Origin of the sequence: Roseococcus suduntuyensis, from assembly GCF_014196305.1 — a bacterium.
GTDB lineage: Bacteria > Pseudomonadota > Alphaproteobacteria > Acetobacterales > Acetobacteraceae > Roseococcus > Roseococcus suduntuyensis.
In genome coordinates this window covers 55,715-164,634 of record NZ_JACIDJ010000007.1, presented here as the reverse complement: position 1 = coordinate 164,634, position 108,920 = coordinate 55,715, and the positions used below count along the sequence as shown (strand labels likewise).

The 108,920-nt window shown below is 70.5% G+C and carries 113 protein-coding genes and 2 tRNA genes (2 of these 115 running past the window's edge); 52 read left to right on the top strand and 63 right to left on the bottom strand.

The window, feature by feature from the left end:
- Together GGQ83_RS17485 and GGQ83_RS17480 are read right to left on the bottom strand one after the other, a co-directional pair.
- A protein-coding gene (locus GGQ83_RS17485) for an efflux RND transporter permease subunit (RefSeq protein WP_184386263.1) crosses the window boundary here: on the bottom strand, window positions 1-1,190 show its beginning. 1,954 nt of this gene lie to the left of the window's left edge; only the first 1,190 of its 3,144 coding nucleotides appear in the window; the start codon lies at window positions 1,188-1,190; the stop codon falls past the left edge of the window.
- Between the two features lie 4 nt (window positions 1,191-1,194).
- Window positions 1,195-2,340 (bottom strand): efflux RND transporter periplasmic adaptor subunit, encoded by a 1,146-nt coding sequence (locus GGQ83_RS17480; RefSeq protein ID WP_311728586.1) that lies wholly within the window; start codon window positions 2,338-2,340, stop codon window positions 1,195-1,197.
- A gap of 230 nt (window positions 2,341-2,570) precedes the next feature.
- On the opposite strand from GGQ83_RS17480, the gene GGQ83_RS17475 reads away from it, so the two are divergent.
- Both GGQ83_RS17475 and GGQ83_RS17470 read left to right on the top strand, forming a co-directional pair.
- Complete coding sequence (locus tag GGQ83_RS17475; protein ID WP_184386261.1) at window positions 2,571-3,611, top strand: phosphotriesterase family protein; 1,041 nt, start codon at window positions 2,571-2,573, stop codon at window positions 3,609-3,611.
- Window positions 3,612-3,689: 78 nt separating this feature from the next.
- Window positions 3,690-4,682, top strand: coding sequence for a Bug family tripartite tricarboxylate transporter substrate binding protein (locus GGQ83_RS17470; RefSeq protein ID WP_242535193.1), 993 nt, complete (start codon window positions 3,690-3,692; stop codon window positions 4,680-4,682).
- 145 nt (window positions 4,683-4,827) lie between these two features.
- On the opposite strand, the gene GGQ83_RS17465 is transcribed toward GGQ83_RS17470, so the two are convergent.
- From GGQ83_RS17465 to GGQ83_RS17430, 8 genes are all read right to left on the bottom strand, one after another.
- Window positions 4,828-5,868: an ABC transporter ATP-binding protein gene (locus tag GGQ83_RS17465; protein ID WP_184386259.1), complete on the bottom strand. Its 1,041-nt coding sequence runs from the start codon at window positions 5,866-5,868 to the stop codon at window positions 4,828-4,830.
- Window positions 5,865-7,529 carry an ABC transporter permease gene (locus GGQ83_RS17460; RefSeq protein WP_311728582.1) on the bottom strand — a complete coding sequence of 555 codons (1,665 nt, stop codon included), beginning with the start codon at window positions 7,527-7,529 and terminating at the stop codon, window positions 5,865-5,867. Before GGQ83_RS17460 ends, GGQ83_RS17465 begins: the two co-directional genes overlap by 4 nt.
- A gap of 77 nt (window positions 7,530-7,606) precedes the next feature.
- The gene (locus tag GGQ83_RS17455; protein WP_184386258.1) at window positions 7,607-8,953 is read right to left on the bottom strand and encodes an ABC transporter substrate-binding protein; all 1,347 of its coding nucleotides are present in this window, start codon (window positions 8,951-8,953) and stop codon (window positions 7,607-7,609) included.
- A gap of 85 nt (window positions 8,954-9,038) precedes the next feature.
- Complete coding sequence (gene phnE, locus GGQ83_RS17450; RefSeq protein ID WP_184386257.1) at window positions 9,039-9,839, bottom strand: phosphonate ABC transporter, permease protein PhnE; 801 nt, start codon at window positions 9,837-9,839, stop codon at window positions 9,039-9,041.
- Window positions 9,836-10,609, bottom strand: coding sequence for a phosphonate ABC transporter, permease protein PhnE (gene phnE / locus GGQ83_RS17445; RefSeq protein ID WP_311728579.1), 774 nt, complete (start codon window positions 10,607-10,609; stop codon window positions 9,836-9,838). The genes phnE (GGQ83_RS17450) and phnE (GGQ83_RS17445) overlap by 4 nt, the downstream gene beginning before the upstream one ends.
- On the bottom strand, window positions 10,606-11,361 hold the full coding sequence (gene phnC / locus GGQ83_RS17440) for a phosphonate ABC transporter ATP-binding protein (RefSeq protein ID WP_184386256.1): 756 nt from the start codon (window positions 11,359-11,361) through the stop codon (window positions 10,606-10,608). Before phnC ends, phnE (GGQ83_RS17445) begins: the two co-directional genes overlap by 4 nt.
- Entirely contained in the window at window positions 11,358-12,428 is a 1,071-nt protein-coding gene (gene phnD / locus GGQ83_RS17435) for a phosphate/phosphite/phosphonate ABC transporter substrate-binding protein (RefSeq protein ID WP_184386255.1), read from the bottom strand. Before phnD ends, phnC begins: the two co-directional genes overlap by 4 nt.
- 400 nt (window positions 12,429-12,828) lie before the next feature.
- Window positions 12,829-12,918: transfer RNA gene (locus tag GGQ83_RS17430), tRNA-Ser, on the bottom strand.
- Window positions 12,919-13,126: 208 nt separating this feature from the next.
- Between GGQ83_RS17430 and rplU the strand changes: the two genes are divergently transcribed.
- The 10 genes from rplU to GGQ83_RS17380 all read left to right on the top strand — a co-directional run bounded on the left by rplU (window position 13,127) and on the right by GGQ83_RS17380 (window position 22,136).
- On the top strand, window positions 13,127-13,447 hold the full coding sequence (gene rplU / locus GGQ83_RS17425) for a 50S ribosomal protein L21 (protein ID WP_184386254.1): 321 nt from the start codon (window positions 13,127-13,129) through the stop codon (window positions 13,445-13,447).
- A gap of 16 nt (window positions 13,448-13,463) precedes the next feature.
- Entirely contained in the window at window positions 13,464-13,733 is a 270-nt protein-coding gene (rpmA, locus tag GGQ83_RS17420) for a 50S ribosomal protein L27 (protein ID WP_184386253.1), read from the top strand.
- Window positions 13,734-13,904: 171 nt separating this feature from the next.
- Window positions 13,905-14,900 (top strand): GTPase ObgE, encoded by a 996-nt coding sequence (gene obgE, locus GGQ83_RS17415; RefSeq protein ID WP_184386252.1) that lies wholly within the window; start codon window positions 13,905-13,907, stop codon window positions 14,898-14,900.
- Window positions 14,901-15,005: 105 nt separating this feature from the next.
- Complete coding sequence (gene atpH / locus GGQ83_RS17410; RefSeq protein WP_184386251.1) at window positions 15,006-15,596, top strand: ATP synthase F1 subunit delta; 591 nt, start codon at window positions 15,006-15,008, stop codon at window positions 15,594-15,596.
- A gap of 1 nt (window position 15,597) precedes the next feature.
- Window positions 15,598-17,130, top strand: a complete 1,533-nt coding sequence (gene atpA, locus GGQ83_RS17405) for a F0F1 ATP synthase subunit alpha (RefSeq protein ID WP_184386250.1) — start codon at window positions 15,598-15,600, stop codon at window positions 17,128-17,130.
- A 20-nt stretch (window positions 17,131-17,150) separates the two neighbouring features.
- Window positions 17,151-18,029, top strand: coding sequence for a F0F1 ATP synthase subunit gamma (locus tag GGQ83_RS17400; RefSeq protein WP_184386249.1), 879 nt, complete (start codon window positions 17,151-17,153; stop codon window positions 18,027-18,029).
- Window positions 18,030-18,039: 10 nt separating this feature from the next.
- Window positions 18,040-19,479: a F0F1 ATP synthase subunit beta gene (atpD, locus tag GGQ83_RS17395; protein WP_184386248.1), complete on the top strand. Its 1,440-nt coding sequence runs from the start codon at window positions 18,040-18,042 to the stop codon at window positions 19,477-19,479.
- Between the two features lie 172 nt (window positions 19,480-19,651).
- Entirely contained in the window at window positions 19,652-20,065 is a 414-nt protein-coding gene (locus tag GGQ83_RS17390; protein ID WP_184386247.1) for a F0F1 ATP synthase subunit epsilon, read from the top strand.
- A gap of 104 nt (window positions 20,066-20,169) precedes the next feature.
- Window positions 20,170-21,036 carry a ferritin-like domain-containing protein gene (locus tag GGQ83_RS17385; protein ID WP_184386246.1) on the top strand — a complete coding sequence of 289 codons (867 nt, stop codon included), beginning with the start codon at window positions 20,170-20,172 and terminating at the stop codon, window positions 21,034-21,036.
- Window positions 21,037-21,038: 2 nt separating this feature from the next.
- Entirely contained in the window at window positions 21,039-22,136 is a 1,098-nt protein-coding gene (locus GGQ83_RS17380; RefSeq protein WP_311728573.1) for an endo-1,4-beta-xylanase, read from the top strand.
- 18 nt (window positions 22,137-22,154) lie between these two features.
- On the opposite strand, the gene GGQ83_RS17375 is transcribed toward GGQ83_RS17380, so the two are convergent.
- Together GGQ83_RS17375 and GGQ83_RS17370 are read right to left on the bottom strand one after the other, a co-directional pair.
- The gene (locus tag GGQ83_RS17375; RefSeq protein ID WP_311728571.1) at window positions 22,155-23,831 is read right to left on the bottom strand and encodes a cation:proton antiporter; all 1,677 of its coding nucleotides are present in this window, start codon (window positions 23,829-23,831) and stop codon (window positions 22,155-22,157) included.
- Window positions 23,832-23,884: 53 nt separating this feature from the next.
- Window positions 23,885-24,481, bottom strand: coding sequence for a tetratricopeptide repeat protein (locus GGQ83_RS17370; protein WP_184386245.1), 597 nt, complete (start codon window positions 24,479-24,481; stop codon window positions 23,885-23,887).
- A 48-nt stretch (window positions 24,482-24,529) separates the two neighbouring features.
- Here GGQ83_RS17370 and GGQ83_RS17365 point away from each other — a divergent pair, with 48 nt between their 5' ends.
- Window positions 24,530-25,318 carry an EcsC family protein gene (locus GGQ83_RS17365; RefSeq protein WP_184386244.1) on the top strand — a complete coding sequence of 263 codons (789 nt, stop codon included), beginning with the start codon at window positions 24,530-24,532 and terminating at the stop codon, window positions 25,316-25,318.
- A gap of 117 nt (window positions 25,319-25,435) precedes the next feature.
- Here the strand turns inward: GGQ83_RS17365 and GGQ83_RS17360 are convergent, their stop codons facing one another.
- From GGQ83_RS17360 to GGQ83_RS17340, 5 genes are all read right to left on the bottom strand, one after another.
- Complete coding sequence (locus GGQ83_RS17360) at window positions 25,436-25,759, bottom strand: hypothetical protein (protein WP_184386243.1); 324 nt, start codon at window positions 25,757-25,759, stop codon at window positions 25,436-25,438.
- 283 nt (window positions 25,760-26,042) lie between these two features.
- Entirely contained in the window at window positions 26,043-27,158 is a 1,116-nt protein-coding gene (locus GGQ83_RS17355) for a GGDEF domain-containing protein (protein ID WP_184386242.1), read from the bottom strand.
- Window positions 27,159-27,238: 80 nt separating this feature from the next.
- A complete protein-coding gene (locus GGQ83_RS17350; RefSeq protein ID WP_242535192.1) occupies window positions 27,239-28,168 on the bottom strand; it encodes an AEC family transporter in 930 nt (309 codons plus the stop codon).
- 1 nt (window position 28,169) lies between these two features.
- Window positions 28,170-28,562, bottom strand: coding sequence for a hypothetical protein (locus GGQ83_RS17345; protein WP_184386241.1), 393 nt, complete (start codon window positions 28,560-28,562; stop codon window positions 28,170-28,172).
- A gap of 68 nt (window positions 28,563-28,630) precedes the next feature.
- Window positions 28,631-29,188, bottom strand: a complete 558-nt coding sequence (locus GGQ83_RS17340; protein ID WP_242535191.1) for a bactofilin family protein — start codon at window positions 29,186-29,188, stop codon at window positions 28,631-28,633.
- A gap of 158 nt (window positions 29,189-29,346) precedes the next feature.
- Here GGQ83_RS17340 and GGQ83_RS17335 point away from each other — a divergent pair, with 158 nt between their 5' ends.
- The 3 genes from GGQ83_RS17335 to GGQ83_RS17325 are packed head-to-tail and all read left to right on the top strand — an operon-like array spanning window position 29,347 to window position 31,204.
- A complete protein-coding gene (locus tag GGQ83_RS17335; protein ID WP_184386240.1) occupies window positions 29,347-30,324 on the top strand; it encodes an adenosine kinase in 978 nt (325 codons plus the stop codon).
- Window positions 30,321-30,719, top strand: coding sequence for a hypothetical protein (locus tag GGQ83_RS17330; RefSeq protein WP_184386239.1), 399 nt, complete (start codon window positions 30,321-30,323; stop codon window positions 30,717-30,719). The genes GGQ83_RS17335 and GGQ83_RS17330 overlap by 4 nt, the downstream gene beginning before the upstream one ends.
- Window positions 30,719-31,204, top strand: a complete 486-nt coding sequence (locus tag GGQ83_RS17325; RefSeq protein ID WP_184386238.1) for a YybH family protein — start codon at window positions 30,719-30,721, stop codon at window positions 31,202-31,204. Before GGQ83_RS17330 ends, GGQ83_RS17325 begins: the two co-directional genes overlap by 1 nt.
- A 3-nt stretch (window positions 31,205-31,207) precedes the next feature.
- Here the strand turns inward: GGQ83_RS17325 and GGQ83_RS17320 are convergent, their stop codons facing one another.
- On the bottom strand, window positions 31,208-31,615 hold the full coding sequence (locus GGQ83_RS17320) for a hypothetical protein (protein WP_184386237.1): 408 nt from the start codon (window positions 31,613-31,615) through the stop codon (window positions 31,208-31,210).
- Window positions 31,616-31,726: 111 nt separating this feature from the next.
- On the opposite strand from GGQ83_RS17320, the gene GGQ83_RS17315 reads away from it, so the two are divergent.
- Both GGQ83_RS17315 and GGQ83_RS17310 read left to right on the top strand, forming a co-directional pair.
- A complete protein-coding gene (locus GGQ83_RS17315) occupies window positions 31,727-32,509 on the top strand; it encodes a helix-turn-helix domain-containing protein (RefSeq protein WP_184386236.1) in 783 nt (260 codons plus the stop codon).
- Window positions 32,510-32,595: 86 nt separating this feature from the next.
- Window positions 32,596-33,564: a tripartite tricarboxylate transporter substrate binding protein gene (locus GGQ83_RS17310; RefSeq protein WP_184386235.1), complete on the top strand. Its 969-nt coding sequence runs from the start codon at window positions 32,596-32,598 to the stop codon at window positions 33,562-33,564.
- A gap of 181 nt (window positions 33,565-33,745) precedes the next feature.
- Here the strand turns inward: GGQ83_RS17310 and GGQ83_RS17305 are convergent, their stop codons facing one another.
- The 9 genes from GGQ83_RS17305 to GGQ83_RS17265 all read right to left on the bottom strand — a co-directional run bounded on the left by GGQ83_RS17305 (window position 33,746) and on the right by GGQ83_RS17265 (window position 46,509).
- On the bottom strand, window positions 33,746-35,428 hold the full coding sequence (locus GGQ83_RS17305) for an AMP-binding protein (protein WP_184386234.1): 1,683 nt from the start codon (window positions 35,426-35,428) through the stop codon (window positions 33,746-33,748).
- A gap of 82 nt (window positions 35,429-35,510) precedes the next feature.
- On the bottom strand, window positions 35,511-38,636 hold the full coding sequence (locus tag GGQ83_RS17300; protein WP_184386233.1) for a CheR family methyltransferase: 3,126 nt from the start codon (window positions 38,634-38,636) through the stop codon (window positions 35,511-35,513).
- 198 nt (window positions 38,637-38,834) lie between these two features.
- Window positions 38,835-39,734: an NAD(P)-dependent oxidoreductase gene (locus tag GGQ83_RS17295; protein WP_184386232.1), complete on the bottom strand. Its 900-nt coding sequence runs from the start codon at window positions 39,732-39,734 to the stop codon at window positions 38,835-38,837.
- A 56-nt stretch (window positions 39,735-39,790) separates the two neighbouring features.
- Window positions 39,791-41,386 (bottom strand): zinc-binding metallopeptidase family protein, encoded by a 1,596-nt coding sequence (locus GGQ83_RS17290; protein ID WP_184386231.1) that lies wholly within the window; start codon window positions 41,384-41,386, stop codon window positions 39,791-39,793.
- Window positions 41,383-42,972: an ABC transporter substrate-binding protein gene (locus GGQ83_RS17285; RefSeq protein WP_184386230.1), complete on the bottom strand. Its 1,590-nt coding sequence runs from the start codon at window positions 42,970-42,972 to the stop codon at window positions 41,383-41,385. The genes GGQ83_RS17290 and GGQ83_RS17285 overlap by 4 nt, the downstream gene beginning before the upstream one ends.
- Window positions 42,973-43,106: 134 nt before the next feature.
- Complete coding sequence (locus GGQ83_RS17280; protein WP_184386229.1) at window positions 43,107-43,445, bottom strand: NIPSNAP family protein; 339 nt, start codon at window positions 43,443-43,445, stop codon at window positions 43,107-43,109.
- A gap of 62 nt (window positions 43,446-43,507) precedes the next feature.
- Window positions 43,508-44,119, bottom strand: coding sequence for a hypothetical protein (locus GGQ83_RS17275; protein WP_184386228.1), 612 nt, complete (start codon window positions 44,117-44,119; stop codon window positions 43,508-43,510).
- Window positions 44,116-45,744, bottom strand: coding sequence for a long-chain-fatty-acid--CoA ligase (locus tag GGQ83_RS17270; protein WP_184386227.1), 1,629 nt, complete (start codon window positions 45,742-45,744; stop codon window positions 44,116-44,118). Before GGQ83_RS17270 ends, GGQ83_RS17275 begins: the two co-directional genes overlap by 4 nt.
- Window positions 45,745-45,801: 57 nt before the next feature.
- Window positions 45,802-46,509, bottom strand: a complete 708-nt coding sequence (locus GGQ83_RS17265) for a superoxide dismutase (RefSeq protein WP_184386226.1) — start codon at window positions 46,507-46,509, stop codon at window positions 45,802-45,804.
- Window positions 46,510-46,625: 116 nt separating this feature from the next.
- Between GGQ83_RS17265 and GGQ83_RS17260 the strand changes: the two genes are divergently transcribed.
- Window positions 46,626-47,636 (top strand): enoyl-CoA hydratase/isomerase family protein, encoded by a 1,011-nt coding sequence (locus tag GGQ83_RS17260; protein ID WP_184386225.1) that lies wholly within the window; start codon window positions 46,626-46,628, stop codon window positions 47,634-47,636.
- A gap of 72 nt (window positions 47,637-47,708) precedes the next feature.
- Here the strand turns inward: GGQ83_RS17260 and GGQ83_RS17255 are convergent, their stop codons facing one another.
- Window positions 47,709-48,800 carry a TRAP transporter substrate-binding protein gene (locus GGQ83_RS17255; protein ID WP_184386224.1) on the bottom strand — a complete coding sequence of 364 codons (1,092 nt, stop codon included), beginning with the start codon at window positions 48,798-48,800 and terminating at the stop codon, window positions 47,709-47,711.
- Window positions 48,801-48,942: 142 nt separating this feature from the next.
- On the opposite strand from GGQ83_RS17255, the gene GGQ83_RS17250 reads away from it, so the two are divergent.
- The 3 genes from GGQ83_RS17250 to GGQ83_RS17240 all read left to right on the top strand — a co-directional run bounded on the left by GGQ83_RS17250 (window position 48,943) and on the right by GGQ83_RS17240 (window position 51,770).
- Window positions 48,943-49,728, top strand: coding sequence for a DUF4189 domain-containing protein (locus GGQ83_RS17250; protein WP_184386223.1), 786 nt, complete (start codon window positions 48,943-48,945; stop codon window positions 49,726-49,728).
- A gap of 87 nt (window positions 49,729-49,815) precedes the next feature.
- Window positions 49,816-50,709, top strand: coding sequence for a hypothetical protein (locus tag GGQ83_RS17245; protein ID WP_184386222.1), 894 nt, complete (start codon window positions 49,816-49,818; stop codon window positions 50,707-50,709).
- A 38-nt stretch (window positions 50,710-50,747) separates the two neighbouring features.
- Window positions 50,748-51,770, top strand: coding sequence for a transporter substrate-binding domain-containing protein (locus tag GGQ83_RS17240; protein ID WP_184386221.1), 1,023 nt, complete (start codon window positions 50,748-50,750; stop codon window positions 51,768-51,770).
- Window positions 51,771-51,883: 113 nt separating this feature from the next.
- Here the strand turns inward: GGQ83_RS17240 and ccmI are convergent, their stop codons facing one another.
- The 7 genes from ccmI to GGQ83_RS17205 are packed head-to-tail and all read right to left on the bottom strand — an operon-like array spanning window position 51,884 to window position 57,211.
- Complete coding sequence (ccmI, locus tag GGQ83_RS17235; RefSeq protein ID WP_184386220.1) at window positions 51,884-52,678, bottom strand: c-type cytochrome biogenesis protein CcmI; 795 nt, start codon at window positions 52,676-52,678, stop codon at window positions 51,884-51,886.
- Window positions 52,675-53,163 (bottom strand): cytochrome c-type biogenesis protein, encoded by a 489-nt coding sequence (locus tag GGQ83_RS17230; RefSeq protein WP_184386219.1) that lies wholly within the window; start codon window positions 53,161-53,163, stop codon window positions 52,675-52,677. Before GGQ83_RS17230 ends, ccmI begins: the two co-directional genes overlap by 4 nt.
- Window positions 53,160-53,732 carry a DsbE family thiol:disulfide interchange protein gene (locus GGQ83_RS17225; protein ID WP_184386218.1) on the bottom strand — a complete coding sequence of 191 codons (573 nt, stop codon included), beginning with the start codon at window positions 53,730-53,732 and terminating at the stop codon, window positions 53,160-53,162. Before GGQ83_RS17225 ends, GGQ83_RS17230 begins: the two co-directional genes overlap by 4 nt.
- Window positions 53,729-55,729, bottom strand: coding sequence for a heme lyase CcmF/NrfE family subunit (locus GGQ83_RS17220; protein ID WP_184386217.1), 2,001 nt, complete (start codon window positions 55,727-55,729; stop codon window positions 53,729-53,731). Before GGQ83_RS17220 ends, GGQ83_RS17225 begins: the two co-directional genes overlap by 4 nt.
- The gene (gene ccmE, locus GGQ83_RS17215) at window positions 55,726-56,256 is read right to left on the bottom strand and encodes a cytochrome c maturation protein CcmE (protein ID WP_184386216.1); all 531 of its coding nucleotides are present in this window, start codon (window positions 56,254-56,256) and stop codon (window positions 55,726-55,728) included. The genes GGQ83_RS17220 and ccmE overlap by 4 nt, the downstream gene beginning before the upstream one ends.
- Window positions 56,253-56,402 carry a heme exporter protein CcmD gene (gene ccmD, locus GGQ83_RS17210; protein ID WP_184386215.1) on the bottom strand — a complete coding sequence of 50 codons (150 nt, stop codon included), beginning with the start codon at window positions 56,400-56,402 and terminating at the stop codon, window positions 56,253-56,255. Before ccmD ends, ccmE begins: the two co-directional genes overlap by 4 nt.
- A complete protein-coding gene (locus GGQ83_RS17205) occupies window positions 56,399-57,211 on the bottom strand; it encodes a heme ABC transporter permease (RefSeq protein WP_184386283.1) in 813 nt (270 codons plus the stop codon). Before GGQ83_RS17205 ends, ccmD begins: the two co-directional genes overlap by 4 nt.
- 268 nt (window positions 57,212-57,479) lie before the next feature.
- Between GGQ83_RS17205 and GGQ83_RS17200 the strand changes: the two genes are divergently transcribed.
- From GGQ83_RS17200 to GGQ83_RS17185, 4 genes are all read left to right on the top strand, one after another.
- The gene (locus GGQ83_RS17200; RefSeq protein ID WP_184386214.1) at window positions 57,480-57,890 is read left to right on the top strand and encodes an EVE domain-containing protein; all 411 of its coding nucleotides are present in this window, start codon (window positions 57,480-57,482) and stop codon (window positions 57,888-57,890) included.
- Window positions 57,887-58,237 carry a Rieske (2Fe-2S) protein gene (locus tag GGQ83_RS17195; protein ID WP_184386213.1) on the top strand — a complete coding sequence of 117 codons (351 nt, stop codon included), beginning with the start codon at window positions 57,887-57,889 and terminating at the stop codon, window positions 58,235-58,237. The genes GGQ83_RS17200 and GGQ83_RS17195 overlap by 4 nt, the downstream gene beginning before the upstream one ends.
- 72 nt (window positions 58,238-58,309) lie before the next feature.
- On the top strand, window positions 58,310-59,293 hold the full coding sequence (locus tag GGQ83_RS17190; RefSeq protein WP_184386212.1) for a Bug family tripartite tricarboxylate transporter substrate binding protein: 984 nt from the start codon (window positions 58,310-58,312) through the stop codon (window positions 59,291-59,293).
- Between the two features lie 29 nt (window positions 59,294-59,322).
- Window positions 59,323-59,949 (top strand): glutathione S-transferase N-terminal domain-containing protein, encoded by a 627-nt coding sequence (locus GGQ83_RS17185; RefSeq protein WP_184386211.1) that lies wholly within the window; start codon window positions 59,323-59,325, stop codon window positions 59,947-59,949.
- A 210-nt stretch (window positions 59,950-60,159) separates the two neighbouring features.
- On the opposite strand, the gene apaG is transcribed toward GGQ83_RS17185, so the two are convergent.
- From apaG to metZ, 3 genes are all read right to left on the bottom strand, one after another.
- Window positions 60,160-60,561, bottom strand: coding sequence for a Co2+/Mg2+ efflux protein ApaG (gene apaG, locus GGQ83_RS17180; RefSeq protein ID WP_184386210.1), 402 nt, complete (start codon window positions 60,559-60,561; stop codon window positions 60,160-60,162).
- Window positions 60,558-61,169, bottom strand: coding sequence for a LysE family translocator (locus tag GGQ83_RS17175; RefSeq protein ID WP_184386209.1), 612 nt, complete (start codon window positions 61,167-61,169; stop codon window positions 60,558-60,560). Before GGQ83_RS17175 ends, apaG begins: the two co-directional genes overlap by 4 nt.
- A 95-nt stretch (window positions 61,170-61,264) precedes the next feature.
- Entirely contained in the window at window positions 61,265-62,476 is a 1,212-nt protein-coding gene (gene metZ / locus GGQ83_RS17170) for an O-succinylhomoserine sulfhydrylase (protein ID WP_184386208.1), read from the bottom strand.
- Window positions 62,477-62,758: 282 nt separating this feature from the next.
- On the opposite strand from metZ, the gene GGQ83_RS17165 reads away from it, so the two are divergent.
- The 3 genes from GGQ83_RS17165 to ahcY all read left to right on the top strand — a co-directional run bounded on the left by GGQ83_RS17165 (window position 62,759) and on the right by ahcY (window position 65,963).
- Complete coding sequence (locus GGQ83_RS17165) at window positions 62,759-63,088, top strand: Hpt domain-containing protein (protein ID WP_184386207.1); 330 nt, start codon at window positions 62,759-62,761, stop codon at window positions 63,086-63,088.
- On the top strand, window positions 63,088-64,458 hold the full coding sequence (locus GGQ83_RS17160; protein WP_184386206.1) for a sigma-54-dependent transcriptional regulator: 1,371 nt from the start codon (window positions 63,088-63,090) through the stop codon (window positions 64,456-64,458). Before GGQ83_RS17165 ends, GGQ83_RS17160 begins: the two co-directional genes overlap by 1 nt.
- Before the next feature lie 101 nt (window positions 64,459-64,559).
- The gene (gene ahcY, locus GGQ83_RS17155; protein ID WP_184386205.1) at window positions 64,560-65,963 is read left to right on the top strand and encodes an adenosylhomocysteinase; all 1,404 of its coding nucleotides are present in this window, start codon (window positions 64,560-64,562) and stop codon (window positions 65,961-65,963) included.
- A gap of 212 nt (window positions 65,964-66,175) precedes the next feature.
- Here the strand turns inward: ahcY and GGQ83_RS17150 are convergent, their stop codons facing one another.
- Genes GGQ83_RS17150 through GGQ83_RS17130 form a run of 5 tightly spaced genes read right to left on the bottom strand, consistent with a single transcriptional unit; the run spans window position 66,176 to window position 68,747 of the window.
- Complete coding sequence (locus GGQ83_RS17150) at window positions 66,176-67,045, bottom strand: DMT family transporter (RefSeq protein WP_184386204.1); 870 nt, start codon at window positions 67,043-67,045, stop codon at window positions 66,176-66,178.
- Window positions 67,042-67,299 (bottom strand): hypothetical protein, encoded by a 258-nt coding sequence (locus GGQ83_RS17145; protein ID WP_184386203.1) that lies wholly within the window; start codon window positions 67,297-67,299, stop codon window positions 67,042-67,044. Before GGQ83_RS17145 ends, GGQ83_RS17150 begins: the two co-directional genes overlap by 4 nt.
- Complete coding sequence (folD, locus tag GGQ83_RS17140) at window positions 67,296-68,141, bottom strand: bifunctional methylenetetrahydrofolate dehydrogenase/methenyltetrahydrofolate cyclohydrolase FolD (RefSeq protein ID WP_184386202.1); 846 nt, start codon at window positions 68,139-68,141, stop codon at window positions 67,296-67,298. Before folD ends, GGQ83_RS17145 begins: the two co-directional genes overlap by 4 nt.
- A complete protein-coding gene (locus GGQ83_RS17135; protein ID WP_311728548.1) occupies window positions 68,138-68,410 on the bottom strand; it encodes a DUF167 domain-containing protein in 273 nt (90 codons plus the stop codon). Before GGQ83_RS17135 ends, folD begins: the two co-directional genes overlap by 4 nt.
- A gap of 25 nt (window positions 68,411-68,435) precedes the next feature.
- Window positions 68,436-68,747, bottom strand: a complete 312-nt coding sequence (locus GGQ83_RS17130; protein WP_184386201.1) for a YggT family protein — start codon at window positions 68,745-68,747, stop codon at window positions 68,436-68,438.
- Window positions 68,748-68,882: 135 nt separating this feature from the next.
- Between GGQ83_RS17130 and GGQ83_RS17125 the strand changes: the two genes are divergently transcribed.
- Window positions 68,883-68,958, top strand: a tRNA-Ala gene (locus GGQ83_RS17125).
- An 88-nt stretch (window positions 68,959-69,046) separates the two neighbouring features.
- Here GGQ83_RS17125 and GGQ83_RS17120 read toward each other — a convergent pair.
- From GGQ83_RS17120 to GGQ83_RS20200, 11 genes are all read right to left on the bottom strand, one after another.
- Entirely contained in the window at window positions 69,047-70,075 is a 1,029-nt protein-coding gene (locus GGQ83_RS17120) for a tyrosine-type recombinase/integrase (protein WP_184386200.1), read from the bottom strand.
- A 5-nt stretch (window positions 70,076-70,080) separates the two neighbouring features.
- Window positions 70,081-70,314: a helix-turn-helix transcriptional regulator gene (locus GGQ83_RS17115; RefSeq protein WP_207018297.1), complete on the bottom strand. Its 234-nt coding sequence runs from the start codon at window positions 70,312-70,314 to the stop codon at window positions 70,081-70,083.
- 182 nt (window positions 70,315-70,496) lie between these two features.
- On the bottom strand, window positions 70,497-72,356 hold the full coding sequence (locus GGQ83_RS17110; RefSeq protein WP_184386199.1) for a phage major capsid protein: 1,860 nt from the start codon (window positions 72,354-72,356) through the stop codon (window positions 70,497-70,499).
- Window positions 72,353-73,882, bottom strand: a complete 1,530-nt coding sequence (locus tag GGQ83_RS17105) for a phage tail tape measure protein (RefSeq protein ID WP_184386198.1) — start codon at window positions 73,880-73,882, stop codon at window positions 72,353-72,355. The genes GGQ83_RS17110 and GGQ83_RS17105 overlap by 4 nt, the downstream gene beginning before the upstream one ends.
- A gap of 12 nt (window positions 73,883-73,894) precedes the next feature.
- Window positions 73,895-74,116, bottom strand: a complete 222-nt coding sequence (locus GGQ83_RS17100; RefSeq protein ID WP_184386197.1) for a hypothetical protein — start codon at window positions 74,114-74,116, stop codon at window positions 73,895-73,897.
- Window positions 74,109-74,417 carry a hypothetical protein gene (locus GGQ83_RS17095; RefSeq protein WP_184386196.1) on the bottom strand — a complete coding sequence of 103 codons (309 nt, stop codon included), beginning with the start codon at window positions 74,415-74,417 and terminating at the stop codon, window positions 74,109-74,111. The genes GGQ83_RS17100 and GGQ83_RS17095 overlap by 8 nt, the downstream gene beginning before the upstream one ends.
- A complete protein-coding gene (locus GGQ83_RS17090; protein ID WP_184386195.1) occupies window positions 74,414-74,917 on the bottom strand; it encodes a hypothetical protein in 504 nt (167 codons plus the stop codon). Before GGQ83_RS17090 ends, GGQ83_RS17095 begins: the two co-directional genes overlap by 4 nt.
- A 156-nt stretch (window positions 74,918-75,073) precedes the next feature.
- A complete protein-coding gene (locus tag GGQ83_RS17085; protein WP_184386194.1) occupies window positions 75,074-75,334 on the bottom strand; it encodes a hypothetical protein in 261 nt (86 codons plus the stop codon).
- A complete protein-coding gene (locus tag GGQ83_RS17080) occupies window positions 75,331-75,693 on the bottom strand; it encodes a hypothetical protein (RefSeq protein WP_184386193.1) in 363 nt (120 codons plus the stop codon). Before GGQ83_RS17080 ends, GGQ83_RS17085 begins: the two co-directional genes overlap by 4 nt.
- A 283-nt stretch (window positions 75,694-75,976) precedes the next feature.
- Window positions 75,977-76,399, bottom strand: a complete 423-nt coding sequence (locus GGQ83_RS17075) for a hypothetical protein (protein ID WP_184386192.1) — start codon at window positions 76,397-76,399, stop codon at window positions 75,977-75,979.
- Between the two features lie 275 nt (window positions 76,400-76,674).
- Window positions 76,675-78,900, bottom strand: coding sequence for a phage/plasmid primase, P4 family (locus GGQ83_RS20200; RefSeq protein WP_242535190.1), 2,226 nt, complete (start codon window positions 78,898-78,900; stop codon window positions 76,675-76,677).
- Window positions 78,901-79,332: 432 nt separating this feature from the next.
- On the opposite strand from GGQ83_RS20200, the gene GGQ83_RS17065 reads away from it, so the two are divergent.
- Window positions 79,333-80,970, top strand: a complete 1,638-nt coding sequence (locus tag GGQ83_RS17065; protein WP_184386191.1) for a phosphoenolpyruvate hydrolase family protein — start codon at window positions 79,333-79,335, stop codon at window positions 80,968-80,970.
- Window positions 80,971-81,059: 89 nt separating this feature from the next.
- Here the strand turns inward: GGQ83_RS17065 and GGQ83_RS17060 are convergent, their stop codons facing one another.
- Entirely contained in the window at window positions 81,060-81,629 is a 570-nt protein-coding gene (locus tag GGQ83_RS17060) for a phosphoenolpyruvate hydrolase family protein (RefSeq protein ID WP_184386190.1), read from the bottom strand.
- Window positions 81,630-81,720: 91 nt separating this feature from the next.
- On the opposite strand from GGQ83_RS17060, the gene GGQ83_RS17055 reads away from it, so the two are divergent.
- The 12 genes from GGQ83_RS17055 (at window position 81,721) to xylA (ending at window position 94,387) form a co-directional block, all read left to right on the top strand.
- Window positions 81,721-82,614: a branched-chain amino acid ABC transporter permease gene (locus tag GGQ83_RS17055; RefSeq protein ID WP_242535189.1), complete on the top strand. Its 894-nt coding sequence runs from the start codon at window positions 81,721-81,723 to the stop codon at window positions 82,612-82,614.
- Window positions 82,607-83,599, top strand: coding sequence for a branched-chain amino acid ABC transporter permease (locus GGQ83_RS17050; RefSeq protein WP_184386189.1), 993 nt, complete (start codon window positions 82,607-82,609; stop codon window positions 83,597-83,599). The genes GGQ83_RS17055 and GGQ83_RS17050 overlap by 8 nt, the downstream gene beginning before the upstream one ends.
- Before the next feature lie 38 nt (window positions 83,600-83,637).
- On the top strand, window positions 83,638-84,915 hold the full coding sequence (locus tag GGQ83_RS17045) for an ABC transporter substrate-binding protein (RefSeq protein ID WP_184386188.1): 1,278 nt from the start codon (window positions 83,638-83,640) through the stop codon (window positions 84,913-84,915).
- Between the two features lie 181 nt (window positions 84,916-85,096).
- Window positions 85,097-85,822, top strand: coding sequence for an ABC transporter ATP-binding protein (locus GGQ83_RS17040; RefSeq protein ID WP_242535188.1), 726 nt, complete (start codon window positions 85,097-85,099; stop codon window positions 85,820-85,822).
- Window positions 85,822-86,526 carry an ABC transporter ATP-binding protein gene (locus tag GGQ83_RS17035; RefSeq protein WP_184386186.1) on the top strand — a complete coding sequence of 235 codons (705 nt, stop codon included), beginning with the start codon at window positions 85,822-85,824 and terminating at the stop codon, window positions 86,524-86,526. Before GGQ83_RS17040 ends, GGQ83_RS17035 begins: the two co-directional genes overlap by 1 nt.
- A gap of 10 nt (window positions 86,527-86,536) precedes the next feature.
- Window positions 86,537-87,736 carry a Tm-1-like ATP-binding domain-containing protein gene (locus GGQ83_RS17030; protein WP_311728538.1) on the top strand — a complete coding sequence of 400 codons (1,200 nt, stop codon included), beginning with the start codon at window positions 86,537-86,539 and terminating at the stop codon, window positions 87,734-87,736.
- The gene (locus tag GGQ83_RS17025; protein WP_184386185.1) at window positions 87,736-88,566 is read left to right on the top strand and encodes a phosphoenolpyruvate hydrolase family protein; all 831 of its coding nucleotides are present in this window, start codon (window positions 87,736-87,738) and stop codon (window positions 88,564-88,566) included. Before GGQ83_RS17030 ends, GGQ83_RS17025 begins: the two co-directional genes overlap by 1 nt.
- A gap of 11 nt (window positions 88,567-88,577) precedes the next feature.
- A complete protein-coding gene (locus tag GGQ83_RS17020) occupies window positions 88,578-89,492 on the top strand; it encodes an SRPBCC family protein (protein ID WP_184386184.1) in 915 nt (304 codons plus the stop codon).
- The gene (locus tag GGQ83_RS17015; RefSeq protein ID WP_184386183.1) at window positions 89,492-90,550 is read left to right on the top strand and encodes a sugar phosphate isomerase/epimerase family protein; all 1,059 of its coding nucleotides are present in this window, start codon (window positions 89,492-89,494) and stop codon (window positions 90,548-90,550) included. Before GGQ83_RS17020 ends, GGQ83_RS17015 begins: the two co-directional genes overlap by 1 nt.
- Window positions 90,547-91,683, top strand: coding sequence for a Gfo/Idh/MocA family protein (locus GGQ83_RS17010; RefSeq protein WP_207018293.1), 1,137 nt, complete (start codon window positions 90,547-90,549; stop codon window positions 91,681-91,683). The genes GGQ83_RS17015 and GGQ83_RS17010 overlap by 4 nt, the downstream gene beginning before the upstream one ends.
- Window positions 91,680-93,104 carry a xylulokinase gene (gene xylB, locus GGQ83_RS17005; RefSeq protein ID WP_184386182.1) on the top strand — a complete coding sequence of 475 codons (1,425 nt, stop codon included), beginning with the start codon at window positions 91,680-91,682 and terminating at the stop codon, window positions 93,102-93,104. The genes GGQ83_RS17010 and xylB overlap by 4 nt, the downstream gene beginning before the upstream one ends.
- The gene (xylA, locus tag GGQ83_RS17000; protein WP_184386181.1) at window positions 93,101-94,387 is read left to right on the top strand and encodes a xylose isomerase; all 1,287 of its coding nucleotides are present in this window, start codon (window positions 93,101-93,103) and stop codon (window positions 94,385-94,387) included. The genes xylB and xylA overlap by 4 nt, the downstream gene beginning before the upstream one ends.
- Before the next feature lie 162 nt (window positions 94,388-94,549).
- Here the strand turns inward: xylA and GGQ83_RS16995 are convergent, their stop codons facing one another.
- The 3 genes from GGQ83_RS16995 to GGQ83_RS16985 form a co-directional block, all read right to left on the bottom strand.
- Complete coding sequence (locus GGQ83_RS16995) at window positions 94,550-95,644, bottom strand: BLUF domain-containing protein (protein WP_184386180.1); 1,095 nt, start codon at window positions 95,642-95,644, stop codon at window positions 94,550-94,552.
- 260 nt (window positions 95,645-95,904) lie between these two features.
- Window positions 95,905-98,241: a YbcC family protein gene (locus tag GGQ83_RS16990; RefSeq protein WP_184386179.1), complete on the bottom strand. Its 2,337-nt coding sequence runs from the start codon at window positions 98,239-98,241 to the stop codon at window positions 95,905-95,907.
- A 10-nt stretch (window positions 98,242-98,251) separates the two neighbouring features.
- Entirely contained in the window at window positions 98,252-99,790 is a 1,539-nt protein-coding gene (locus GGQ83_RS16985; RefSeq protein ID WP_184386178.1) for a proton-conducting transporter transmembrane domain-containing protein, read from the bottom strand.
- 76 nt (window positions 99,791-99,866) lie between these two features.
- Here GGQ83_RS16985 and GGQ83_RS16980 point away from each other — a divergent pair, with 76 nt between their 5' ends.
- Both GGQ83_RS16980 and GGQ83_RS16975 read left to right on the top strand, forming a co-directional pair.
- On the top strand, window positions 99,867-100,730 hold the full coding sequence (locus tag GGQ83_RS16980) for a LysR family transcriptional regulator (RefSeq protein ID WP_184386177.1): 864 nt from the start codon (window positions 99,867-99,869) through the stop codon (window positions 100,728-100,730).
- A gap of 113 nt (window positions 100,731-100,843) precedes the next feature.
- Window positions 100,844-101,536 carry a cyclase family protein gene (locus tag GGQ83_RS16975; protein ID WP_184386176.1) on the top strand — a complete coding sequence of 231 codons (693 nt, stop codon included), beginning with the start codon at window positions 100,844-100,846 and terminating at the stop codon, window positions 101,534-101,536.
- 53 nt (window positions 101,537-101,589) lie between these two features.
- Here GGQ83_RS16975 and GGQ83_RS16970 read toward each other — a convergent pair whose 3' ends face one another.
- Window positions 101,590-102,597, bottom strand: a complete 1,008-nt coding sequence (locus tag GGQ83_RS16970; RefSeq protein WP_184386175.1) for an alpha/beta fold hydrolase — start codon at window positions 102,595-102,597, stop codon at window positions 101,590-101,592.
- The gene (locus tag GGQ83_RS16965; protein ID WP_184386174.1) at window positions 102,594-103,502 is read right to left on the bottom strand and encodes a fatty acid desaturase; all 909 of its coding nucleotides are present in this window, start codon (window positions 103,500-103,502) and stop codon (window positions 102,594-102,596) included. The genes GGQ83_RS16970 and GGQ83_RS16965 overlap by 4 nt, the downstream gene beginning before the upstream one ends.
- A gap of 163 nt (window positions 103,503-103,665) precedes the next feature.
- Here GGQ83_RS16965 and panB point away from each other — a divergent pair, with 163 nt between their 5' ends.
- Window positions 103,666-104,475 (top strand): 3-methyl-2-oxobutanoate hydroxymethyltransferase, encoded by an 810-nt coding sequence (panB, locus tag GGQ83_RS16960; protein ID WP_184386173.1) that lies wholly within the window; start codon window positions 103,666-103,668, stop codon window positions 104,473-104,475.
- An 8-nt stretch (window positions 104,476-104,483) separates the two neighbouring features.
- Here the strand turns inward: panB and GGQ83_RS16955 are convergent, their stop codons facing one another.
- On the bottom strand, window positions 104,484-105,503 hold the full coding sequence (locus tag GGQ83_RS16955; RefSeq protein WP_184386172.1) for a hypothetical protein: 1,020 nt from the start codon (window positions 105,501-105,503) through the stop codon (window positions 104,484-104,486).
- 161 nt (window positions 105,504-105,664) lie between these two features.
- On the opposite strand from GGQ83_RS16955, the gene rpmE reads away from it, so the two are divergent.
- Window positions 105,665-105,898: a 50S ribosomal protein L31 gene (gene rpmE, locus GGQ83_RS16950; protein WP_184386276.1), complete on the top strand. Its 234-nt coding sequence runs from the start codon at window positions 105,665-105,667 to the stop codon at window positions 105,896-105,898.
- A gap of 159 nt (window positions 105,899-106,057) precedes the next feature.
- Window positions 106,058-106,519, top strand: coding sequence for an Hsp20 family protein (locus GGQ83_RS16945; protein ID WP_184386171.1), 462 nt, complete (start codon window positions 106,058-106,060; stop codon window positions 106,517-106,519).
- A gap of 56 nt (window positions 106,520-106,575) precedes the next feature.
- Here the strand turns inward: GGQ83_RS16945 and GGQ83_RS16940 are convergent, their stop codons facing one another.
- The gene (locus GGQ83_RS16940) at window positions 106,576-106,767 is read right to left on the bottom strand and encodes a DUF1192 domain-containing protein (protein WP_184386170.1); all 192 of its coding nucleotides are present in this window, start codon (window positions 106,765-106,767) and stop codon (window positions 106,576-106,578) included.
- A 168-nt stretch (window positions 106,768-106,935) separates the two neighbouring features.
- Here GGQ83_RS16940 and GGQ83_RS16935 point away from each other — a divergent pair, with 168 nt between their 5' ends.
- Window positions 106,936-107,514: a DUF1013 domain-containing protein gene (locus GGQ83_RS16935; protein ID WP_184386169.1), complete on the top strand. Its 579-nt coding sequence runs from the start codon at window positions 106,936-106,938 to the stop codon at window positions 107,512-107,514.
- Between the two features lie 54 nt (window positions 107,515-107,568).
- Here GGQ83_RS16935 and GGQ83_RS16930 read toward each other — a convergent pair whose 3' ends face one another.
- Window positions 107,569-107,739 carry a YdcH family protein gene (locus tag GGQ83_RS16930; protein WP_184386168.1) on the bottom strand — a complete coding sequence of 57 codons (171 nt, stop codon included), beginning with the start codon at window positions 107,737-107,739 and terminating at the stop codon, window positions 107,569-107,571.
- A 218-nt stretch (window positions 107,740-107,957) separates the two neighbouring features.
- Between GGQ83_RS16930 and GGQ83_RS16925 the strand changes: the two genes are divergently transcribed.
- The 3 genes in view from GGQ83_RS16925 to GGQ83_RS16915 are tightly spaced (at most 32 nt apart) and all read left to right on the top strand, a layout consistent with a single transcriptional unit that may run on beyond the window.
- Window positions 107,958-108,158: a YdcH family protein gene (locus GGQ83_RS16925; protein WP_184386167.1), complete on the top strand. Its 201-nt coding sequence runs from the start codon at window positions 107,958-107,960 to the stop codon at window positions 108,156-108,158.
- Window positions 108,159-108,190: 32 nt separating this feature from the next.
- Window positions 108,191-108,646, top strand: coding sequence for a 5-(carboxyamino)imidazole ribonucleotide mutase (gene purE / locus GGQ83_RS16920; RefSeq protein WP_184386275.1), 456 nt, complete (start codon window positions 108,191-108,193; stop codon window positions 108,644-108,646).
- Window positions 108,633-108,920 carry the 5' portion of a 5-(carboxyamino)imidazole ribonucleotide synthase gene (locus GGQ83_RS16915; protein WP_184386166.1) on the top strand. Its footprint extends 840 nt past the window's final position, so the window shows 288 of its 1,128 coding nt (coding positions 1-288); the start codon lies at window positions 108,633-108,635; the stop codon falls past the right edge of the window. The genes purE and GGQ83_RS16915 overlap by 14 nt, the downstream gene beginning before the upstream one ends.

Below are 108,920 nucleotides of genomic sequence, written 5' to 3'. Positions count from 1 at the left end.
CCGAACATGGTGAGCGTGTTGATGCTGAAGCCCAGCACGTCCAGCACCGCGAAGGTCCCCAGCAGCACCACCGGGATGGCCATGGTGGGGATGATGGTGGCGCGGAAATTCTGCAGGAACAGGTACATCACCAGGAAGACCAGCACCACGGCCTCGATCAGCGTCATGACCACGCTGGTGATGGAGCGCTGGACGAAGGGCGTCGTGTCCTGGAGGTAGACCACCTCCAGCCCCTGCGGGATGCTGGGGCGCAGGCGGTCCACGGTGGCGCGCACGGCCGCCGCGGCATCGAGGGCATTGGCGCCGGTGGCCAGCCGAATGCCGATGCCGCTGGCCGGCCGCCCGTCCAGCAGGGTGCTGAAATTGTAGTTCTCGCTGCCGATCTCGACCCGCGCCACATCGCGCAGCCGCACCTGCGCGCCATCGGGGCGCACGCGCAGCAGGATGGCGCCGAACTCCTCCACGGTCTGCAGGTAGGAGGGGCCGATGACGGTGGCATTCAGCTGCTGGCCGGGCACGGCGGGCAGGGCGCCCATCTCGCCGCCCGAGACCTGCACGTTCTGCGCGCGCACCGCAGCCGCCACATCGGCCGGCGTCATGCCGTAGTTCACGAGCCGCGCGGGGTCGAGCCAGATCCGCATGGCGAATTGCGCGCCAAACACCTGGTAGTCGCCCACGCCCGGCGTGCGGCTGATGGCGTCCTGCACATTGGCCACCAGGAAGTCCGAGATGTCGGTGCGCTGCATGCGCCCGTCGGTCGAGACGAAGCCCACGATCAGGAGGAAGTTCCCCGAGGACTTCACGACGCGGATGCCCTGCTGCTGCACCGTCAGCGGCAGGCGCGGCGAGGCGAGCTGGACGCGGTTCTGCACCTGCACCTGCGCCGTGTCCGCATTGGTGCCTGGCGCGAAGGTCAGCTGGATCTGCGCCGAACCGTCCTTGCTGGCCTGGGAGGCGAAGTAGAGCAGGTTGTCGATGCCGCTGAGCTGCTGCTCGATCACCTGGACCACGGTGGTCTGCACCGTCTCGGCGGAGGCACCGGGATAGCTCACATTGATGGTGATGGCCGGCGGCGCGATGGCCGGATACTGCGCCACCGCCATGTTCCTGAGCGCGAGCAGCCCCGCGAGCATGATGCCGATGGCGATGACCCAGGCGAACACGGGCCGGTCTATGAAGAAGCGCGCCACCCCCTCAGCCCCCGACCGCCGCGAGGGGGCCTTCGGTGGGCTGCACGCGCGCGCCGGCGCGGATGCGTTGCAGCCCCTCCAGCACCACGCGGTCGCCGGGGTTGAGCCCGCTGGTCACCAGCCAGTCATTGCCCACCGCGCGGCTGGCGCGCAGCACGCGCTGTTCCACCACACCCTCGCCATTCACCACGAAGGCCATGGGCTCGCCGCGCGGCGTGCGCAGCACCGCGCGCTGCGGCACCAGCAGGGCCTGGTCGGTGATGCCCTCCTCGACGCGGGCGCGCACGAACATGCCGGGCAGCAGCATCTGGTCCGGGTTGGGGAAGATGGCGCGCAGCGTGACCGAGCCGGTGCCCTGGTCCACGATGACCTCGGAGAACTGCACCTCGCCCGCATGCGGGTATTCGGAGCCATCCTCCAGCAGCAGCCGCACCACCGCGCGGTCGGCGGAGTCGCGGCGCAGCGCCCCGCTCTCCACGTCGCGGCGCTGTTGCAGCAGCCGCGCACTGGGCTGGGTCAGGTCCACATAGATGGGGTCGAACTGCGCCACGGTGACCAGCGGCGCGGCCTGGCTGCCCGTCACCAGGGCGCCCACGGTCACGTTGGCGCGGCCCGTGCGCCCGGCGATGGGCGACTTCACCTCGGTATAGCCGAGGTCGATCCGCGCCGTTTCCAGGGCGGCGCGGGCGGAGGCCACATCGGCGCGGGTCTGGCGCAGCGTGGCCTCGGCATTCTCCAGGTTCTGCTCGCTCACCGCCTGGGCGCGGGCCAGGGTGCGGTAGCGGTTGGCGGTGCCGGTGGCCGCGCGCTCCGCCGCCTCGGCGCGGGCCAGCGCGGCCTCGGCGCGCTGCACCGCGGCCTCGAAGGGGGCGGCGGCGATCTGAAACAGGGGCTGGCCCGCCGCCACCTGCTCGCCCTCGGTGAACAGGCGCTGTTGCAGCAGCCCGCCCACCTGGGGCCGCACCTCCGCGACCCGCAGCGGTGCCGTCCGGCCGGGCAGCAGCGTGGTGACAGGCACTTCCGCGCGCCGCAGCGTCATCACCGTGACGGCGACGGGCGGCGGCGTGGCGGGTTGCGCGGCGGTGGCCCGCGAGGGCGCCTCGTTGCAGCCCGCCGCCAGCATTGCCAGCGCGAACGCCAGCAGGGGCACCGCCTGCCGCCGGAGGGCTCCGGGCAGGCGTGGCTGGGGCGGAAGGCCGGCTTGGGACATGGAACCTCGTTGGTGGGGCGGAGCTTCCTGTATATTGGGATACTGGAAGGTTTCCAGTTACTTTTTGTGGCAGCCGGCGGCACGCTCCGCCGCGCAAGCGCCTGGGTTGACCGCATTCCCCGAGAGGGCCTCAGCTGTCACCGGCCGTCTTTCAGGGAGAACGGAACGCCATGCGCTTGACACGCGACGCGATGCGAGGAAAGGCCCAGACCGTGCTGGGCCTGCTGGACCCGGCCGAGCTGGGCCCGACCCTGATGCACGAGCACCTGATCTGGAACATCACCCACCCTGCCCAGCGCGACCCCGCCATCACGGGCGGGCCGGAACCGGGGCGCTACTGGGACCTCCTGAACGGCCAGGAGCCGGACATCCGCAACACCACCCAGAAGGATCGCGCCGTAGCGGCCCGCGCGACGGCCGAGATGATGGCGGCCGGCGGGAAGACGGTGGTGGAGCTGACCATCGGCGGGCTGGAGCCGGACCCCGAGGGCCTCGTCCAGGTGGCGCGGGAGACAGGCGCGCATATCGTCATGGGCTGCGGCCACTACGTCCATGACTACCAGGACCCCGCGAACCACGACCGCAGCGTGGACAGCTTCGCGCGGGAAATGATCGACCAGGTGCAGCAGGGCGCCTGGGGCACCGATGTGCGCGCGGGCATCGTGGGTGAGATCGGCTGCCAATGGCCCTGGACCGACCTGGAGAAGCGCGTGCTGGCCGGCGCCGTCATCGCGCAGCAGGAGACGGGCGCCGCGCTCACCATCCACCCCGCGCGGCACGAGGACCATCCCTGGATGCTGGTGGAGTTCCTGCGCGCCCATGGCGCCGACCTGTCGCGCACCATCATCGACCACATCGACCGCACCATCTTCGACGATGACCGGCTGTTCCGCCTGGCCGATGCGGGCGTGATCCTGGAATGGGACCTGTTCGGGCAGGAAAACACCTACTACGCGCATGCGGACATCGACATGCCCAATGACGGCATGCGCCTGCGCGCCATCCGCCGCGTGATCGACCGCGGGCACCTGGCGCAGGTCGTGATCAGCCACGACATCTGCCACACCATCCAGTTCAGCGAATGGGGCGGGCATGGCTATGCCCATATCCAGAAGACGGTGCTGCCGCACATGCGCAAGCGCGGCTGGAGCGAGGCGGAGATCGAGGCCATCATGGTCGGCAATCCGCGCCGGCTGCTGACCTTCATCTGAGGCCGCGCCGTGTTGACTCCCGGGGCGCCATCGCGTGCCATGGCCGCGCGAACAAGAACAGCATCCCCGGGGGAAACAATGATCGAACGACGCAGCCTTGGTCTTGGGGCGTTTGGCGCGGCCGCCACGCTCGCCATCGGCGCGGGGCCCGCCCACGCCTCATTCCCGGACAGGGTGATCAGCATCATCGTCCCCTTCGCGGCCGGGGGTGCCACCGACATGGCCGGCCGACTGCTGGCCGACAAGCTCGGCCCGTTCCTCTCCGAGAGCGGCCGCGCCGTGGTGGACAACCGCCCCGGGGCGGGCAGCGCGCTGGGCGCCAATGTGGTGCGGCGGGCCAGGCCCGACGGCTACACCCTGCTGGTGGGTTCGGCCTCGACCTTCGCGGTGGCGCCTGCCTCCGGGGCCGCGGCCGCCCGCTACCACCCGACCGAGGATTTCACGCCGCTCGCCCTGTTCGGCCTCAGCACCATGGGCCTTCTGGTGTCGCGCGACAGCGGCATCACCACGATGCGCGAACTGCTGGACCGCATGCGCGCCAATCCCGGCCGGTATTCCTATGCCAGTTCGGGCGTGGGCGGCATCGCGCACCTGGCCTCGGAGTATTTCTGCAAGTCGGCCGGCGTCGAGGCGGTGCACGTCCCCTATCGCGGCGGCTCGCAGACGGCCGAGGCGATCATGAAGGGCGAGACGCTCTTCGCCATTGACACCGTCGGCTCCAACATCGGGCAGATCCGCGCCGGTTCGCTCCGGCTGCTGGCCGTGACCACCGCCAGGCGCGACCCGAACTTCACGGATGTGCCCACCATCGCGGAGGCGGGCGTGCCGGGCTATGAACTGGCCAGCTGGACCGTGCTCGCCGGTCCCGCCGGGATGCCGCCCGAAATCGTGGAGGCCATCGGCCGCGCCGCCGCCCGGGCCATCGCGGACCCGACCGTGCGGGAGCGCCTGGAGACGACCGGCACCGTGCCGGAGCTGAACAGCACGCCGGCCATGACGCGGGAATTCCTGGACCGCCAGTTCGCGATCTACCGCGAGGTGGTGGCGCGTATCGGCCTGCGCCTGGAATAAGGGCGCTTCGCCGTTTCCCCACCCCGCCCCGGCGCAAGGGGCGGGAGGCGGTTGGGCGCGGTGGCGAAGAGTTCGCCCTGTTCCGTTGCGAACAGGTATTCGCCATGCGCGACCAGACAGGCGGCGCGTGCCGTCGTGGCGTTCCTTACTGGCGAAGGAGCGTGGCCTGGGCGGGGTCGAGCGCCATGCCGATGGCGGAGCCGGCCGCGAGCGGAGCCAGGCCGCGCAGATGCGGTTCCTCCGCCACAAGGCGTAAGCCTTCGCCCGCTTCGAGCGTGTAGCGGACATGGCCGCCCAGGAATTCCGCCCGAAGCACGCGCGCCTGGAGGGCGCCGCCCTCGCGCAGCAGGGTGATGGCCTGGGGGCGGAGTGCCAGGGTGGCGCGGCCGGGCGGGGCCGGCTCGGCCACGGGCAGCACCAGGCCGCCCGCATGGAAGCCATCTGCCGCCAGTTCGCCTTCCAGCATGTTGGCGGTGCCGAGGAAGCCCGCCACGAAGCGGTTCGCCGGGTGGTCATAGAGTTCCGTGGGCGCGCCCACCTGCAGCACCCGGCCCTCGTTCAGCACCGCCATACGGTCGGCGGCGGCGTTGGCTTCCTCCTGGTCATGCGTGACCAGGATGGTGGTGAGGCCGAGGCGGTGTTGCAGCTCCACCAGCTCCGCCCGCACGCCGGCGCGCAGCCCGGCATCGAGGTTGGACAGCGGTTCGTCCAGCAGCAGCACCTCGGGCTCGATGGCCAGCGTGCGGGCGATGGCGACGCGCTGCTGCTGCCCGCCGGAGAGTTGCGCGGGGCGGCGGTCTATCAGGTGCGCGAGGCCCACGAGGTCCAGCGCGGCACGCACGCGGCGGTCGCGCTCGGCGCGGCCCACGCGGCGCTGTTCCAGGCCGAAGGCCACGTTCTCGCCCACCGTCATGTGCGGCCAAAGCGCGTAGCTCTGGAACACCAGCCCCACATTGCGGTCCCAGGGGGCCAGGCGCGTGGCGTCGCGCCCGCCGATCATGATGCGGCCGCGCTCGGGCTGGCCGAAGCCCGCGATCAGGCGCAACAGGGTGGTTTTGCCGCTGCCTGAGGGGCCGAGGAAGGCGAAGAACTCGCCCTTGCGCACGGTGAGGGAGACATCCTCCAGCACGCGGGTTGCGCCGTAGCCGAAGCTGACGGACTGGACATCGACACCGGCTTCGCTCATTCGGCCCTCGGATCACTGCTGCGGGTGCGGCGGCTGCGTTCGCGCTCGGCGAAGCGGTGGGCGGCGAAGGTGCAGATGGCCACCACCAGCACCGCGATGACGCCGAGCGCCGCCCCGGGGCCGCGGCCCGCGGCACTCTGCATGTAGATGTAGATGCCGTAGGAGAGCGGTGCGTCCACGTCGCGCGTGGCCAGCACCAGCGTGGCGGACAATTCCACCGCGGCGGTGGCGAAGCTGGTGACGAAGGCGGCGGCCAGCCCGCCCGCCATCAGCGGCACCACGATGCGACGCAACGTCGTCACCTTGCCCGCGCCCATGTTCTCGGCCGCTTCCTCCAGGCTGCGGTGCACCTGTTGCAGCGCGGCGGTGGAGGCGCGCAGCGCATAGGGCAGCCGCCGAACCGCCAGCACGATGGTCAGCATGATCCAGGAGGTGGCAAGCGACGCCCCATCCCACAGCTTCACGTCGAAATAGGTGCGCAAGATGCCGATGCCCAGCACGAGGCCGGGCACCGCCAGTGCCGACATTGCTGCCATGTCCAGCAGCTTGCGCCCGGGCAATTTCGTCCGCAGCACCAGCCAGGCGATGGTGACGCCGATGACGACGTCGATCAGCCCCGCCAGCCCGCAATAGAGCAGGGTGTTGGTGATGAATTGCGGCGTCTCCTGCAGCACCGTGCCGTAGTGCTGCAGCGTGAAGGCATCGGGCAGCGGGCTGAAGGACCAGATGGTGGCGAGGCTGAGCAGCAGGATGCCGAAATGCGGCGCCAGCACCAGGAACAGCACCGGCACCACGAAGCACCAGCACAGGATCAGGCCCCGCCGCGTCAGTTCCCGCCGGCCCAGCCCGCCGCCGCCGCGCTGCTGCGTGGCATAGTCGCGCCCGCGCAGCAGGAGCGCGGCGAGGCCCATGGCGGCGACGGAGACCACCACCAGGATCACGCTGATCACATAGCCCATGGGGTCGCCCAGGCCGACCGAGGTCACGCGCAGATAGGCCTGCGGCGCCAGCATGTTCGTCACGTTCAGCAGCAGCGGCGTGGCCAGGTCGTCGAAGACCTTCACGAAGACGAGGCTGGCGCCCGCGAGATAGCCCGGCAGCGCCAGCGGCAGCACGATGCGCCGCAGCAGGGTGAAGTTCTTCGCGCCCAGGTTCTGCCCTGCCTCCTCCATCGAGATGTCCACATTGGACAGCGAGGCGGTGAGGTTCATCAGGATGAAGGGGAAGTAGTGCAGCGACTGCACGAAGATGACGCCGTTCAGCCCCTCCATCAGCTCCAGGCGGAAGCCGAACCAGTCCATCAGCAGCAGGTTCACCGTGCCGTTGCGGCCGAAGACCAGCTGCATGGCGACCGCGCCCACGAAGGGCGGCATCACCAGCGGCAGCACGCCCAGCGTCGTGATCAGCGCCGTGCCCGGGAAGCGGTAGCGCGCCAGGATCACCGCCAGCGGCACGGCGATGAGCGAGGCGAAGACCACGCTCATGGATGCGACATACAGGCTGTTCCAGAAGCTCTCGATGAACAGGCTGGTGCGGAAGAAATCCGCGAAGTGGACCAGGGTGAAGCCACCATCCCCGGCCTGGAAGGCCACCACGAAGACGCGCCCGACCGGTACGATCAGGAAGGCCAGCAGGAAAGCCGCGACCAAGAGCGCGGCCACGACCTGAATGGGCGAGGCCTCCGTGCGCATGCGGGCGAAGAGGGGACGCGCGGGCTGGACGGTGGCCGACACCTGCGTCAGCGGGCGCGCTGGGCGCGTTCGGCGAGCTGCCGCGCCTCGCCGAAGGTGGCGACGGCGTAGCGGTCCCACTGCTCCTCATACTCGGCCTGGCGGCCGGCGGCGGGGCGGTCGGGGCGCGTGGCCCGGAAGGCGCCGGCGATGGCAGGGTCGGAGGCCTGTTGCTCCGTCACCGGCACCGCGGTCAGCTTGGCGCGGGCCTCGGCCACCAGGCGGCGACCCTCGGCATTGTCGCGCCGGGCGAGTGCCGCTTCGGCCGCGTGCACGGCCTTCCAGGCATCGGTCAGCTCGCGCAGGCGGAAGGTGATGAGGCGGTCGAAGAGGCTGTTCAGCAGTTCGTACCGGGACTCCGACACGGCGCTGTCGAAGCGCACCCGCGCGCCCAGGTTCGGGTTGGTGAAAGGGTTGGGGAAGTCCGCCGGCGCGTTTGCGTAGGTTTCCGGCCGCACGGGCAGGCGCATCACGCGCGGGTTCAACAGCACCGCCTGCCCTTCGGGCGAGAGCAGGAACTGCACGAAGGCACGCGCCGCGTTGGGGTTCGACGCGCCCTCGATGACGCCGATATTGGCCGGCACCAGCGTGGTGACGGTGGGATAGACGAACTCCACCGGGAAGCCCGAAGCCTTGGCCGAGAGCCCGAAGAAGTCGATCACGATGCCGATGCCATACTGCCCGCTGTTGACGGCATCGGGCACGCCGAAGGAGCGGTCCGAGACCTGGGCGTAGTTCCCCGCGATCTCGAGCAGCAGCGCCCAGCCAGGCGCCCAGCCCTCGCCCTGGAGGATGGTCTCGATGGTGAGGTGCGTGGTGCCCGAACGGCTCGGCGCCGAGATGCCGATGTGGTTCTGGTAGACGGGGTTCTTCAAATCCGCCCATTCGCGCGGGGCGGGCAGGCGGTTCGCGCGGATGTAGCGCGTGTTGTACATGATGCCGTAGCCAGAGACGGCGAAGCCGAAATACCGCCCATCCGCGTCATGGGTGGGCTGGCCGCCGATGCGTTCCGGAATGCCGCTGGTATCGATCTGCGGGCGGGCCAGCAAATTGCCCGCCTTCAGCACCTCGAAGGCATCGGGCGCACTGGCCCACATGAGATCGGGCGGGGCGGAGCGCGTCTCGCGGATGAAGGCGACGGCGGCGGTGGTGTTCCGGTTCTGCACCTCGACGCGCGTGCCGGGATGGGCGCGTTCGAAGGCCTGCACGAAGGGGGTGGTCACGTCGCGCGAGAAGCTGGTGACGATGACGACGCGTGGCTCCAGCGCGGCCTGTGCGCGCACCGATTGGGGCGCAAGGCCAAGGGCCGCGCCCCCGGCCAGGAGGCCACGGCGGGATGTGGCGGCGATGTGCATGGTGGCGTCTCCCCTGGGGTTGGGTACGATGCCCAACCTCCCCGTTGCTGTCATCAAACTGTCATACGAAAAGTTGCGATGCAAGTCAGATGAGGCGTTTTCGCAGCCTGGTCACGACCACCTCCGCCACCAGCACCACGACCAGGATGGCCAGCAGGATCGTCGCCACACGATCCCAGTGGAAGAAGTTGATGGCGTCATCCAGCGCGACGCCGATGCCCCCCGCGCCCACCAGGCCCAGCACCGCGGATTCGCGCACGTTGATGTCCCAGCGGAACAGCGCGACCCCCCAGAAGGCCGGCTGCACCTGGGGCCAGAGCCCCTTCAGCATCCGGTGACCCCAGGGCGCGCCGACGGCGTCCATGGCTTCCATGGGCCCGCGCGGCGTTTCCTCGATCGCTTCCGCAAGGAGCTTGCCCACAAAGCCGACCGAGCGGAAGGCGATGGCCAATACCCCCGCCAGCGCGCCAGGTCCGAACACGGCCACGAACAGCAGCGCCCAGACCAGCGAGTTCACGCTGCGCGAGGCGACCAGCAACAGGTTCGCCAGCGCGTTCAGCGGTGGCGCCCGGCAGACATTGCGCGCGGCGAGCAGCGCGAGCGGCACGGCCATGGTGAAGCTCAGCACCGTGCCGAGGGTCGCGATGTGCAGCGTCTCGATCAGCGCGTCATGCACGCCGCCGCGGTAGTGGCCGAGGTCCGGCGGCCACATCCGCACCAGCAGGTCGGCCATCTGTTCCGGCGCATCGGCCAGGAATTCGGGAATGATCTCGATGCTGCGCACAGCCCAGACACAGGCCGCGACAAGCCCGAGCCACAGGAACCAGCGCCCGATGCGCTGGCGGGGTGTGAAGCGCGACCATTCGCGCTCGAGGGCGGCGCTCATTGCAGGGCCTTGCGGATGCGGGCGGATATCACTTCCGCCAGGAAGATCATCGCGATGATGGAGAGCAGGATGGCCGCCACGAAGTCATAGTCGAAGCGCTTGAAGGCGGCGAACAGCGTGCCGCCTATGCCACCCGCCCCCACGATGCCCACCAGGGTCGAGTTCCGCAGGTTGGAATCAAGCTGGTAGATGCAGAAGCCCACGAAGCGCGAAGCCACCTGCGGCAGCACGCCATAGAGCAGCACCGCGAGGCGCCCCGCGCCCGTCGCGCGCACCGCCTCCACCTGCTTCATGCTGATCTCCTCGATGGCCTCCGCGAAGAGCTTCGCGATGAAGCCCATGGAGGCGACCGTGAGCGCCGCCACCCCCGCCAGCGCGCCGAAGCCCACCGCCTTCACAAAGAGGATCGCCACGATGACGTAGTGCAGCGACCGGCACAGCGCGATGAAGGCGCGCGCCGGGCCGCTGATCCACCAGGGCGAGAGGTTGCGCGCCGCGAGCAGCGACAGCGGCAGCGAGATGACGATGCCGAGTGCCGAGGCCAGCACCGCGATCTGCAGGCTTTCCACCAGCCCCTCTACCAGCGTGTCCCAGCGCTCGAAATTGGGGGGCCACATGCGGCCCAGGAAGCGCGCACCCTCGCCCAGCCCGACCGCGATGCGCGCCCAGGAGATGTCGAGCTGCATGGCCGCATAGACGCAGTAGATCGCCAGCGCGATGAGTGCGGTGCGCCCCTGCCAGTTGGACGCGAAGGCCTGGCGCCGGGTCACATCCAGTCCTCGCCGCCATAGATCAGCGTCAGGTGCTCGGGCATCAGCTTTTCCGGCGGGCCGTCGAAGACGATGCTGCCCTGGTGCATGCCGATGATGCGGCCGCAATAGCGCTTCGCCAGCTCCACATTGTGGATGTTCACGATGACGGGCACGTCCTGCTCGCCGGCCAGGCGCGTCAGCAACTCCATCACCTCGACCGCGGTGCGCGGATCGAGCGAGGAGGTGGGCTCATCGGCCAGCAGCAAGGCGGGGCGCTGCATCAGTGCGCGCGCGATGCCCACGCGCTGCCGCTGCCCGCCCGAGAGTGCGTCGGCCCGGCGCGTCGCGTGCTCGGGCAGGCCCACCGCGTCCAGCAGGGCGAAGGCGCGGTCGATGTCCTCCTGCGGGTAGCGCCGCAGCCAGGCGCGCCAGAGCGGCACATAGCCGAGGCGGCCCGAGAGAAGGTTCTCCATCACCGCCAGGCGTTCCACGAGGTTGTACTCCTGGAACACCATGCCGATCCGCCGCCGCGCGAGGCGCAGCGCGCGCCCGCGCAGCGGCACCAGGTCCTGCCCATCCAGCAGGACCTTGCCGCTCGTCGGCTCCACCAGGCGGTTGATGCAGCGGATGAGCGTGGACTTGCCCGTGCCCGAGGGCCCGATGATGGCCGTCACCCCCTGGCCGTCGAAGTCCAGGTTGATGTCGCGCAGCACCGGCTTGCCCGGGACATAGGCCTTGCTCAGGCCCCGGATGGAGAGGCCGCCGCTCATTGGGTGCGGGGCGGCGTCGCGGCCGGGGCCTGCTGTTGCTGCTGTTCGCGGGCGGCGCGGCGGCGGGCCTCGGCCTCCAGTTCGCGGCGGCTTTCGGCGTCGAAGGCGCTGCGGGTGTAGGGGGCGTTCACCGCATCGGCCACCGCGCGCACGGGCGCCCAGTGCTCCAGGTAGGTGGCGGGCCAGAAGCGGTCATTGCCGCCCAGGTCGCGCACCAGCGCCGGCGGGAAGCGATAGTCCAGGAAGCATTGCCGGATGCGCTGGGCCAGTTCGGGCTGCAGGTCGTGCGCGAGCGCGAAGCTGCTGGTCGGGAAGGGGTCCGACTGCCAGATGGTGCGAAAATTCTCCGCCCGCACCTGGCCGCGCGCGACCATGCGGTTGAACACGTCCGACGCCACCGGCGCGGCGTCGAAATCGCCCGAGTTCACGCCCATCACGCTGCGGTCATGCCCACCCGAATAGACCACGCGGTAGTCGGTGTCCGGCGTCACGCCCAGGCCGGGGAAGAAGGCGCGGGGGGCGAGGTTGCCCGAATTGGATGTGGCCGAGGTGTGCGCCACCCGCCTCCCGCGCAGATCGGCCATGGTGCGGATGTTGGAATCCGCCCGCGTCAGCACCACCACGCGATACGCCTCGAAACCCTCCGCATTGCCCTTGAGCGCGAAGGGCACGGCACCGGCCAGGTTCACCGCGAAGGCGGTGGGGCCGGTAGAGAAGCCCGCGATGTGCAGACGGCCCGAGCGCATGGCCTCCACCTGCGCGGCGTTCGACGTCACCTGGAAATAGACCGTGCGGCGGCCGGTGCATTGCGTCAGGTGTTCCAGCAACGGGCGGAACTGGCTGGCATAGAGCGCGGGGTCCTCCACCGGGGTATAGGCGAAGACGAGGGTGGAGGGATTGCGCAACCGCGCGGGGTCGGTCGGGGCGTCGGCGACCATGTCGCGGTTCGCGTCACAATAGCCGTCGTCCAGCGCCCCGCGGTGCTCACAGGCCGGCTGGGCAGCGCCGGGGTATGGCAGCAGCGCACCCCCAGCCAGCAATGCCGCACCGAAGAGGATGATTTTCATGGCGTTCTCCCAACTGAAACATTTATGTCACAAATCTAAGCATGATTCTTGGGGACAGATAGAGCCCAGGCAACGGGGGCGTCGGCGTTGCACTGGACAATGCGTGGTCCTGCCTTGGCGGCTTGGTCGGGGCTTCACTTCTCGGAGGTTGGCTGGGTGGGCGTCTGCCTGAAGCGGTGGCCGCGCCTTCCACCGCCAAGGCATTGCGGCGCTGGTCCTGATCCTGCCCCGCAGGCAGGGAAGCCTTTTGGCGGAAGGGCGCTATTATGAGGACGCGCGCGAGAGCCATGGACAGGCATGCATGGCAAGATGAAATCCCAGACAGGAACGGGAGGTGTGGCGCTTGTTCCTGCCTCTGAGCGTCAGTCGGGTAGGGATTGGCGGGAACTGATAAGGGGCCTGGCGGACAGGGTGGGATTCGAACCCACGGTAGGCTTGCACCTACTTCGGTTTTCGAGACCGACGCGATCGACCACTCCGCCACCTGTCCGAACGGGCGCGTTCATAGTCGGCCCCGCGGCCCAGCGCAACCGCCCCACCGCTTGACTCCCCATCGCCCGGACCCTAAACGCTCCCACTCCCGGGCGGCGCTGGCGTGTCGCCCGTGGTGGTTCATGGGGTTCGCCCATGAGCTGCCGACCCATTTTCAAGTGATGCGGGCCCGTTTACGCCACGCGGCGGCCCGAGAGGCGCGTGTGATGACCTTTGCAGTGATCCGCACCGGCGGAAAGCAATACCGGGTGACACCCAATGCGGTGCTCACCGTCGAAAAGCTGGAGGCCGAGCCCGGCGCCACCATCACCTTCCATGAGGTGCTGGCCATGGGCGGCGAGGGCGGGCTGCAGATCGGCGCGCCCACCGTTCCCGGTGCGGCCGTGACGGCCACCGTGCTCGAGCAGACCCGCGGCGACAAGGTGCTGATCCTCAAGAAGCGCCGCCGCAAGAACAGCCGCCGCAAGCGCGGCCACCGCCAGCACATGACCGTGCTGCGCGTGGCCAGCATCGGCGCGGCCGCCTGAACAGGAGACACCACAGATGGCACATAAAAAGGCAGGCGGCTCCTCGCGCAACGGCCGCGACTCTCCCGGGCAGCGGCTTGGCGTGAAGAAGTTCGGTGGCGAGCATGTGCTGGCCGGCAACATCCTGGTGAAGCAGCGCGGCACCAAGATGAAGGCGGGTCGCAATGTCGGCGTCGGCCGTGACCACACGCTCTTTGCCCTGATCGAGGGCCATGTGAAGTTCGAGCGCAAGGCCGAAGGCCGCGTGCATGTTTCGATCGAGGCGCCCAAGCTCGCCGCGGAGTGACCGCGCCGAACTTGGCATCTATTCAGGCGGGGGCCCTTCGCGGCCCCCGTTTTCGTTTCCGGCCCCGCCAGCCCGCGCCCCAATTCCGGGGGGGTGTAGGGGGGGCCTGCCCCCCCTTGCCGCCGCGCGGGTAGGGTTGGCGTGGCGGCTACCCGCGCGGCGGCACAGACAATGAAATTCCTCGACGAAGCCAAGGTCTATCTGAAGTCGGGCGATGGCGGTGACGGCGTCATCGCGTTCCGACGCGAGAAATACATCGAATTCGGTGGACCCGATGGCGGCAATGGCGGCCGCGGCGGCAGCGTCTATGCCGAGGCGGTGGAGGGGCTGAACACCCTCATCGACTACCGCTACGCCCAGCACTTCAAGGCCCGCAAGGGCGGCAACGGCGCGGGCAGCGACCGCACCGGGGCGGCGTCCGATGACGTGGTCCTGAAGGTCCCCGTCGGCACCCAGATCCTGGACGAGGACCGCGAGACGCTGATCGCGGACCTGGATGAGGCCGGAAAGCGCGTCCTGCTCTGCCAGGGCGGTGATGGCGGCCGCGGCAACGCGCATTACAAGACCAGCACCAACCGAGCCCCCCGCCGCGCCGACAAGGGCTGGCCGGGCGAGGAACGCTGGGTCTGGCTGCGCCTGAAGCTGATTGCGGATGCCGGCCTGGTGGGGCTGCCCAATGCCGGGAAATCCACCTTCCTGGCGGCGGTGACGGCGGCCAAGCCCAAGATCGCGGACTACCCCTTCACCACGCTGCACCCGCAGCTGGGCGTGGTGCGCCTCAACGCCACCGAGGAATTCGTCCTGGCCGATATTCCGGGGCTGATCGAGGGCGCCTCGGAGGGGGCCGGCCTCGGCACCCGTTTCCTGGGCCATGTCGAGCGCTGCAAGGTGCTGCTGCACCTGATTGACGGCAGCCAGGCCGACCCCGCCGGCGCCTACCGCCTCATTCGCCACGAATTGACCGAATATGGCGCAGGGCTGGAGGACCGGCCCGAGATCGTGGTGCTGAACAAGCTGGATGCCATGACGCCCCAGGCCCGCACCTCACGGATGAAGGCGCTGGAGCGCGCGGTGGGCGCGCCGGTGATGCTCGCCTCGGGCGCGACGGGGGAGGGCGTGCCCGAAATCCTGCGCCGTCTGATGGACATGATCCGCGCGAAGGGGTGAAGAGGCAGCCTCGCTTGGTTGCCGTGCAGCAATCCCTATGTTAAGGCCCGCCCGCCGACGGGGGATGGCCCCTCCGGCTTTCAGGAACAGGACCGGGACCGCACAGTGGGCGCCGAGACCATTTCCACCGACGCGCCAGCCAATGGCGGCGTTGCCGCGCGTTACGCGCTGGCCCTCCTGGGCCTCGCGGATGATGCGCGCCAGGCCGATGCCGGCGCGCTGGACCGTATCGCCAATGACCTTGAGGGGCTGTTCAAGCTCTACCGCGAGGACCAGGCCTTCCGGGCCTTCGTGCAGGACCCCCGGCTTTCCGCCGCGGACCAGCAGCGCGCGATCTTCGCCCTGCTGGCCAAGGCCGGGGCTGGCAAGGAAATCATCAACTTCGTGGGCGTGCTGATCGCGAATCGCCGCCTGTCGCATCTGCCCGAGATCGCGGCCGCCTTCGGCGCCAAGCTCGCGGAGCGGCGCGGCCAGCAGGTCGCGCATGTCACCACCGCCTTCCCGCTGACCGACACGCAGCGCGCCGCCGTGACGGCCCGTCTGACCGAGGCCGGCTTCTCCGGCGTGAAGCTGGCGGAAAAGGTGGATTCCTCGGTTCTCGGCGGGCTGATCATCCGGATTGGCTCGCGTCTCTACGACAATTCGCTCAAGTCCAAGCTGCAGCGCCTGCAGTTCGCCATGAAGGGGGCCGCCTGAGATGGAAATCCGTCCGGCTGAGATTTCGGAGATCCTGAAGCAGCAGATCGCGAGCTTCGACGCCGAGGCCAATGTGGCCGAGGTGGGCACGGTGCTGACGGTGGGCGACGGCATCGCCCGCGTCTATGGCCTGCAGAACGTGATGGCCGGTGAGCTGGTGGACTTCCCCTCCGCCGGCATCAAGGGCATGGCGCTGAACCTCGAGACCGACAATGTCGGCGTCGTGCTGTTCGGCGACGACAAGGGCGTGAAGGAAGGCGACACGGTCAGCCGCACCGGCGCCATCGTGGACGTGCCCGTGGGCAAGGGCCTGCTGGGCCGCGTCGTGGACGGCCTGGGCAACCCGATCGACGGCAAGGGCCCGCTGACGGATGTGGTCCGCCGCCGCGCCGAGCTGAAGGCGCCCGGCATCATGCCGCGCAAGTCGGTGCATGAGCCCATGCAGACCGGCATCAAGGCCATTGACGCCCTGATCCCCATCGGCCGTGGCCAGCGCGAGCTGATCATCGGTGACCGCCAGACCGGCAAGACGGCCGTGATCGTGGACACGATCATCAACCAGAAGACGATCAACGCCTCGGGCGAGGAGAAGCAGAAGCTCTACTGCATCTATGTCGCCATCGGCCAGAAGCGTTCGACGGTGGCCCAGCTGGTGAAGCAGCTGGAGGAGAGCGGCGCGCTCGAATACTCCATCATCGTGGCCGCCACGGCGTCGGACCCGGCGCCGATGCAGTTCCTCGCGCCCTACACGGGCTGCGCGATGGGCGAGTTCTTCCGTGACAATGCCATGCACGCGGTCATTTTCTATGACGATCTGTCCAAGCAGGCCGTCGCCTACCGCCAGATGTCGCTGCTGCTGCGCCGTCCGCCGGGCCGCGAGGCCTATCCGGGCGACGTGTTCTATCTGCACAGCCGCCTGCTGGAGCGCGCGGCCAAGATGAACGACGAGTTCGGCGCGGGTTCGCTGACGGCCCTGCCGGTCATCGAGACGCAGGCTGGTGACGTGGGTGCCTACATCCCCACCAACGTGATCTCGATCACGGACGGCCAGATCTTCCTGGAGACCGAGCTGTTCTACAAGGGCATCCGCCCCGCGGTGAACGTCGGCATCTCGGTCAGCCGCGTCGGTTCCGCCGCGCAGATCAAGGCGATGAAGCAGGTGGCCGGCAAGATCAAGCTGGAGCTGGCCCAGTATCGTGAGATGGCGGCCTTCGCGCAGTTCGCCTCCGACCTGGACGCCACCACCCAGTCGCTGCTGGCCCGTGGCTCGCGCCTGACGGAGCTGCTGAAGCAGCCCCAGTTCAAGCCCGTCCCGGTCGAGGAGCAGGTGGTCGCGATCTTCGCCGGCACGCGCGGCTATCTCGACAAGCTGCCTATCTCCAAGGTGGGTGAGTTCGAGGCGCGGCTGCTCTCCGGGCTGAAGTCCAGCGCGCCGGACATCCTGGCCTCGATCCGCACGGATCGTGAGATCAAGAAGGATGTCGAGGCCAAGCTGGTCGCCTTCCTGGACGACTTCGCCAAGTCCTTCACCTGATCAGGCTGGAATAGACGCCCATGGCCAGCCTGAAGGCACTGCGTACGCGGATCAACAGCGTGAAATCCACGCGGAAGATCACGCAGGCGATGAAGATGGTGGCTGCCGCCAAGCTGCGCCGCGCGCAGGCCCAGGCGGAGGCCGCCCGTCCCTATGCCGAGCGAATGCAGCGCATGCTGGCCTCGCTCGGCGCCTCCGTGACCGGCAACCCGGACGCGCCGCGCCTGCTGGTGGGCACCGGGGCCGACAAGGTCCATCTGCTGGTGGTGGTCACGGCCGATCGCGGCCTGGCCGGCCCCTTCAATACCAATGTGGGCCGCTTCGCGCGCGCCCGCATCCGGGCGCTGGAGGCCGAGGGCAAGACGGTCAAGATTCTGTCGGTGGGCCGCAAGGGCGCGGCCTATCTGAAGCGTGAGTTCGCCAGCCGCTTCGTGGGCGAGATCACCTTCGCCGGCAAGAAGCGCGTCGGCTTCGAGGAGGCGCAGGACATCACCGCGCGCGTCTCCGCCATGTTCGAGGCGGGCGAGTTCGACGTTTGCGCGCTGGTCTACAACCGTTTCCGCAACGTGATCAGCCAGACGCCGGTCGAGCAGCGCCTGATCCCCGCGCCGCTGCCCGAGGTGGCGCCGGCCGAGGGCCCCGCGCCGATCTACGAATATGAGCCGTCCGAGGAGGAAATCCTCGCGCAGATCCTGCCGCAGAACCTGGCCATCCAGGTCTATCGCGCGTTGCTGGACAGCGCCGCGGGCGAGCAGGGCAGCCGCATGACGGCCATGGACAACGCCACGCGCAACGCGGGCGACATGATCAACAAGCTCACTCTCAACTACAACCGCACACGCCAGGCGAACATCACCCGCGAGCTGATCGAGATCATCTCCGGCGCTGAGGCGCTCTGACCCGAGGGATATGCAGGCCATGAAGAACAATGTCGGTCAGGTGACCCAGGTGCTCGGCGCCGTGGTGGACGTGCAGTTCCCCTCCGAGCTGCCCAACATCATGAACGCGCTGAAGGTGCAGATCGGCGAGGTCACGCTGGTCCTCGAAGTCGCGCAGCACCTGGGCGAGCGCACGGTGCGCTGCATCGCCATGGACACCACGGACGGCCTCGTCCGCGGCTCCGAGGTCACGGACACGGGCGCGGGCATCTCCGTGCCGGTCGGCAACGCCACGCTGGGCCGCATCCTGAACGTGATCGGCGAGCCGATTGACGAGCGCGGGCCGGTGAAGGCCGAGAAGACCTACACCATCCACCGCGAGGCCCCCTCCTTCGAGGACCAGGCGACCAGCGCCGAGATCCTCGTCACCGGCATCAAGGTGATCGACCTGCTGGCCCCCTACCTGAAGGGCGGCAAGATCGGCCTGTTCGGCGGCGCCGGCGTGGGCAAGACGGTCACCATCCAGGAGCTCATCAACAACATCGCGAAGGCGCATGGCGGCGTGTCCGTCTTCGCCGGCGTGGGTGAGCGCACGCGCGAGGGCAATGACCTCTACCACGAGATGGTGGATGCCGGCGTCATCAAGCTCCAGGATGATGGCGGCACCGAGGGCTCCAAGGTGGCGCTGGTCTATGGCCAGATGAACGAGCCGCCGGGTGCGCGCGCCCGCGTGGCGCTGTCGGGCCTGTCCATCGCGGAATACTTCCGCGACGAGCAGGGCCAGGACGTGCTGTTCTTCGTGGACAACATCTTCCGCTTCACCCAGGCGGGCGCCGAGGTTTCAGCGCTTCTCGGGCGCATCCCCTCGGCGGTGGGCTACCAGCCGACGCTGGCCACCGACATGGGTGCCCTGCAGGAGCGCATCACCTCCACCAAGAAGGGTTCGATCACCTCAGTGCAGGCCATCTATGTGCCCGCCGACGACTTGACCGACCCCGCGCCTGCGACCTCCTTCGCGCACCTCGACGCGACGACGGTGCTGAACCGCTCCATCGCGGAGCTGGGCATCTTCCCGGCCGTGGACCCGCTGGACAGCACCAGCCGCGCCATGGACCCCCGCGTGGTGGGTACCGAGCATTACGAGACGGCGCGTGAAGTGCAGAAGATCCTGCAGACCTACAAGTCGCTGCAGGACATCATCGCCATTCTCGGCATGGACGAGCTGTCGGAAGAGGACAAGCTGATCGTGGCGCGCGCGCGCAAGATCCAGCGCTTCCTGTCCCAGCCCTTCCACGTGGCCGAGGTCTTCACCGGTTCGCCCGGCGTCTTCGTGAAGCTGGAGGACACGATCCGCAGCTTCGCCGCCATCTGCAAGGGCGAGTACGACCACCTGCCGGAAGCCGCCTTCTACATGGTGGGCACGGTGGAAGAGGCCGTGGCGAAGGCCGAGAAGCTGAAGCAGGCGGCTTGACTTAAGCCCTCAGGCGCCGGGCGGCGGCATGCGCCGCCTTGGCTACGCCGCGCCACTGGCGCGCCTGAAGGGCAGGTCGGTTGGGCGGCGCCGGCCGCGTTGCGGCCGGATACTCTGAGGTTGGCGCGCCGTCTCTTTGGGCGCGCCGGTTGTTGGGAAGTTGGGGGCGCGGATGGCCACGTTCGAACTGGAACTCGTCTCGCCGGAGAAGCTGCTGCTCTCCCGGCCCGTCGAGATGGTGATCATTCCCGCCGCCGAAGGCGACATGGGCGTGCTGCCCGGGCACGTTCCCATGATCGTGACCCTGCGCGGCGGCGTGATCTCCGTGCGCGAGAACGGCCAGGAGACGGAGCGCATGTTCGTGCGCGGCGGGTTCGCCGAGGTGGGCCCCACCCGCGTCACCGTCCTGGCCGACACGGCCGTGCCGGTGGCCAACCTCTCCCGCGCCGAGGCCGAGCGCCTGATCGAGACCGCCGAGCGCGACTATCAGGCCGCCGCCGCCAATGACACGCCCGAGAAGCGCGAGGCCGCGATGAACCACCTCCTGGCCATGCGCGCCATGAAGGACGCCGCGCAAGCGGCTTGAAAAGGCGCGGTTCCCGGCGCATCTCCTAAGGGCTAGGCGGGGCAGGTTCGCCCCGTCGTCATGGGAAACGCAGGCCGGGACGCCGGCGCAGGGGTCGCGCAGGCATGAAGCACTGGACACTGGATCAGGTTGCCTGGGACCGCTTCGACCCGTCGAAGGTGGACCCGGAGGTGGTTCCCCTCGTCAAGGCCGCCGCGATGGTCGAGCGCAATGGCGATGACTACGCCCTGTACCTGAAGAGCGTGTTCCGCGACGACCCGGACTTCCAATACGCCGCCGATAATTGGGCCGTGGAAGAGGTGCAGCATGGCGATGCGCTGGGCCGCTGGGCCAGCCTGGCCGACCCTTCCTTCGACTACCCGGCCGCCTTTGCGCGCTACCGCGCCGGCTACACGATCGACATCAAGGCCGATGCCTCCATCCGCGGCTCCCGCACGGGCGAGCTCATCGCGCGCTGCATGGTCGAGACGGGCACCAGCAGCTACTACACCGCGCTGGGCGAGGCCTCGGATGAGCCGGTGCTGAAGGAGATCTGCCGCCTCATCGCCGCCGATGAATACCGCCATTTCAAGCTCTTCTATGATCACATGAAGCGCTACCTGGCGCGCGAGAACCTCTCCTTCCCGCGCCGGCTGCGCGTGGCGCTGGGCCGCGTGGGCGAGACGGAGGATGACGAGCTCGCCTTCGCCTTCCACTGCAGCAATGACGCGCCGGGCGTGGCCTATGAGCACAACCGCTGCATCACCGGCTACATGGGCCGAGCCATGGGGTTCTATCGCTTTCGCCATATCGAGCGCGGCATGGGCATGATCTTCAAGTCCGTCGGACTGGAGCCGCGCGGCCGCGTCTCGGGCCTCGCCGCGCGCGCCGCCTGGAAGCTGCTCTGCTGGCGGCGGGATCGCTACCGCCAGGCCATGGCGCGGGAGGCGGCGGCCAATGGCAACGCCCTTCCCACCCAGCAGGCCGCCTGAGCGTGCGCCTGCCGCGTCGCCTGGCGCTGGCCGCCGCGGCCACCCCCTTCCTGCCACGCGGCAGCGCCGCCCAGGCCGAGGGTCTGCGCGCCGCCACCCGCGCGCGGGGCATCACCTTCGGCACCGCCGTCCGCCACGACCTGCTGCAATCTGACGCCGCCTATGCCGCCCTGGTGGCGCGCGAGGCGGAGATTCTGGTGCCCGAATGGGAGGCCAAGTGGGACGCGTTGCAGCCCGAGCCCGGGCGCTTCGAGTTCGGGCAGCTCCGCAGCATCGCCCTCTTCGCGCGCGCCCATCAGCAACGGCTGCGCGGCCATGCCCTGCTGTGGCATGTCGCGAACCCCGCCTGGCTCGAACCGGCCCTGGCCCAGGGCGAGGCGCGCGCCGCCGCCGTCATGGAGGCGCATTTCACCGCCGTCCTGCGCGAGACCCATTCCTACATCCGCGACTGGGACGTGCTGAACGAGATCATCGCCAACCCCCCGGGCAGCGACAACCCGAGCCCCACCCAGGACGACCTGCGGCCCACACCCTGGCTCCGCGCGCTGGGGCCCGGCTATCTCGAACGCGCGCTGCGCCTCGCGCGGGGGCTCGACGCCACGCTGCGCCTCACGCTGAATGATTACGGCGTGGAGGCCGACACCCCCTGGGCCGAGGCCAAGCGCCAGCGCCTGCTGCGCGTTGTCCGCCGGCTGGTGGAGCGGCAGGTGCCGCTGGACGCGGTGGGCATCCAGGCGCATCTGCAGATGCGCGACCCCTTCCGGGCGGAACCCTTCCTGGCTTTCGTCCAGGCGCTGCGCGGCCTGGGCCTGGCCGTGCTCATCACCGAGCTGGATGTGCGCGAGCCCGACCAGCTCGCGCCCAGCATCGCCGAACGGGACGCGGCGGTGGCGGACTATGTCACCCGCTTCCTCTCTGCCGCCGTGGAGGGCGGGGTCCGCACCGTGCTGACCTGGGGCCTGACCGACCGGAATACCTGGCTGGCGGAGGAGCCCGGCGTGGCCCGCGCGGACGGCCAGCGCACCCGCGGCCTGCCCTTCGACGAGGCGCTCCGCCCCAAGCCCTTCCATGCGGCCTTGGGGAGGGTGCTGGGCGGTTAGTGCCCGACCCCGGCCTGCCTATCCCTCCGCCACCAACTCCGCAGCCCGCGCCGCCGCATCCTGGAAGGGCAGCAGCACCAGGTCGGCGCCACGGGCGCGCAGCCCTTCGGCCTCGCTCGCGGCATGGGCCGTGACGGCGGCGCGGCCGGCGAAATGCACCGCCTTCAGCCCGTCCAGCAGGGCGAGGCGATGGTCCTCCTGCGTCAGCCCGCCGCGCACCGAAGGCGCGGCCGAGACCACCCAGCGCACCCCCTCCAGCGGCAGCGAGGCGATGAGTTCCGGGTCGCTCGCATCGCCATAGATCGCGGGCAGGCCGGCCTGGTGCCAGCGCCGCACCACCTCCGGGTCGAAATCCACACCCAGCACGCGCAGCCCCCGGTCGCGCAGGCGCCGCGCGATGGCGTCGCCGAAGCGCCCCAGGCCGAAGACCACCACATCCGCGCCGTCGGGCGCGGGCGCGGCGTCGCCGCTGGCCTGGGCCTCGCGCCAGGGCTCGCGCCGCTCGAAAAGGCGCAGCGGCGCGTCGAGCCAGGTGGCCAGCCGGTGCGAATGCGTGATCATGTAGGTGGAGGCCGCGATGGTCACCATGCCGACCAGCGTGACCAGGCCGAGCGAGGCCTCGGCCACATGCCCCAGCGCCACGCCCATTGCCATGAAGATCAAGGAAAATTCGCTGATCTGCGCCACCGTCAGCCCGGCCAGCAGCCCGGTGCGGCGCCGATAGCCCATATAGCCCATGATCGCGACCACGATCAGCGGGTTGCCCACCAGCACGAAGACCGACAGCACGGCGGCCGCGAAGGCCTGCTCGCCCAACCCCCCGAGGTCGAGGCGCGAACCGAGCGCGATGAAGAAGAACAACAGGAGAAAATCCCGCAGGCTGGACAGGCGGGCGGCGATGGCCTCGCGGAAGGGGGTGGAGGCCAGCGCCACGCCCGCCAGCAGCCCGCCCAGCTCCTTGCCCAGCCCGACATAATCGCCGATCGCGGCCAGCAGCGCCGCCCAGCCGATGGCGAAGCCCGCCAGCAATTCCGGCGCCCGCGCCAGCCGCGACGTGACCGGGTGCGCCAGGTAGCGGATCACCACGCCCACCACCACCAGCATGACCACGCCGCCGAGCAGCACCCGCAGCAGCCCCGCCGCGGCCGAGGCCTGCCCCTGGCCCGCCGCCAGCGCCGAGACCACCACCATGCAGAGCACCACGAAGATGTCCTGCACGATGAGGAAGCCGAGCGCGATGCGCCCGTGCAGGCTGTCGATCTCGCGCTTGTCGGACAGCAGCTTCACGATGATGATGGTCGAGCTGAAGGTCAGCGCCACCGCCACATAGAGGCTGGTCAGCGCATCCAGCCCCAAGGCCAGCCCCAGCAGGAAGCCGATGACGGCGGTGAAGGTGACCTGCCCGAGACCCGTGGCCAGCGCCACCGCGCCCAGGCTCCGCACCAGCCCGAGGTCCAGCTTCAGCCCCACCAGGAACAGCAGCACCGCGATGCCGAGTTCCGACAGCAGCGCGATGAATTCATCGGATTGCGCGATGCCCAGCGCCGAGGGCCCCGCGAGGATGCCCGCCGCGATCAGCCCGACAATCAGCGGCTGGCGCAGCAGCAGCGCCACCATGCCCACCGCCGCGCCCAGTACCAGAAGGGCTGCCACCTCATAAAAGACGGAGGCCGCCAGGATGTCCTGCAAACCCACTTGTGCTTTTCCCTCAACCCTCGCGTCAGTTTCGCATGCGAGGCGTGGGGGGGCTACATCGCCTCGCCTTCCGCGGCCCGCACCAGCTCGCGCAGCCGGGCCGCGCCGCCGGCCAGGCGGGGATGGATCTCCAGCGCGGCGCGGAAGCTTCGCAGCGCTCCGGACGCATCCCGCGCCTCTTCCTGGAGCTGTGACAACGTGACCAGGGCCGGGAAATGCCGCGGCTCCAGCCGGAGCGATTCGCGCAAATCGCCCGCCGCCCCCTGCCGGTCCCCCACCGCCGCATGGGCCTGGGCGCGCCAATGCCAGGAATCGGCGAGGCGCGGTTCCAACAGGATGGCGGCGTCGAAATCCTCCAGCGCATCAGCCGCCTGCCCGCCGCGCAGGGTGCGGATGCCACGGTTCAGCAGCAGCGCCACGGCCGGCGTGGCCTGGCGCGACCAGAGCTGGCGCACGGCGGCCTCCGCCATGCGGCCGCCGGCCTCGTCGGGGGCGGTGCGAAGCGCGTCGAAGGCGCGGTCCAGCTCGCGCTGCAACAGCTCCGGCGCGGCGGGGGACTGGACCGGCAACGCCGGACCCCCCAATTGCGCTGGTGCGGGTGCGGCGAGGCCCATCAGGATCGCGGTGAGTGCGGGCAGGGCAGGGCGCATGGGCGATTGTCCCCGGGCGCCCCCGCCCGCGCAAGAAGGAACAGGCGGATGAGCGGAGAACTGACCACCCTGACCCAACCCGACAGCGAGGCCGTGCTGGCGCAGGCCGCCAGCGACTACCTGGCCGCGCGCGGCCGGCTGATGTCGGCGCTGGAGCAGGCGGGGCGCTTCGTCCAGATGGGCCTGAACCGCCTGCCGCCCGAGGTGCAGAAGATGGTGGCCGAACGCGCGCGCGACGGGCTGGAACTGGCCTTCCGTACCGCCATCCTGGGCCTGGACCCCGGCGCGCGGCCCGAGCGCAGCGCGGCCTACAAGCTGGGTGGCGCGCTTTCGGGCGCCATGGGCGGCATGGGCGGCTTCGCGACCACCCTGGCGGAGCTGCCGGTGACCACGGGCCTCATCATGCGCTCGGTGGCCGACATTGCGCGCGGGCAGGGCCTCGACCTGCGCGACCCCGAGGTCCGCACCGCCTGCGTCGAGGTCTTCGCCTTCGGCGGCCCGCTGGACGAGGATGACGACGCCGACATCGCCTTCTGGGCCACAAGGCTGGCGGGGCAGGAGATGGCGCAGCTCATGGCCAATGTGGTGCTGCGCTACGCGCCCGCGCTGATGACGAAGCTGGGCGCCCAGGCCGTGCCATTGGTGGGGGCGGCGGTGGGGGCCGGGCTGAACCTCGTCTACATGGAATTCTACCAGCGCATGGCGCGCGTGGTATTCTCGCTGAAGCCGCTGGAACAGCGGCTGGGCCGGCAGGTGGTCCGCCAGCGCTTCGCCGAGGCGGTGGACAGCCGCCGCCGCGCGCTCGGTCATGACGCGCGCTTCGGCCGCCGCGCCTGACGACTGGACCGCCGTTTCTGCGGCATTGGCCTTGAGCCACTGGCTCAGAGGTCTGTTGAGAACGCATGAGGCGGCCGCTGCGCGGCAATGCTCCGCTGGGATACGCGGCGTTGGAGCTCAGCTGTTCGGCATGTCGTATTCCAGAATGGCGGTGCCGGTGCAGTTCTTGGCGCAGGACATCACGATCCGGACGGAGCCCTCCGGCGGAATGAAGCGGTCCTTGCCCTCACGGGGCTTCAGCTCCTGCCCGGCCGCTGCGCCATTGGGTGTCCGGGAGAGGGCATTGCCGTTGGCATCCAGCCCGTGAAGGAAGATGGGGCAGCTCCCGATGTTCATGGGATGCGCGATTCCAAATTTGCACATCCACGCGACATTGATGATGACCACGTAGTTTGTGCGGTTGCCCGGGCACGGCGCAGTAACGGTCACTCGCTGGGTCATGTGCTTGCTCCTTCGGCCTGTGGCTGGAAGCAGGAGCGAGTGCATCATGAAACAGGCGGCGCAAGCAACACAAGACGCTGAAAGCTGCTTCGCATGTCGCCGCCGCCGACAACGCGCCTGATGATTTTCAATTTACTTCATCATGTTGGCACGCCGAGGAACATGGACGGGTGATGGCCGGCTGCCGCCCACCGGATTTCTTGCTCTAGAAAACATAGCTTCTAGAGCAGCTTATGTCCGATCGGCCGAACCGCTTCGCGGTTCAACCCGATCGGACGCTGCTCTAGCGCCAGGAAAGCGGTCGCGCCTCTCCGGGCTCATCCGGTTCCGGCGCATCTGGAGCGGGCGGCATGTCCAGCACCACCCGGTCCCGCCCCTGGCGCTTCGCGTCATAGAGCGCGGCATCGGCCCGGCTCAGCAGCCCGTCGCCCGTCTCCTCGGGCTGAAGCTGCGCCACGCCGAGCGAGACGGTGACCGAAAGCCGCTGCCCCTCCGCGCCCACCAGGAAGCCCTCGTTCGCCACGGCGCGGCGCAGCGAATCCGCCAGCCCGGCCGCGGCCTCGCGGCAGGTGGCGGGCAGGATGGCGGCGAATTCCTCGCCCCCCACCCGCGCCAGCCGGTCATGCGGGCGGGCCCATTCCCGGAGCGTGTCCGCCACGCCCCGCAGCACGGCATCCCCGGCCGGGTGGCCGTGGCGGTCATTGACCGACTTGAAGTGGTCAATGTCGAACATCAGCAGGCAGAGCGGCGTCTGCTCGGTGGTGGCGCGGGCCAGCGCCTCGGTCAGGCGTTCCTCGAAGGCGCGGCGGTTGGGCAGGCCGGTCAGCGCATCGGTGGCGGCGGCGCGCCGGGCCTCTTGCAGGGCGTCGCGCAGGGCCTCCGCCTCGCGCGCGCGTTCGGCCAGGCGCTGGGCCAGGGTGCGGCTGCTGTGGCACAGCGCCTGGGTGTCGGCCAGGATGCGGCGCAGCGGCTCGTTGAGCGAGGGGAAGGCGGCTTCCAGCGTGTCGGTCAGCCCCTCCAGCCGCGTGCCATAGCTTGACGCATTGTCATGCGCGGTGCCCAGCATGCCGGCCGCGTCATTCAGCGCGACCTCCAGCTGGCGCGAGACCTGGCCGATGGCCTGGGCCTGGGGCTCGCCGGCGCAGTAGCGGGCGTGCATCTCGTTCAGATCGGCCTGTTCCAGCCGGCCCTGCGCGGCCAGGCGTGCATCCAGCGCGTCATGCAGCTCGGGGTGGGTGCCGGCGTGGTAGCTGAACCAGACCAGGTAGTTCTCCGGCGAGGGGCTCATCCGGTGGTCCAGCAGCGATTGCATGGTGGCATGGGCGGTGCCGATGGCCGGGTCGCGGCCCGGCGTGGTGCCCTTTCGCGGGTCGCGCCCGGTTTCGCCCAGTGGTGGCATTCGAAGGGTCCTCTTCCGGCGGCGCATGTTGCGCCCCTCCCAGCTCACCAAGGCTTACCCCCCGGATGCTGAACGGATGCTTACCGCCCGCCCATCGCCGCCTGCACCACCAGCAGCCAGAGCGGCAGGGTGATGACCGAGAGCAGATGCTGGCTGGAGGTGATGGCCGCCATCAGCGGCGCATCGCCGCCCATGGCGCGTGCCATCACGTAGCTGGAAGAGGCCGTGGGCAGCGCCATGAACAGCACCGCCATGGCGGTGGCCAGCGGGTCGAGCCCCAGCGCCATGCAGAAACCCAGCGTCAGGCCCGGCACCGCCACCAGCTTGAGCGCGGCGGTCCAGAGTTGCAGCGCCACCCGGTCGGTCAGCGCGCCCAGCGTCAGCGCCGCCCCCACCGCGAGCAGGCCGAGCGCCACCGAGGCGCGGCCCAGCGTCTCCATCAGCGGCCGCACCCCTACGGGCAGCCCCCCCATGCCCGCCACCAGGAAGCCCACCACGCAGGCCAGGATCAACGGGTTCAACGCCAGCTGCTTCAGCAGCCGCCAGGGCCGCACCCGCCCGCCATCCCCGAGTGCAAAAGCGGTCGTGGTCACCACCTGCACGAAGGGCACGATCATGCCCGTGGCCAGGCCGCCCAGCGCCAGGCCGGGCAGCCCGAACATGGCGCCTGCGATGGCGAAGCCCACCAGGTTGTTGAAGCGGATGCCGCCCATCAGCACGCTGGTCATGGATTTGTGGGGCTGGCGGAAGCGCCGCGCCAGCCAGACCGACACCACGGTGCCGATGCCCAGCGCCGCCCAGATGGCCGCCATCATGCCGAAGATCGGCACCTCGCCCAGCCGGACGGAGCCAATGGCCACCACCAGCAGCGAAGGCAGCAGCACCCAGAAGATGAGCTTCTCGATGCCCGCCCACACCGCGTCGTCACGCAGCAGGCGGCGCTTCAGCACCGCCCCCAGCGCCAGCAGTCCGAAGGCCGGCACGAAGGCGTCGAGATAGGGGCCGATCAAGTCAGGAGCCGGGGGCGGCGGCGCGCTGCCCCTGTGCCGCGATATCGCGCAGGCAGGCGGCCTCGGTGCGCTGGCCCACGCCGCTGGCGCGGGCCTGGGCATGCGTCACGCGCAGGCCCTGGGGGCTGGTGTAGAACATCAGGTCGAGCTGACAGCCCCCGGCGGAATAGAGCCAGACCTCCGCATCACCCTCGCGACGACGCAGTCGCGGCGCGCCGAGGCGGCCGATGACGGCGGCCGGCGCGGCGCCCAGCAATTCCTGCACGGCACCCGGGCCGCGCGGGGCGGCGGCGGGTGACTGGGATGGCATGGGCTGCCCCAGCGCGGCGAGCGAGGCCCGCTGGCTTCCCAGCAGCGCCTGCGCGGCCGCATCCTCGCGCGACGAATCGGCCACGCAGGCGGCCAGCAGCGGCAGCGCCGCCGCCAGTGCCAGCGCGGGGGCCAGCGCGGGCCGGGTCGGGTTCAGCCTTCGCCCGGCAGCATTTCCATGCTGCCCATCAGCGCGCCGCCTTCCTCCACCGAGAGCTTCCGGTAGCGGGCGGTGCCCTTCACCTTGCCGGTGGCGCGGATGACGAGGCTGCCGCGCACCGTGATGTTGCCGTCGAAGAGGCCGGCGATCTCGGCATCCTCGACCTGCACTTCACCACGGAAGACGCCGGTGGGGCCGATGGCCAGCTCGGCGGCCTGGATCATCTGGCTTTCCACCGTGCCCTCGACGACCAGGCGCTCGGCGTCGCTGACGGTGCCCTGGAGGCTGATGCCGCGGCCGACGACCAGCGTCCGCCGCTCACCCGCGCCCTGCGGGCGGGGGGACTGGGCCGTGGCCGGCGGCGCGCCTGGGCGCGGGGCCTGGACGGGCGAGGCGGGCTTGGGCGGCATGCCCACCGGCGCATTGGCCGAGGGCGCCTGGCGATAGGTGGGAACGGCCAGGTCCTGGTCGCGATTCGGCGTCGTGTTCATGGAATCCCCCGTGGACGGCGCATCCGGCGCGTCATCCTTCTTGCGACCGAAGATGGACATGTGCGGCGCTCCTTGCTTCATGGGCGGGCGGCGAAGCGGGCGTTATAGCGCCCGTGCCCCAGGCGGCAACGCCGCCCCCCGAAGATTCCTTCGCCGATTTGCATTCAGCGCGATCTGGCGTAACCGGAACCCCTCCATATTCCGGCACAGGCCCCCGCATGACCGCACCCAGCCTCGACATCCTCGGCATCGGCAATGCCATCGTGGATGTGCTCGCCCCCTCCGACGACGCCTTCCTGGCGGCGCGCAAGCTGAACAAGGGCGGCATGCAGCTGATTTCCACCGAGGAGGCGGAGGCGCTCTACGCCGCCATGCCGCCCGGCGTGGAAAGCTCGGGCGGCTCGGCCGGCAACACCTGCGCCGTCGCGGCCGCCCTGGGGGCCCGGGTAGGCTTCCTCGGCAAGGTGGCCGATGACCAGCTGGGCGCGGTGTTCGCCCATGACATCCGCGCCACCGGCGTCCATTTCCCGACCGCGCCGCTGCAGGGCGGCGCCCCCACCGCCCGCTGCCTGATCCTGGTCACGCCCGACGGGCAGCGCACCATGAACACCTACCTGGGTGCCTGCGTCACCTTCGGGCCGGCCGATGTGGACGCGGAGGAGGTTGCCCGCGCCCAGGTGGTCTATCTGGAGGGCTACCTGTTTGACCCGCCGGAGGCCCAGGCCGCCTTCCGCGCCGCCGCCCGCGCCGCCCACGCCGCCGGCCGCCAGGTGGCGCTGACCCTGTCGGACCCCTTCTGCGTGGGCCGCCACCGCGCCGCCTTCCGTGACTTCGTGAAGAACGAGACGGACATCCTCTTCGCCAACGAGGCCGAAATCCTCTCCCTCTACGAGACCGAGGATTTCGAGGCCGCCGCCGCCCAGGTGGCGCGCGAGGTCAAGATCGCGGCGCTCACCCGCAGCGAACACGGCAGCGTGATCCTGGCGGGCGGCGAGCGGCATGTCGTCGCCGCCCAGCCCACCCAGGTGGTGGACACCACGGGCGCGGGCGATGCCTATGCGGCGGGCTTCCTGGCGGCCCTGACGCGCGGCCTGCCCTTGCCCGAATGCGGCCGCTGGGGGAGCATCGCGGCGGCCGAGGTGATCAGCCATTACGGCGCCCGCCCGCAGGCCGACCTGAAGGAGCTTGTCGCATGATGCGTCTGCCGGCCCTTTTCGCCGCCTTCACCCTGGCCATGCCCGGCCTGGCGCTCGCCCACCACGGGGACAGCCAGGCCCAGGCCCAGGCCATCCGCGAGGTGCAGCAGCAGCGCGCCCGGCTGCTGGCCGAATCCGCGCCCGCCCAGCTTCGCGCCGCCGAGGCCGCGCTGCGCGCCGGCCGTGACGCTGCCGCACAGGAATGGCTGGAGCGTGCCGAGACGCGGCTGCTGACGGGCGAGGCCCTGCCGGTGGCCGGCGGCGCCGCGACCCTGTCCGGCAGCGCCCGCCACGTCGCCGCCGCCCGCGCGGCCGTGCGTGGCCATGACAATGCACAGGCGCTGCGCGAGATCGGGGCGGCGCTGTCGCTGCTGGGCCAGAGCGCCGCACGCTGATGCAGGCGCCCCCGCTGCCCGACGCCCCGCCCGCCATCCGCGACGCCATCCTGGACTGGCTGGACCGCTTCGCCGCCTGCGTGCGCGAGGTGGACTACAAGTCCGCCTACCCCTTCTGGCACCCCCGCATCATCGCCTTCGGCACGGTGCAGGCGCTGGTGGAGGGGCTGGAGAGCTTCCGGGACCGGCAATGGGACAGCGTCTGGCCCCGCACCAGCGATTTCCGCTTCCCGCCCGAGGCGGCGCGCGTGCTGGCCAGCGCGGATGGGAGCATGGCGGTGGCCATCGCCCCCTTCACCTCGACCGGCTATGCGCCGGACGGCACGCCCTTCGACCGCCCGGGGCGGACCACGCTGATCCTGGTGCCGAACCCGGGCGCCACATCGGGCGAGGGGGAGAAGTGGCTGGCGGTGCACAGCCACATGTCGCTGGCCAAGGGCGTGCCGCCCGACAGCCACGCGAAGCGGGCAATCAAGGCGAAGTAGGCGTTACGCCAAGGCGCCCGCGCGCCCCTGCCGCATCCCGGCCCACTGCCCCAGGCTGAAGGCCAGCACGGCCGCGGCCTGGGCCAGCAGGAAGGCCAGCTCGAGCCCGGTCGGCGCCAGGCCGAACCACGGCCGCGCCAGGGCGGCGAACAGCACGCAATCCAGCACATAGACAAGGTTCAGCGCCACGATGGCGCCAACCAGCCGGGGCAGGTTCACCGCCCGCAGCCCGACCCAGGCCACCAGCGCGGCCCAGGGCAGGAAGAGCGCGCCGGCGACGCGCAGCAGCGTCTCGGGCAGGCCCAGCCAGGGCGCCAGCGCGCCGGCGGCCAACACCAGCAAAAGACCGGTGGCGCCACTGCCGGCCGCGTCGGCCAGCATCCAGAAGCGCAGGGTGGGGGTGGTGGGCATCTCAAGCCTCCATCGGGTTGCGATGCGCGGAGCATTCCCCGGGCCGACGCAGGAAGGCGATGACGTCGGAGGTCATCGCCGCGCAGCCTGCGCCCGCGCTAGCGTCGCGCCATGACCCAGCCCCCCATCGGCGCCCTGCTTCGCGGCTGGCGCCAGCGCCGGCGCCGCAGCCAGCTCGACCTCGCGCTGGATGCCGAGATTTCGCAGCGCCACCTGAGCTATGTGGAATCCGGCCGCGCCGCCCCCAGCCGCGACATGGTGCTGCGCCTGGCCGACCAGCTGGAGGTGCCGCTGCGCGAGCGCAACGCGCTGCTGCTGGCCGCCGGCTATGCCCCCAGCTTCGTCGAGCAGAACCTGGGCGAACCCTCCATGGCCGCCGCCCGCGCGGCGGTGGAGGCGATCCTGGCCGCGCACATGCCCCACCCGGCGCTGGCCGTCGACCGGCACTGGCACATGGTGGCCGCCAATGGCGCGGTGGCGCCGCTGCTGGCGGGTATCGAGGTCACGCCGCCGGTGAACGTTCTGCGCCTCAGCCTCGACCCGCGCGGGCTCGCTTCGCGCATCCACAACTTCGCCGAATGGCGCCACCACATCCTCGACCGCCTGCGCCGCCAGGTGGAGATGAGCGCGGATGCCGGCCTGGCCGCGCTGCTGGCGGAACTCTCGGCGCTGCCAGTGCCGCCGCCCCGCGCGGAGGTGCCGCCCGCCGTGCCGGGCCTGGGCGGGCTGGTGGTCCCGATGACGCTGGACACGCCGATGGGCCCCGTCGCGCTGATCGCGACCACCACCGTCTTCGGCGCGGCGATGGAGGTGACGCTCTCCGAACTCGCCATCGAGACCTTCTACCCGGCCGACCCCGAAAGTGCCGCCCGGCTGCGCGCGCTTGCCCCCTGAGGCCCGATGCGCCCAAGCTCCCCCTCAGGGGGTGGCGCGAAGGGCCGGCGCGCCCCGTCACACACAAGGCCCGAGGAGGAAACGCGATGGAACGTCGCTCACTTCTGGCCGGGCTGCCGCTCGCCCTCGCCACCCCGCATGTCGCCCGCGCGCAAGCCTGGCCCAGCCGCCCGGTGCGCCTGGTGGTGGGCTGGCCACCGGGTGGGTCGGTGGACATCCTGGCCCGCGTGCTGCAGCCGCGGCTGCAGGCGGTGCTGGGCCAGCCCGTCACCATCGAGAACCGCGCCGGCGCCACCGGCTCGGTCGGTGCGGCCGAGGCCGCGCGCGCCGCGCCCGATGGCCACACCTGGCTGGTGGCGGTGGACAGCCATGTCATCCTGCCCTCGGTGATGCGCCTGCCCTATGACACGCGGCGGGACTTCGCGCCGGTGATGCTGGTGGGGCGCGGGCCGCTGGTGGTCACGTCCCACCCCGCGAGCCCCTGGGCCGGCTTCCCGCAACTGATCGAGGCCGCGCGCGCCGCGCCACGCGGCAGCATCAACTACGCGACGGCTGGCATCGGCACGCTGATGCATGTGGCGATGGTGCAGCTGTGCAATCTGGCGGGCGTGGAGCTGACCCATGTGCCCTATCGCGGCGGCGCGCCCGCGCTGGCCGATGCGCTGGCGGGCCATGTGCCGCTGTTCGTCACCAACGCGCCGGTGGGCGGGCCGCATGTCCGCAATGGTGCGCTGAAGGGCTTCGGCGTGACCACGCGCGACGCCTGGCGCGACCTGCCCGGCGTGCCGAGCTTTCATGAGCTGGGCTTAGCCGACTTCGAGGCGCCCACCTGGTGGGGCGTCTATGCGCCGAGCGGCGTTCCGCGCGAGATCCAGTCGCGCATGGCGCGGGAACTCACCACCATCCTCGCCGAGCCCGAGATCAAGTCGCGCGTGGAGGCGCTGGGCATGGACGTGCTGGCCACCTCCGGCGAGCCCTTCGCGGACTTCATGGTGAGCGAGATGGAACGCTGGGCGCGGGTGGTGCGGGAGAACAACATCCGGCTGGAGGGATAGCGTCCGATCGCGGGAGGCGGCACGCCGAGCGCGTGAATCGGCCGCGAGATGCACGTCCGATCGCGGGAGGCGGCACGCCGAGCGCGTGAATTGGCCGCGAGATGCGCGTCCGATCGCGGGAGGCGGCACGCTGAGCGCGTGAATCGGCCGCGCGAAGCCGATGCGGCGGGTTCGCCCGCCGTCACGCCAGCTCCGGAAAATCCTCTTCCCGCACCTCGCCTTCCGGGCGCGTGCCCGCCCGGAAATGGCGTTCCTCCGCCTGGCGCAACTCCACGCGGCGGATCTTGCCGGAGATGGTCTTGGGCAGCTCCGCCACCTCGATGCGCCGGATGCGCTTGTAGGGGGCGAGGCGCGCGCGCAGGTGCCGGAAGATGGAGAGCAGCACGTCGCGCTCCGGTTCCACCCCCTCCACCAGCACCACGAAGGCCTTGGGCACGGCGAGGCGCACCGCGTCCGGCGCCGGCACCACCGCCGCTTCGGCCACGGCCTCGTGCTCGACCAGCACGCTCTCCAGCTCGAAGGGCGAGATGCGGTAGTCGGATGCCTTGAACACGTCATCCGCGCGGCCGACATAGGTGAAGTGGCCGTCGGCGTCGCGCGTCGCCACGTCGCCGGTGCGGTAGGCGGTGTCACCCAGCGGCGCTGACGTTCCATCCTCCTGCTGGTAGCCGCGCATGAGGCCGAGCGGCGCGTCATCCAGGCGCAGCGCGATCTCGCCCTCATTCACTTCCGCGCCGTCGGGGTCCAGCAGGGTGATGGCATAGCCCGGCGCGGGCACGCCCATGCTGCCGGGCTTCACCTCCTGGCCGGGGAAGTAGCCGATCTGGAGCGTGGTCTCGGTCTGGCCATAGCCCTCGCGGATGGTCATGCCCCAGACGCGGCGGACATGTTCGATCACCTCGGGGTTCAGCGGCTCCCCGGCCGAGCAGAGTTCGCGCAACTGGCCGCGGAAGGGCGCCATGTCCTGCTGCACCAGCATCCGCCAGACGGTGGGCGGCGCGCAGAAACTGTCCACGCCCTCGCGCGCCAGCACCTCCAGCGTGCCGCGCGCGTCGAAGCGCGGCTGGTTGTTCACGAAGACGCCGGCCCCCGCATTCCACGGCGCGAAAAAGCAGGACCAGGCGTGCTTGGCCCAGCCGGGCGAGGAGATGTTCAGGTGCATGTCGCCCGGTTGCAGGCCGAGCCAGTACATCGTGACCAGGTGTCCGACCGGATAGGATTGCTGGTCGTGCAGCACGAGCTTGGGCTTCGCCGTGGTGCCGGAGGTGAAGTAGAGCAGCAGCGGGTCGGTCGCGCGCGTCACCCCCTCGGGCGTGAACTCGGACGAGCGCGCCTTCAGCGCGTCATACTCCGTCCAGCCCGGCGCGCCGCCCACGGCGATGCGCGTCACCGAACTGTCCAGCCCCTCGAACTTCGCCGCATCCGCGCCCCCCGTCACCACATGGCGCACCCGGCCGCGCGCGAAGCGGTCGGCCAGGTCCGTGGGGGTCAGCAGCGTGGTCGCCGGCACCACCACCGCGCCGAGCTTCATCGCGGCCAGCATGGTCTCCCACAGCGGCACGGTGTTGCCGAGCATGAGCAGGATGCGGTCGCCCCGCCTCACGCCGGCCGCGCGCAGCCCGTTCGCCAGTCGCGAGGATTCGGCCGAAAGCTCCGCGAAGCTCAGCGTCGCCTCGCCCGCCCCCGCGATGCGCAGCGCGGTGGAGTTGCCGAGCGAGCCGCGCGCGAGTTCCGCATCGAACCAGTCCAGCGCCCAGTTGAAGGTTTCGAGCTTCGGCCAGCGGAACTCCCGCCGCGCGGCGGCGTAGTCGCCGCGATGCGCGAGCAGCAGGTCCCGCGCCGCGCGAAATGCCGTGGTGGTCATGGACTTTTCCCTCGGGGTTTTGCCCGAAGGCTAGCGTCTGATCGTCCGCGGTGGAATCAACAAAGCGGATATCCTGAGGCGCTTATTCCAGGCGCGGGCCCTGGGGCTCTCCCAGCGGGATGCTCAGGCGCAGGCTGTAGCCCTCGGGGGCAAAGGCCTCTTCCATGCTGCCGCCCAGGCCATGGGTGACCTGCCCCTTCAGGAGCTGGGTGCCGAAGCCCGCCTTGCGCTCTCGCTCCGGCGCGGGCCCCCCCACCTCCTGCCAGCGGAAATCGAGGTGTTGCGGATCCTCCGCGCCGGCGCGAGCCCAGCTCACCGCCACCTGGCCGACCTCATTCGACAGCGCGCCGTACTTCACGGCGTTGGTGGCGAGCTCATGCACCACGAGGCCGAAGGCGACCGCGGTCGAGGGCTGCAGCCACACGCGCGGTCCTGAAACCACCCCGCGCCCGGGCGTCGAGAGATGCGGCGCGAGCTGCTCGGAGACCACTTCGGCCAGCAGTGTCTCGCGCCAGGATTCCCGCGACACCAGCTGGTAGGCCTTGGTCAGCGCCTCCATCCGCCCCACCAGCGTGTCGCGCGCCTCCTCGATCGCGGTGCCATCGCGCAGCGTCTGCCGGGTCAGCGCGATGACGACGTTGAGGATGTTGCCGACGCGATGGTTCAGCTCCGCCACCAACAGCCGCTGCTGCTCGTTCTCGCGCGTGGCGTCCAGCAGCGGCGTCACGTCCACGAAGGACGCCAGCACGCCGTCCACCTTCCCATCCGCCATGAGGTAGGGCACGAGGCGCAGCAGGAACTGTGCCGTGCCGTCGCGGCGGTCCACCCGATGCTCGATGGGCTTGCCGATGGTCAGCACCTCGCGCGCCTCGCGCAGGATGTCGCCCGAGTCGATCGAGCCCGCGATGTCCGCCAGCGGCCTGCCGTAATCGCCGGGCAGCAGATTGAACACGCTCGTGATGGCGGGCGTGAAGCCGCGGATGGTGAGGTCGTGGCCGAGCGTGACGGTCGCCACCCGGGTGGCCTCGAACATGTTGCTGAGGTCCGCGTTCGCGCGGTCGAGCTGCAGGAGCTTGCCCTTCAGCTCCTGGTTGAGCAGGTGCAGCTCCTCATTGACGGATTGCTGTTCCTCCTTGGCGGTCTCCAGCTCCTCGTTGGCGGATTGCAGCTCCTCGTTGACCGAGACCAGCTCCTCGTTGCCGGCGCGCAACTCGGCCACCGCGCTTTCGTATTCCTCGATGACGGCCTGCAGCCGCTCCCGCGTGTCGCGCAGCTCGCGCTCGTTCAGCACGGCCAGCGCCTCGCCAGGCTCGGGCTGCGGCTCGCTCCTGGCGGGGGGCGGCGGGTCCTGGGTGTCGGCGAAGACGATGAGGAACAGGGGTTCGGCCGGGTCCTCCTCGGGCAGGGGCATCGCGGTGATCGTGACCGGCCGCGTCTCGCCCGGCCGGCCGGACGCGGCGGGCCGGCGCGTGACGGCGCGGCGGCTGCGCACCACCTCCTCCAGGGCCAGGCGGATGTCCAGACGCAACTCCCGCCGCGCCAGGGACAGCAGGATGCGCGTCGGCTCGCCCGGCGCGGCCTCGAGATAGGGGCCCGTATGCGCGGAGTAATGCACCACCGCGCCCTCGCGGGTCACCACCACATGGGCAGGCGCGAAGCGGTCCAGCACCATCGTCTCCGCGACCTGGCGCAGCGTGCGTGCCGTGCCGGCCGCACGGGGGCCCGGTCCGGCGGAGAGGCCCCTGGCCTCCAGCAGCCCGCGTGGGGCGGGGAAGCGAGGGGTGGGCGCCACGTCGTCGCGGCGGCGGTAGATGCGGTAGTGCTTGTCGATCGGGGTGAACAGGTCGGCGAACTGCACGGCGCTCTCGGCGCTGCCCAGCATCAGGTGCCCGCCCGGCCGCAGCGCGAAGTGAAAAAAGGGGAACACCTCCCGTTGCGCCCGCGCATCCAGGTAGATCAGCAGGTTGCGGCAGGAGATGAGGTCCAGCCGGGAGAAGGGCGGGTCGCGGATGAGGCTGTGCGAGGAGAAGACGCAAATGTCGCGGATCTCCTTCGTGACGGTGCGCAGCAGGCCCTCGCCTTCGAAGAAGCGCTTGAGGCGTTCGGGGGAGACGTGCCGCAGCAGCGCCAGCGGGTAGTGCCCGGCCCGGGCCACCGCCAGCGCCGCCTCGTCGATGTCCGTCGCGAAGATGCGCAACTGCGGCATCCCGCCGCGCGTGCCGGCATGCTCGCACAGCAGCATGGCGATGGAATAGGCCTCCTCGCCGCTGGCGCAGGCGGGGACCCAGACGCGCACCATGTCCTCCGCGCCCTTGCCGTTGAAAAGGCCGGGGAGCACCTCCTGTGCCAGGTGCGCGAAGCTGTCCTCGTCGCGGAAGAAGGCGGTGACGCTGATCAGCAGGTCGCCCAGCAGGGCCACCGCCTCCTCGTGGTGCCCGTCCAGATGCGCCACATAGGCCTCCAGCGTGGGCATGTGCAGGATCTGCATGCGCCGGTGCACCCGGCGGAGAAAGGTCCTGTCCTTGTAGCCGGCGAAGTCATGCCCGACCTCCCGCCGCAGGATGGCGCAGATGGCGGCCCGGCTCGCATGCTGGTCCGAGCCCTCCCCTGGCGTTGGAATGGCGGCGCCCGCATCCAGGCTCGCCGCGTATTCCGCGAGCTTGTGCGCGATGTCGCCCACCGGCAGCACGAGATCCACCTGCCCGCCCGCGATGGCGCTCTCGGGCATGCCGCCATGGGCGGGCCCGTCGCCATCGCCGCCCTGCGCGATGGTCAGCCCGCCATGCTCCTTGATGGCCTTGATGCCGATGGTGCCATCATGCCCGAACCCCGAGAGCACGATGCCCACGGCGCGCTCCTGGAAGCCCTCCGCCAGTGAGGAAAACAGCACGTCGATCGAGCGCGGGTCACGCAAGGATGGCTCGGCCGGACTCAGCACGAGGCACCCCTCCGCCACGGTGACCAGCACGGCGGGCGGCGCCACATAGACCTGGTCCGGCTCCAGGCGCGTGCCATGCGTCGCGGTGGTCACTGGCAGGGCGCAGTCGCGCGCCAGGATCCGCGTCAGTTCGCTGTCATGGGAGGGATCGAGGTGAAGCAGGACAATGTAGCTGACCCTGGCGCCGGCCCGCACTTCACGGAACAGGCTGCGCAATGCCTCCACCCCACCGGCTGAAGCCCCGATGCCGGCTGTGGTCAGCAAGTCCATGGTGATACTATCCTAATTAGTATTTTAGCATATAATCGAAACAGCACTTTAAGTCACGATAAATCTGAAAAATCCTTCCTCCGGATGCTGTATTTGCGTCTTGCAGAAAAATGACCATCGCAAAGCCGGAAAAATGCGCGCAGGGATTGTCAGGGCCCGCCCGCAACTGCGCGGACGGGCCTGATCGCTGGCCGGGTGCTACCCCTCCAGCCCCGAAAGCTCCGCCACCAGCCGCCCCAACGCGGCCAGGTCATCCTTGCCCGCGCCCTGGTTCACCAGCAGTTCCAGCAGGGGTGCGGCCATGGCCGTGGCGGGCCCGAAGACGTCATGGTCGCGGATGGCGGCGGCGGCCAGCCGCATGTCCTTGCGCATCAGCTCCGCCCGGAAGCCCGGGGTGTAGTTACCCGCGATGATGCGCTTCGCGTGGTTGCGCAGCACGAAGGAATCCGCCGAGCCGCCGGAGAGCGCGGTGCGCATCGTCTCCGGGTCCAGGCCGGCCTTGCGGCCCATGGCCAGCGCCTCGCTCACCGCCGTCAGTGTGGCGCAGATGATGAGCTGGTTGGCCGATTTGCAGATCTGCCCCGCCCCGGACGGCCCCAGATGCGTGATGGTCTTGCCCACGGCCGCGAAATAGCTGGCGGCCTGCGCGAAGCCTGCCGCATCGCCGCCCACCATGCAGGTCAGCGTGCCGTCAATGGCACCCTGCGGCCCGCCCGAGACGGGGCTGTCCAGCAGTGTCACCCCCTGTTCGGCCAGCCGCGCCGCGAAGCCCTGGGTGGCCTGGGCGGAGATGGTCGAGAAATCAATCACCACGCTGCCCGCCCCGGCCCCCTCCGCGATGCCGCCAGGTCCGAACAGCGCCAGTTCCACATCGGGCGTGTCGGGCACGCAGAGGCCGATGATGCCCGCCTCCCGCGCCGCCTCGGCGCCCGTGTCGCACCAATGGGCGCCCATGGCCTCCAGCTCGGCCGCCTTGCCGCGGCTGCGGCTGTGGATGGCCAGGTCGAAGCCGGCGCGCCTGAGGTTGGCGGCCATGGCCGCCCCCATGATGCCAAGGCCCACGAAGGCCACGCGGGCGGGCGGGGGAATGTCGGGCATGGGCGTTTCTCCTTGTCTGGGGATGGGGGCCGCCCCGCGAAGGGCGGCCCGGCGGGTCAGAGCGGCTCGCCCGCGCCCGTGCCCTCCATGGGGGTGGGCATGCACCATTCGGTGCCGCGCGGGGTGGTGACGTATTCGGGCCAGCGCAAATCCACCGGCGGCACGAAATCGGCCGGCAGCAAGGGCGGCACCCAGCCGGGCCCGCCCACGCCGCCGCCGCTGCGCTCGCGGAACTCGGCCTGGGCGGCGGCGAGCGTATCGGGCTCGGTGGCCAGGTCCACCAGCGTCAGCGCCATGGTCTTGGCGGCGACGAACATGCCGGGATCAATGGCGCCGGGCAGGCCGCTCAGCGCGTTGTAGGTCCAGGCCGGATAGGCATGCCCGCGCGAGGGCGGGCGCAGCCGCGGCCGCCCCGCCAGTAACCGCACCGTGGGCGCGTGCCAGGAGAATTCCACATAATCGTCCGCGCTGAGGTGCTTCTGCCAGGAAGGCAGGCCCGCGCGCAGCCTGCTCTCGAAGACATCGGGCGGCATCAGCGTGGAGGCTTCGGGGTTGAAGGGGTCCGCCATGGGCTCCAGGCCGAGATTGCGCTGCATCTCGCGGCCGAATTCCAGCGCCTCCTCGCCATAGACGGGGGCGCCGACGGCCTGGAGGTTCTTCCAGGTCAGGTTCGTCAGCGCCGTGTTGGGCACGCCCACCCGCGTCTTGGTCACCCAGCGCACGAAGGCGCGGCAGCCGGTGCTGCCCGCCGCGTGGCGGGCGTTGTTGGCCAGCACGCGCCAGATCTGCTCCTGGATGCCGAGCGAGGAGGAGCGCCAGGAATACTGGATCTGCGCGAAGCGCGGCGGCAAATTGTCCGAGGTGGCGCCGCCATCGCCGAGGACGAACTCGTTCAGCGTCCAGGACCCGGCGTGGGGGAACATCGCCTCCTTGGTGTATTTCGTCGTGGTGTACATCAGGCACATGGCGTCGAGCGCGCCAGGGCAGCGGGCCGCGGCGTGCGCGCCCTCGATGGGCACCAGCGTGGGGTCGATCCAGGTCTCGGGGCTGTCGGCCTCGAAGGTGATGATGGCGCTCCAGTAGGCGCCGAAATGCGTCTCGCTGGTCACGGTGTTGTAGGGCCAGGGGTGCCAGACCACGGCGGCGTCCAGGCCATCATAGTAGCCCTTCGCCGCATGGATGGGCTTGGACCCGCAGACCTTCTCCGCGGGCTCGCCGAACAGCTTCAGCGTGCCGGGGATATTGTGCTGGCGCATCGCCTCCCGCGCGCCGAGCGTGGCCGCCAGCGAGGCCGTGCCCAGCATGGAATGCGGGTCCGTGTGGCCGGCGGTGTAGGGGTGCAGCCCCGCGCGCGGGGCCTTGTGGGGCACCACCTGCTGCGAGTTGCCCGGCACCGCGTCATATTCGGAGAAGCCGGCCAGCACCGGCCCGCCATTCCCGTTCTTCCAGGTGGCGACGAAGGCGGTGGGCATGCCGCCCGAACCCGCCTCCACCTCGAAGCCCTCGGCGCGCAGCAGCTCCACATAGTCGGCGGCCGAGCGGTATTCGCGCCAGGCGGGTTCGGCGTGGTCCCAGATGCGGGAGCAGAAGGCGGAGAAGCGTGCCTCGTTGGCCGTGATGTAGGACAGGGCCGTGTCGCGGGGGGTGCTCATGCGCGCCTCACATTCCAGAAGGTGGCGAAGCCGTCATTCACGCCGGTCAATGTGCGGCGGAAGGCGGTGGGCTGGAGATATTGCCCGGTGGGGTAGTAGGGGACCTCGCGCATCGCCTCGAGCTGGATGTCGCGGCAGATGGCCTGTTGCGCGGCCTCGTCCGGGGCGGTGAACCAGTCCTGGCGAAGCTGCTCGATGCGCGGCATGTTCGCCCAGCCGGCATAGCCCGCATCGCCATTGCCGCGCAGCGCGATATGTCCCGCCGGGTTCAGCCAGTCCGTGCCGGCCCAGTTGGTGACGAAGGCGCTCCATCCGCCCTCGGCGACCGAGCCGCGGCGGTTGCGCCGCTGCAGCATGGCGTTGAACTCGACCGAATAGACCTCGACGTTCAGGCCCGCGCGCTTGAACTGGTCCTCGACCACAGCGCCCACCGTGGCGTTGGGCAGCGAGGTGGAAGGGATCATCAGCAGCACCGTCTCGCCATTGTAGCCGGCGGCGCGCAGATCGGCGCGCACGCGGTCATAGTCGCGCGGGCCGGTGAGCGGTTCGAGGCCCGCATCGGAGGCCATGGGCGTGCCCGGCGCGAAGAAGCCGAGCGGCACGTGGTAGAGGCTGCGGTCCTGCCCCACCAAACCGTGCATGCAGGAGGCCTGGTCTATGGCGCCCCACAGCGCGCGGCGGATGGCCGGGTTGTTGAAGGGTGCCTGGAGGTGGTTGACGCGCACCATGCTGACGAAGCCCGAGCGGTCCAGCACGCGCACCTCGACCTGGCGCGCGCGGCGCAGCATGGGCAGCATGTCGTGATAGGCGTATTCCTGCCAATCCTGCTCACCCGCCATCAGCGCGTTGGTGGCGGTGGCGATGTCGGGCATGACGCGCCATTCGACGCGGTCGAAATGCACGACCTTGGGGCCCGCGGTCCAGGAGACGGCGCCATCGCGCCGCGGCACATAGTCCTCGAACTTCGTGTAGACATATTGCGCGCCGGGCACGCGCTCATCCGTCTTGAAGCGGAAGGGGCCGCTGCCGATCAGCTCCGGCACCTGCTGGAAGGGGTCGGTGTTGGCCAGCCGCTCCGGCATCATGGCGCAGACCGGCACCGAGGCCTTGCCGAGCGCGATGGGCAGCAGCGGGAAGGGGCGCTTCAGCCGGAAGCGGATGGTGCGGTCATCGGGGGCCGAAAGCTCATCCGTCGCGTCCAGCAGCGTGGTGCCGAAGGGGTCACGCCGCGCCCAGCGGCGGATGCTGGCCACGCAGTCCCGCGCCAGCACGGGCGTGCCATCATGGAAGCGCAGCCCCTCGCGCAGGGTCAGGTTCCACAGCTTGCCGTCATTCTCGATGGTGTGCCCATCCACCATCTGCGGCGTGGCTTGGTAGTTGCCGTCCATGCCGTAGAGCGTGTCGAAGACCATGTAGCCATGGTTGCGGCTGACATAGGCGGTGGTCGTGACGGGATCGAGCGTCACCAGGTCCTGTTGCGGGGTGAAGCGCAGCGTGGTGGCCGCCTGCGCGCGCAACGCGGATGGCGCGGCGAGCCCGGCCATGGCGCCCGCGCCGAGCGCGGGCAGCAGGTGACGTCGGTGCATGATGTGGCACTCCATAAAATGGATTTAGGTGCCGGTGGCTGCGCCGCTCCCTTGGCGTCTCAGTCTCTTATCGTGCGGGGGAGGGTCCGGCGGGGCGCCCCGGGTGTCAACCCGTCGGCGCCACGCCGTGGGCCTCAGCCCTTCTTGGCGGCCTGGAATTCGGCGAAGAAGCCGGTGGGGCGGGCCAGCCGGTTTTCCATCTTCACCAGCACGCCGGCCTCGGCCATCGCCTTGAGGTAGGTGCCCCATTCCGGATCGGCCGCCATGGCGTTGCGGCGCGCGTCGCGGTCGGCCATGTCCTTGTAGCCCCAGATATGGACCACGGTGTTCAGCTCGCCCTCGGCGGTGGCGTACCAGCCCAGGCAGTTCTCCAGATACTTCTTCTGCAGCGGCCAGGCCTTCTCCTCGTAGATCTTCACGAAGGCGGGCAGCTTGCCGGGGGCGGCGGTGTAGATGCGGATGTCGACCAGCATGGGGCGTTCCTGTTCCAGGTTTCAGCCCGCGCATGATCGGCGAAACGCGCCTCGCCGCAAGGTCAGTTGGAAATCACCATCCGGTTCTCGGCCGCCAGCAGCGCGAAGCCGAAGCGCCGCACCTCCTCGGGCGGGATGGGGTTGCCGCCGATGCGGACCAGCCGCAGCGCGGGGTTGGATTTCAGCGCGTCGGGCAGGGCGGTGAGGTTGTTGTCGCGCAGGTCCAGCTCGTGCAGGCGACGGTCCGCCAGCACGGCGTCGGGGATGTGCCGCAGCCCGCGCCCGCGCAGGTCGAGCACCAGGGGCGCGGACGGGTCGGCCAGGAAGCCCGCCAGGGCGCGGAGGTCTTCGGGCGGGCGGGCCAGCGGCGCCGCGGGCGGGGCCGTGAGTTGCGCCACCACCAGCAGCGCGGCGCCCAGCCCACCCCATACCGGCACGCCCGCCAGCCGCACGAAGCCGGCACGGGGCGTCTCACGCCGCCGCCAGGCCAGCCAGGCCAGCACCAGCGCCACCACGGGGAAGACCGCCAGCACGGCCAGCCCGGCGCCGCGCAGCCAGGCGCCGTCCTCCATCACCTTGTGGCCGCTGGCCACCACCACGGCGACGGTCAAGGGCAGGGCCAGCACCGCCAGGATGACGGTGAAGCCGACGAGCACACGAAGCAGAGATGTCATGCAGGCAATGTGTAGTCCTTGAAGCGCTTCTTCAACTCGGCCTTCCACAGCTTGCCCGTGGCGGTGAGCGGCAGGCTGTCCACGAATTCCACCTGGTCGGGCATCCACCACTTCGCCACCTTGCCCTCCAGCACCGCCAGCACGCTTTCCGCGGTCGGGTTCGTGCCGGGCTTGGGGACGACCACCAGCAGCGGCCGCTCATCCCATTTCGGGTGCGCGACCGGGATGGCGGCGGCGAGCTGTACGTCGGGGTGGGCCAGGGCCAGGTTCTCCAGCGTGATGGAGCTGATCCATTCCCCGCCGGATTTGATCACGTCCTTCGCGCGGTCCACGATCTCGATGGCGCCGAGCGCATCGAGCGTCACCACATCGCCGGTGGCGAACCAGCCATCGGCGCTGAAGGCGGGTTCGTTCTCGCGGTTGAAATAGGCGCTGGCCACCCAGGGGCCGCGCACCTCCAGCTCGCCGAACGCCACCTCGTCCTGCGCGATGGGTTTGCCGTTCGCGTCCAGCACGCGGAAATCCACGCCATAGGGCGGGCGGCCCTGCTTGCGGCTATAGGCCAGCCAGCGCGCGTCATCCCAACCCGCCGTCTCGGCCTTGCGGACATTGGTGGAGCCGAGCGGGCTGATCTCCGTCATGCCCCAGGCGTGGACGATTTCCACGCCATAGTCGCGCAGGAAGCCCTCGGTCACGGGAACGGGCAGGGCGGTGCCACCCACGACGAGGCGCGGAGGCTTGCTGAACCTCCGCGACGGGTCCGCGCGCAGCCATTGCAGCAGCATGGTCCAGATGGTGGGCACGCCGGCCGAGAAGGTGATGCCCTCGCCCTCGAACAGCGCGAAGAGGCTGGCGGGGTCGAGGCGCGGCCCCGGCAGCACCATGGAGGCCCCCGTCATCGCCGCCGCATAGGGGATGGACCAGGCGTTCACGTGGAACATCGGCACCACGGGCATCACGACATCGCGCGCCGACATGCAGAAGATGTCCGGCGAGATCGCCGTCATGGCGTGCAGCACCGTCGAGCGGTGGGAATAGAGCACGCCCTTCGGCATGCCCGTGGTGCCCGAGGTGTAGCAGAGCGAACAGGCCTCCCGCTCATCCAGTTCGGGCCATTCATAGGCGCCGTCCTCGCCGGCCATGAGGTCCGCCATGGAGAGCACCTCCACCGGGAAGTCGGGCGTCTCCGCCACCGGCCCCATCAGCACCACGGCGCGCAGGCAGGCGGGCAGCTTGTCGCGCACCGCCAGCAGGGCGGGCAGCACCGAGGGGTCCACGAAGACATGCGTGTCCTGCGCGTCCTCCAGGATATAGGCGATCTGGTCCGGAAACAGGCGCGGGTTCACCGTGTGCATCACGGCCCCCATGCCCGAGACGCCGTAGTACAGCGCCAGGTGCTCGCGCGAATTCCAGGCGAGGGTGGCGATGCGCTCGCCCGGCTGCACGCCGCGCCGCGCCAGGGCCTGGGCCAGGCGCTTCGCGTCATCCTCCGCCTCGGGCCAGGAGAAGCGCGTCGCCACCCCCTGCGGGTCCACCGAGACGAGCTTGCTGCCGCGATGGTGCTTCGCCGCATGGCGCAGCAGCGACGAGACGAGAAGCGGGTGGTCCTGCATCAGGCCGCGCATGGATCATTCTCCCTGGGGTTTATTTCCAGGGAGTATGCCGAGGCTTGGGGCGCCGCGCTACACGCCCAGACGGCCCGACTTCGCGGCCGCGTAGCGCGCGCCGATGCGGCCCCAGTGCAGCACCTGCCACCAGGACTTGATGTACTCCTCGCGGCGGTTCTGGTAGCGCAGGTAGTAGGCGTGCTCCCAGAGGTCATTGCCCATCAGCACGCGCTCATCCTGCATGAGCGGCGTGTCCTGGTTGGGCCGGCGCGTGATGGCCAGCGCGCCTTCGCGGTTGACCGTCACGAAGGCCCAGCCCGAGCCGAAGACATCGCTGCTGGTGCCCTCGAACTGCTCGCGGAAGCGGTCCATGCTGCCGAAGTCCCGGTCTATGGCCGCGCGCAACTCGCCCTGCGGGCCGGCGCCGTCGCCGCCCATGATGTGCCAGAACATGCTGTGGTTCGCATGCCCGCCGCCATTGTTGCGCAGCTTGGTGCGGATGTCGGAGGGTGCCTGCTCGATGCGCGTCAGAAGCTGTTCCAGCGGCAGGCGGGCCAGCGTGTCATGGCCCTCGAGCGCGGAATTGAGCTGGCGCACATAGCTCCGGTGATGGCCGCCATGATGCAGTTCCATGGTGCGCGCATCAATCGCGGCCTCGTTGGCGTCGAGGCCATAGGGCAGGTCGGGCAGGCGGTGCGGCACGTCCTGCGCACGGGCGGGTGCCGCGGCGATGAGGCCGAGGCCCGCGGTGAGGAAAAGCGAACGGCGGTGGAGGCTGGGCATGGCACGCATCCTTCGGGGTGTGGGGGCGGCACGAATCCAACCCAACTGGACAGCCCGGGTTGCCCGCGCTACCGCCCCCAGGCTGAAAACAACGGTCGGCAAAGCGGAGACTGTCCATGAGCGAACCGAGCCTGATCCTGAACCGGGAGGGCCATGCCGGCACCATCCTGATGAACCGGCCGAAGGCGCTGAACGCGCTGGACATCCACATGATCCGCGACTTCGCCCACGCCATCGCGCAGTGGCGCCATGCGGCGGAGGTGAAGCTCGTGCTGCTCGAAGGTGCCGGCGGCCGCGCCTTCTGCGCCGGTGGCGATGTGCGCGCCGTGCGTCAGGCCGCCATCGAGGGCAATCGCGCCCCGGTCGAGGAGTTCTTCACCGAGGAATACGCGGTGAACGAGGGCATCGCCCTCTTCGGCAAGCCCTGGGTTTCCATCATTGACGGCATCTGCATGGGTGGCGGCATCGGCCTCGCCATCCACAACGGCCCGCGCGTGGTGAGCGAGCACGCGCTGCTCGCCATGCCCGAGACCGCCATCGCGCTGTTTCCGGATGTCGGCACCAGCCATATCCTGCCGCGCCTGCCCGGCGCGCTGGGCACCTGGCTGGCGCTGACCGGCGCGCGGCTGACGGGGGCGGATGCGGTGCATGCCGGCCTCGCCACCCACTACGTCCCGCGCGAGAAGCTGGCGGCCTTGCGCGCCGCCCTGGTCGAGACGGGCGATGCCGCCGTGGTGGAGCGCTTCGCCGAAGCGCCGCCCGCGCCCAGCTTCGCCGAGCACCGCGCCACCATTGATCGCTGCTTCAGCCAACCCTCGGTGCTGGACATCATCCGCGCGCTGGAGGCCGAGGGAACGGAATGGGCCGCGTCGCAGGTGAAGGTGCTGCGGCGCATGTCGCCCACCAGCCTCTGCGTGTCACTGGAACTGCTGAAGCGCGGCGCGGCGCTGGACCTGCGCGGGTGCCTCGATGAGGAGTTGCATCTGACGCGCGTGGTGGTGCACGATCATCCCGACTTCCGGGAGGGCGTGCGCAGCGTGCTCGTGGACAAGGATGGCAGTCCGTCCTGGACCCCCGCCACGCTGGAAGAGGTGGACCACGCCGCGATCCGCGCGATGTTCCGGTAAGCTCCCCGGCGGTAAGATAGTAAGATGGTAAGATGGTAAGGCGGGCCGCGAAGCCCGCCTTACCAATCTCGTTCAGCGCGCCGCCGCGGCTGCCGCCGGGAAGGCGAAGTTGTCGTAGCTGTTCTCCGACACGCGGAACCACTGGAACAGCTCGTTCCGGTAGGGACGGTAGCTGTCCCACAGCGCGCGGAAGCGCGGGTTCTGGCCGGCCAGGTCCGCCATCAGCGCCTCGTTGGCGGTCCAGGCGGCCTGCATCATCTCGCGCGGGAAGAAGCGCAGCTGGGCCCCCGCGGCCACCAGGCGCCGCAGCGCGATGGGGTTCAGGTGGTCGTAGCGGCTGGTCATCTCGCTGTCGGCTTCCGCGCAGGCCACCTGGATGGCGGCCTTGTAGGCGTCCGGCAGCGCGTCATAGGCGCGCTTGTTGGTCATCATGTGCAGGCGCGCGGCCGGCTCGAACCAGCCCGGCGCGTAGTAGAAGCGCGCCACGCGGAAGAAGCCCAGGCGCTCGTCATCATGCGGGCCGGTGAACTCGGTGGCGTCGATCGTGCCGCGCTCCAGCGCCGGGTAGATGTCGGCCGGGGCGATCAGCGTGGGGGCCGCGCCCATGCGCTGGAACACCTGGCCCGCGAGGCCCGAGATGCGGAACTTCAGCCCCTGCACATCCTGCTGGCTGCGGATCTCGTTGCGGAACCAGCCGCCCATCTGCGCGCCCGTGTCGCCCGCCGGGAAGGCCTGGATGCTGTAGTCGGCGAAGAGCTGGTCACCCAGCTGGTTGCCGCCGCCATGCCGCAGCCAGGCCGTCAGCTGGCGGGTGTTCAGGCCGAAGGGCATGCAGGTGAAGAAGGCGAAGCCCGGCTCCTTGCCGATATACCAGTAGGAGGCGGTGTGCCCGGCCTCGATGGTGCCGGCCTGCACCGCGTCCAGCACCTGCAGCCCGGGGACGATTTCGCCCGCCGGGAATACGGAGATTCGGAAGCGGTTGTCGGTCAGCGCCGCGACCCGGCTGGCGATGCGCTCGGCGGTGCCGAACAACACGTCCAGGTTGCGCGGGAAGCTGGACTGGAAGCGCCAGCGGACCTCGGGGTTGGCCTGGGCCAGCGCCGGGGCGGCCAAGGCCATGGGGGCGGCCGCCGCGGCGGCGCCCAGGATGATGCGGCGATTCATTGCGGAAAATCCTCCCTGCGGGAAAGTTTCTGAATGGCGTCTATCGCATCGGTTCGCGAAGCGGAAGCGCGTTCGCGCGCTGCCGGGCTTGGTGGATGGAGGAAGCCACGCCAGACTTCCCCCCGATGAACGGGAGGTGGTCATGACCTCATTTGCCGCGCGCGGCCTGTGGCTGCTGGGCGGGCTGTGCCTCTGGCTGGCCTTTGCCCCCGCGGCCCCGGCGCAGACCGGCAATCCCGCGCATGACGCGCTGACGGCGCGGCCGGAGGCGGAACGCCGGCAGATCATCCTGCAGGCGCTGCGCGCGGTGGGGCAGGGCTGCGGCAGCGTGGCGCGGCTCTTTTCTGCCGGATTCGACGCGCGGCGCAGCGCCTATTGGGATGCGCGCTGCGCCGATGGCGGCCAGTGGCGGATCCGCCTGCCGGCCGAGCGCTTCGCCCAGCCCAGCCTGCAGCGTTGTGGCGCGGGCGCGCCCGCGCCACAGGGCGGCCCCTGCTTCCAAGCGGTGGCCGCGGCGCCGGCCGGCGCGCAGCCCCGCGCCACCGCGAGCCCGGCCACCGCGCCCCCGCCCGGCGCGCGCTTCGGCGCCATCTACACCACCGATCAGCCGCGCGCCGCCTATGGCTTCGCCAATGGCCGCCCCGACCGCCTGGCGGTGAACCTCTCGGCGCTGCGCGCCTGCGAGGGCATGGCCGAAGGCGCGCCCTGCCAGTTCCGTGGCGAGATCATCAACCGCTGCGCCGCCCTGGCCTTCGCCCTGACCCGCAACCCGCGCGAGGTGCTGCGCGACCATCGCACCCAGGCACAGAACCTCGCCACCACGGGCCAGGGCCGCACCCAGGCCGAGGCGGAGGCGGCCGCGCTGGAGGCCTGCCGCCTCGCCGATCGGGAAGGGGGGAATTGCCGCGTCATGGCGGCGGGTTGCTAACCTCAGGTGGTTCTTCGCCCGCAATCTCATGGCGCCCAGGCGCATGTGCGTGTAGCCTCTCGCAACCAGAGGGAGAGAGGCAGGGACATGACCGGACGTGGAAGACCTGCGCCTCTGTGGCTTCTCGCGCTGCTGGGTCTCTGGCTCGGCCTTCCGGTGGCGGCGCAGGCCCAGACGGGCAACCCCACGCATGACGCGCTCTCGGCCCGAGGCGAGCAGGAACGCCGGCTGCTGTTTCTCCAGGGGCTGCGCGGCACGGGCAATGCCTGCAACAACATCGCGCTGCTCTTTCCCGCCGGGCTCGACGCGCAGCGCAGCGCCTATTGGGATGTCCGTTGCACCGAGGGCACGTCCTACCGCACGCGCATCCCGGCCGAGCGCTTCGGCCAACCCGCCTTCCTGCGCTGCGGCGCCTCGGCCCCCGCCCCGCAGGGCGGGCCCTGCTTCCAGCCGGTGGAGGCCGGGGCCGGGGCGCAGGGCCATGCGGCGCAGACCGCCCAGTCCTGCCAGGCCGCCTGCGCCCGCCAGCCCCAGGCGGCGCAGAACCAATGCGTGCAGCGCTGCGTGGGCGGGGCGGGGGTGCGGGCCGGCGCGCAGACCGCCGACACCCTGCCCCCCGGCAGCCGCTTCGGCGTCTTCTACCACACCGACAACCCGCTGGCCGCCTTCGGCTTCGCCAATGGCGGGACCGACCGCCTGGCCATCAACATGCAGGCGGTGCGCGCCTGCCAGGCCATGGCGGGGCCCGTGCCGTGCAAGTTCCAGGGCGAACTGGTGAACCGCTGCGGCGCCCTGGCTTTCGCCGTCAGCCGCCACCCGCGCGCGCTGGCCATGACCTCCGACATCTCGACCCAGGTGCTGAACCTCGCCGCCACGGGCGAGGGCGCCACCCAGGCCGCCGCCGAACAGGCCGCGCTTGAGGCCTGCCGCCGCGCCGAGGGCCCCGGCGTGCAATGCCGTGTCGTGGCCACGGGATGCTGACCGCCATGCCCCCCCACATCTCGTCTGGAGTTCGCCCGATGCGCCGTTGGCTCCTTGCCCTGGGCCTTTGCCTTCTCGCCGCCACGCCCGCCCCGGCGCAAAGCCTGCTGGACCAGGTGCGCGCGCGCGGCGAGGTGCGCTGTGGCGTGAATGGCGGCCTGCCCGGCTTCTCCGCGCCAGACCCGCAGGGGGTGATGCGCGGCTTCGACGCGGACCTCTGCCGCGCCGTGGCCGCCGCCGCACTGGCCGACCCGGCGCGCGTGGCCTTCGTGCCGCAGGCCACGCCCGAGGACGGCTTCGCGGAGCTGGAGGAAGGCCGGATAGACCTGCTGGCGCGCAACACCACCATCACCCTCAGCCGCGCCAGCCGCCGCACCCTGGCGCCGGGCCCGGTGATGTTCTTCGACGGGGCGGGTTTCCTGGTGCCCACCTCGCTCGGCGTCTCCAGCCCGCGCAACCTGGATGGCCGCACGCTGTGCTGGGCCGGCGCGGAGGGCGGCGCCACCGGCCTCGCCATCGAGGATTTCGGCCGCCGCCTGGGCAAGGTCTGGACGGTGCGTCGCTTCGCCTCACCGCCCGAGGTGGTGGTCGCCATGCGCGCCGGCGACTGCCACGCCTTCGTGGCCGACCAGGGGGCGCTCGCCACCCGCCGCGTCACCGACTTCCCCGATCCCGACAACTGGGCGGTGCTGCCCGAGCTGATCTCGCAGGAACCCCTCGCCCCCTGGGTGCGCGCGGGCGACGAGCAGTGGCGGGACCTCGTCTTCTGGACCATGCAGCTGCTGATCACGGCCGAGGCGAATGAAATCTCCTCCGCGCGCCTGCCCGAGATGCTGGCCAGCCCCGATCCGCGCATCCGCCGCGTGCTGGGCCTGGCGCAGGGCTTCGGCGCGGGCCTCGGCTTGCCCGACGACTGGGGCGCGCGCGTGATCCTGGGCGTGGGCCACTACGGCGAGATCTTCGAGCGCAACCTGGGCGAGGGCTCGGTCTTCGGCATGGAGCGCGGGCTGAACGACCAGTGGACGCGCGGCGGGCTGCTCTATGGGATGCCGCTGCGGTAGCGCCTGATCGCCTTCGGTGAGGATCACCGACGGCGTGAATCAGCCGCCCGGCTGTGCCTGATCGCCTTCGGTGAGAATCACCGACGGCGTGAATCAGCCGCGCCAAATACCGCTCAGGGCAATGCCCTGAGCCGCTGCTCCACGATATCGCGCCAGGGCGCGTTCGCGGGGGCTTCGGCCAGCAGGGCGGTCCAGGTGGCGCGGGCCACCTCGTTGCGCCCGGCCCGTGCCTCGGACAGCCCAGCCAGGAAGCGCAGCCGCGGGTCGCCCGGTTCCAGCGACAATCCGCGTTCGATCCAGCGGCGGGCGGCTTCGGTGTTGCCGCGCTCGATCTCGACCTCCGCCAGGTCACCCGCCAGGCCCACGTCGAAGCGGATGGCCTGGGCGCGTTCCCAGGCGGCGGCGGCCTCGGTCCAGCGGCCGCGGTTGCGCTCGGCATTGCCCAGCAGGATGAAGCCCTGGCGGCCGATCTCGGTGTTGGGGTCCTGCGTGGCCAGCCGCTCGCGCAGGCGGTTCAGCAGCTCATCCTCCTGCGCGCCCATGGCCTGCCGGATTTCCAGCGTGGCCGAGGGCATCTCCGGCGTGCCGCGCCAGATATAGGCGCCCACCCCCGCCACCGGCACCAGCACCAGCGCCGCCAGCACCAGCGCGGAGGGGCGGGGCGGGGCGCGGAAGGCCTCGGGCGCGGGGGCGGCCAGCAGGCGGCGCTGCACCTCCACCGTGGCGGCGCGGAAGGCCACCTCGTCCAGCCGCCCTTCGTCGCGCTGGAGTTCCAGTTCCGCGAGCTGCGCCTCGAACAGCGCGCGATCGGCCTCGCCGCGCCCGCGCGGATTGGCGGGGCGCAGGAAGGCGTAGAACAGCGGTGCGAGAATCAATGCGGCGACGATCGCCAAAGCCACCCAGGTCACGCGCGATGGTCGCCTTTCGAATCCTGTGCGGGCACGATCCGCGCGAGGCGCGCCCGTTCCGCCTCGGTCAGTTCCACCTCGCCCACGCCGGCGCCTGCCGCGGCACCGCGCCGGCGGATGCGCCAGATCGCGAAGAGGCCACCCGCCAGCGCCAGCGCCGGCGTGGCCCAGAGCAGCATGGTGGCCGTGTTCACGGGTGGGCGCAGCAGCACGAAGTCGCCATAGCGCTGGTGGACGAAGCGCATCACCTCGTCATTGGAGGCGCCGGCCGCGATCTGTTCGCGCACCAAAAGGCGCAGGTCGCGCGCGAGCGAGGCGTCGCTGTCCTCGATGGACTGGTTCTGACAGACGAGGCAGCGAAGCTCACGCCCGATCTCGCGCGCGCGCTGTTCCTGCGTGGGGTCTTCCAGGCGATAGGTGGTGTCGCCGATCTGCGCCAACGCGGGCGAGGCCAGCAGCGCCAGGACAAGGGCCAACCGCCTCATGCGCGCAGCCGGTCGAGCAGCGGGTTCACTTCCTGGCTCATCAGCTCGGGCGTGATGGGCCCGGCCCAGCGCCAGCGCACCACGCCCTGTCGGTCAAGGATATAGGTCTCGGGCACGCCATAGACGCCCCAGTCAATGGCCACGCGCCCCGGCTGGTCCACACCCAGCCGCGTGTAGGGGTTGCCGTGGCGCGTCAGGAAGGCCTGCGCGTCGGGCGCGCGGTCCTTGTAGTTCACGCCATAGACCGGCACGCCGCGGCGGTGCAGCGCCATGAGGTGCGGATGCTCGATGATGCAGGGCACGCACCAGCTGGCCCAGAAATTCACCACCACCGGCCCGGGCAGGTTCGCGAGGTCGGCCGAGGCCAGGGTGGGCAGGCCCGAGCTTTCCAGCGGCGGCAGGCCGAATTCCGGCACGGTGCGGCCGATCAGCACCGAGGGCACGCCGCGCGGGTTGAAGCTGCCATCCTGCAGCCCGCGCAGCATCAGGTAGAAGCCCGTGCCACCGGCCAGCGCGACGCCGAGTGGGGCGAAGATCAGCAGGTTGCGGCGGGAGGTGGCGGTGCTCATGCCGGGGCTCCGGCACGGGCGGCTTCCTCGGCCTCGCGGCGGCGGCGGTTGGGTGCGGCGATGCGCACGCGGCGGTCACTCAGCGAAAGCCCCGCCCCCAGCGCCATGATGCCCGCGCCGATCCAGATCCAGGGCGCCAGCGGCTTGTGGTGCATGCGCAGCACGGCCTCGCGCTGGCCGGTGGGGCCGTCGCGCTCCTCGCCCAGCACGGCGTAGAGGTCGCGCGCCAGGTTGGTGCGGATGGCGGCCTCGGTCGTCGTCATGCGTCCCACGGGGAAGAAGCGGCGCGAGGGCTCCATCACGAACTGCACCTGGCCGTCGCGCAGGACGGTGATGCTGGCCTTGCGCGCGGTCCAGTTGGGGCCCTGGAAGTCCCGCACATGGTCGAGGCGCCATTCATAGCCCGCGAATTGCGTGGTGCCGCCGGCGGGCAGGGCGATGAGGCGCTCGGTCGCCAGCCCCATGCCGGAGATGCCCAGGATGGTGACGCCCATGCCCGCATGGGCGATGGCGGCCCCCCAGGCGGCGCGCGGCAGATGGCGCGCGCGGTTCATCACATTGGCGAACTTCGTGCGGCCCAGCCCCGAACGGTCGCCGATGTCCACCGCCGCCCCCGCCAGCAGCCAGAAGCCGCAGGCGAAGCCGAGTGCCGGCAGCGCGTTCCACCCGCCCAGCACCAGCGCCAGGATGAAGGCGAGCAGCGCGATGCAGGCGGCCCACCACAGGCGTTGCAGCACGGGCCAGAAGGCCGCGCGCTTCCACGCCATCAGCGGCCCCATGGCCATGGCGACGACCAGCGGGAAAGCGAGCGGCGCGGTGGCCATGTTGTAGAAGGGCGGGCCCACCGAGATCATCTGCCCCGTGAGCAAATCCAGGAACAGTGGATAGAGCGTGCCCACGAAGACCACCGCCGTGATGGAGCACAGCAGCAGGTTGTTCAGCACGATGCCGCCCTCGCGCGAGAGCGGTGCGAAGACCCCCTGCGGCGCCATGGCCGGCGCGCGCCAGGCGAACAGCGCGAAGGCGCCCGCCACATAGACCGCCAGCAGCCCCAGGATGAAGACGCCGCGCGCGGGGTCCGAGGCGAAGGAATGCACCGAGTTCAGCACGCCCGAACGCACCAGGAAGGTGCCCAGCAGGGACAGCGCGAAGGCCAGCAGCGCCAGCAGCACGGTCCAGACCTTCAGCGCCTCGCGCTTCTCGACCACGATGGCGGAGTGCAGCAGGGCGGCGCCCACCAGCCAGGGCAGCAGCGAGGCGTTCTCGACGGGGTCCCAGAACCAGAAGCCGCCCCAGCCCAGCTCGTAATAGGCCCACCAGGAGCCGATCGCGATGCCCATGGTCAGGAAGGCCCAGGCGGCGAGCGACCAGGGCCGCACCCAGCGCCCCCAGGCGGCGTCCACGCGCCCCTCGATCAGCGCCGCCACGGCGAAGGCGAAGGTCACGGCATAGCCGACATAGCCCACGTAGAGCAGCGGCGGATGAATCGCGAGGCCGATATCCTGCAGCAGCGGGTTCAGCCCCTGGCCATCGGGCGGCGGCGGCCAGACGCGGTCGAAGGGGTTGGAGGTGAACAGCGTGAAGGCCAGGAAGCCCAGCGAGATCATGCCCATCACCGCCAGCACGCGGGACTTGAGGCCCGAGGGCAGGTCCCGCCCGAAGCCCGCCACCGCGGCCGCGCAGATGGCCAGCGTCAGCACCCAGAGCACCATGGAACCCTCATGGTTCCCCCAGGTGCCCGTGATCTTGTAGATCAGCGGCTTCGCCGAGTGGCTGTTCTGCACCACGTTCATCACCGTGGTGTCGTTCACCACGAAGGACCAGATCAGCGCGCCGAAGCCCACACCCACGGCCACCAGCCCCGCGAAGGCGAGTGGCGAGGCCGTGGCCATCAGCCGCGCATCGCCCCGATGCGCTCCCCACAGCGGCAGCACGGACTGCGCGACGCTGAGCATCAGCGCCATGATGAGGGCGAAATGGCCGATCTCGGGGATCATGAGCCGGTCCTTGGCGTGTTGGCGGCGGCGGGCTGGGTGCCGCGCAGCGTGTTCCACTGGTTGGGCGGCGGCGGCGCGCCGGCCTCGGGCTGCCAGTGGCCGGCGCGCTTCAGCGCATCGGCCACTTCGGGCGGCATGTAGGTCTCGTCGTGGCGGGCCAGCACCTCGCGCGCGCGGAAGGTGCCGTCGGTGCCCATGACGCCCTGCGTCACCACGCCCTGGCCCTCGCGGAACAGGTCCGGCAGCACGCCGTTGAAGACCACCGGAATGGCGTGCGCGCCATCAGTCACGCGGAAGGTGATGGCGGGGCGGCCGTCATAGGTGGCGTCGCGCACCACGCTGCCGGCCTCGACCAGCCCGCCCAGGCGGAAGGCGCGGCCCTCCGGCGGGGTTTCCGCCACGATGTCCGAGGGCGAGCGGAAGAAGACCAGGTTGTCCTGGAAGGCCGTCAGCGTCAGCGCGGTGGCGGAGCCCAGGCCGATCGCACACAGCATCAGGATGTAGAGGCGCCGGCGCTTGCGAGTCATGATTTTCCCCTGGCCCGGGTTTCTAGCCGGGCGAGTTGCCGCTTCGCATTGCGGTGACGCAAGAGCGCCGCCACCGACAGCGCGCCGAAGACGATGAGGGTCAGGGCCCAGCTCAGGCCGATGAACCACCAATGGGCCGTGTTCATGCCTCGGCCCCGCGCAGGGTGGCGGGCGTGGCATCGGCGCGGCGGGCGGCGGCCATCTGCAGGGCGCGCACGCGGCGTTCCATCACGGCCGCGCGGGTGGCCGCCAGCACCACGGCCGCGAAGGCGAGCGAGAAGCCCAGCGTGCACCACAGCAGCGGGTAGAGGATGTCCACATGCATGGCCGGCGTATCGAGCCGCGTGACGGAGGCCGGCTGGTGCAGCGTGTTCCACCAATCCACCGAGAACTTCACGATGGGCAGGTTCACCACGCCGACCAGCGCCAGGATGGCGCCCATGCGCGCGCCGCGCTCCGGGTCGTCGAAGGCGCGCACCAGCGCCACATGCCCCAGCCACAGGAAGAACAGCACCAGAACGCTGGTCAGCCGCGCATCCCACACCCAGTAGGTGCCCCACATGGGCCGCCCCCAGAGGCTGCCGGTGATGAGGCAGAGCGCCGTCACCGCCGCGCCCACCGGGGCCAATTCGCGCGCGGACAGATCCGCCAGCGGGTGCCGCCAGATCAGCGACATCACGGAGAGGATGGCGAGGCCGAGATAGCCCCCCATCGCCAGCCAGGCCATGGGCACATGCACGAACATGATCCGCACCGTCTCGCCCTGCTGCCAGTCCGGCGGGGCGAAGACCAGTGCCCAGGCCACCCCCGAGCCGAGCACCAGCAGCGCCGCGCCGGCCAGCCAGGGCAGCCAATTGTCCGTCAGCCGCAGGAAACGGCCCGGGTTGGCGAAGCGGTGCAGCGATGTCGTTGCCCCCGTCTGGCGGGGTGCGTCTTGGGTCGGGGCGTTTTCCACAGTGGCCACACTAGGCTTTATGGCCCTTCACTTAAAGCGTTTGCCCCACCATGAAAGGGCCACGCAGGCGGAACGTCCGATGGGTGTGGCCCCAGGTGCAGGCCAGGGGGGCAGGCCAGGGGGGGCAGGCCAGGGGGGGCAGGCCAGGGGGGGCAGGCCAGGGGGGGCAGGCCAGGGGGGGCAGGCCAGGGGGCGATGGCCAGGGGGCGATGGCCAGGGCGGCCGGGATATGCGAGCAATTCGCCCCCCATCAACCACAGGGCCCGGCATGCCGCAGCACTTCCTGGTCAAATCCGAACCCGATGTCTTTTCCTGGGAGGACCAGGTGCGGAACGGCGTGGAACCCTGGACGGGCGTCCGCAACGCCCAGGCCGCCAACTTCCTGAAGAGCATGGCGCTGGGTGACCTCGCCTTCTTCTACCACTCCAACATCGGCAAGGAGATCGTGGGGGTGGTGGAGGTGGTCCGCGCCGCCTACCCCGACCCCTCGGACGAGACGGGGCGCTGGGTCTGCGTGGATGTGAAGGCGGTGAAGCCCGTGAAGCGCCCCGTGACGCTCGCCGAGATCAAGGCCGAACCCAAGCTGGAGGGCATCGCCCTGGTGCGGCAGTCGCGCCTGTCGGTCATGCCCATCTCGCCGGAACATTGGAGGGTGCTGTGCGGGATGGCGGGGATTTGAGCGGCGCCACGCGGCTGCTCTGCCGCCTCTCCGACATTCCGGATGGCGAGGCGCGGGGCTTTTCCGCGCCCCCGGGCGGGTTCACGGGCCTCTTCGCCGTGCGCCGCGGCGAGACGGTGCATGTCTATGTGAATTCCTGCCCGCATATCGGCGTGCCGCTGGAACCGGTGCCGGACCGCTTCCTGGACCGCAAGCGCGAGCTCATCGTCTGCGCGGCGCATGGCGCGCGCTTCCGGGTGGAGGATGGCGTCTGCGTCTCGGGGCCTTGCCTGGGCGATGTGCTGGAAGCGGTGCCGGTGACGATGCAGGGCGACGAGGTGCATGTGCCGGCCGAGGCGGGGCGTTGACCTGCGGCCCCGCCATGCCATTGTAAACGCCAGGGAAGGCGCCAACGGCAACCATAGATCCAGGAACCGTCCATGACGCTGCTTTCCCACCGCCTTCTGCCCCGCCGCCTCCTTTTGGGCGCCGCCGGCGCCACCGCGCTGGCCTCTCCCGCCCTTGCCTTTCCCGATCGCGTGGTCCGCATCATCTCGGGCTTTCCGCCCGGGGGGCTGAACGACGTGGTCAGCCGCGCCATGGCCCAGGTGCTGGGGCCCATCCTCGGTCAGAACGTGGTGGTGGAGAACCGCGTGGGCGCGGGCGGCAGCCTGGGCGCCACCATGGCGGCGCGGGCGCAGCCCGATGGCCACACGCTGTGGATGGGCATCGTGGACACCCAGGCCATCCTGGCCACCGCCATGCCCAACCTGCCCTATGATCCCGACCGCGACTTCGCGCCGATCAGCTTCGTGGCGAACGTGCCCTTCGCCTTCATCACCGGCCCCTCCAAGCCCAATATCCGTGACTTCCAGGCGCTGATCGCCGCCGCCCGCGCCGAGCCGGGGCAGATCACCTTCGCGAGCTGGGGGGTGGCCTCCACCTCGCATTTGGCGATGGAGCGCGTGCTGCGCCAGCAGGGCGTGGAGATGCTGCACGTCCCCTTCACCGGCCAGGCGCCGGGGATGAATGCCATCGTGGGCGGGCAGGTGGACTGCATGTCGCTGCCGGCGGGCGGCGCCGAGGGCGTCTGGCGCGATGGCCGCGTGCGGGTGGTGGCCGTGGCGGCGCGCGAGCGCGTGCCGCTCTACCCCGACGCGCCCACCATCCTGGAACTGGGCGGTACGCTCGATGCCGGGCTGTGGAAGGCCATCTACGCCCCCGCCCGCACGCCCGCGCCCATCATCCGCCGGTTGAACCAGGCGGTGCATGAGGCCATGCGTCAGCCGAGCTTCATCGAGGTGCTGCGGCTGCAGGGCGCCGTGCCCGCCCCCTCGACCCCCGAGGAGCTGGGCGAGTTGCAGCGGCGCGACCGCGAAGCCTGGGCCGAGGTGGTGCGCGCCACCAACGCCTTCCTGCGCTGAGAGGGCCAAGGGGGGTGACGGGGGGCGTCGTGTACCGGCTGATCAGCGCGACGCCGTCGCCCTATGCCCGCAAGGTGCGGATCGCGCTGCTGGAGAAGGGCATCCCCTTCGACCTCCAGACCGAGGTGCCCTGGCACGCCGACACCGCCACCCCCGCCTACAACCCGCTGGAGAAGCTGCCCGTGCTGGTGATGCCCGATGGCACCGGCATCTATGAAAGCCGCTTCATCCTGGAATGGCTGGAGGTGAAGCACCCCACCCCTCGCCTGCTGCCCGACGACCCGGACGGGGTGCTGGCCGCGCGGCAAATCGAGGTGATCGCGGACGGGGTGTGCGACGCCGTGGTGCTGCTCTTCTTCGAGCGTCGCCGCGAGGCGCCGAGCGAGGCCTGGATGGCCCGGCAGCGCCGCAAGGTGGAGGGCGGCGTGCGGGCGCTGGCCGCCCTGGCCGGTGAGGGCTTCCTGGTGGGCGACCGCTTCGGCCTGGCGGACATCGCGGCGGGCACGGCGCTGGGCTACCTGGCGGTGCGCTTCCCGGAATTCGACTGGGCGGCCGAACACCCGGCGCTGGCGGCGCTGCACGCGCGGCTGGAGGCGCGGCCCAGCTTCGCCGCCACGCGGCCGGTGCCGCAGTCCATCACGGAAACCGTCGTTTAGCGTCCGATCGTCCCGGCGGCACGCCGGGGCGTGAATCGGCCGCCCGAGCCGCGTCCGATCGTCCCGGCGGCACGCCGGGGCGTGAAGCGGCCGCCCGAGCCGCGTCCGATCGTCCCGGCGGCACGCCGGGGCGTGAATCGGCCGCCCGAGCCGCGCCCGATCGTCCCGGCGGCACGCCGGGGCGTGAATCGGGCGCGCAGCCCGGGTCCCTTAATGCACCCCGCCCGCCTGGTGCGGGCTGTCCAGGGAGAACGCCGGCACCGTCGCGTCGAATTCCTCGCCCGTCTCGACCACCACCATGTGGAAGGTGCCGCGCATGAAGCCGGACGGCGTCGGCAGCGGCGTGCCGGAGGTGTATTCGAAGGCCTCGCCGGGATCGAGGACGGGCTGTTCGCCCACCACCCCCTCGCCATGCACGCGCATGGTGCGGCCCTGGGCGTCGGTGATGAGCCAGGTGCGCTTGAGCAGCTGCACCGGCAGCGGGCCCTCATTGGCGATCTCGATCTTGTAGGCCCAGACGAAGCGCGCCTCGGCGGGGTCGGACTGGTCCTCCAGGTAGAAGGACCGCACCGAGACGCGCACGCCGCGTGTGGTGGCGGTGAAGGGAGTCATGCGCGCCGCATCGCGGCGGTGGCGGCCCCGGCCCCCATCAGCATGGCCCCGCCCAGCCGGTTGAAGGCGCGGCGCACCGCGGGCCGCGCCACGGCGCCGGAAAGCCGCCCCGCCAGCAGCGCGTAGAGCAGGGCATTGGCGGCGGCGAGAGTGACGAAGCTGATGACCAGCAGCGCCGCCTGCGGCAGGAAGGGCGCGGCGGGGGTGATGAACTGCGGCACGAAGGCCACGAAGAAGGCGATGCCCTTGGGGTTCAGCGCGGTCACCACATAGGCGTCGCGGAAGGCGCGGCGGGCGGGCAGGGCGGGGGGCGTGCCCTCGGCCACCGGCGCCCGCCACATGCGCAGCCCCAGCCAGAGCAGATAGGCCGCGCCCACCCACTTGAGCACCGTGAAGCCCAGGCTGGACGCCGCCAGCAGCGCGCCCAGCCCGGCCAGCGAGAGGGTGATGGCCGTAAGGTCGCCCAGCGCCACCCCCGCCACCAGCGGCAGCGCCCGCCCGCGCCCCTGCCCCAGCGCCTGGCCCACCACCAGCATGATGGTGGGGCCCGGGATGGCGAGCATCGCGGCCGAGGCGAGGAGGAAGGCGAGCCAGGTTTCGAGGGTCATGCCGTGCATTCCAGCACGGCATGCGCCCGTGACGCCACTATTCCGCCGCGCGGCCGATTCACGCCTTCGGTGAGTCCACCGAAGCCGATCGGACGCTACTCCGCGGCGCGCGCGGCGGGCGTGGCCAGGGTATCCAGCGCCTGGGCCAGGTCCTCGATCAGGTCCCCCACATCCTCCAGCCCGACCGAAAGCCGCACCGTGCCGTCGCTGATGCCGAGCCTGGCGCGCTCCTCCTCGCCCACGCGCATGTGGGTGGTGGTGGCGGGGTGGGTGGCGAGGGACTTGCTGTCACCCAGGTTGTTGGAGATGTCCACCAGCTTCAGCGCGTTCATGAAGCGAAAGCATTCCGCTTTCCCACCCTTGATGTTGAACGTCACCAGCGTGCCGCCCGCCGTCATCTGCCGCACCGCCAGCGCGTGCTGCGGGTGGTCGGGGCGGAAGGGGTAGAAGACGCGGGCGATCTCGGCGCGCTCGGCCAGGAAGTCGGCGACGGCGGCGGCGTTGCGGCACATCTGGTCCACGCGCAGCTTCAGCGTCTCGACCCCCTTCAGGATCACCCAGGCATTGAAGGGCGACATGCCGGGGCCGGTGTTGCGGATGAAGGGCTGCAGCACCTCGTCCACCCATTTCTGCCGGCCGAGCACGGCGCCGCCCAGCACCCGGCCCTGGCCGTCCATGTGCTTGGTGCAGGAATAGACGACGACATCCGCGCCCTGTTCCAGGGGGCGTTGCAGCAGCGGTGTGGCGAAGACGTTGTCCACCACCACCAGCGCGCCGGCCTGGTGCGCCAGTTCGCAGACGGCCTCGACATCCACCAGGTCCAGCATGGGGTTGGACGGGCTTTCCAGGAGCACCATGGTCGTGGGGATGGAAAGGGCCGCGCGCCACTGGTCCAGGTCGCCGCCATCCACGAAGACGCTCTCGATGCCATAGCGCGGCAGCAGCGTGGACACGATCCAGTGGCAGGAGCCGAAGAGGGCGCGGCTGGCCACCAGCCGGTCGCCGGTCTTGAGGTGGGAGAGCAGGGCGGAATGCACGGCGGCCATGCCGGTCGCCATCAGGCGGCAGGCCTCCGCACCTTCCAGCGCGGCCAGCCGATCTTCCAGCATGGTCAGCGTCGGGTTGCCGAAGCGGCTGTACTGGTAGTGCTGGATCTCGTTCTTGAAGGTGGCCTCGGCCTGCTCGGCGCTGTCATAGACGAAGCCGGAGGTGAGGAAGAGCGCCTCCGCCGTCTCGCCATGGTTGGAGCGGTTGAGGCCGCCGCGAACGAGCTGCGTGGCGGGGCGGAGCTTGCGGGAATCGGTCATGGTGAGCACCTCGAAAGCCTGACAGGCGTCCGGCACCCTGGTCCGGGTGGAGGGACTGCCCGCGAAGGGCGCCCCTGGGCCGTTTAGCGCGCTTGTTTTCCGCACCCTTCCGCCAGGCGGCGGGGCACGACCCGGTTGGGACCTCGCCGCAAGCTGGCCGGACAAATCGCGAGGGCGGACCAGGGTTAGTCCGCGCGCCGCCCCGCCGTCAAGCGGCGGTGTTTGCATCAGGTGCAACCCCGATTGACGTGGCTTCGCGCAAGGTGCCTAACCTTCGCCGGGATGGACACGATCAACACCGAGGTGGCGCGACAGCTGGCGGAGGAGCTTCCGCCCTCCGTCCTGCGTTCCATCATCACCACCTTCGAGGCCGATATCGGCCGGCTCGCCCAGGAATTGCTGGCGGCCGGGCGTGCCGGCAATGCCGAGGGCTATCACCGCGCGGCGCACAGCATCGCGGGCGCGGCCTCGGCCGTGGGCGCCAGCCGGCTGGAGCGGGAGGCACGGATGGCCATGAACCCCGCGCATCACGAGCCGCCGCACGTGGTCATGCCGCGCCTGATGCTGGAGGCCAAGGCGGCGATCGAGGCGCTGCGCCTGCTGCGGCCCTGATGCGGCCGCGCGTCCTGCTGGTCGAGGACACGCCGACCGAGGCCGAGCTGGCCCGGGCGCACCTCTCCGCCTTCGGGCATGACTGCGACCATGCCGGCACGGTGGCCCAGGCGCTGGCCATCGCCACCACCCACCCGCCGGACGCGGTGCTGATCGACCTGCAACTGCCCGATGGCTCGGGCTTCGAGCTGATGCGGCGGCTGCGCCAGGCGGGCGTGGACGCGGCCTTCATCGTGGTGACGGTGAACGCCTCGGTGAAGGCGGCGGTGGAGGCCATGCGCGAGGGCGCGATGGACTTCATCGTGAAGCCCTACAGCCGCGCGCGCCTGCAGGTCACGCTGGAGAACGCGCTGGAAACCCGCCGCCTGCGGGCGGAGCTGGAGGCGGCGCGCGCCCAGCTCGGCCGGGGCAGCTTCTTCGGCTTCGTGGGCGCCTCGCCCGCCATGCAGGCGGTGTATCGCACCATCGAGAGTGTCGCGGGCTCGCGCGCCGCCGTCTTCGTCACGGGCGAGAGCGGCACCGGCAAGGAGCTGGCGGCGGACGCCATCCACCGCGCTTCCCCGCGCGCGGGAAAACCCTTCGTGGCGCTGAACTGCGCCGCCATCCCGCGCGACCTGCTGGAGAGCGAGATCTTCGGCCATGTGAAGGGCGCCTTCACCGGGGCCACCGACAACCGCGCGGGGGCCGCGAAACAGGCCGATGGCGGCACGCTCTTCCTGGACGAGATCGGCGAGATGCCGGCCGACATGCAGGTGAAGCTGCTGCGCTTCCTGCAACTGGGCAGCTTCACCCCCGTGGGCGGCACCAAGTTGGAAAAGGTGGACGCCCGCATCATCGCCGCCACCAACCGCGACATCCGCGCCGAGGTGGAGGCCGGGCGCTTCCGCGAGGATCTGTTCTATCGCCTTTATGTGGTGCCCCTCGAACTGCCGCCGCTGCGTGCGCGCGGCGAGGATGTGCTGCTCATCGCGCGGCACTTCCTGGAGGTGTTCAGCGCGGAGGAGGGCAAGGGTTTCCAAGGCCTGGACGCCGAGGCCGAGGCGCTGATCCTGGCCGCCCCCTGGCCCGGCAATGTGCGGCAATTGCAGAACGTGATGCGCAACATCGTGGTGCTGCATGACGGCCCGCTGGTGACGCGCGCCATGCTGCCCGCCCAGCTCATCCAGCCCAGCCCCCGCGAGGGCACGCGCCCCGCGGTGCGGGTGGAGCGCCGCGCGCGGGCGGTGGAGCCGCTGGCGGTGGTGGAGAAGCGCGCCATCCTGGCCGCGCTGGAACACACCGCGCAGGACGTGCCCCGCGCCGCCGCCCTGCTGGAGGTGAACCCCAGCACGATCTACCGCAAGCTCGCCGCCTGGAAGAAGGAGGCTTAAGACAACGCACATAAAGACATGTTTATGCCTCTTTGCAGTCGGCGTCGGGGCGTGCTAGGCCCTGCCGCACCGAACATCGCCCCTGCTGAGGATGCCGCTGAATGCCCGTCGCCGCTGAATACATCGTGAAGGATCTCTCTTTGGCCGATTGGGGCCGCAAGGAGATCAACATGGCCGAGGACGAGATGCCCGGCCTGATGGCGACGCGCGCCGAATACGGCAAGGCCCAGCCGCTCAAGGGCGCCCGCGTGGCCGGCTGCCTGCACATGACCATCCAGACCGCCGTGCTGATCGAGACGCTGACCGCGCTCGGCGCCGATGTGCGCTGGTCCTCCTGCAACATCTTCTCCACGCAGGACCATGCCGCCGCCGCCATCGCGGCCGCGGGCGTGCCGGTCTTCGCCAAGAAGGGCGAGACGCTGGAGGAATACTGGGACTACGTCCGCAAGACCCTCGAATGGGGTGATGGCGGCGAGCCCAACATGCTGCTGGACGATGGCGGCGACATGACGCTGCTGGTCCATTACGGCCTGCGCGCCGAGCAGGGCGACGTGGCCTTCCTCGACAAGGCCACCAACGAGGAAGAGACCGTCTTCTTCGCGCTGATCAAGAAGTGCCTGAGCGAGAAGCCCGGCTGGTTCGCCAAGCTGGCCAAGGCCATCCGCGGCGTCTCCGAGGAGACGACGACGGGCGTGCACCGCCTCTACAACATGGCGAAGGAGGGCAAGCTGCTCTTCCCCGCCATCAACGTGAACGACAGCGTCACCAAGTCGAAGTTCGACAACCTCTATGGCTGCCGTGAGAGCCTGGTGGACGCGATCCGCCGCGGCACCGACGTGATGATGGCCGGCAAGGTGGCCGTGGTCTGCGGCTATGGCGATGTGGGCAAGGGTTCCGCCGCCAGCCTCCGCAACGCCGGCTGCCGCGTGCAGGTCACGGAAGTGGACCCCATCTGCGCCCTGCAGGCCGCGATGGAGGGCTATGAGGTCGTCACCATGGAGGACGCCGCGCCCAAGGCCGACATCTTCGTCACCGCCACGGGCAATGTGGACGTCATCACCGCCGACCACATGCGCGCGATGAAGCACCGCGCCATCGTCTGCAACATCGGCCACTTCGACAGCGAGATCCAGGTCGCGGCGCTGAAGAACTACAAGTGGGACAATGTGAAGCCGCAGGTGGACGAGATCGAGTTCCCCGACGGCAAGCGCATCATCCTGCTCTCCGAGGGCCGCCTGGTGAACCTGGGCAATGCCACGGGCCACCCCTCCTTCGTGATGTCGGCCAGCTTCACCAACCAGACGCTCGCGCAGATCGAGCTTTGGACGAAGCCGGACGCCTATGAGAAGAAGGTCTACGTGCTGCCCAAGCACCTCGACGAGAAGGTGGCGATGCTCCACCTGGAGAAGGTGGGCGCCAAGCTGACCAAGCTGCGCCCCGACCAGGCAGACTACATCGGCGTGCCGACCGCGGGTCCGTTCAAGGCCGAAGCCTACCGGTACTGATCCCCCACGAAGTTTTCGGCGGCGCGGCCGTTCCGGCCGCTTGCCGAAACCTTCGCGGGGACCCCGGTTTGGTGCTGATCCTTTCAGGTTTCGCCGTTGCCGCGGCGAAGCCGCGGCGCCGACCGCAGAGGGCCAGCCAGATAGGGCCGCCGGTCCTGGATGGTTGGCAAAGGCATTGAGGGGGCGGGCTGCCATGGCCCGCCCTTTTGCGTTCAGGCGGGCTGGACGCTCTTGGCGCGGAATAGCAGCGCCAGCCCCAGCAGCGTGATGGCCCCGCCCAGGATATCGGTGCTGTAGAGGCGTTCGTTCATCGCGGCCCAGCCGATCACGGCCGCGACCGGCGGCGCCAGCAATTGCAGCGCCGTGGCGTTGGAGGCCCCCAGCCTGCGGATCACCACGAAGAACAGCGCATAGCCCGCCATGCCGACCACCAGGCTGGAATAGAGCATGCCCACCGCCACCCCCGTGGTGACGGTCGTGGGCAGCGGCCCGCCCACCAGCAGCGACAGAACGAGCAGCACCACCGCGCCCGCCGCCGTCTGGCCGAGATTGGCCGCCCAGGGGTCCACCCGCGCGCGGGCCGGCGCATAGGCCAGCAGCCCCGCCGCCTGGAGCATGGCGCCGAACAACGAAAGCCCGATGCCCCAGGCCTCGGCGCTGGCCATGCCATCCACGGCGCGCGTCGCCCCCAGCACCGCCACGCCGACCCAGCCCACCGCCAGCCCCACCCAGCCCTGCACGGCCAGTCGCCGCCCGCGCCAAGCCTCGCCCAGCGCCACGAACATGGGCGCGGTCGCCGCCAGCAGCGCGACAAGCCCGGCTGGGATATAGGCGAGCGCGACCCAGGAGCAGGCGAGGTATCCGCCCATCCCGAACACGCCCATCCAGCCCACGCGCCAGGCATCCGGCCCCCAGGGGAAGGCCGCGCGGCGGTATCGCCACACCAGCCAGAGCAGCGGCACGATGGCCGCGAAGCGCAGCGTCAGCGCCCAGAGCGGCGGCCAGTCCAGCGCCACCAGCCGCGCCGCGTTGAAGGCCGAGCCCCACATCAGCACATAGAGGGCGGCCAGCAGCAGGTTCACGGGCGGCGCAACATGTCCTCGATGCGGGACAGCGCGGCCTGGAGCGCCTCGGCCCGCGCCTCCGCCCGTTTCAGCGCGACACCCAGGCCGCCGATGGCGATCAGCGCGAGCGCCGAGACGGCCCCCGCCCCGGCATAGAGCATCCGCGCGCGCGACCACTCGCCCCCGCCCCAGGGCGTGGCGCCCCAGGCGAGGTTCAGGCACATCAGCAGCGCCAGCACGCCCACCACCTGCAGGGTGCGGTGCAGGATCATGCGCCGCGCCTCGCGAGAGCGGCCTCCAGCGTGTTCTCCAGCAGGCAGGCGATGGTCATGGGGCCGACGCCGCCGGGCACGGGGGTGATGGCGCGGGCATGGGGCAGGGCTTCGGTGAAGGCCACGTCGCCCACCAGCTTGCCGCTTTCCAGCCGGTTGATGCCCACATCGATCACCACGGCACCGGGCTTGATCCAGTCGCCGCGCACCATCTCGGGGCGCCCCACCGCGGCCACCACGATGTCGGCACGGCGGCACTCACCCGGCAGGTCGGCGGTGCGGGAATGGGCGATGGTGACGGTGCAATCCGCGCCCAGCAGAAGCTGCGCCATGGGCCGCCCCACGATCTGGCTGCGGCCGATGACGATGGCCCGCGCGCCGCGCAGCGTGGCACCCGCCCCGGCCAGCAGGTGCATGGCCCCGCGCGGCGTGCAGGGGACCAGTCCGGGCAGGCCCGAGGCCAGCCGCCCGGCATTCACCGGGTGGAAGCCGTCCACGTCCTTGGCGGGGTCCACGGCCTCGATGGCGGCCTCGGCGCGGATATGGGCGGGCAGGGGAAGCTGGACCAGGATGCCGTCCACCGCCGGGTCCGCGTTCAGCGCCGCGATCTCGGCCAGCAATTCCGCCTCGGTGGTGGCTTCGGGCAGGTGGCGCGTGCGCGAGGCGAAGCCCGCCTCCCGCGCCGCCTTGTCCTTGTTGCGGACATAGACGCCGCTGGCCGGGTCCTCGCCCACCCGCACCACGACGAGGCCGGGCGCCCAGCCCAGCCCGGCGATTCGGGTGGCCAGGCCGGCGCGCAGCCGCGCGGCGACGGCCTTGCCGTCAATCAGGGTGGCGGTCATGCCAATGTCTCCAGGCGGGGGCGCAGGGCCTCGGGCGGGGCGGTGACGCGCAAGGTCTTCTCGCGCGAGGTTGGCCCCTGCGCGAGGGTGACGCGGGAGGGTGGAAGGCCGAGCGCCGTGGCGAGTGCCGCGCAGGCGGCCGCGGTGGCGCGGCCATCCTCGGGCGGGGTGGTGACGGAGATCATCAGGCGGGGGCCGTCCGGGCCGTGGCGCAGCCCGCCCAGGGAGGCGCGGCGCGCCCGCGGCTGCACGCGCACCTGGACCAGCACGGCATCACCTTCCGCCCGCCAGAACTCAGAAATAGATGCCCGCCCGCAGCATGTAGCCGCGGATGGCCGCCACCAGCAGCATCGCCGCCTGGATCAGCAGCAGCACCACAAGCGGCGAGAGGTCTATGCCCCCCAGGTTCGGCAGGCGGTTGCGGACGGGGCGCAGCACCGGCTCGGTCACGCGGTAGAAGAAGTCCGACAGGGTCCAGACCAGGCGGTTGCGCGTGTCCAGCACGCCGAAGCCCACCAGCAGCGACAGCACGGCGGCGAGGATGACGGCCCAGAAGAACAGGTTGAGCCCTGCCTGGACCAGGAAGAAGAGGGCGTCGAGGATCATGCGCTGGGCGGCTCCTGGCTTTGGGCGGTTGTCGCGGATGCGGGGCGCGCTCGCAAGGGGGAAGGGCAGCTTGACACTGACGCCCGCCTGCGCGAAACGCTCCGCCGTGCCGGTCCCCAAGCCGGCGCCGCGTGTGGGGCTGTAGCTCAGTTGGGAGAGCGCGTCGTTCGCAATGACGAGGTCAGGGGTTCGATTCCCCTCAGCTCCACCACCCACACCGCGTTGTGGGTTTAGTTTCAAGGTCTTATCTCCTTTGCTGGCTACCGGGTTGCCGCCCGGTAGCCAGTGCCTATTGACGTTCACTTCTTCTTCCCCGTCCGTCGCAACCGGACGATGGCACTCTCCGCAAGCCGCTCTTGATCAGCGTCAAGCGTGTATCGTTCCACCTCGGCCAGTGTCTTATGGCCAGTGATGGACATGATTTGATGGGGCGTGCATCCCGCCTTGGCCAGCCGCCGCGCGATAGCCTTCCGCAGCCCATGGGGCGAAAGATCGGCAGGCAATCCAGCCTCGGCGCACCGGCTCTTGAACCAGTTGTAGAAGCCCGTGCCGCTCTTGAACGCGGCCCCCGCCTGCGTCGTCAGGAACACCAGTTGCCCGGCCCCCGTCGCCAGCTCGGCCGCAAGGTCACGATGAATGGGCAACCGCAGCTCGGCCCCGGTCTTTTCCTGCTTCACGCTCAAGCGCCCGTCGCGGATGTGCTGCGGCCCCATACGGATAACGTCGCCGCGCCGCTGGCCAGTGTTCAACAGCAGCTCAAGCGCCAGCCGTGCCCGCGTGCCGGATGGGTGCCGCGCCCGATACTGCGCGATGTGGCTTTCCTCCCATGGGCGATAAGGCGCCTTTTCATACTTGAGGCGCCGCACGTCCCGCATGGGGTTGTCCCGCCGCATCCCGCGCTCAAAGGCGAATTGGAACAGGGACCGCAGCACGTTCCGCAAGGCGTTGGCTTGTGCCGGCGTGGACGACATGCCCTCAAGCTCGCGCAGCAGGTGGCGCGGCTCGGCATGGGCCACCAGGCGCGCGCCGTGGTCCTTCAAGAACAATTCCATGAGGCGCCGATAGGTGCGTTGCGAGGTGGGCTTGAGGCCCGTGAAGGCCGGCGCGCGATACCAGTCTGCCGCCGCCGCCGCCATGCTGCCCGGAACCGTCTGCGCGGCCCCTACAGGCGCCTCCGTGCCAGCCTGCGCCGCGTGGTAGGCGTCCATGAACTCCCGGCTTCCAGGCTGCCCAGGAAGGCGCACACGCTGCCTTCCGCGCCGGAAGTAGTGATAGACGCGCCCGCCCTTGGTGAAGGTGTGGACGTGATCGAGGCGAAGGCGGGCCATGGCGTTCAATCCCATGTGTTCACCTCCACAGACTGCGCCGCGCGCCGGTCATCAATCCAGGCGTCTAGATCGTCGCGCACCCACCCTTTGACCGTGCCGGCCAGCGCGATAGGCCGGGGCAGGGCGCCCGTCTCCACCTCGCGCACGAACAGGGCAGGCGACATGCCCACATACGCCGCAGCCTGTTCCCGGCGCAGCACGCGCGGCCAGAACGGAATGGCAGGGGGCGGGGGCTTCACTCGGTCAAGTCTCCCTCATCGGGGGGTGAAAGGGTGCCGGCCGCGCCCTGGAGAAAGGCCGCCGGCTCTGCGGGGTTTGGAAAGCGACACTCCCGCAGTTGCCGCAACGCTGCCCTCGCAAGGCTTTGCCTGCCCCCCCGCGAGAAGGGGCAAGCGGGGGCGCGTCAGCCCCCGCGTCACCATCAGCCGGCGCCGGTCATCCGCACCGCACCAACGAAGCTCATGGGCGCGATGGTGAAGTCATGCACCAGCTTGAAGGAGATGCCGTCTCGGTTGGCCGGGACGTGTTCCGTGATCTGCGGCACGCCGCCCGTATTCTCGCCGGTCACGAAGGCCAGAACCGGCGCCATGGCCGGATCAGCGAACAGGAACCAGGGGGCGCCGCTCAGACGGGGTTCAACCGCGTGAGTGAGGCGCGAGGCGAACACGGGGCGGTCACTCTCGCCGGTCGCCACCACCGCGATTGCGTTCAAGGCTTGCTCGGCCGCCGTCTCGTTGGTGGGGGACACCAGCATCATGCGAGGCTCAGGGGCGATCAGGTTGCCGCTGGCATCGGTCTGTGCCCGCATCACGATCCGGCCGGCGCTGATACCCGCCGTGCTGCACGCGCCCGTGCCCACGTTGCCATGTGCGGCGCTGAAAAGCGGCTGGCCATCCGTGAGGGTAGGCCCCCACCCGGCGCCGTTGGTGGCGAACATCTTGGCGAACTCTTGCGCCTCGGTGGCCGTCACCGCGTTGGCGAGAAGCATGGTCTGTTCAAAGGCGCCCAGGTCATCATTCACCAGGGCTTGCCGGGTGAAGAACATCATGCGCGCCCAGGTCTGGAGCTGGTAGCTTTCGCCACGCTCGGCCGGGGGCGCGTGCTGGATTTCGCCACCTTCGCCCAGCTCGTGAAGGTCACGGGCGCCGGCCGCCTGCACGAACTGGCCGGGGCGGAAGTCTCGCACCGTCCGCGCCGCGCAGATCATGCGGGCCGCACCAGGCGCCGCCGCGAGGCGGTCTTGCAGAAGGCGATACATGGTCCCTTGCAGCAGCAGGGGGAAATCGCTGGTCGTCATCGCCCGCGTCATGATCTCGTTGGGCGAAGCCGCCCGGCTCATGCGCGAACCGCTGGCCGCCATCAGCTCCGATGCCATGCCCGCGAGGCTCAGGCCGCGATACTGACGGGCCGCCTCGCCGGGGTCGCGGCCAGTGACGCGCGCCGCCAGGGCATCAACCATGCGGCTGCGGATGGCGTGGGGGGCGTCGTAGCTCTCACCGAAGTTGACGGGGCGCGGCGCGGGCGCCGGGGTCTGCGGCTGCGCGAGAACCCGCTCCATCAGATCAGCCCGAAAGGCGTCGGGGGTGGCGCCGGCCGTGATGGCTGCGCGTTCCAGATCCCCGAGGGTATCGGGCGGTAGCACGTTCTGGCGCAGGGCAATCGCGCCAATGTCGCGGATGGTGGCGACGCGGGTGCGCTCGGCACGGGTGGCAAGCTCGGCCGGATCGTCCGGCATGTTCATGTCAGGCATAGGGGTTTCCTTGTTGGGTTGCGCGGATCGAACACGGGCCGCCGCATCGGCCGGGATGGGAACCAGGGACACCTCGGCAATCTCGATTTGACTGCCGACATAGACGGGGCGCCCGTCCTGCTCGCCGCGCTGCGTCCAGACGCCAACGTGGTAGCCGACTGAAACACCCGTCAGCGCGCCGTCCGCTACGCGCTGCATGGCTTCACGGGGGCGCGGGCCGTTGGCGAAAGTGAGGGTGGCAACCAGCCCGCCCCCCTCACGTCGCAGGCCAGAGACGCGACCCACTAGGCTGTCAAAGGTCTGTTCGTGATCCAGCAACAGCGGCACGCCATCGGGCGGGGAAAGGCGCATGGAAACCATGTCCAATTCCTCCCACCACCGCGTGTAGCTGCCATCAGGCGCCGGGGCGGAACGTGCCACGCGGGCGCCGGTCGTGATGGTCGCCTCCACCGTGCCGCGCTCGGCATTGAGGGTGGACGGGGCGCCACTCAAGCGCGCCTCGCGCCGGATCATCAAGATTGTCTCGCTCATTGTGCGAACCTCATCAGGCCGTAGCCCACATCAGTCTGTGCGCCCCGGATCAGCGAACCGGCCGCCCGCGTCTCCACCCGTGTTCCCGGTGGCGCGTTTTCAAGCCGGACATTCACATCAACCTGCCCGCGTTGGGGTGCGGCGGGTGCCGACATGGGCGACGCTCCGGGCAGCCCTGACGGCAGGCCGGAAGCGTCGGGGGCTGGCAGGGCGTCAGGCCCGTAGAAGCCGCCAGCGCGCCCCCGCTGGCCGAAATTGCGCCGGCCCTGCTCAGGCCCCGGCGCAGCGCCAGGCGTGCCGATCTCGGGGAATGTGAGAAGCGCATCCTTCACGCGGTTGATGGCTCGCAGGACGCTTTCCCAATGCGTCACCAGCGCCCCTAGGGTCACGCCGATGGCCAACACCGCCAGCCCCAAGGGCGAACCCGCCGCCAGCGCACCAGCCAACAGCCCCACCGCCCGTATCACTGGGGCCAAGGCCATTCCGATGTTCGCCACGGCTGCGATGAATGGCAGGGATGCCACCACGCCGAAGCCTACCAAGACGTTGCGGAGGCCCCCCACCTTCTCCACCAATTCGCCCACGCGGGTCATGAAGGCGTTGATGCGGTCGAGTGCGCCCTGTTCCTCAAAGAACCGTTCCATGGCGGCGCTGATGTTCTGCACATGCTCACCAATCCGAAGCGCGATCAGGTCGCGGTTGGCTTCCACCCACCCGGCCATGCGCTCCGCAATCCTCCCCAGCGTGGGCGCGAGGCGCGAACCGATGGCTTGCGCCATGCCGGCCAGGCTTACCCGCAAGTCCTCAAACTGGTTGTGCGCAGCGACGTTCGCCGCCGTCACCTCGCGCGACATAGTGAAGCCGTAGCGGCGGAAGCGCGCCTCGCCTTCTCGTAGGGCGCGGCTACTTCCCTCAAAGACGGGGATCATGGCGGCGCCCGCCTCGCCCATCAGCAGGGTTGCCATCCGCAGCCGCATGGCCGGGTTTTCGTTCGCCGCGAAGGCGTCCGCCAGCTCGGGCAGCACTTCGGCCGCCGTCCTGATTTGGCCGGTCGGACCACGAAGCGCGATGCCCATTCGCTGAAAGGCTGCCGCCAAGTCTCGATTGCCGCCCGTGGCCGCATTGACCATGCCGACATTCAGCCGGCCCAGGTTGGCCGCGAGTGCCTCTTGGCTCACGCCAGCCCGGCCCGCCACGTCAGAGAGGCTTTGCAGCGTGGCGACCGTGACACCCGTTCGGATGCTCAGATTGTTGAGGCGGTCAGCTAGGGCCGCCGTGTTCTGAGTCATGCGTAGAAGGCCAGCACTCCCGGCCACCGCGCCCACCGCCGCGAGGGGCGCCGCCACCGATGCCACGCGGGCGCCTAGGCCAGCGAATTGCCGGCTGACATTTGCAGCCGCTGCGCCGATCCGCACCAGGCCGGTATTCCGGGCCAGCGCCCCGAAGCGCAGCCCGATCTGCCGAAGCGGCCCCGCCGTGAGGTCGCGGGCGGAAATTACCGCGGTGAATTGCTCAGTAATCGCCATGCGCGGCCCCCGTCATGCACGCTTGGGCAGAACGCCGGTAATTCGGCGTATCTGCTCCTTGCGAAATGCCAGGGGGGCAGGGAGGCCCGTCTCGCTTGTGCCCTGCCGCACGCGATCCGCCAGCTTTGAAAACTCGAACTGGTCGAGCTCGGCCAAAGGGCGCCCACGGGTTATCGCGTTGAAGTCCGCGAGATACTCGGCAACGCCGGGGGGAAGGCTGCGGGGCTCACGCATGGCCGGCGCCTCCGGAAAAGCTTGCCGTGATGGCGTCCAAGGCATCGCCCGCACGCTCGGCCGCCTCTGTGCGCTCGGCTGCCAGGCGTCCGGACAACTGCCAAAGCATCAGGGCCAGTTGCGCCGCGTCCTCTGCCTCAAGCCGCACCGCGAGGCCCACACCATGCGCTGCCACCGTCAGCCGGCCGTCACCGCTCAGGACCAGGCCCGACAGCTCAGGCGGGCCACCGGTCGCCGTCATCGGGGGCAAGGGGAACACCGCGCTTTCACCACGCGGCGGCAGGGTGGTGTGGTCGGTCATTCGGCGGGGTCTCCATGGATGGCAGCCGCCGCAGCGTTGGAAATGTCCACCGCCGCCGCGCTGAATAGCGTCTGCATGTCCAAGTGAAGGGCCGTCATGGCGAAGCCGCCGCGCTCAGCAGCCGCGACATAGGCGACGCGCGAGGGGAACGCCGACACCCGGAACCGGTCTGGCCAGTTGGTCGCCATCACAACGGCAACCGGCCCGGCCCCGCCCATCCGCACCAGCGCATTCGCGCCGTGTTCGCTGTAGCCTTCCTCAAGCTCCCGCACGAAAGGCGCCAGGGCGTTCGCAATCAAAATGGCTTCGTTGGGGCGCATGAAGCCGTGCCCCCGGCCGTCGCTGCCAGAGAGGTGCGCCGCGATCTTCACCAGCACCGCGCCGCCCAACGAGTAGCGGCGGCGCCCGCTCGCGCCCGTCTCGCCAATGAACGCCAGCGGCGCAACCAAAGAGCTATGGCCGGTCATCCACTGCCGCAGCACATCGGCCGTGATGCCCATGGCGGGGGCGATGATGCGAGGGGGGTGAAGGCTTCCAATCATGCCGAGAACATAGCGTGTGGAGGTCACACGGTCAAGAGTTTCCGTGTGTCGGCCACACATATGAAAACGGGCGCCACCGGGGCGCCCGCTCTATTTCGGCCGGGATGGGCGCGGCTACTCGGCCGGCGCCGACAGCTTCGCCTCGCGCAGCGTCTCCACCGCCTGCATGACGGCTTCGGCCACCCGCTCGGCCCGCAGGTCAATTTGATGCGCGAGGAACATCATGGTGTCCTCGTGCGGCGCCTGTTCGGAATGGTGGGTGATATGCGCCAGCACTCCCGCGAAGCTCCGCAGTTCGTGCAGCGCGCCATCAATCGTGCTGTTCAGCAGCGCCAGCGCCTCCCGCGACGCGGGCAGGTTGATGGCGGCGTTCATGCCTGCACCCCCACCGGCAGCAGCCGCGCCAGATCGGCCGCTAGGCTCGCGCCCACCGGGGCGTCGTTACAGTCGAGTGTATAGCCCGGCTCACCATGGCTGCCGTTGTCGCTCAGGTTGTCCGCGATGCGCGCGGCCTTCGCCAGCGCGCCCAGCACGCCGCGCGCCGGGGTAGCTGCCATCTCATCCCGCGCCGCATCGAGGCGGGCATACAGCGGCGCCAGAACCGCGTCAGCGGGCATGTCCTCGGCCTCATTGTATGCCCGCACAATGGCCGCATGGGCCGCGCGCGTCTCGATCAGCAGGGCCAGCAGCCGGGCGTCAGGATCGGCGCTGGCCGCAGCCGGCGCGGCGAACATCGCAGCACCGGCCACAAGGGCGGCGCGCCGCTTCACATCAGACGGATTCGTGGTGGTAAGATGGCTATCAGCCATGACGTTGTTCCTTGTCGAACACGTTGCGGTTAGGCCGGGTGAAGCGTTGGCGCGCTTCGTCCGGCCGCTTCAACCTACGCTGCGCGGAATCCAGGGCGCAAGCGGATTTACGTTCCACGGGCGCGGGGCTGCTTCCCGCCCAAAGGGGGTGCCACGTTGGCACCCCCTTTCAGTGTCAGCCGCCGCCACTCATCAATGTGTTCGGCGCCTACGCGGCTGCCTCATCTTCCGGAAGATCGGCGTAATCCGCGAAGTTGATTTCATCCGTCTCCGACCAGCTCTCGGGCCAGATGAACGTATCGTCGTCCATCATGGCGCGGTCCATCGCACGCGCCGCAGCTTGGCCGGGCGTCTCACCAGGCCGGGGCGCGACTGCCGCCGCAGCCGCCTTGCCCGCGACGTGGTGCGCGAAGCTGAAAGCCTCTCGGTTCAACTTCTCCAAGCTCAGGCGTTTCGTGCCAGCGTTCAGCCCGGCCCGGCATAGCGCCCGGAGGTCAATCGCACCGTCATGCACCGGCAACCGGCCATCGAGGCGCCGGCCGGCAATGACGCGCTCACTCAGGCCCAGCAGCTTCGCAAGCTGACTGGACGTGCAGGTATCCGGCAAATCCGGGGCGGGGGCTTTGGGCATCGGTCAATGTCCTTTCGAGGTGATGATACTTGGGAAATTTCCGGAACGTGGCGCGATGGAGCGGCGCGAACTACCCGCAGGTCGAAGGGCGCCAGGAAGAACCTAGACGCATGGCCGATCCGTAACGAATGCGCGAGATGCATGGGTGCGGGCGGGTGGTGGGTGCCCAGGGGTGGAGGCTGGTGGATACCTTCCCCGTTCCATTGCCATGCGCGCGCGCGCGCACGTGGGCGATTAACGGTTTCAGCCTCCACCAGCCTCCACCCCTCCACCCCCTACTCATGGTCCGCGCCTCCCTGCTGGCCGCTGGGCAACAGCTTGATGTTCCGCACCCACTGCGTGCCGCCGTTGGTCACGTATTTCAGGCCCGGCACCCGCTCCAACATTCCGCGCATCTTGTTGCGGTTGGGCGTCATCTCGCCGTTGCGCTGGCACCAGCCTGTGAAGCTGGCCAGGAGCTCGCCGGGCTTGGCGCTGGCAGGTGGGCCGATGATGCAGCACTCTTTCAGCCACAGGCTAAATGCGTCCTGCTGCTCAAAGTATTCGGCCGTCGCGTCCACCACGATAGCGGGGCGCACCAGGCCGTGTTCCTGCCAGTCGAGGCAACCCTCGATCATCCATCGCAGGATGCCGGGCCATTCGGCCTTGAGCTTGTGTTCAAGGTGCCGGTCGGGCGTCTCAGGCTTGTGCAGGAACGGCACGATGTTGAACCGGCGCCGGGCCGCCTCATCCACGTTCCGCAGTGCCGGCTTGTGGTTGCCGGCAATCGTTAGCTTGAATTGCGGGGTGTAGGTGAAAAAGTCCTGCCGCATGAAGCGCGCTGTAACGGGGTCGCCGCCCGTCATCTGCTTGATGCGCGCCTCGGCCCATGCCCGCCCTTCCTCCGTCTCCGTGGCCGTCACCAGGCGCGCGCCGCGCAGCATGGCGAGGTCTGTGGGGTGTTTGTCACCAGGCGAACTGGTGAAGGTGTCCATTGCCGCCGACGCCACGTAATCGGCCAGGATGCCGGCCAGCGTGTTCAAGAACACTGACTTGCCGTTACCGCCCGGCCCGTAGATGAACAGCAGGGCGTGTTCGCGCGTGCTGCCGCTCAGGCAGTAGCCGCACCACTGTTGAAGGAACCGGATCAGGCCCGCGTCGTTCGCCGTGGCTTGGTCGAGGAAGGCCCGCCAGGTGGGGCAATCTGCCGTCTCGGCCGGTGCAATGGCCGTGGTCTTGGTGATGTGATCCTCGCGCGCGGCGGGCCGCATGATGCCGGTGCGAAGGTCCACAGTGCCGCCAGGCGTTCCGAGTAGGTCGCGCGCCCGATCCCATTTTTCGGTTGTCACCGCGAAGGCCCTGTCAGCCTGGGCGAACCGCTCCACCGATGCCGCAAACGATGCCTTGCCGGTGATTGCCTTCGTCTTGAACTCGGCCGATCGGTTCAGCTTCCGCACCAGTTGCCGCGCCCATGAAAAGGCGATCTTGTCCCGGTTCTGCCGCCAATGGCTGCCTTCCCACACATACCAGGCGCCCGTGTCGTGGCAGTAGCGCAGGGCGTCGTGGAACTTCTCGGTAAAGGCCAGCGCAACGCCGTCCTCCGTCAGCTCCATGTCATCGCCGCCGTCGCCGGCGCCGTCCGCATCGCGGGGCTTGGCGCGGCAGTTGTCCCAGGTGCGGCGCATCTCCCGCCCGCCGTTCGGGAGGCCCTTCTCGGCCTTCCACGCGGCGGTTTCCGGCTTCTTGTCCAGGGCTTCGACGAACTGCTCGTAAGTGCCGCCAGCGCCCTTGATGCGGGCCGCAACGCGCATCGCCTTCCCGCTGCGCGACTGGTCGCCGCCGCTGCCGCCATCGTCAAAGGCGAAGCCGAAGTCAGGCTTTGCCTCTGGCGCGCGGAAGGTCGCCGGCCCCGCCTCAGTGATGATCCATCGCAGGACGGACACCGGCACGTGGTTGATGGGCGCCGCGTTAACCGCGCGATCTGTCACCGCGAAGAACCGGCCGCACAGATACAGCTCAACGCCGGGCGGGTGGTTCTTCTCTCCTACCGGCTTCCACTGCTTGCCGGTCTTGGTGCCCATAATCTCGCGCAGCTCGGGCAGGGCTTCCGGGTCGTATCGGAAGAACAGCTTGAGGCCCATCCCGCTGGGCGATACCTCGCTGTAGGTGTTCAGCGCCTCGATGAATGGCGTCGTCCAGGCCGCAAGCTGGCCGCTGTCCCGGTCCCGGCATGTGTCGAGGTCGAGGCCGCCGATAGCCAGGTCATCATGGATGCCCAACATCAGGCCGACACCGCCCTCGCCATAGGGCTTCGGAAGGCACGCGGCGCGGCTCTCGGCTGCATCCCTCTCGGACCACGTTCCGGCATCATCCGATTTTGCATTGCCGCCCGTGGCCGGGTTCTTCGGCGTCTTGGTGGGCTTGTCGTCCCGGTCCTCGGTCTGCCAGGCCACCCAACGCCGCACGGGCGCCAGCGTGGCCAGCGTCAGCCCCTCGGGAGTGAAGTTGATCCCGTCAGGCATTGCGCCGCCCTCCCTTCCGGCCGGGGCGATACTTGCCGCGATGGGTGGGGCAGGTCCGCGTGAGGTCGGACGGGGCGCGGCCCGTGGTGCAGGTGAAGCCGGCGCCGCAGATGGCGCACGTCCCGCGCCACGTCAGCAGCGCCGAAGCCTTACCGCCCCGCGTGGTATAGGGCGCGATGCCGGCCAGCTCGTAGTCGTGGATGCCAGCCCGCTTCTTCTCGCGCAGCGTGTCGCCGATCTGCCACCGGCCGATGGGCGAAGCCTCTGGCGCGGCGGGTGGTGCGTGTGCTACTGCTTCACCACCAGAAACGGTAGCCAGTTCGCCCGTAAGCGATTGATTTCCCGTGACGGTTTCGGCGCCGGTTGCCAGGCTAAGGCGTTGATGATGCAGGTTTGGGGTATTCCCCTCAGCTCCACCATACCTTCCCCAACATGCGCGGCTTGAAGCGGGACATCCTGGTGGGGGCGGCTATCGGCCTCGGCATGACGGCCCGGGCCGCCGCCGATGGCGGGGCGGATTTCCTGCTGGTGCTGAACGCCGGCCGGCTGCGCGTCATGGGCGCGCCCTCGCTGGCCGCCATGCTGCCCATCGCCGACAGCAACCCCTTCACCGACAGCTTCGCCCGGCGCGAAATCCTGGACCGGGTCCGCATCCCCGTCTTCTTCGGCGCCGCCGCCTGCGACCCCCGGCTGGACCTGCCCCGCTTCGTGGCCGGCATCCGCGAGGCCGGCTACCACGGCATCGCCAACTTCCCTACGGCGATCCATCTCGACGGCGCATTGCGCGCGGCGTTGGAGGAAGCGGGCCTGGGCTTCGGGCGCGAGGTGGCGCTGCTCGCCGAGGCCCGCGCCCAGGGCCTCGCCACCCTCGCCTATGCCAAGACCCGCGCCGAGGCCGAGGCCATGGCCGATGCGGGGGTGGAGCGCCTGGTGCTGAACTTCGGCTGGAACGCCGGCGGCAGCATGGGCGTGCCCGGTGGCGTGCGGCTGGAGGACGCGGCCGAGCGCGCGCGCCGCGTCTTCGCGGCCCTTCGCCGCCGCGCGCCGGGCCTGCGCTGCCTGGTGGAAGGCGGGCCCATCGTGGACGCGCAGCACATGCTCCAGGTCTGCGACGCCTCGCGCGCGGATGGCTACGTGGGCGGCTCCACGCTCGACCGCCTGCCGCTGGAACTCTCGGTGATGCAGAGCACCTCGGCCTTCAAGACCGCGGCGTTGCTGCGCCCGGCCGAGGCGGCCTCGCCCGCCCTGCCGCGCGGCATGGTGGGGCGTTCGGCGGCGGCACGCACGCTGGCCCAGCGCGTGGCCCGCCTGGTCGCGACCGAGTTGCCCGTGGTGGTGGAGGGGGAGCCTGGCTCGGGCCGCTCCACCGTCGCGCGGGCGCTGCATGCGGGGGCGGGGCGCGCGGGCGGGCCGCTTTTCCTGGACGCGCGGGAGGACATTGCGGCCGCCCTCTCGGCCGACCCGCCGCGCGGCTTGCTGGGCCGCCAGGGGCTGACCGTCGTGATCGAGCAGGCGGACGCCCTGCCGCCCGTGCTGCGCGCCCGCCTGTCGGACTGGATCGAGCGCGGGGCCTTCGCCCGCTTCGGCAAGCCGGAGGAACGCCTGCCGCGCGCGCGCCTGGTGCTGGTGCATCCGCCCGGCGCGCAGGGGCTGGCGCGGGCGCTGTCGGCGCAGCGCCTGGTGGTGCCGCCGCTGCGTGACCGGCTGGAGGACATCCCACTCATCACCCGCGCCATGCTGCGCGAGGCGGGCCGCGCCGCCAGCGCGGTGGAGCCTGCCGCGCTGCGCCTGCTGATGGCGCGGTCCTGGCCGGGCAATCTGCGCGAATTGCGCGAAGTGCTGCTGCGGACGCTGACCGAGACGCCGGGCGGGCGCGTGACCGTCGCGGCGCTGGAGGCGGCGCTGGGCCCCGCGGCACCCCCCGCCGGCCCCGAGACGCTGGACGAACGCGCCTGGATCATGGACGCGCTGCGCCGCCACCGCTTCCGCCGTGGCGAGACGGCGGCCTTCCTCGGGATCGCGCGGAAGACGCTCTACAACCGGATGCGACGGTTGGGGCTGGAGGCCTAGCGTCTGATCGGCTTTGGCGGAACGCCAAAGGCGTGAATCAGCCGCGGCGAGGCGTCTGATCGGCTTTGGCGGAACGCCAAAGGCGTGAATCAGCCGCGGGAAAACGGCGCGTCTTCCCATGCCAGCGCCTCGCCGCCTTCCACGGCCACATGGCTGGCCAGCTTCGCCCAGCCGGGGCCGGCGGGCAGCAGCAGGCGGCGCAGGCCGAGGGCGAGGGCCGCCTCCGCCTCCTCCTGACGGGCGGCATAGGCGATGGGTCGCAACCCGTGCTCGGCGAGTGCCAGCAGCACGCGGAATTCGCGTTCCGCCCGATAGCCCACGGCGCCCAGCGCGGCCGCCGCCTCGCCCTCATGCGCCTGGACGCTGGGGAGGTTCACCACCTCCGTGATGCCGGCCGCGCGCAGGCTGGCGGCCATGTCGCGCGGGCGCAGGAAGGGGTCGCAGGCGAAGATGGCGGCGATGGGCGGGGCCGCGCGGAAGGGCGCCTGGGCCGCCAGTGCAGCCACCAGCGCCCCGTTCACGTCCAGCACCGGCAGATGCACCACCAGCGGCCAGAGCGCGGGCGGGAAGGGCGCCAGGGCGGGCAGGAAGACCCGGCGCGCCCGCTGCCTTACGGAGATGCCGTCGAGACATGCGGCGGGGTGGAGGGTGGCTGCCATACCCAATCTTACCCAAAAACAAACAAAATTCCATCTTGTTGCCGAGGCCGCCTCCGGTTGAGGCTGGACCCAGGCCGCCGCATGAGTGGCCATGGGAGCGAACGACCGCATGGAATTGGCGGCCACCATCGTCTTGAACGGGCTGACCCTGGCTGCCCTCTACTTCATCGTGGCCAGCGGCTTCTCGTTGATCTTCGGGCTGATGCGCGTGGTGAACATGGCGCATGGCACGCTGTATCTCGTGGCCGGCTATGTGGGCTACGCGGTGTTCGAACCGCTCTATGACCAGGACCTCTGGTGGGCCTGGTATGCGGGGCTGGCGGCGGGCGTGCTCGCGGCGGCGGTCTTCGGCGCGCTGCTGCAACAGGTGCTGCTGGGCTGGATGCAGGGGCAGGAGCTGCGCCAGGCGCTCGTCACCATCGGCATCTCCATCATCGCGGCCGACCAGATCCTGGCCATCTATGGCGGCAACCCGCGGCAATTCTTCGCGCCGGACGCCATCTTCGGCTCCACCCAGGTGCCGCTGGTGGGCGGCTACCCGACCTTCCGCCTGGTGCAGATCGGCGTCGCCGTGGCGGTCGGTGTGGGGCTGTGGCTGCTGCTGAACCGCACGCGGCTCGGCATGATGATCCGCGCCGGCGTGGATGACCGCGAGATGCTGGGCGCCTGCGGCGTGAATGTGCCGCTGGTGGGCGTGGCGGTCTTCGCGCTGGGCGCGGCTTTGTGCGGGCTGGGGGGCGTCATCGGCTCCACCGCGCAGCCGCTGGCCATGGGGCAGGATGGGCGCTTCCTGCTGATCTCGCTGGTGGTGGTCATCGTGGGCGGCATGGGCTCGGTCACCGGCACGGCGGTGGGCGCCATCCTGGTGGGCCTGGCCGAGCAGCTGGGCCAGGCCATGTTCCCCACCTATTCCGTGGTGCTGACCTTCGTGATGATGGTGGCGGTGCTGGCGCTGCGCCCGCAGGGGATCCTGGGCCGTGCGTAGGGGGCTCGCCATCGCTGCGGCACTGCTGCTGCTGGCGCTGCCCTGGCTGCTGCACGCCGTGCTGCCGGCCAACCAGGCGGGGTTCTGGACGGGCAACATCCTGGGCCGGGCGCTGGTCTTCGGCATCATCGCCATGTCGCTGACCTTCCTGGCCACCTATGGCGGCTTCGTCTCGCTCGCGCAGATGATGATCGCGGGGGTGGCCGGATATGCGCTGGCCATCTTCGTGGAAGGTGCCGTGCCGCGCATCGTGGGCGGCGCGGGCTATGCGCTGGCCATTCCGCTGGGCGTGCTGGCGGCGACGCTGATGGGGCTGCTGGTGGGCGCCATCGCGGTGCGCACGCGCGACATCTACCTGCTGATGATCACGCTGGCGGTCTCCATGGGCGTGTTCCGCTTCGTCGAGACGAACATCACCTGGTTCAACGGCTATGAGGGCATCCGCAACGTGGTGGGGCCGAGCCTGCTGGGTCTCGATTTCCGCAACCCCTGGGTCTTCTACCACGTCACGCTGGGCACGGCCGTGCTGCTCTTCGCAGGCGTGATGTATCTCGTGCGCTCGCCCTTCGGGCTGGTGCTGCAGGGCATCCGCGACAATCCACGGCGGGTCTCGGCGCTGGGCTACAACGTGGCGCTGCATCGCATCGCGGCCTTCGGCGTGGCGGGCTTCATCGCGGGCTGCGGCGGTGTGCTGGCCACCATCTACAACATCGGCATATCGCCCGGGACGATCGGCCTGGGGGCCACGGTGAACGTGCTGATCATGGCCGTCATCGGCGGGCTGGGGCATCCGGTGGGCGCCTTCCTGGGCTCCCTCATCTTCACCGTCTTCGACACCTTCGCGGCCACCATCTACGACCGCGACCGCTTCAACACGCTGATCGGCCTTGTGTTCCTGGTCATCGTGCTGGCCTCGCCCGATGGGGTGCTGGGGGTAGGGGCGCGGCTGCGCCGCCTGCTCGGGCGCCGCGCGGCCGACAAGTGAATTTCCACCACAACAACAACACGCAAGGAGGAAACACCATGTCCATCACCACCACCCGCCGCGCGACGCTTCTCGGCAGCGCGGGGCTTGCGGGCGCGGCCCTCGCCTCGCCCGCCATCGCGCAGCGCGCGCCCATTCGGCTCGGCGGGCTGACCACGCTGGAGGGCCCCTTCGCCACCGGCGGGCAGGACGCCTATCGCTGTGTGCAGATGGAGCTGGAGCGCATCAACTCCACCATCGGCGGGCGGCGCATCGAGTTCATCCGCGAAAGCTCCAATGCCCAGGCCGACGTGGCGCTCGCCCGCGCGCGCAAGCTGATCGAGCAGGACAATGTGGATATCATCCTGGGGCCGCTCTCGGGCGCCGAGGGCATCGCGCTGCGCGACTATTCCCGCACGCTGACGGGCAAGACCATCGTCAACGGCTCCTCCGGTGCGGCGGACACGACACTACGCAACCCCTCGCCCAACTTCTTCCGCTTTTCGACCGATGGCACGCAATGGATGGCGGGGCTGGGCAACCACGTCTTCCGCCAGATGAACATCCGCGAGGTCGCGGTGGCGGCGGGTGACTACGCCTTCCCCTACGCGCAGGTCTTCGGCTTCAACATCGAGTATTGCCGCGCCGGCGGGCGGGTGCAGCACTACTGGGCGCCGCTCGGCACGACGGATTTCTCGGCGCAGATCGCGCAGATCAACCGCTCCTCGGCGGGTGCGGTGGTGGTGGTGCATGGCGGCACGGACGGGCTCGCCTTCATGACGCAATACGCGCAGTCGGGCGGGAACAAGCCGCTGATCGCGGGCTCCATCATGGCGGACCAGACGATGCTCTCGGCGCGCGGGCCGCACCGGCGCGTGATGGTGGGGATGATTTCGGGCGGGCCCATCGCCGACGTCATTGATGACCCCACCTGGCGCGAGTTCGTGGAGCGCTACCGCCGCCGCTGGCTGAACGAGGGCGGGTTCCAGTCGCCCTCCATCCATGGCGTGAACTACACCACCAACCTCTACGGCATCCTGCACGCGCTGCGCGAGGTGGATGGCGACCTGGGCAACAACCAGCAGGCCTTCCAGCGTGCGCTCGCGGCCGCGCGCATCACGGCGCCCACCGGGGCGGCGGTGCGGCTGGACCACAACCGCCAGGCCATCTCGGACATCTTCCTCAACCGCATCGAGGAGCGTGACGGACGGGCGCAGGTGGTGGCCTTCGCGCGCGCCGACGCGGTGAACCAGACGCTGAACACGCCGGAGCAGCAGTTCCTCGCCCTCGGCGCGCCGTCGCGGGACAACCCGGGCTGCGTGCCGGCTGCTTCGTAGTTCCCCACGACGCCGCTTCGCGCGGTCGCGGGGGCCCCGGTTTGGTGCCCGTCCTGTAGGGCAGGCACCGCCTCCCGAGGCGAAGCCTCGGGAGGGCACCGGGGGGCCACGCGTGGCGCGGGCGTCCGTCTCTTGAATGTTCGTCCTTCCTGGAAAGAACCGAGTGCAGCCCGCAATTCGATTGACCGGCGTCAGCCGCCGCTTCGGCGCCTTGCAGGCCGTGCGTGACGTCAGCTTCGACGTCATGCCCGGGGAGCGGCGAGCCGTGCTCGGCCCCAATGGGGCGGGCAAGACGACGCTGTTCAACACCATCTGCGGCGACTTCCCGCCCACCGCGGGCCGCATCGAATTGTTCGGCGCGGACATCACGCGCCTCAAGCCGCACCAGCGCACGCGGCTGGGCATCGGCCGCACCTACCAGACCTCGCTGCTGTTCAACGGGCTGTCGGTGCTGGACAACCTCTTCGTGGCAGTGCGCGGGCTCAGGCCCCGCCGCTTCTCCTTCCTGCGGCCCGGCCGCGACGACCCAAGCCTCGCGCAGGCGCGCGCGCTGGCGGACCGGATGCGCCTGTCGCATCTGCTGGGTGTGGAGGTGGTCAACCTCTCGCACGGGCAGCGGCGGCAGCTGGAGGTCGGCATGGCGCTGGCGGGCGATCCGCGCGTGCTGATGCTGGACGAACCGGCCGCCGGCCTCTCTCCCGGCGACCGGCCGGAACTGCTGCGCCTGCTGCGCGAATTGCCGCGCACGCTCACGCTGATCCTGATCGAGCACGACATGGACATCGCGCTGCCCGCCGCCGACATCGTCACCGTCATGAAGGATGGCGAGGTGGTGGTGGAAGCCACGCCCGACCGCATCGAGGACGACCCGGTGGTGCAGGCCATCTACCTCGGGGGCGGGCACTGATGCTGACCGTGCGCGACCTGCATGTCCGCTTCGGCCAGGCGCATATCCTGCAGGGCGTCTCGCTGGAGTTGGGGGAGGCGCCGCTGGCCATCCTCGGCCGCAACGGCATGGGCAAGACGACGTTGTGCGGCGCCATATCGGGGCTGGTGGCGGCGAGCGAGGGCGAGATCACGCTGGATGGCGCGCGGCTGTCGGGCCTGGCACCCTATCGCATCGCGCGGCGCGGGGTGGCGCTGGTGCCGCAGGGGCGGCGCACCTTTCCCTCGCTCTCGGTGCATGAGCATCTGCGGCTGGTGGCCCAGCGCGGCGGCCGCTGGACCATCCCGCGCATCTACGAAACCTTCCCGCGCCTAGCCGAACGCCGCAACAACGGCGGCACGGAGCTGTCCGGCGGCGAGCAGCAGATGCTCGCCATCTCACGCGCGCTGCTGATGAACCCCAAGGTCATCGTGATGGACGAGCCGAGCGAGGGCCTGGCCCCCGTCATCGTGGACCACCTGATCGGCGTGCTGCGCGACCTGCCCAAGGACGGCATGCGCCTGCTGCTGGTGGAGCAGAACCTGCGCGTCGCGACCGAGGTCGCGGCGCATGTGGCCATCATGGTCACGGGGCGCATCGCCGCCACCATGCCGGCGCGCGCCCTGGCCGAGGACACCGAAACGCAGCGCCGCTACCTCGGCGTCGCGGTGGGCGGGCATCATTGAGGGGGATGGAATGATGGCGAAGGTCTACGTCATCGGCACGATGGACACGAAGGGCGAGGAGCTGCGCTTCGCGGCCGATTGCCTCAAGCGCGCGGGTGCGGTGCCGGTGCTGGTGGATGTCGGCACACGCGGTGCGGGGCAGGGCGCCGATGTGACCGCGGCCGAGATCGCGGCGCACCACCCGGAAGGTGCCGGCGTGGTGCTGGGCGGCGAGGACCGCGGCGCCGCGGTGGCCGCCATGGCGCAGGCGCTGACACGCTGGCTCACCGCGCAGGACGACATCGGCGCGGTGCTGGGCATGGGTGGTTCGGGCAACACCGCCCTCGTCACCCAGGCCATGCGCGCGCTGCCCATCGGCACGCCCAAGCTGATGGTGAGCACCGTGGCCTCGGGCAATGTCGCGCCCTATGTGGGGCCGTCCGACCTCGCCATGATGTATTCGGTGGTGGATGTGGCGGGGATCAACGGCATCTCGCGCCGCGTCATCGCCAATGCGGCGCATGCGGCGGCCGGCATGGCGCTGCACGCGCCGCCCGCGGCGGGGGCGGCCGAGAAGCCGGGGCTTGGGCTTTCCATGTTCGGCGTCACCACCGCCTGCGTGACCATGCTGCGCGAGGCGCTGGAGGCCACCCATGAATGCTACGTCTTTCACGCCACCGGCGCGGGCGGGCAGAGCATGGAGAAGCTGGCGGATTCCGGCCTGGTCGCGGCCCTGCTCGACATCACGACGACGGAGGTGCCGGACTTCCTGGTGGGTGGCGTCTTCCCCTGCACGGAGGATCGGCTCGGTGCCGTCATCCGCACGCGCCTCCCCTATGTGGGCAGCGTCGGTGCCGTGGACATGGTGAATTTCGGCGCGAAGGAGACGGTGCCGGCGCGCTTCCAGTCCCGCAACCTCTACGTCCACAACCCGCAGGTGACGCTGATGCGGACGACGCCGGAGGAGAACCGCGCCATCGGGGAATTCCTCGTGGCGCGGCTGAACCGGATGGAAGGCCCGGTGCGCTTCCTGCTGCCGCTGGGCGGCGTCTCGGCCATTGATGTGCCGGGCATGCCCTTCCACGACCCGGCCGCCGATGCCGCGCTGTTCGAGACCATCCGCGCGGGCTTCGTTCCCGCCCCCAACCGGCGCCTGGTCGAAGTGCCGGCCGCCATCAATGACCGCGCCTTCGCCGATGCCGCGCTGGCCGCCTTCCGGGAGATCGCCTGATGAAACGCCCCACGCGTGGCGAGTTGCTGCGCAAGTTCCACGACATGGTGGCGCGGCGCGAGCCCATCATCGGCGGCGGCGCCGGCACCGGGCTTTCCGCCAAGTGCGAGGAGGCGGGCGGGATAGACCTCATCGTCATCTACAATTCCGGCCGCTACCGCATGGCGGGGCGCGGTTCGTTGGCCGGCCTGCTGGCCTATGGCAACGCCAACGAGATCGTGAAGGAGATGGCGCGCGAGGTGCTGCCCGTGGTCAAGCACACGCCCGTGATCGCGGGCGTGAACGGCACGGACCCCTTCGCGCTGATGGACCACCTGCTGGACGAGCTGAAGGCGCTTGGCTTCGCCGGCGTCCAGAACTTCCCGACCGTGGGCCTCATTGACGGCGTGTTCCGCGCCAACCTCGAAGAAACCGGCATGGGCTTCGGGCATGAGATCGACATGATCCGCATGGCGAACGCGAAGGACATGCTGACCACCCCCTATGTCTTCAACGCGGACGAAGCGGCCGAGATGGCGCGCGCCGGTGCGGACATCCTGGTGCCGCATCTGGGCCTCACCACGGGCGGCGCCATCGGCGCGCAGACCGCGCTGAAGCTCACGGATTGCCCGGCGCTGATCGCGGAATGGGCCGAGGCCGCGCGGCGCGTGCGGCCGGACATCATCGTGCTGTGCCATGGCGGGCCCATCTCCTCGCCCGAGGACGCCACCTGGGTGCTGCGGAACACGCCCGGCATCAACGGCTTCTACGGCGCCTCCTCCATGGAGCGCCTGCCGACCGAGACCGCCCTGACGGCGCAGACGCGCGCCTTCAAGCAGATCAGCTTCTGAGGGGAACACGCATGGCCCGCGCCTACGCCTCCACCATCCTCGACGCGAACATCGCCACCGTCTGGGCCACCATTCGCGACTTCAACGGGCTGCCCTCCTGGCACCCGGGCATCGCGCGCTCCGAGATCGAGGACGGCCTCGATTCCGACGTCGTCGGCTGCATCCGTCGCTTCTTCCTGCAGGACGGCACCATGGTGCGCGAGCGGCTGCTGCACCTGTGCGACCGCACCACCAGCTTCTCCTACAACTTCGAGACGCCGGCCTTTCCCGTCACCAACTACCGCGCGCGCGTTCGGCTGATGCCGGTGACCGACACGAACCGCACCTTCGCCGAATGGGAAGCCATCTTCGACGAGGCGCCGGAGGATGCGGGGAAGTATGTGGACATCATCTCCAACGGCGTCTTCCAGGGCGGGTGGGACGCGCTGAAGCGCGCGCTGCCCGGCCGCGCGCCGGTGGAGGCCCCGCTCTGGGCCGGCTTCCCGCCCAACAAGGTGTGGTGCAGCACGGTCATCGCGGCACCCGCCGCGGCCGTCTGGGGCGTGATCCGCGACTTCGCCGGCATGGGCGGCTGGCATGACGCCATCACGAAGATGCACATGCTGGACGGCGCGCGCAGCGACAAGGTCTCCGCCACGCGGGACTTCCTGTTCGGCGACGGCCACCTGCACGAGAAGCTGCTGCACCTGGACGATGCGGAGATGAGCTATTCCTACTGCATCACCAAGTCGCCGCTGCCCTGGATGCACTACATCAGCGGCCCGCGCCTCTGGCAGGTGACGGACGGGAACCACTGCTTCGCCACCTGGTTCGGCGACTGGCTGGCGAGCCCGCAGGACGACCTGGCGCTGATCCCGAACACCATGAACGACGTCTATCTCAAGGCCTACTACAGCGTGGGCCGCAAGCTGACGGAGGGCGTGTGATGCGCACCATCAAGGGCCCCGCCATCTTCCTCGCGCAGTTCGCGGGGGATGATGCGCCCTTCAACACGCTGGATGGCATCGCCGCCTGGGCGGCTTCGCTCGGCTTCAAGGGCGTGCAGATCCCCTCCTGGGATGGGCGGCTGTTCGACCTCGCGCGCGCCGCCGAAAGCCGCGCCTATTGCGAGGATGTGCAGGCCACGCTGGCGAAGCACGGCCTGGCGCTGACGGAACTATCGACCCATCTGCAAGGCCAGCTCGTCGCGGTTCATCCGGCCTATGACGCGGCCTTCGACGGCTTCGCCGCACCCGAGGTGCGCGGCAACCCGGCGGCACGGCAGGAATGGGCCACGCAGCAGATGCGCCTCGCGGCGAAGGCCTCGCGCAACCTGGGCCTCAACGCGCATGCCACCTTCTCGGGCGCGCTGGCCTGGCCCTTCGTCTATCCCTGGCCGCAGCGCCCGCAGGGCCTGGTGGAGACGGCCTTCGGGGAACTCGCGCGGCGCTGGCGCCCGCTGCTGGATGCCTTCGACGAGGCGGGCGTGGATGTCTGCTACGAAATCCATCCCGGCGAGGATCTGCACGATGGGGCGAGTTTCGAGATGTTCCTCGACGCGGTCGGCAACCACCCCCGCGCGAACATCCTCTACGATCCCAGCCATTTCGTGCTGCAGGCGCTGGACCATGTGGCCTTCCTGGACATCTACCGCGAGCGCATCCGCATGTTCCATGTGAAGGACGCGGAGTTCCGCCCCACCGGCCGCGTCGGCGTCTATGGTGGCTTCCAGCCCTGGGTGGACCGCGCGGGCCGCTTCCGCTCGCTGGGCGATGGGCAGGTGGATTTCAAGGCGGTCTTCTCCAAGCTCGCCGCCTTCGGCTTCGAGGGCTGGGCGGTGCTGGAATGGGAATGCTGCCTGAAGCACCCGGAGGATGGCGCGCGCGAGGGGGCACGCTTCATCGCGGATCACATCATCCGCGTCACCGACAAGGCCTTCGACGACTTCGCCTCATCCGGCGCCGATGAGGCGGCGAACCGCCGCATGCTGGGCCTCGCCCCATGACGCGGCGCCTCAGGCTCGCCATGGTGGGGGGCGGGCGCGGCGCCTTCATCGGCGGCGTGCATCGCATGGCGGCACGCCTCGATGGCTGCTTCGAGCTGGTGGCGGGCGCGCTGGCCTCCGACCCGCAACGCGCCATGGACAGCGCGGCCGACCTCGGCATCCGTGGCTATCCGAATTTCGCGGCGATGCTGGCGGGGGAGCGCGCGCGGGAGGATGGCGCGGAGGTCATCGCCATCGTCACCCCCAACCACATGCACCACGCCCCCGCGAAGGCCGCGCTGGAAGCGGGCTTCGACGTGATCTGCGACAAGCCGCTGGCGCTGACGGTGGAGCAGGGGGAGGACCTTGCCGCCACCGTGGCGCGCACCGGGCGCGTCTTCATCCTCACCCACAACTACAGCGGCCACCCCATGGTGCGGCAGGCGCGCGCGATGGTGCGCGCGGGCGAGCTTGGCGCCATCCGCGTGGTGCAGGTGGAATACCCGCAGGACTGGCTCTCCACCCGGTTGGAGGAGACCGGCCAGAAGCAATCCGAATGGCGCACCGACCCGGCGCGCGCGGGGCTGGGTGGTTCGCTGGGCGATCTCGGCACCCACGCGCATCACCTCGCGGAATTCGTCACGGGCCTCGGCGTCGAGAGCGTGCTGGCCGATGTGCAGAGCTTCGTCGAAGGCCGCCGCGTGGATGACAACGCGCATCTGCTGCTGCGCTTCGCTGGCGGCGCGCGCGGGATGCTGTGGTCCTCGCAGGTGGCGCCGGGCAATGAGAACGCGCTGCGCCTGCGCGTCTATGGCGAGAAGGGCGGCCTGGCCTGGAGCCAGGAACACCCCAACCAGCTGCTCCACACCCCGCTGGGCGAGGCGCCGCGCGTGCTGGCCCGTGCGGTCGGCGCGCTGCACCCCGCCGCCGCCCACGCCACGCGCATCCCGGCTGGGCATCCGGAGGGTTATCTGGAGGCCTTCGCGCAAATCTACCGCGACGCGGCCGAGCAGATCACGGCGCGGCGCGAGGGCCGCGCGCCCGACCCGCTCAGCGCCGCCACGCCCACCGTTGAGGATGGGCTGCGCGGCATGCGCTTCGTGGCCGCCGCCATCGCCTCGGCGCGGGCGGGCGGCACCTGGACGGTGGTGTGACCTTCCTCGGCGTGGATCTCGGCACCTCCGCCGTCAAGGCGGTGCTGCTGGACGGGGGGGGGCAGGTGCTGGCCCAGGCTTCCGCGCCGCTGACGGTGCAGCGCCCCCATCCGCGCTGGTCCGAGCAGGACCCGGAGGCGTGGTGGCAGGCCGCCAGCCAGGCCGTGCAGGCATTGCCCGCCCCGCTGCGCGCGCAGGTCGCGGCGGTGGGGCTGTCGGGGCAGATGCATGGCGCGGTGGTGCTGGACGCGGCGGACCGCGTGCTGCGCCCGGCCATATTGTGGAATGACGGGCGCGCGGCGGGCGAATGCGCGGCGCTGGACGAAGCCGCGCGGCGCATCGCCGGCAACCGCGCCATGCCGGGCTTCACCGCGCCCAAGCTCGCCTGGCTGCGCGCGCAGGAGCCGGACATCCACGCCGCCACGCGCCGCGTGCTGCTGCCCAAGGACTGGCTGCGCCTGCGCCTGACGGGCGAGGCGGTCTCCGAGATGTCGGACGCGGCCGGGACCCTCTGGCTCGACGTGGCCCGGCGCGACTGGTCGGACGAGATGCTGGCGCTGACCGGCCTCACCCGCGCCCACATGCCGCGCCTGGTGGAGGGCAGCGCCGTCTCGGGCCAGGTGCGGAACACCGAATGGGGCATCCCGGCCGGCGTGCCGGTGGCCGGCGGGGCAGGCGACAATGCGGCGGGCGCGGTGGGGCTGGGCTGCGTGGCACCCGGCCAGGCCTTCGTCTCGCTGGGCACCTCGGGCGTGGTCTTCGTGGCCGATGCGGCGCCGCGCCCGGACCCGGCGCGCACGGTGCACAGCTTCTGCCACGCCCTGCCGGGGCTGTGGCACCGCATGGCGGTGATCCTCTCGGCGGGCGGTGCGCTGGCCTGGGCGGCAAGCGTCCTGGGCGCGGACGAGGCCACACTGGCGCGCGAGGCCGAAGCTGCTGAACCCGGCCGCGTGCTGTTCCTGCCCTACCTCGCCGGTGAGCGCACGCCGCATGACGATGCCACCGCCTGCGGCCTCTGGTTCGGGCTGGAGGCCGGCACCACGCGCGGCCAGATGGCGCGCGCCGTCATGCAGGGCGTGGCCTTCGCGCTGGCCGATGGGCTGGACGCGCTGGAGGCGGAGGGTGGGCGCATCCCGCGCCTGTCGCTGATCGGCGGCGGCGCGCGCTCGGGGCTCTGGGCGCGGCTGCTGGCCTCGGCGCTGGACCGGCCGCTGACGCTGGTGGCCGATGCCGGGGTGGGGCCGGCGCTGGGTGCGGCGCGGCTTGCGGCCTTGGCCACGGGCGCCGACCCCACCGCCACCTGCACCCCGCCCGCCACCCTCGGCGAGGCCCTTCCCGAACCAGCCTTGGCCGAGGCGCGCGCCCACTGGCGGCACCTCTACCCCCTCCTGAAGCCCCTGATGCGGGAGACCGTCCGATGAGCCACATCTTCCAATCCCTCCCGCCCGTGCCCTTCCTGGACCCTGGCAGCCAGGAGGAACTGGGCTGGCGCCACTGGCGCCCGGAGGCGCCGGTGCTGGGCCGCAGCATGGCCGAATGGCTGCGCCCCGCGGTCGCCTACTGGCATTCCTTCGTGGCCTCGGGCGCGGACCCCTTCGGCGCGGCCACGCTGCCCCGCCCCTGGGAAGCCATGCCCGACGCCATGGCGGGCGCGCGCCAGAAGGCCGAGGCCGGTTTCGCCTTCATGGAGCGCCTGGGCCTGCCCTTCTTCTGCTTCCATGACCGCGACGTGGCGCCGGAGGGGGCCAGCCTGCGCGAGGGCGCCCGCAACCTCGACACCATGGCCGATGTGCTGGCGGCGCACATGCAGCGCACCGGCATCAGGCTGCTCTGGGGCACGGCGAACCTCTTCTCCCACCCGCGCTACATGGCGGGTGCCGCCACCAACCCCGACCCCGAGGTCTTCGCCTGCGCCGCCGTCCAGGTGCGCCACGCCATGGAGGTGACGCAGCGCCTGGGGGGCGAGAACTACGTGCTCTGGGGTGGGCGCGAGGGCTATGACACGCTGCTCAACACCGACCTGGCGCGGGAGGACGCGCAGTTGGGCCGCTTCCTGAACCTCGTCGTGGAGCACAAGCACAAGATAGGCTTCACCGGCACGCTGCTGATCGAGCCGAAGCCCCACGAACCCACCAAGCACCAGTATGACCGCGACGTGGCGACGGTTTACGGCTTCCTCGTGCGGCACAGGCTGCTGGGCGAGGTGAAGGTCAACATCGAGGCCAACCACGCCACCCTCGCCGGCCATTCCTTCGAGCATGAGGTGGCGATGGCGGCGGCACTCGGCGTGCTGGGCTCCGTGGACATCAACCGCGGCGACCCGCAGAACGGCTGGGACACGGACCAGTTCCCGACCAACGCGCAGGAGCTGGTGCCCGTCATGCTGGAAATCCTGCGTGCGGGCGGGTTGGGCAGCGGCGGCTTCAACTTCGACGCCAAGCTGCGCCGCCAATCCATCGCACCTGAGGACCTGCTGCACGCCCATGTGGGCGGCATGGAGGCCTGCGCCGCCGCGCTGCTCTGGGCCGCGCGCATCATCGAGGATGGGCGGCTGGAGGCGGCGCGGCGCGAACGCTATGCCGGCGCCCCCTGGCCCGGCAGCCTGGCCGAAATCGCGGACCGCGCGCTGGTCGAAGGGCTGGAACCCCGGCCGCGCTCGGGCGGGCAGGAGCGGCTGGAAAACCTGGTGGCCCGGCTAGGCTAGAGCGGGATGCGTTGAGGTGGAATCACCGAGAACGCTGAATCCCGCTCTCAACAAGGGTGAGAGCAGGCTGCGTGAACGCATGTGAACGCAGCATGCTCTAGCGGCGGCATTGCCGAGCGGCTGACTCACGCCTTTGGTGTCTCCACCAAAGGCGATCAGACGCTACCCGGCAGCAAGCCGCCACAGCGCCGCATCCACCCCCTCGCAGCCACCCGCCACCGCATCGGCGCCGACGAGGCCCGCGAGCCAGGGCTGCCCCGCGAAAAGCCGCCCCGACAGCCGAATCCTGAGCGCGCGGTTGCAGGAGGCGGCGCGGAAACCGGCGAGGCGGCGGCGCAGCGCCTCCACCTCGTCCAGCCGATGGAAGGCGGGGCTGAGCGAAAGCTCCAGCATGTCATGCGGCGCGCCGGCCAGCCGGGCGCAGAGCGCGGCGTCGGAGGGGAAGATGTCGAACTCGTGCTGCCAGCCGGACAGCCACAGCCATTCCGTGGCCAGCACGGCGCCCAGCGCGTGCATCTCGCCCGGCAGGGGCGCCACCAGCACATGCGGCGCATCGGCGCGCAGCCGCGGCACGCGCTCACCCTGGCCGAGCTGGCGCACCCATGTCTGCATCCGGCACAGCAGCATGGTGACCTCGGCCTCCGACAGGGCATCGCGCATCCACAAATCGCCCAGGCGGCGCGCCGCGGGTTCGATGAGGGTGACGAAGTGCCGGCGTGCATCCTTGCCGCGCATGGCGGGCGCGATGCTGTCCAGGGCCGTGCCGGTTTCGGCCAGCGCCGTCAGCAGCGCGTCCAGCACGGCGCGCTCGGCCGGCGGCGCGGTGCCGCGCCGGCTCTCGCCGACCTGTCGGGTGGCGCCCAGGCTGCCCAGCAGGTCGGGCTCCTGGCCCGAATCGGTCCAGAGCCCGGCCACCAGCCGGCCCGGCAGGTGCAGGGCGGGGCAGTCGGCGCGGGGGGCGCCCTCGGCGGCCAGACGCATGTCCCAGCCGGCGAAGCGGCGCGCGGCGACCGGCGCATCGGCCAGGATCTCGACCCCGCCATGGCGCGGGTCCGCCGAAATGGCGTTCATCACCGCGCCCAGGCTGGCGGCGGGGCCTTCCAGCCATTGCAGGTAATGGGTGCCATCCGCCATCAGGAGGCCCGTCACCCCCGCGGCCTGGTTGCGGCGGCGGGCCACACGCAGCATCTCCGCGAGCGGCCGGCCCATCAGCGGGAGCGCGGCGCGGCTGCGATAGACGAGGCGGGTGAGGGGCACCTCACGCTGGTGGAGGGGCCGGGAAGGCGGCGATGCGAGAACCTGTTCCGCGATCATGCGCGCTTCCTCCGGTTAGGCTGGCGGAATAGCTGGCCTGCCGATCGCCGGAGGGAGCCATCGGGTCGAAACCCCGCCGGACCGCCGCGTCATGCGGCGCCCGGCGTCTCGCTCACCCTGGCAAGCTCAAGGTCGCTGAGCGGCACCCCTGGTGTCAACGCGAACCGCATCATCATCCGCGTGAGGAACGAAACGGGACCGGATCAGCTCCAGCTTCCATCGGCGCCGAGGCGCCAGGAGCGCCCCGCTTCGTCCAGGGCGAGGAGGTGCAGCCAGCCATTCGTGAACAGCGCCCGCACGCCCGGGTGGCGGTCCAGGATGACGCCGATCTCCTCGCGCGGGGCGGCGATATGGACGCTGAGGCGCAGCGGTTCATGCGCCAGCGATTCGCCGTCATGCACGGACTGCCAGGGCAGGCCCACGCGCAGGGTGCCGCCATTGCCCTCCACCACGCCCACGCCGCCGGTGACGTTGTGCAGCAGCTTGTTGCCGCCGCCGAAGGCCTCCGGTGCGACGACCGAGCCGTGGTATTGCAGGCTGATCCAGCTCGCGACCACGACGGGCGCCGTGAGGATGAGTTCCAGCACGCCGAAGCCCGCATCCCGCCGCCAGTCATAGTCGTGCAGGAAGACGCGGCCGCCGAGGTCGCGGCCCGCCGTCAGGGCGCGTGGTGCGGCGATGAAGGCCTGGCAGCCGGCCAGCCCCCATTCGGGGCGCGTCTCGGCCCAGTCGGTGGCGCGGGCAGGGATGGCCTCGCCACCGGCCGCGCGGGGCAGGCGCAGGGCGCGTTCGGCCCGCGCCAGGGCGCCGGCGCGGGCGAGCCACGCCTCGGCCTGGGCTGTTGCGGGGTGGGGCGGGTGGTCGGCGGCGTAGAGGGTGACGCGGTCACCCGTGGTGTCGTGCAGCCCGGCCAGGAAGAGCGTGTCCTCCGGCACCGCGATGCCGCGCGCGTCGAGGCCTGCCCGCACCGCCTTGTCGTTCAGCAGCAGGGCCAGCAGCCGCGCGCTGACATCGCCGCGATGCCCGCCGCAGGCGCCGCAATGGAGCGCGCTGGCATGCGGGTTGTTGGCGACCGTGGCGCCATGTCCCAGCAGCAGCACGAGCGGCGCGAAGCCCTCCGTCATGGACATGGCGCGCAGCACGGCCTCGGCGGTGGCGATGCGCGCCTCGGGCGTCAGGGCTTCGGGCAGTCGGGGCGGGGGTTCGGCCTTGGCGGCGCGCTTCAGGCCCAGCGCGTCGCGCAGCAGCCCGCCCGCATGCAGCAGCCCCGCCGCTTCCACAAAGGCGAAGGAGGAGACGGCCGCCTGGCTGAACCGCCCCCAGGCCCGCTTGGCCCGCGCGCCGATCCGCGCCGGCACCTCGCCTTCCACCGCCGTGCAGCTTCGCAGGCTGGGCCGCAGCAGCACGGGCAGGCGGTTCTCCACCACGTCCGATGCAAAGGCCTGATGCGCCACGGGCAGGCCGAAGAAGCCCGCGAAACCCTGGGTGCGGATGCCGGGGTCGAGGGATTCCAGCGCGCGCCGCATCACCTCCGAGCGCACGTCAATGCAGAAGGCGGCTTGCAGCACGGGGCGCGTTTCCACCGGCGCGGCGGCGGCGCCGGCCAGCTTCGCCGCCAGGGCGCGTTGCCCGGCGCGATCGGCGGCGTCCTGCAGGATGGCGTCCAGCGCCTCCTCCGGGCCGGCGGCGACGGGGGCGGCGTGGGCGTCCAGCACCTCGGCCCAGCGCGGGGCCAAGGCTTCGGCATGGGCGGCGAAGAGCGCCTCCTCCCACACCAGCCGCGCGGCGAGCAGTTCCCCGAGCGTGGGGTCGGTGCGGCCTTCCAGCTCCGCCTCGAAGCCGCGCTGCCGGGCGAGCTGCGCCCAACCCCCCAGCGTCATCAGCAGCCGGTGAAGCAGGGTTTCGCGCGCGGCCATGGGCACGCCCAGGGCGGCCAGCGCGCGCCCGGTGGCGGCGGCGGCGCCGGCGGGCGTGGCGGCGACATGGGCGCAGAAGCCGGGCAGGCCGAGGATCTCGGGCGTCAGGTCGCGCAGCGCCGTGGCCCGCCAGGAGGCATAGAGCGCGCCCCGGTGCTGCACCGGCCACAGCGCCTGCCCGGCATCGAACCAGCTGGCGGCGAAACCACCCAGCCGGTCGGCGATGATGCCGGGCCAGTCGGTGCCGGTGATCTCGGCCACAAGCTCCGCGACCGTGGGCAGGGCGCGGGGGGCGGGGCGCGGGCGGGCGAGGGCGGCGCGCAGGGCCGCCAGGCTCTCGGGCCGGTGGGCGGCGGGCGCGGCCTCCAGCGCGGCGGCCAGGTCCTCCTCCGCGATGGCGCCGGAGGCGATGCGCGCGGCGAACCATTCGCGCGGCATGGTGGTGGCGATGCCGCCCACCCGGGCGAGGCGTGCCGCGGCGGTGGCGAAATCCTCGCCCACCTGGCCGAGGAAGGGGTTCACCGCCACGGTGGCCGCCAGCGGCCAGGCGGGCGGGATGGCGGAGAGCGCCCGGTCGAGGGCGGCGTCATGGCCTTGCGCGGCGTCGTGCAGGTCGAAGGGCATGGGGCGTTCCTCAGGCGGGGTTCCGCCGCGACCAGCCGCGCAGCAGCCGGTCGGTCAGCGCGTTGATGTAGAGGCCGTTCGACAGATGCACCCGCAGCCCGGCGGCGGCGGGGTGCTGCGCCCAGAGCGGGAAGGTGGCCTGGGCGAAGGCGGTGAGGCCGAAACCCAGCACCGAGAGCGCCATCAGCACCCATTCCAGCGCGCCGGGCGGCGGGGGTGCGGGCAGCAACCCGGCCGTCATCGCCTCGGCCAGCCGTTGCAGGGTGAAGTAGCCGATGGCGGCGGCGGCGGCGGCGATGGAGGTGCGCAGCGTCAGCGGCACGGGGGCGGCGTCGGCGAAGCCCTGCGCCAGGAGGTAGGCCACGCCCAGCACGAGGATGGCGCCCAGGGCGATGGCTTGCGGCGACTTCTCCGCGAAGCCGAAGCCCGCGCCGATCAGCACGTAGAGGGCGAGTGCGGCCAGGAAGGCCCGCCCCACCGCGCGCAGGCTGGGCACGGCGACGGGGCCGGGGCGGCGGATGGCGGCCACCTTCTCCACCGCCATGCCCGCGCCGAGGAAGGCATGCGCCTTGTAGAGCGAGTGCGCCACGATGTGCAGCAGCGCCAGCGGGAACAGGGCCAACCCGCATTGCAGGAGCATGAAGCCCATCTGCGCGATGGTGGACCAGGCGAGCGCCGTCTTCACCGCGGGCTGGGTCAGCATCACCAGCCCCGCGAAGACCGCGGTGAAGCCGCCCAGCAAAGCGAGGGCCGCCAGCACGCCGGGGGCGGCCAGCATGACATCGGCGAAGCGGATCAGCAGGAAGCCGCCCGCGTTGACCAAGCCGGCATGGAGCAGGGCGGAGACGGGGGTGGGCGTCTCCATCACCTCGGTCAGCCAGCCATGGGCGGGGAATTGCGCGCATTGCAGCAGGGCGGCCAGCGCCAGCAGGGCGGCGGCGGCGGTGGTGAGGCCCGGCGCCTCGCCCGCCCGCGCGGCGGCGTTGATGGCGCCGATGTCGAGCGTGCCGTGCGCCAGCGCCAGCAGCAGGGCGGCGCCGATCAGCGCGGCCTCGCCCAGGCGGGCGAAGGGGGCGCGCTTGCGGGCGGCGCGCTGGGCGCCTGGGCGTTCGCGGTAGAACAGCAGCAGGCGGCCGAGGCCATGGCTCGCGCCCAGCCAGGCCAGCACCAGCACCGGCAGGTTGCCGGCCTGCACCAGCAGCAGGGCGGCGGCGAGGGTGGCGCACATCCAGCCGGTGAATTCCCCCTGGCGGGTTTCGCCATCGAGGTAGGTGGCGGAGAAGCGCAGCACCACCCAGCCCAGGAAGCCCACCAGCAGCAGCATGGTGGCCGAGACGGCATCCAGCCTTGCAAGTGCCAACGGCGCCGCTCCGGGCCCCTGGGCCAGCAGCAAAGCGAGGCTGGCCGCCGCCACGCCCAGCGCCAAGAGGCTCGCCAGGTGGGCGGCGCGCAGGGTCTCGGCCGGGCGCAGGCCGGGACCACGGAAGGCCAGGAAGGCGGCGGCGAGCAGCGCCAGGGGCGCGAGCAGGGGGAGGAGATGGCTTGGCATGGATCGCCGCGTAGCAACCACAAAGATTTTAGAAAATGACATTGTTTCGACCAAAACGTTCGTTCAAAACGAATGAATGGCCGAGCTGAACTACCACCACCTCCGCTACTTCCGCGCCGTGGCGCGCGAGGGGCACCTGACCCGCGCCGCCGCCGCGCTGAACCTGGCGCCCTCCGCGCTGTCGGCGCAGATCCGCGCGCTGGAGGAGAGGCTGGGCCAGGCCCTGTTCGAGCGCAGCGGCCGGCGCCTGGTGCTGACCGAGGCCGGGCGCATCGCCCTGGCCCATGCCGATGTGATCTTCGCCGCTGGCGACGAAATGCTGGCCACGCTGCGCCAGTCCGGCCAGAGCCAGCGCATCCTGCGCGTGGGCGCGCTGGCCACCCTGTCGCGGAACTTCCAGCTGGCCTTCCTGCGGCCCGTGCTGGGGCGGGCGGGGGTGGAGGTGGTGCTGCGCTCGGGCGGCATGGCGGAATTGCTGCGGGACCTTTCGGAGCTGAACCTCGATGTGGTGCTGACCAGCGAGCCGCCGGCCGGTCCCTATGTGGCGCACCGGCTGGCGGAGGAACCCGTCAGCCTGGTGGGTCGTCCCGCGTTGTTTGCCGGGCGGGCGGGGTTGGCGGAGTGGCTGGCCGGTGCGCCGCTGATCCTGCCCGCGCCCGAGAGCGGGTTGCGCGCGGGCTTCGAGGCGCTGCGCGAAAGGCTGGGCGTGACCCCGCACATCGCGGCCGAGGTGGACGACATGGCCATGATGCGCCTCTTGGCGCGCGAGGGCGTGGGGCTGGCCGTGCTGCCGCCCATCGTGGTGCGCGACGAACTCGCCTCGGGCGAGTTGGAGGAAGGCGAGCGCCTGCCCGGCCTGGTGCAGCCCTTCCATGCCGTGACGCTGCCGCGCCGCTTTCCCAACCCGCTGCTGCGTGAGGTGCTGCGCGCTGGCGCCTGATCCGCGCAGGCGCGGCCGGCGCGGTGAATCAGTGGTCGTTCCGAGCCCCCATGTTGCGCGGTGCGGGATGCGGGGCCAGCATCGGCGCGCATTCAGCCCGGAGTTCGCGTCCCATGAAACTGATCGACCTCAGCCGCACCATCACCCACAAGATGCAGCGCCTGGTGAACCACCCGACGATCGAGGTCTATCCCTTCAGCACCCATGACGAGAAGCGCGTGGTGGACGGGTATGAATTCTCCTCCGCCACCATGGTGCTGCACATGGGCGACCATGGCGGGACGCATGTGGACGCACCCGTGCATTTCGACGCGCGGCCGGGGGCGAAGACGATTGACGAGATGCCGTTGGAGACCTTCTTCACCGAGGCCGTGTGCCTGGACCTGACGCATGTGCCGGACCAGACGGACATCACCATCGCACACCTGGAAGCCGCGGAAAAAGCGGCCGGCGTGGAGATCCGCAAGGGCGACACGGTGCTGCTCTACACCGGCTTCTACGCGCGCGCGGCGGGCACCGAGGGCTACATCACCGACTTCCCGGGGCTGACCAAGGAAAGCGCCACCTGGCTGGGCGCGAAGGGCATCACTGCCTTCACGGTGGAGAGCGTCAGCCCCGGCCGGCCGGGCCGCAACAATTTCGAGGTGCATCATGTCTGCCGCGACATGGGCTTCACGCATTACGAGGGCGTGGTGAACCTCGACAAGGTGGTGGGCAAGGGGCGGTTCCGCTTCATCGCCCTGCCGCTGAAGATCGCGGGCGGCACCGGCAGCCCGGTGCGCGCCTGCGCGATCCTGGAGGGTTAACTTTTAAAGCGGCCGATTCACGCCCCCGGCGTTCCGCCGGGAGCGATCGGACGCTACGCCCTCTCCAGCCAGTCCTGCACCTGCGCGCGGATAAAGGCCGTGTCCTCCGGGATGGGCTGCGGGTTGCCGGCGCGGTGGCCCCAGATGCTGGGAATGGGGCGCAGTTCCGCGTGGCGCAGATGGGGCAGTTCGGCCTCGTTGTCCGCCACGCGGAAGTAGAGGTCGGTGGCGCCCGGCATCAGCAGCACGCGCGCCTGAATGGCGCGCAAGGCGGCGGGCAGGTCGCCGCCATCGGCGATGTCGCCGGCCTCCCAGGTGCGCAGATGCGCCAGCAGGTCCGCGGCGGGGCGGCGGCTGAAGCGCTCCACCCAGTCGCGGCGGAGGAAGGTTTCCAGATCCGGCGCGCCCAGCGCCGTCAGGTGCAGGTTCGCGCGGTAGAAATCCTGGCTGAGCGCCCAACTCGCATAGATGCGGCCGAAGGCGTTCATGGCGCGCGCGGGATGGGCCGAGAAGCGGCCATCGCCCAGGTATTCGGGCGCCGCCTCCAGCACCGCGATCAGGCTTTGCAGGAAGATGCGGTTGTGCACGGAGGTCCGCGCCGAGCCGCAATTGACGATGACGCGCGACACCGCATCCGGATAGGCCGCGGCCCAGTGATAGGCCTGCTGCGCGCCCATGGACCAGCCATAGACGGCGTGCAGGTGGGTGACGCCGAACACTTCGGCCATCAGCCGCTTCTGCGCGGCCACATTGTCCCAGGACGTGACGACATCCGGCCAATCCGCGCTGTTGCTGGGCGAGGTGGAAAGGCCGTTGCCGAACATGTTCGGGATCACGATGAACCAGCGCGTGGGGTCCAGCACGCCCTCGGGCCCGATGAGCCATTCCAGGTCCGGGTGCTGCGCGGAATAGGAAGTCGGGTAGAGCACCACATTGTCCCGCACGGGCGAGAGCGTGCCATGGCTGCGCCAGACCAGCGTGGCATCCGGCAGCACGCCGCCGCGATGGAGGGGAAGGTCGCCCAGGTGGAAATCGCCCTGGGCCTTGGGCCATTCAGTCATGCGGGGTTCGTCTCACGAAGTTTGCGGATGTGGTCGCGGTGCCAGGCGGCATAGCCCTGGTCCACATGGGCCAGCCGGTCCTTCAGCACGCCATGCGCCTCGGCCAGCCGGTGGAAGGGGATGAAGGGGTAGAGGTGATGCTCGGCGTGGTAGGGCATGTTCCACATCAGCAGCCGCACCACGGGGTTCGTCAGCACGGTGCGGGTGTTGGTCAGGCCGTTCGCGTCCTCCGAGCAGCCCGTGTGCTCGGTCAGCAAATAGAGGCGCAGGACGATCTGCCCCAGGATCTGCGGGCCGATCCAGAACCAGAACAGCGCGGCCCAGCCGAAGGCGAGCCCCGCCGCCAATGCCAGCGCCACCGTCAGCGCCGAGGAGGCGCGGACCGAGGCGATGACGCGCGGCGCCGTCGCTTCGTGCAGGAAGGGATAGGCCCGCATGTCGCCGCGCCAGGCCGCGACCCAGACCTCGACCTGCGCGCGCCAATAGGCGAGGCCCGCCATGCGCGCGAGATAGGCGGGGAAGGTGGCCGGCGGGGGCAGCATGAGCTCCGGATCATGCTCCGCATCCTGGGTGTGCTTGTGATGGGCCAGGTGGAATTGCTGGTAGTAGTGCCAGTTCCGCAGCGCCGGCAGCCCGCTGATCCAGCCCACCACCGCATTGGCGCGGCGGGACCTGAAGGCCGTGTAGTGCGATGTCTCGTGGAAGGGCGCGAAGAGTGCCGCCTGGATGATGCCCGCCAGCAGCATCGCCGGCACCACCAGCACCCCGGGCGCGACCGCGATCAAGGCAGCGCTGCCCAGGATCAAGGCAAGGTGCAGCACGGCCCGCGCCGCCCCGCGTGCATCGGAGCGTGTGGCCAAGTGCATCATGTCGCGCGGGCGGGGCGCGTCGAGCGTGGTGCTCATGGGGCAAGCCTTTCAGTGCGGTGGGTGCCATGCAAGCGGCGCGCCGCGCCGGGCAAGCGCCGCGCCGCGCCACACCGGGTGTTGGCACCCATGCGCCGGGGGTGATGCCCCGCTTGGCTCAGGCCCCCTACAAGGAAGCGGCAACGCCAATGGGAGGAACACAATGAAGCGCATCACCACGCCACAGATCCGCGCGCGGAAGGGGGGCGAGCCCCTGGTCTGCCTCACCGCCTATACGGCGCAGACGGCGAAGCTGCTCGACCCGCATGTGGACCTGCTGCTGGTGGGGGATTCGCTGGGCATGGTCGTCTATGGCTTCGACAGCACCCTGCCCGTGACGTTGGAGATGATGATCGCCCATGGCGCCGCCGTGGTGCGCGGCGCGCGGCGGGCCTGCGTGGTGGTGGACATGCCCTTTGGCACCTACCAGGAAAGCCCCGAACAGGCCTTCCGCAACGCCGCCCGCATCCTGGCCGAGACGGGCGCCGATGCGGTGAAGCTGGAAGGCGGGGAGGAGATGGCGGCCACCGTGCGCTTCCTCACCACGCGCGGCGTGCCGGTCTGCGGCCATGTGGGCCTCATGCCCCAGGCGGTGAACACCGCGGGCGGGTTCAAGGCCACCGGCCGTTCGGAGGAGGAGGCCGCGGGCGTGGCGCGCGACGCCGCCGCCATCGCCGAGGCCGGCGCCTTCGCCGTCGTGCTGGAAGGCACGGTGGAGCCGGTGGCGGCCGCCATCACGGCGGCGCTGCCCGTGCCCACCATCGGCATCGGCGCCTCCGCCGCCTGCGACGGGCAGATCCTGGTGACGGATGACGTGCTGGGCCTGTTCCGCGACTTCACGCCGCGCTTCGTGAAGCGCTACGCGGAGCTTTCCACCCAGGTGACGGCGGCGGCCGAAGCCTATGCCCAGGATGTGCGCGCCCGCCGCTTCCCGGGGCCGGAGCATTGCTTCCCGCCCCCGAAGAAGGGGTAGCCTGGGCGTCAGGCGGGTGGGCCACCCAGAGCGGCCAGCTCCTTCTCCAGGACCGCGATCTCGGTGCGGAGTTCCTGCAGATAATTGTCGCGCTGCGCGATCTCGGCCTCGGTCTTGAGCTTCCAGCCATAGGCCGTGGTGATGTCCTGCCGCTTCCGGCGGATCAATTCGCGCAGGTCCAGGCGCCGTTGCAGGTGCTCGGGCGCCTCGGCCTCGACAGGGGGCGCGGCGAGGGGCGGCAGGGCGGGCGCAGGCGCGGGCGGCCGCTCGGGCGGCGGGTCGGTGGCCCAGAGCGCGCCGCCCTCGGCCGTCGCCTCGAAGAGGGTGATGAGGGAGGACCATCGCATCATCCGGCTGGGCGGCACGGGGCGCGGGGGGCCGCTGGCCTGGCCGCCGCGCAGGGTCCAGCCCGGCTGGCCGGCGCGCCGCTCCTCGGCCGCGCGGGCGAAGCGGACGGCGATGCGGGGGCCGTAGGTGGCGCGCAGCCAGGCCTCGACATCCTGCAGGCCGTGGCTGGGGGGCAGGGTGCGGCGATGGGCCCGCCAGCCGCGCATCACCTCCCGCGCGTCGAGCAGGGTTTCCAGCGCCTCATAAGCGCGGTCGCTGAAGGGTTCGGCCAGCCAGAGCCCGGCCCAGCGCAGCGCGTAGCGCAGGCGGAAGAGGGCCTCGGCCAGCAGGGCGGACAGCCCGCCCCAGCGCCACAAGGCCCAGCCGAGGCCGGCGGCCATGGCGAGCCCGCCCTCCAGCGCCTCCACCGTCTCGAAGCCGAGCCCCGCCGCGCCATAGAGGGTGGCCATGGCGGCCACGGCATCGAGCAGCAGCAGCACAAGGGCGCGCAGCTTGCCCCGCGCGCTGACCCGCGGACGGCGGCGCGGCCGGCCGGATGGAGGGGCGGGGGTGCCGAGCAGGGCCTTGGACTGCGCCAGCAACGCCGCGATGTCGTCGCGGCTTTCGGCGAGGCCGCTGCGCTCCAGCGCCGCCACCAGCCGTTCCAGCTCATCCCTGTTCGCCGCGGCGCCAGCCGGCATGGCCACCTCCTGCCGGCATGTCTATGGTCCGGCAGGGGTGAGGCTTTGGTTAAGGCTGCCACGCGCATGCCGTGACTTGCATGCGACGGGGGGATGTCCTATGGCCCCCCATCCACGGCCGGGCCGCCATCGCGGCCTGCCGCATCCCCGAGAGCCGCGCCATGAAGTCCGACACCCATCCCGCCTATCATGAGCTGAACGTCATCATGACCGACGGCACGACCTTCACGACCCGGACCTGCGCGGGCAAGCCGGGCGACACGCTGCGCCTCGACATCGACCCCAAGAGCCACCCGGCCTGGACCGGCGTGCAGCGCATCATGGACACCGGCGGCCAGGTGGCGAAGTTCAACAAGAAGTTCGCGGGCATCGGGACCATCAAGAAGGCGCCCTGACACACGTGATGCCCCCTTGAACCGGGGGGCTCGCGGAAATACCTCCTGCGGTGCCGGGGTGCCTGATGGGCCCCGGCGTGGACCGGATGCGGCGCCGCCCTGGTGGGGCGCCACGGATGGCCGCCCAACACGGACCTTGCTTTCGCAGGAGGTTCAGCGATGAACGCTGTTGATTTTTCTCCTCTTCTCCGCACCGCGATCGGCTTCGACCGCTTCGCCCGCATGCTGGATGGCGCGCGCCTCCAGCCCGAGGCTCAGGCCTACCCGCCCTACAACATCGAGATGACCGGCGATGACAGCTATGTGCTGACCATGGCCGTGGCCGGCTTCGGCCCCCAGGACATCGAGGTGGTGCTGCGCGAGGACACGCTGCACGTCAGCGGCAAGGCGGCCGAGCAGCCGGGTGAGCGCCGCTACATCCATCGCGGCATCGCCGGCCGTGCCTTCGAGCGCCGCTTCGTCCTGGCCGACCATCTCGTGGTCCAGGGCGCGCGGCTGGAGAATGGCCTGCTGCACGTGGCGCTGAAGCGCGAAGTGCCGGAGGCGCTGAAGCCCCGCCGCATCGCGATCGAGGCGGCGGCGCCGGCCGCGCGGCCCGTGCTGGAACAGCAGGCCGCCTGAGGGCCTGAGGCGACCGGGCCGGGGGGCGACCCCCGGCCTTTTTCATGTCCCGGGTTTCATGTTGGTGGGCGAAAGAAGGCCTCCGCCGCCTGGCGCTGTGAGGCGCGGGCCGCGATGGCTTGTTCGGCCCGGGTGATCTCGGCCTGCAATTGTGTGATGTAGTGGCGCAGATCCACCTCAGACCATTCGGCCAGCGCCGCCGGGACGAAGTGTTTTTGTGGTTTCGAGGGCGCATCTTCATCGAGCATGACGACGGGCTTTCGTTTCAGGGCTTGGCCCCATGCGGGCCTGCCACTATAGGGCTTCTCACAGTCGGCCGCGTGCCCCCCCGTGTGCTTGCTTCGGGTGCGTGCCCCGCGGCGCGCACAGCAATTCTGATGGTGTCCTTTTCCGGGCGCCGACCTGACGGATGACCCATGGCCCAACCCCTCATGCCCAAGGCCACCGCCGTGTGGCTGATCGAGAAGACCTCCCTCTCCTTCGAACAGATCGCGGATTTCGTGCAGATGCACCCGCTGGAGGTGCAGGCCATCGCGGATGGCGAGGTCGCGCAGGGCATCATCGGCTATGACCCCGTGGCGAATGGGCAGGTCTCCCGCGAGGATATCGCGCGTTGCGAGGCCGATACCTCCGCGCGGCTTTCGCTGGCGCCCAACGCCGTGCCGCAGTCCAAGGCGCGGGGCAAGGGCGGGCGCTATACCCCCGTGGCCAAGCGCAATGATCGCCCGGACGGCATCGCCTGGCTGCTGCGCAACCATCCGGAACTGTCCATCGCGCAGGTGGCCAAGCTGCTGGGCACCACCAAGGAAACCATCGAGAAGGTGCGGGACAAGACGCACTGGAACAGCCCGAACATCAAGGCGCGCGACCCCGTGATCCTGGGGCTGTGCACCCAGAGCGCGCTGAATGTCGCCGTGACGGCCGCGCAGGAGCGGCTGAAGGCCGAAGGCAAGGCGGTCCCCGCGCCGCTGCCGGTGGCCAGCGACGCTGAGTAGGCGGCATCTGATGGATGGCGCGCCCTCGGTGGGATCACCGAAGGCGGCCGGAGATCAGTTCATGCGGCGCAGACGCTCCATTTCTTCCTTGAGTTGAAGCTTTTCCCGCTTCAGACGGGCCAGCGCCCCGTCATCCGGGCGCGGGCGGGCACCTTCCTGCGCGATACGTTGCTCAAGGTTGGCGTGACGGGTCTCCAGGGCATTCAGCCTCGGGGCATGGATCATCGCGTATCCTTTTCCATCCGTGGGTTCCTTCCCGGGGCGCCGCCGGCCAGGTCGACGACGGGGAATGCCGCATGGTGGAACCGTCCATGCGGCCCGGGGTCGCAGGCCAGTGCTGCTGTTGCACCGCCGCCCTGGCATGCTATCCCGAAGCCTGCCAGCGACGCGATGTTTTTTGCGTTAACGGCGCGGTGTGAAACCAGGGGTGGCCTCAGGACGTGATGCTCGAAGACCGCGAAGCCCTGCTGCGCCGCCTGCATGAACTCCGCAGCGAACACCGCGACCTGGACACGGTGATCGCACGGCTGGATGGCAGCATCGGCGACCAGCTCCAGCTCGTGCGCCTCAAGAAGCGCAAGCTGAAGCTGAAGGACGAAATCGCCTGGCTGGAGAGCCAATTGGTGCCGGATATCATCGCGTGACCAACGACATCGCGCCCCTGGTGGGCGTCATCATGGGCAGCCGCTCCGACTGGGAGACGATGCGCCACGCCGCCGAGACGCTCACCGCGCTTGGCGTGCCGCACGAGACGCGGGTGGTCTCGGCCCACCGCACGCCCGAGCGCCTGTTCGACTATGCGCGCGGCGCGGCGGGGCGGGGGCTCAAGGTCATCATCGCGGGCGCGGGCGGCGCGGCGCATCTGCCCGGCATGGCGGCCAGCATGACGGCGCTGCCGGTGCTGGGCGTGCCGGTGGAATCCCATGCGCTGAAGGGCATGGATTCGCTGCTCTCCATCGTGCAGATGCCCGGTGGCATTCCGGTGGGAACGCTGGCCATCGGCCGGGCGGGTGCCATCAATGCGGGGCTGCTGGCGGCGTCCATCCTCGCCTTGTCCGATGCGGCATTGGCGGCGAGGCTTTCAGCTTGGCGCGCGGCCCAGACCGAGGGCGTGCCGCATGACCCGGCCTGAGCCTCTGCCTCCAGGCGCCACCATCGGCATCCTGGGCGGCGGGCAGCTGGGGCGGATGAGCGCGATGGCCGCGGCCCGCCTGGGCTACCGCGCCCATGTCTATGCGCCGGACGCCGATTCGCCGGGCATGCAGGTGGCCGCCGCACGCACGGTCGCCCCTTATGAGGATGTGGCGGCCTTGCACCGTTTCGCCGCCGAGGTGGACGTCGTCACCTTCGAATTCGAGAACGTGCCCGCCGCGACCCTGGCCGCGCTGGAGGGCAGGGTGCCCTGC

Coding starts and splice junctions, on each gene's coding strand:
- ahcY (WP_184386205.1), top strand. CDS start 64,560: ATGCCCGTCGCCGCTGAATACATCGTGAAGGATCTCTCTTTGGCCGAT.
- phnE (WP_184386257.1), bottom strand. CDS start 9,839: ATGAGCGCCGCCCTCGAGCGCGAATGGTCGCGCTTCACACCCCGCCAG.
- GGQ83_RS17130 (WP_184386201.1), bottom strand. CDS start 68,747: ATGATCCTCGACGCCCTCTTCTTCCTGGTCCAGGCAGGGCTCAACCTG.
- GGQ83_RS17360 (WP_184386243.1), bottom strand. CDS start 25,759: ATGACCCAGCGAGTGACCGTTACTGCGCCGTGCCCGGGCAACCGCACA.
- GGQ83_RS17270 (WP_184386227.1), bottom strand. CDS start 45,744: ATGCGCGGCCTGATGCAGGACCACCCGCTTCTCGTCTCGTCGCTGCTG.
- GGQ83_RS17255 (WP_184386224.1), bottom strand. CDS start 48,800: ATGAATCGCCGCATCATCCTGGGCGCCGCCGCGGCGGCCGCCCCCATG.
- rpmA (WP_184386253.1), top strand. CDS start 13,464: ATGGCACATAAAAAGGCAGGCGGCTCCTCGCGCAACGGCCGCGACTCT.
- GGQ83_RS16975 (WP_184386176.1), top strand. CDS start 100,844: ATGAAACTGATCGACCTCAGCCGCACCATCACCCACAAGATGCAGCGC.
- atpD (WP_184386248.1), top strand. CDS start 18,040: ATGCAGGCCATGAAGAACAATGTCGGTCAGGTGACCCAGGTGCTCGGC.
- GGQ83_RS17225 (WP_184386218.1), bottom strand. CDS start 53,732: ATGAGCACCGCCACCTCCCGCCGCAACCTGCTGATCTTCGCCCCACTC.
- GGQ83_RS17300 (WP_184386233.1), bottom strand. CDS start 38,636: ATGGACTTGCTGACCACAGCCGGCATCGGGGCTTCAGCCGGTGGGGTG.
- GGQ83_RS17245 (WP_184386222.1), top strand. CDS start 49,816: ATGACCGGACGTGGAAGACCTGCGCCTCTGTGGCTTCTCGCGCTGCTG.
- GGQ83_RS17025 (WP_184386185.1), top strand. CDS start 87,736: ATGAAACGCCCCACGCGTGGCGAGTTGCTGCGCAAGTTCCACGACATG.
- GGQ83_RS16925 (WP_184386167.1), top strand. CDS start 107,958: ATGCTCGAAGACCGCGAAGCCCTGCTGCGCCGCCTGCATGAACTCCGC.
- GGQ83_RS17105 (WP_184386198.1), bottom strand. CDS start 73,882: ATGGCGATTACTGAGCAATTCACCGCGGTAATTTCCGCCCGCGACCTC.
- GGQ83_RS17160 (WP_184386206.1), top strand. CDS start 63,088: ATGCGGCCGCGCGTCCTGCTGGTCGAGGACACGCCGACCGAGGCCGAG.
- GGQ83_RS17095 (WP_184386196.1), bottom strand. CDS start 74,417: ATGACCGACCACACCACCCTGCCGCCGCGTGGTGAAAGCGCGGTGTTC.
- GGQ83_RS17145 (WP_184386203.1), bottom strand. CDS start 67,299: ATGATCCTGCACCGCACCCTGCAGGTGGTGGGCGTGCTGGCGCTGCTG.
- GGQ83_RS17475 (WP_184386261.1), top strand. CDS start 2,571: ATGCGCTTGACACGCGACGCGATGCGAGGAAAGGCCCAGACCGTGCTG.
- GGQ83_RS16985 (WP_184386178.1), bottom strand. CDS start 99,790: ATGCCAAGCCATCTCCTCCCCCTGCTCGCGCCCCTGGCGCTGCTCGCC.
- GGQ83_RS17385 (WP_184386246.1), top strand. CDS start 20,170: ATGAAGCACTGGACACTGGATCAGGTTGCCTGGGACCGCTTCGACCCG.
- GGQ83_RS17065 (WP_184386191.1), top strand. CDS start 79,333: ATGCGCGGCTTGAAGCGGGACATCCTGGTGGGGGCGGCTATCGGCCTC.
- GGQ83_RS17230 (WP_184386219.1), bottom strand. CDS start 53,163: ATGAGGCGGTTGGCCCTTGTCCTGGCGCTGCTGGCCTCGCCCGCGTTG.
- GGQ83_RS17325 (WP_184386238.1), top strand. CDS start 30,719: ATGCAGGCGCCCCCGCTGCCCGACGCCCCGCCCGCCATCCGCGACGCC.
- GGQ83_RS17315 (WP_184386236.1), top strand. CDS start 31,727: ATGACCCAGCCCCCCATCGGCGCCCTGCTTCGCGGCTGGCGCCAGCGC.
- GGQ83_RS16935 (WP_184386169.1), top strand. CDS start 106,936: ATGGCCCAACCCCTCATGCCCAAGGCCACCGCCGTGTGGCTGATCGAG.
- folD (WP_184386202.1), bottom strand. CDS start 68,141: ATGACCGCCACCCTGATTGACGGCAAGGCCGTCGCCGCGCGGCTGCGC.
- GGQ83_RS17320 (WP_184386237.1), bottom strand. CDS start 31,615: ATGCCCACCACCCCCACCCTGCGCTTCTGGATGCTGGCCGACGCGGCC.
- GGQ83_RS16990 (WP_184386179.1), bottom strand. CDS start 98,241: ATGCCCTTCGACCTGCACGACGCCGCGCAAGGCCATGACGCCGCCCTC.
- GGQ83_RS17240 (WP_184386221.1), top strand. CDS start 50,748: ATGCGCCGTTGGCTCCTTGCCCTGGGCCTTTGCCTTCTCGCCGCCACG.
- obgE (WP_184386252.1), top strand. CDS start 13,905: ATGAAATTCCTCGACGAAGCCAAGGTCTATCTGAAGTCGGGCGATGGC.
- GGQ83_RS17190 (WP_184386212.1), top strand. CDS start 58,310: ATGACGCTGCTTTCCCACCGCCTTCTGCCCCGCCGCCTCCTTTTGGGC.
- GGQ83_RS17470 (WP_242535193.1), top strand. CDS start 3,690: ATGATCGAACGACGCAGCCTTGGTCTTGGGGCGTTTGGCGCGGCCGCC.
- GGQ83_RS17090 (WP_184386195.1), bottom strand. CDS start 74,917: ATGGGCATCACGGCCGATGTGCTGCGGCAGTGGATGACCGGCCATAGC.
- GGQ83_RS17120 (WP_184386200.1), bottom strand. CDS start 70,075: ATGGCCCGCCTTCGCCTCGATCACGTCCACACCTTCACCAAGGGCGGG.
- panB (WP_184386173.1), top strand. CDS start 103,666: ATGAAGCGCATCACCACGCCACAGATCCGCGCGCGGAAGGGGGGCGAG.
- ccmE (WP_184386216.1), bottom strand. CDS start 56,256: ATGACTCGCAAGCGCCGGCGCCTCTACATCCTGATGCTGTGTGCGATC.
- GGQ83_RS17465 (WP_184386259.1), bottom strand. CDS start 5,868: ATGAGCGAAGCCGGTGTCGATGTCCAGTCCGTCAGCTTCGGCTACGGC.
- rpmE (WP_184386276.1), top strand. CDS start 105,665: ATGAAGTCCGACACCCATCCCGCCTATCATGAGCTGAACGTCATCATG.
- GGQ83_RS16970 (WP_184386175.1), bottom strand. CDS start 102,597: ATGACTGAATGGCCCAAGGCCCAGGGCGATTTCCACCTGGGCGACCTT.
- GGQ83_RS17045 (WP_184386188.1), top strand. CDS start 83,638: ATGTCCATCACCACCACCCGCCGCGCGACGCTTCTCGGCAGCGCGGGG.
- GGQ83_RS17165 (WP_184386207.1), top strand. CDS start 62,759: ATGGACACGATCAACACCGAGGTGGCGCGACAGCTGGCGGAGGAGCTT.
- GGQ83_RS17100 (WP_184386197.1), bottom strand. CDS start 74,116: ATGCGTGAGCCCCGCAGCCTTCCCCCCGGCGTTGCCGAGTATCTCGCG.
- phnC (WP_184386256.1), bottom strand. CDS start 11,361: ATGAGCGGCGGCCTCTCCATCCGGGGCCTGAGCAAGGCCTATGTCCCG.
- GGQ83_RS17060 (WP_184386190.1), bottom strand. CDS start 81,629: ATGGCAGCCACCCTCCACCCCGCCGCATGTCTCGACGGCATCTCCGTA.
- GGQ83_RS17030 (WP_311728538.1), top strand. CDS start 86,537: ATGATGGCGAAGGTCTACGTCATCGGCACGATGGACACGAAGGGCGAG.
- GGQ83_RS17265 (WP_184386226.1), bottom strand. CDS start 46,509: ATGCCCAGCCTCCACCGCCGTTCGCTTTTCCTCACCGCGGGCCTCGGC.
- atpA (WP_184386250.1), top strand. CDS start 15,598: ATGGAAATCCGTCCGGCTGAGATTTCGGAGATCCTGAAGCAGCAGATC.
- GGQ83_RS17285 (WP_184386230.1), bottom strand. CDS start 42,972: ATGCACCGACGTCACCTGCTGCCCGCGCTCGGCGCGGGCGCCATGGCC.
- GGQ83_RS17455 (WP_184386258.1), bottom strand. CDS start 8,953: ATGCACATCGCCGCCACATCCCGCCGTGGCCTCCTGGCCGGGGGCGCG.
- GGQ83_RS17355 (WP_184386242.1), bottom strand. CDS start 27,158: ATGCCACCACTGGGCGAAACCGGGCGCGACCCGCGAAAGGGCACCACG.
- GGQ83_RS17035 (WP_184386186.1), top strand. CDS start 85,822: ATGCTGACCGTGCGCGACCTGCATGTCCGCTTCGGCCAGGCGCATATC.
- GGQ83_RS16940 (WP_184386170.1), bottom strand. CDS start 106,767: ATGCTCGATGAAGATGCGCCCTCGAAACCACAAAAACACTTCGTCCCG.
- GGQ83_RS17250 (WP_184386223.1), top strand. CDS start 48,943: ATGACCTCATTTGCCGCGCGCGGCCTGTGGCTGCTGGGCGGGCTGTGC.
- GGQ83_RS17010 (WP_207018293.1), top strand. CDS start 90,547: ATGACGCGGCGCCTCAGGCTCGCCATGGTGGGGGGCGGGCGCGGCGCC.
- GGQ83_RS17365 (WP_184386244.1), top strand. CDS start 24,530: ATGAGCGGAGAACTGACCACCCTGACCCAACCCGACAGCGAGGCCGTG.
- purE (WP_184386275.1), top strand. CDS start 108,191: ATGGGCAGCCGCTCCGACTGGGAGACGATGCGCCACGCCGCCGAGACG.
- ccmD (WP_184386215.1), bottom strand. CDS start 56,402: ATGAACACGGCCCATTGGTGGTTCATCGGCCTGAGCTGGGCCCTGACC.
- GGQ83_RS17305 (WP_184386234.1), bottom strand. CDS start 35,428: ATGACCACCACGGCATTTCGCGCGGCGCGGGACCTGCTGCTCGCGCAT.
- GGQ83_RS16980 (WP_184386177.1), top strand. CDS start 99,867: ATGGCCGAGCTGAACTACCACCACCTCCGCTACTTCCGCGCCGTGGCG.
- GGQ83_RS17260 (WP_184386225.1), top strand. CDS start 46,626: ATGAGCGAACCGAGCCTGATCCTGAACCGGGAGGGCCATGCCGGCACC.
- GGQ83_RS17175 (WP_184386209.1), bottom strand. CDS start 61,169: ATGACCCTCGAAACCTGGCTCGCCTTCCTCCTCGCCTCGGCCGCGATG.
- GGQ83_RS17110 (WP_184386199.1), bottom strand. CDS start 72,356: ATGAGCGAGACAATCTTGATGATCCGGCGCGAGGCGCGCTTGAGTGGC.
- GGQ83_RS17390 (WP_184386247.1), top strand. CDS start 19,652: ATGGCCACGTTCGAACTGGAACTCGTCTCGCCGGAGAAGCTGCTGCTC.
- GGQ83_RS17335 (WP_184386240.1), top strand. CDS start 29,347: ATGACCGCACCCAGCCTCGACATCCTCGGCATCGGCAATGCCATCGTG.
- GGQ83_RS17290 (WP_184386231.1), bottom strand. CDS start 41,386: ATGAGCACCCCCCGCGACACGGCCCTGTCCTACATCACGGCCAACGAG.
- GGQ83_RS17200 (WP_184386214.1), top strand. CDS start 57,480: ATGCCGCAGCACTTCCTGGTCAAATCCGAACCCGATGTCTTTTCCTGG.
- GGQ83_RS17085 (WP_184386194.1), bottom strand. CDS start 75,334: ATGAACGCCGCCATCAACCTGCCCGCGTCGCGGGAGGCGCTGGCGCTG.
- GGQ83_RS17330 (WP_184386239.1), top strand. CDS start 30,321: ATGATGCGTCTGCCGGCCCTTTTCGCCGCCTTCACCCTGGCCATGCCC.
- phnD (WP_184386255.1), bottom strand. CDS start 12,428: ATGAAAATCATCCTCTTCGGTGCGGCATTGCTGGCTGGGGGTGCGCTG.
- GGQ83_RS16945 (WP_184386171.1), top strand. CDS start 106,058: ATGAACGCTGTTGATTTTTCTCCTCTTCTCCGCACCGCGATCGGCTTC.
- GGQ83_RS17275 (WP_184386228.1), bottom strand. CDS start 44,119: ATGACATCTCTGCTTCGTGTGCTCGTCGGCTTCACCGTCATCCTGGCG.
- rplU (WP_184386254.1), top strand. CDS start 13,127: ATGACCTTTGCAGTGATCCGCACCGGCGGAAAGCAATACCGGGTGACA.
- GGQ83_RS16965 (WP_184386174.1), bottom strand. CDS start 103,502: ATGAGCACCACGCTCGACGCGCCCCGCCCGCGCGACATGATGCACTTG.
- xylA (WP_184386181.1), top strand. CDS start 93,101: ATGAGCCACATCTTCCAATCCCTCCCGCCCGTGCCCTTCCTGGACCCT.
- metZ (WP_184386208.1), bottom strand. CDS start 62,476: ATGACCGATTCCCGCAAGCTCCGCCCCGCCACGCAGCTCGTTCGCGGC.
- GGQ83_RS17295 (WP_184386232.1), bottom strand. CDS start 39,734: ATGCCCGACATTCCCCCGCCCGCCCGCGTGGCCTTCGTGGGCCTTGGC.
- GGQ83_RS17075 (WP_184386192.1), bottom strand. CDS start 76,399: ATGCCCAAAGCCCCCGCCCCGGATTTGCCGGATACCTGCACGTCCAGT.
- GGQ83_RS16930 (WP_184386168.1), bottom strand. CDS start 107,739: ATGATCCATGCCCCGAGGCTGAATGCCCTGGAGACCCGTCACGCCAAC.
- GGQ83_RS17015 (WP_184386183.1), top strand. CDS start 89,492: ATGCGCACCATCAAGGGCCCCGCCATCTTCCTCGCGCAGTTCGCGGGG.
- GGQ83_RS16955 (WP_184386172.1), bottom strand. CDS start 105,503: ATGCCGGCTGGCGCCGCGGCGAACAGGGATGAGCTGGAACGGCTGGTG.
- apaG (WP_184386210.1), bottom strand. CDS start 60,561: ATGACTCCCTTCACCGCCACCACACGCGGCGTGCGCGTCTCGGTGCGG.
- GGQ83_RS20200 (WP_242535190.1), bottom strand. CDS start 78,900: ATGCCTGACGGGATCAACTTCACTCCCGAGGGGCTGACGCTGGCCACG.
- GGQ83_RS17280 (WP_184386229.1), bottom strand. CDS start 43,445: ATGCTGGTCGACATCCGCATCTACACCGCCGCCCCCGGCAAGCTGCCC.
- GGQ83_RS17340 (WP_242535191.1), bottom strand. CDS start 29,188: ATGTCCATCTTCGGTCGCAAGAAGGATGACGCGCCGGATGCGCCGTCC.
- GGQ83_RS17055 (WP_242535189.1), top strand. CDS start 81,721: ATGGGAGCGAACGACCGCATGGAATTGGCGGCCACCATCGTCTTGAAC.
- GGQ83_RS17400 (WP_184386249.1), top strand. CDS start 17,151: ATGGCCAGCCTGAAGGCACTGCGTACGCGGATCAACAGCGTGAAATCC.
- GGQ83_RS17220 (WP_184386217.1), bottom strand. CDS start 55,729: ATGATCCCCGAGATCGGCCATTTCGCCCTCATCATGGCGCTGATGCTC.
- GGQ83_RS17080 (WP_184386193.1), bottom strand. CDS start 75,693: ATGTTCGCCGCGCCGGCTGCGGCCAGCGCCGATCCTGACGCCCGGCTG.
- GGQ83_RS17370 (WP_184386245.1), bottom strand. CDS start 24,481: ATGCGCCCTGCCCTGCCCGCACTCACCGCGATCCTGATGGGCCTCGCC.
- GGQ83_RS17310 (WP_184386235.1), top strand. CDS start 32,596: ATGGAACGTCGCTCACTTCTGGCCGGGCTGCCGCTCGCCCTCGCCACC.
- GGQ83_RS17020 (WP_184386184.1), top strand. CDS start 88,578: ATGGCCCGCGCCTACGCCTCCACCATCCTCGACGCGAACATCGCCACC.